Consider the following 115,343-nt stretch of genomic DNA (forward strand, 5'->3'; position numbering starts at 1 on the left):
GCCGTCGTACAGGCCGCTGATCGTGCGGGTCGCCACCCGCAGCGGGTCGACGTCGGTGAGGTCGTCGGTCCACCGCTCGACCGCCCGGACGATCTTGTTCACGTCCACTGGTTCGCTGGCGCCGTCGCGTTTGCGGACATGCATCTGCGTCCGCCGCCGGCCGGGCGGGGCCGGGTCGCCGGTGACCGGAGCTACCTGGGTGACCGTCACTACTCACTCCTCGCGAGTTCGAGACCTGATGGCCCTCGGACACGAGGAGACAGACACCGGCGGACGCCACGCCGACGGGCGTGGGTCGGTGGCGTCAGCCGTCCCACGCGGCGTCGGACCGCCGCCCACCCGGGTGCGGGTGCACGGCGCGCTGGCAGGTCTTCGGACTTGCGGGCACGACCGGGCTCGCCGGTCTCCTACTGGCCGTCGCTTCCCAGACCGCTTGGCGGCCCAGTGCTGATGACGGCGGTCGTTCCCACTCACCGCTGCGGGGCAGTCCCGGATTTCCACCGGGTTCCCTCTTGCCTCGACCACCTGGATGAGCGGCCGAACCAGCTGCGCTCGACACCATATATAGGGAGAGACGCCGTTGTCACACCCCACATGTCGGTCCCGGGCGTGTCGGCGGCCGGGCTGGTGACGACCGTCACCGGCGCCTGAGACCGTCCACCCTGATGCCGCAGAGAGCGGGTTGACCGTTCGGACCGGCACCGATACGGTCGACCCACTATCTGCGGCGACGCGAGGGAAGCCGGTGTGAATCCGGCGCGGTCGCGCCACTGTGAGCGGTCCCCATCCTCTATGGGAGGGGCCGCGAGCCAGGACACTCGGTCGTCCGCAGCCTTGCGATGGGGACGCGTCATCCCCGAGGAGGTTCGCGCACGCATGTCCAGCTCCACTTCCAGCCAGCCGTTGGTGCATCCCGCTGGCAATACCCGTCTCCTGTGGACGGTTCTGGCCACCGTCGCCGTGCTCACGCTGCTGGCCTATCTCGTCGCCTTTGACCAGGGGGCGGTCTCGCGCAGCGGGATGTACCTGCACGAGTTGATGCACGACGGCCGGCACCTGCTCGGTGTCCCGTGCCACTGACCGCCACCAGGGCCGCGCCCACGTTCGTCAGCGTTCTCCTTCGCGGGCTGCTCGCCGGCCTGGCCGCGGGCCTGCTCGCCGGAACGTTCGCCTACGTCGCCGGTGAACCACACGTCGAGGCGGCCATCGCCATCGAGGAGGCCGCGGCGCACGCCGAGCCCGCCAGTGGCGGACACGATCACGAGGATGCCATGGTCAGCAGGACTGGCCAGCGTGGCGGCCTGTTTCTGGCCACCGGCCTGTTCGGCGCCGCGATGGGTGGCCTGCTGGCCACCGCGTACGTCCTGCTGTGCCGCCGGCGGCGGGCCTACGACGACGGACGATCGGGTCTGCTGCTGGCCGGCGCCGCGCTGCTCGGCGTGGTGATCGTGCCGTTCATCAAGTACCCGGCCAATCCCCCGGCCGCCGGCGACCCGGCCACCATCGACCAACGCACCGGCACCTACCTGCTGATGGTGGTGCTCGGCCTGGTGGCGGTCTGGGCCGGCTCGCTGGGCTACCGAGCGCTCGGCGACGAGGCGCCACAGTGGCTTCGGGCCATCACGGCCCTCGGCGGATTCCTGCTGGTCACCGCGATGTCCTACGTGGTGCTGCCGTCGTTCCAGGAGGTCCCGGACGACTTCCCCGCCGCCCTGCTCTGGGACTTCCGACTGGCCTCCCTCGGCACCCAGGTGGTGCTCTGGACCGGAATCGGCCTGCTGTTCGCGGCCCTGATGAACCACGAACGGCGACGCGGAACCGCCAGCGCACCCCTGAGCACGTGACCGCCACCAGCCTGCGGCTGGTTGCCCACGGTCACACCGCCGCCCTGCGACGGGCCCGGTTCGGCGGGAAGAACGACGGCCTGGACGAGGGCGGCCTGCGAGCCGCCCTCGCCCTAGCCCCCGCCGCGCCGGGCCAGCGGTCGATCCTGGGCGCCACCGACGTCTGCCTGTCCAGTCCAGCGGCGGCGGCCACCCAGACCGCTCACGCCCTCGGCCTGACGCCCACCATCGAAGCGGCGCTGGCCGACTGCGACTACGGACACTGGTCCGGACGGCTGCTGGAGGAGGTCGGCACCGAGCAGCCCCAGGCGCTGCGCGAGTGGCTGTCCGCACCGGACGCCGCGCCGCACGGAGGGGAATCAGTCCTGTCGCTGCGGAACCGGGTCGGCCGCTGGCTGGACGGGCAGTGCGGCCGTGGCCAGCGGATCACCGCCGTCACCCACCCGATCGTGCTCCGGGTCGCGATCGTCCATGCCCTCGACCTGCCGTTGGCGACGTTCCGGCAACTGGACGTCGAGCCGCTGGCGATCGTCCGGCTCACCGGCGACGGGGCACGGTGGCGGCTGCGACTGGGCGCGCCGCCGGCATGCGGGACACCGGACGTCGGTGCGGACGACCAACCTACGACCATCTCGACGCGACCGGCATGAGAGGCGGGACCGCGCGTCAGGAGTCGGGGCGCCCGATCCTGACGGCGACGCCGTCGAGGATCAACTCCAGTCCGAGCGTGAAGTCCGCGTCAGCGATCGTCGCGTCAGGGGTGTCGGACGGCGGCGCCTCGAACAGCGTCGAGGAGAACAGCCGGGCTGTCTCGGGGAAGCGCTCGGGTTCGACGAGACGCACCAGCGCGCGGCCGTAGTCGCGCTCGGCGTCGGCCTGCCCCTGGCCTTCGGCCCTGCCCTCGGCGAGGTCGCTGTACTGCCGTACGGACTGGACCACGTAGCCGCTGATCAGCGACAGGACGCCGATCTTGTGTGCCCAGTCGAGTCGGGTACGGGACATGACCGCCAGTCCGGTCTCCATCCAGGCGATCTGATTCGGGCCGGAGGGCGGTCCGGAGGTGGGCACGCGTGTCAGCCACGTCCGACGCTGGTACACCGCGCGTTGCGCGAAGGCCCAACTGCTCAGCCCGTCCCGCCAGTCGTCGGTGCGGGGGTCCGGCGGTGCGCCCATGGCGGCGTCGGCCATGAGCGTGAGCAGCTCGTCCTTGGAGCCGACGTACCGGTAGAGCGACATTCCGGTGAAGCCGAGGATCTTGGCGACCTTGGGCAGCGTCACGCCGCCGAGCCCGTCGCGGTCGGCGATCTCCACCGCCGCGGCGACGACCCGATTGACGTCGAGGGCTGCCGGCCGCCCGAGCCGCGACGACTCGGACATGCCCCACAGCCGGCGCAGCCGATCCGGAACGAAGTCGTCGCTGGTCATGGCCCCCTCGTTCGCCTCCGGAATTCAGGGCTCATCATGCCAGACGGCATTAGTATGCCTGTGATACTTTCTCCGACATACTAAGCCGGACGGGGAGAGGGACGACATGAGCATCGACACCGCACCACGCACATCGAGAGGGCCGGTGCTTCGCGCCGAACGCGCCCTCGCACCGGACCTGGCCCGGGGAGCGATGCTGCTGATCATCGCGTTGGCCAACGTCGCCGGAGTCGTCTTCGCTGGCGAGCCGGGCCTCGACAGCACGCCGCAAGGTGTGGACCGCGGCCTCAACTTCCTGCTGTTCGAACTCGTCCACGCACGCGGCTACCCGGTCTTCGCCGTGATGTTCGGCTACGGACTCGTCCAGCTCGCCCGGCGCCAGGACGCTTCCGGCGCCACACGGCAGCAGGTCCGCTCCGTGCTGTTGCGCCGCAACCTGTGGCTCGTCGTCTTCGGGTTCGCGCACGCCGCTCTGCTCTACTACGGCGACTTCCTCGGCGCGTACGGGATCGTGGGGATCGTGATGACCCTGGTGCTGCTGCGCCGCGGTGACAGGTTCCACCGGATCGCGCTGGTGCTGTGGGCACTGGCGGTCGTGGAGATCCTGGTCCTCAGCGCCGTCGTGGTGAGCCGCATCGAGGGCTCGGGCGGATCGGCTCCGCTGCCGTCGGACCACGTCGACTCCCTCGCGGCGCCCGACTACGTCACGTCCATCCTGGATCGCCTCGCCGAGTGGCCGGCGCACACGCTGACCGTCTTGCCCTTCATCTTCATCACCTGGCTGGGCATGTGGGCGGCCCGCCGCCGCGTCCTCGAAGAGTTGGCCCGCCACCGGACCCTGCTCAGGTGGACCGCCGCCCTGGGACTGGGGATCGCCGTCGCCGGAGGTCTCCCGGCTGCCCTGGTCAGCGCCGGGTGGCTGCACGTCGACACGTCGACCGCCAGTCTGAGCCTCATGCTCCACGGCGCCAGCGGCATGTTCGCCGGCCCCGGCTACGTGGCCGTCTTCGGCCTGGTCGCCATGCGGGTCATCCGGCGCGGTCCCGTCGTCGGCGCGCTCTCCGCCCTGGGCCAGCGCTCCCTGTCGGGATACCTGTTCCAGTCGGTGGCCTGGCTGGTCCTCCTGGCACCCTTCACGCTCGCCCTCGGCGACCGTTTCGGCAGCCGTACCGTTGGCGGCCTGATCATCGCGGTCGTCGTCTGGCTGGTGACCGTGCTGATCGCCCGCCTGCTCGACAAGCGCGGGCGGCCCGGGCCCGCCGAGGTCGTCCTGCGCAGACTGACCTACCGGCCCCGGACCTAGGGCCCAGGTGTACGACGCCCCTCCGGCTCACCGGCCGGAGGGGCGCGCGGTGCGCGCTGGAGTGGATCCCAGCGTGCACCGTACGGCGGTGCGGACTCGAATCACCTGCCACGCACAGGTTGTCCGACGCCGGACGGGCGGAAGCTGGTTGCGTCTGTTCGACCAGCCGGAGTTCGGGCAGTCGACCCGCCGAGGCACCCGCCCGGAAGAAGACAGGTATCAGAATGCGCAAGTGGCTGCCGCTGCTGACGGTCTGCCTGGGTACGTTCATGCTCCTGATCGACGTCACGATCGTGATCGTCGCCCTGCCCGACATGGTCGACGACCTGGACGCGTCCTTCCGGGCATTGCAGTGGGTCATGGACACCTACGCTCTCGCGCTGGGCGCACTGGTGCTCGGCGCCGGCTCGATCGCCGACCGGGTGGGCCACCGCCGGGCCTACGTCGTCGGGCTCGCGCTCTTCGCCGTCTCGTCGCTGGTGTGTGGTCTCGCGCCGAACTCGGGCGTGTTGATCGCCGCGCGCGCCGTACAGGGCGTCGGCGCGGCGGCCATGTTCGCCACCACGTTCGCCCTGCTCAACAACGCCTACACCGGTCGTGACCGGGGAAGCGCCTACGGCATCTGGGGCGCGGTGTCGGGTGCCTCGGCCGCGCTGGGGCCGATCCTCGGCGGGCTGCTCACCGAGGGCGCGTCGTGGCGCTGGATCTTCCTCGTCAACCTGCCGGTCAGCGCCGCCGCCATCCTGCTGTGTCGCAGGACGCTCACCGAAGCCCACGCGCCGGTCCGCCGCAGGATCGACGTCCCTGGCATGGCGAGTTTCAGCGCCGCCGCGGCCTGCGCGACCTACGGACTCATCCGCGCGAACGAGGACGGTTGGACCTCCGTCGGTGTCTGGTGGCTGCTGGTGGGGCGCGGCGCTCCTGCTGGCCGGGTTCGTCGCGATCGAGGCCCGCACCCGACACGCCATGTTCGATCTCGCCCTCCTGCGCAACCGCTCGTTCGTCGCGGTGCTGCTCGCCGGGCTGCTGCTGACGTTCGCCGCTTTCACCACGTTCACCTACACCTCGATCTGGCTGCAGTCCGTGCTGGGAATGAGTCCGCTCGCGGCGGGGCTCACCGGCCTGCCCCTGTCCGTCACCGCGTTCGGCATCTCGGCGGTGCTGGGGCGGGTGTTGCACGGCCGCCGGCCAGACCTGGTGATCGGCGCCGGGCTGCTGTTCGTCGGGCTCGGCAGCCTGCTCACGGCGGCGCTCCTGCGCGGTCCGGCCGGTTGGCCGTCGCTGCTGCCGGGGCTCGCTCTCGTCGGCGTCGGCGTCGGCCTCGCGACACCCATCCTCGGCTCGTTCTCCATGTCCCTGGTGCCCGCCGACCGCGGAGGCATGGCGGCCGGAGCGGTCAACACCGCCCGCCAATTCGGCTTCGCCTTCGGCATCGCCGCGCTCGGCAGCGTGTTCACCACCCGCGCCCAGAGCATCCTGGCCGGACGTGACATTCCAGACCCGGGGCGCGTCGCGCACGCCATCGCCGGCGGGCAGACACCCGGCCTGCTGCGTGCCGCTCCGGCAGCCGGTCGGCAACTGCTGGACAGCGCGGCACACGCCGCCGGAGTGGCCGGCGTCCAGGCGACCTTCGCCGTGGCCGGAGCCGTCGGGGTCATCGCTGGCCTGCTCGTGACCGTCCTCATGCGACCCGGCAGACCACGCCCTGCTGCCTCGGCAGACCGTCCGCCCGTCGCGGAAGGCGCGGGGCGCTGACGGTGGCCCCGGGCCCGGGAGTTTTGCCCGGTCCGGTACCGGCAGGTGGGCGACCTGGCCAGTGCACAGCGACGGTGAGCAGGCATGGTCACGGCCGGAACGGGAATCGGAGAGCCGCCAGCAGGACTGACGGAGGAGACGCGCCATGACGGACCCACCGCGCACCGGGTCGACGGACGGCGGCTTCGCCCTCGTGGAGATGTTCACCTCCCAGGGCTGCTCGAGCTGTCCTCCCGCGGAGGAAGTGCTGACCGAGATCGAGCGCGATGCCCGGACCAGGGGACAGCCCGTCTTCGCCCTCGGATTCCACGTCGACTACTGGGACGATCTGGGCTGGCCGGACCCGTTCGCCGACGCGGCGTACACCGCGCGACAGCAGGCGTACGCGCGGGCCTTCGGCTCCGGACGCCTGTACACGCCGCAGATGGTGGTCAACGGCACCATCGAGTTCGTCGGTTCCGACCGTCGACGGGCGTCGGCCTCGATCGCGGCCGCCCTGACCTCGGCAACCACCACACCGCTCGCCCTGTCGGTCCAGGAATCCGCCGGAGGCGCCGGCGGTGGACAGCGCGTGATGATCGACTACCAGACCGAGGTTCCGCCGCAGCGTGCGGTGGTGAACGTGGCGATCGTGGAACGCGGCCTGGAGAGCGACGTCGCCCGGGGTGAGAACGCCGGCCGGACGCTGCGGCAGGACAACGTGGTGCGCGCCTTCACGTCGTTGGGTCTGGACGCCGAGCGTGGGCGGGTGGAACTGGAGACGCCGCCAGATCTTGACCCTCGACGGGCCACGGTGGTCGGCTACGTGCAGAACGACGGCGACAAGGCCGTCGTCGGCGCCGTGGCCATCGACCTGTCCGCCGAGCCTCGGTAACAGCCCGGATCGCCGGGCGTCAGAAGCGCAGCCCTGCCGCGAGTTCGCCGATCGCCCTCGTCGCGTACCGCTGCATCCCCGGACCGAAGGTGATGCGCGTGGCGCCCAGCCGTCCCAACTCGGCCACCGACTCCTTGTCCGTGTCGGCCGCCATGTTGAGCGGACCCTCGATGCCCTCCCGCAGCACCGGGAGCACCTCGATCGGCGCCAGGAGCGGGTACACGCAGTCGGCGCCGGCGGCCACATAGAGACGGGCGCGCGCCACGGCATCGGCCGGGTCACCCATCCCGACCAGGAAGGTGTCGACGCGCGCGTTGATGAAGAGAGCGTCGCCCGCTTCGGCCCGCACCTCGGCCAGCCAGTCCGCGTGCCGCTGCGGATCCTTGAGCGTGGCGTGGTTCTCGGAGTCCTCCAGATTGCAGCCGACGGCGCCCGCCTCCAGGAGCCGCCCGACCAACTCCCGGGGAGCGAGGCCGTAACCGCCCTCGATGTCAGCGGACACGGGCACCGGGACGGCCCGGACGATCCTCGCCACCGCGGCGAACATCTCGTCCGGCGGGGTCGCGCCGTCCTCGTAACCGAGCGAAGCGGCGACCCCGGCGCTCGGGGTGGCGAGCGCCGGGAAGCCGGCTTCGGCGAAGACCCGGGCACTGGCCGCGTCCCACGGCCCGGGCAGGACCAACGGGTCACCGGCGGCACGGCCGTGATGCAGGGCGCGGAAGGTGGCGGCGGTCATCTTTTTCACGTCTCCCGAAGGGATGCGGACGGTGGTGGTACGGACCGAAGGTGCGCGGACCGCTCGGCCGATGTGCCCGCGCTGAGCGCAGCGGGACCCACAACGTACCTCCGGACGGCCGAGCACGAGACGCCTGGTTCCGATCCGGTCAGGCGGTGTACCCGCCGTTGGAGTCGAGCACGGCGCCGGTGATGTACGAGGCGGCCGGGCTGGCCGGGAAGGTGACGGCCGCCGCGGTCTCGGCCGGGTCGCTGAGCCGCTGGAGGGCGAGGCTCGATACCAGGGTCTTGAGGACCTCCGGGTTCGGCGGCTCCATGCCGGTCAGCATCAGGCCGGCCTGCACCATGTTGACGGTGATGCCGCGCGGTGCCAGGTCGCGGGCGGCGCCCCTGGTGTAGCCGATGAGCCCGGCTTTGGTCGCGGCGTAGTCAGCGAGGCCGGGGACCCCGACGCGGGAGCCGACGCCGGAGCCGATGTTGACGATCCGGCCGTTGTCGCGCAACACCTTCGCCGCAGAGCGGATGATTGCGATGACCCCGGTGTAGTTGGTGGCGTGCATCCGGTCCAGGGCGGCGATGTCCGCGTCGGGGTCGTCGACCGTTCTGCCCTGCTCCACGGAGATGGCGGCGTTGTTGACCAGGATGTCCAGGCCGCCGAACCGGGCCACGACGTCGTTGATCAGCTGGGGTGCCCGCGAGGTGTCGGCCTGGTCGTTCTGGAAGGCGGCGGCGCGTACGCCCCGGCCCGCCAACTCCTCGACGACCGCGGCGGCCTTGTCGGCGGAGCCGACGTAGGTGATCGCGACGTCCGCGCCGGAGTCGGCCAACGAACGGGCCGTGGCAGCGCCGAGGCCCCGGGAACCGCCGGTGACGAGGGCGATCTTGCCTTGGAGAGGTTGTGACATGAGTGGTCCCTTCACGTGACCGGGTTTTTGACTGCGCGGTCCACCATACGGTTGGTGGACCGGTCGGTCAATAATTGCTACGCTGGTCACATGGCCAGACCGCGGCAGTTCGACGAGGAGCAGGTGCTACGCGCCGTCCGGGACCAGTTCTGGGACGCCGGCTACGCGGCGACCTCACTGGAGGACCTCATGCGCGTCAGCGGGCTGGGCAAGGGCAGCCTCTACGGGGCCTTCGGCGACAAGCACCAGCTCTTCCTTCGGGCGCTGCGCAGCTACACCGACACCAGCGGGGGCTACCTGCGGGAGATGCTCACCTCCACTCCCCGTGCCCTGGACGCCCTGCGGGCGTTCGTGATGGCACCGGTGAGCGACCCGGGCGGAGCCGCCGCCCGCCGCGGCTGCCTTATGGCGAACAGCACCTGCGAGCTGGCCACCACCGACGCTGACGTCCTGGCGGAGGCGCGTCGCACCTACGAAAGCACCACCGCCCTGGTCGCCGAGTGCGTCGTACGAGCCCAGGACGAGGGTGACATGCCGAGCGATGCCGACCCGGTCGAGACGGCGCGCGCACTGCTGGCCGCGCAGCAGGGGCTCGTGTTCATGGGCCGCACCGGCCTGGACATCGACAAGCTGACGGCGACGGCGCGTGCCCTCGCCGCCCAGTTCCTGCCGGAGGCCTGAGACCGGCGGTCACGCGCGGCCTCGTCGTCCGCTCAGCCGCTCTTGCGGGCCACGGCGCAGTATTCGGAGACGGGTGTGGTGTCGTTGCCGTCCGGACGCCACTGGGAGCAGGTGAGCAGGCCGGGCTCGAGGATGTCGAGGCCGTCGAAGAACCTGGCGATCTCCTGCGGTGTCCGCACGCACATCGGCGCGGCGCCGCCGGCGTTCCACATCTCCACAGCCTGGTCGACCGCTTCCGGGTTGACCTCGCGGGTCGGGTGGGAGATGACCAGGTAGCTGCCGGTGGGTACGGCGTCCACGAGACGCCGGACGATCCGCGTCGCCTCGTCGTCGTCGACGACGAAGTTCAGGATCCCCAACAGCATGATCGCCACCGGCTGCCCGAAGTCCAGTGTCCGGCGGGCCTGCACGAGGATCGGGCCCGGGTCCCGCAGGTCGGCCTCGAGGTAGTCCGTGGCGCCCGCCGGGCTGCTGGTCAGCAGCGCCCGAGCGTGCACCAGCACCATCGGGTCGTTGTCGACGTAGACGATCCGCGATTCCGGGGCGGTCGCCTGGGCGACCTCGTGGGTGTTGTTCGCGGTGGGTAGGCCGGTGCCGATATCGAGGAACTGCCGGATGCCAGCGTCACCGGCGAGGTGCCGCACGGCACGGCCCAGAAACTCGCGGTTGAACCGGGCCGACTGGACCAACTCCGGCATGAAGGCGAGCACCTGCTCGGCGGCCTCCCGGTCAGCGGCGAAGTTGTCCTTGCCGCCGAGGAGGTAGTTCCACAACCGGGCCGAGTGCGGGACGCTGGTGTCCACTGTGCTCGCCCGGCCCCCGTCCGTGGAAGGCGCGTCCGTCACCGAGGCTCCTCTGGTTGTGACGTGGTTGGTCCCGGACACGATAGGCCCGAGCCCCGGTGACCTTCAATGCCTGAAGATCAAAGAAACAGCTGTGACGGGCTGAGCCCTTTCGGGTGCCCGGGCATGTCCTGTTTTATAGGTTCAGAGTTGACAGGAATCTTGCCAGGTTGCCAGCGCCTCCGCTCCCGGCCCGGCGTCCCATAGGAGGCAGACGCCGTGACGTCGAGTCCGCTACCCCGGATTCTTCGCCGACCCGGCGCGCCCGAGTTTCCGACGTTCCTGGAGCTCTTCTTCGATCTGGTCTTCATCTTCATGTTCTCCCGGCTCTCCGCGGGACTGGTCCACGATCTCAGCGCTCGCAACGCGGCGCAGACCGCCGTCCTGCTGCTGGCCGCATGGTGGGTCTGGGTGTTGACCGCGTGGCTCACCGACCTGTTCAATCCGCGGCTGCCGCTGATCCAGGCCACCGTTCTCGTGGTCATGTTCGGCACCCTGTTGATGGCCGTCGCGGTGCCGCGTGCCTTCGGCACACACGCGTGGCTCTTCGTCGCGGCGTACTTCGCCATCCACCTCGCCCGGGATTCGGTTCTCATCCCCGGCACCCGGGTGAACCGGCCAATCCAGGCCAGGAGCATCCGGGTCTTCTTCTGGTTCGGTGTCACCGTCGGGCCCTGGGTGGCCGGCGTGTTCGTGGACGGCACGGCCAGGCTGGTGCTCTGGTCCATCGCGGTGGCGGTCGACCTCGGGTCGGCCCGGATCGGTTGGCCGACGCCGGGGCTCGGTCGCACCGAACTCGCCAGCCAGATCTTCACCGGCGCACACCTGTCCGAACGGCACCGGCAGATCTTCATCATCTCGCTCGGCGAGTTGATCCTGGCCATCGGGATGGGCCTGGCCGCCAGCGGCTTCGAGGCCGGCCGGGTGGTCGCGTGCACGATCGCGTTCGCCAACGCGCTCCTGCTGTTCCACATCTACTTCCACCGGATCCGGCAGCTACTGGCGCCGACCGCCGTCTCGACGGTGGAACGGGTCCGCTCCGGCACCGCCACCTCGTACACCCACCTGGTCATGGTGGCGGGGGTGGTGGTCATCTCCGCCAGTGACTCACTCGTCATCGACCGCCCGTTCGGCGAGGCCCCGTCGGGCTGGATCGTCGCCATCCTGGGTGGACCCGCGCTCTTCCTGCTCGGTGGCTGCCTGTTCGACTTCGTGGTCACCAGTCGGATCCTCTGGTCACGGGTGGTGGGGATGGTCGTGCTGGGCGCCGTCGGACCCGCGATGCCGCTGCTGCCACCGCTCGCCATCATGATCGTGGCGAACCTGGTCCTGCTGCTCACGCTGATCGTGGAGACGGCAGCCCCGCGCTCGCGGCTGACCAGTGCGCCGATGCCCGCCCGGTGAGCCGTAGGAGTGCCGGCGCTGCCGCCCGTCGACGTCAGTTCAACGCCGGTGGCCTCGCCGTACGGGTCTGCACCCGGGTGCTCAGCAGGTTCGCCACGGCGACCAGGGCGAGAACGACCACGGCGAGGAGGACGACCATGAGCGGCGGCAGCAGGTGCGTCGCCGGTGCCACCCCGCCCAGCAGGACCAGACCAGCGAGCCGCGACCTGGACACCCGACCGAACACGGTGTAGTCGAGCAGCCCACGGCCGATCAGGAAGAGAGCCGGTCCACCGAGGATGACCGCGGCCCAGGACGGTGGGGTCTCGCCGAACGGGCGGTCGATGACGAGCTTGCTGGTGACCGCCGCGCCCCCGATACCGGCCACCATGATCAGGTGAGTGACTGCGGCGGACTGGCCCAGCAGGGCGGAGTTCGTCGACTTGGCGATCGCGTCGGTCAGGAGTTCTCCCGCACGATAGATGTAGATCCGCCACATCAGCACCACGACCAGGAAGACGACCACAAGCGCCCAGACCCGCGGAACCGTGTAGTCGCTCTGACTGAAGGTCTCCGCTGTCGTGAATATCGAGACGCCGAGCGCGATGATGACGAACTGCCGGTACCGCTCGGAGAGTCTCTCGCTGGCCGGCCCCCACTCCTCCGAGCGCGGACGCCCCAATCGCAGCACCGGCCAGCCGAGAGCGGCCGCGGTGTACTCCACCCCGACCGCCGTCGCCCAGAGCACCAGCCGAGCCGTGTCGCCGAGCAACCCTCCACTGATCCACCCGATTGCGGCGATGGCCTCCCAGAACAGGACCCGACCGTTCCTGCCACGCCGGGACGTCTCCCGCACGATCAGCAGGTGGTAGACGCCGGAGCCGACGTGGATCGCCACGTAGGTGATCGCGAACAGCAGGCCACGGCTGCCGTACGCGTCGGGGACCGTGGCCGCCAACAGCAGGCTTGCCGCCATCGCCCCGATGAACTGCAGCTGGACCGCTGGCCGGCCCCGGTCGAGCGACTCACCCGCCCACGCGGTCAGCGCCCAGATGAACGTGAACGCGAGCAGCAGCACCACGGTCTGCGCGGCACCCGTCCAGGTGAGCTCGGTGGCCAGCTTCTCCGCGAGGGAGATCAGCGCGAAGATGTAGACCAGGTCGAAGAAGAGTTCCAGGAGTGCCGGATGCACCGGATTCCTCCGGCCGGAAACCGCAACCCCGGCGTCGCCATCCGCTGTCATCGACCACCCTGCCGCGCCCGTCCACCGTCACCGCCACCGGATGACGACACTACGGGTAATGAGAGATTGACGTAGGGTGGTTGCCCGGGGCCGGGTGCCGCGTGAAGGACCTGACGCGGTCAGTGGGGCAGCTGTCGAGGCGCTGCGGTCCGAAAACGCTTTCGATTGGCCGTCGTCGGTATCGGCCGTCCACCTTGCCTCGACGGCTTCGTCGCCTTCCCCGGAGCCGGTCTGCGCACTACTCTTACGAGAACCAAGGGGCAGCAAGCAAGCCACCAACCACCCTGAAATGTTTGCGAAAGGCTTTCGGTGGGCCGACGACGATCCCAGTCAGTGACGTTGAGCGACGTGGCGAGCCGGGCCGGCACCTCCGTGGCCACCGCATCCAAGGCACTGAACAGCCGCGCCGAGGTCGCCCCGGAAACCCGGGAGCGGGTGCTGCGGGCTGCCGCCGAACTGTCCTTCCAGCCCAACGTGCTGGCCCGCGGTCTGATCTCCGGGCGCACCCGCACGGTCGGGCTGCTCACTGACGAACTCGGCGGCCGGTTCGCCATACCCATCCTGCTCGGCGCCGAGAACGCCCTCGGCAACGGGCAGATGTCCGTCCTGCTCTGCGACGCTCGCGGCGACGCGATCCGCCGCCAGCACTACATCCGCACCCTGCTCGCCCGCCAGGTCGACGGGTTCATCGTGGTCGGCGACAGCAACGACCTGCGCCCGTCATTGACACAGGACATCCCGGTCCCGGTGGTCTACGCCTACGCCGAGTCAACCGATCCGCGAGACCTGTCGATCGTCGCCGACGACGAGGGCGGCGCCCGGCTCGCCGCCGAACATCTGGTGTCACACGGCCGACGCAGGATCGGGCACATCACCGGGCCGGACACCTACCGCGCGGCACGCGATCGGGTCGCCGGACTACGAGCGGTGCTCGCCGACGCGGGGCTCACCCCCGCCGGCGACCCGCTCTACGGCGAGTGGTCGCAACGGTGGGGCCGGCACGCCGCCCGGCTACTGCTCGCCGCCCGACCTGACGTGGACGCGATCTTCTGCGGCAACGACCAGGTCGCCGCTGGCGCCGCCGACACCCTGCGCGACCTCGGTCGGCGAATCCCGGACGACGTGGCGATCGTCGGATACGACAACTGGGAGTTCTTCGCCGCCGACTGTCGACCGCCCCTGACCACCGTGGACCTCAATCTCGAACAACTCGGCGCCGCCGCGGTCAATCACCTCTTCGCCGCCATGGACGGCAACGCCGGCGCCGGCGTCATCCGGCAACCCGGCCGCCTCGTGGTACGCGAGTCCACCGGCCCCGTGCTGCATCGCTGATACCCGCTCGCCGAGGGCCTCGACCACCCGCGCCGGCATCCACCCCCCGACACTCAGCCGACGGGCAGGGTCGACTCGCGCATCACGACGCGACCGGGGAACTCCTCCGAGCTGGCCGCGGCACCGTCGATAGCTGCGAAGAGCCGTTGGCCGGCCACCGCGCCGAGATGTTTGAGGTTCATGTCGATGCTGGTCAAACGCGGGCGTGAGTCCGCGGCGATGGCTTCCCAGTTGTCAAAGCCGATCACCGAGATCGTTCGCGGCACATCGCGTCCGAAGTCGCGCAGCGTCTCCAGGACACCCCGTGCGATCTGGTCGCTGCCGCAGAAGATCGCGTCGACCTCGGGATGTTGCTCGACGACCATGTGTGCGGCGGCTCTCCCCCAGGACTCGTCCCACGACCCGAAGTAGGGCCGGTCGCCGACCATTCTCAGGCCGGCGGAAGCGAGCATCGCCGCCGCGCCCTCGGCGCGGTCCCGGGCCGCCTGGAAACCGGCCTCCCCGGTGATGTGGGCGATGTTGCGCCGGCCGCACGCCAGCAGGTGCTCGATGGCGAGCCGTCCACCTCCCACGTTGTCGACGGTGATCGAGATATCCGCCGGATCGGCGGAGGGGGCGTAGACGTACACGACCGGCACGGGGATGTTGCCGGCCAGCGGCGGGCGGGGGTCGGTGCGGGAGCCCACGACCATGAGGCCGTCCACGCGCCGGGACAGCAGCGCCTGTACGTGATGCTTCTCCCGGATCGCGTCGCCGCGCGCGTCGCACAGGAAGACCGAGACCTGACCGGCCCCGGATGCGTCCTCCGCGCCCATCAGGATGGGGATCGAGAAGCGCCCCTCCAGGTCGCTCGTCAGCAGGCCGACGGTCCCGGTCCGACCACTGAGAAGCCCGCGGGCCAGGGCGTTCGGCGCGAAGGACAGCAACTCCGCGGCCTCCAGCACTCGGACTCTCGTGGTCGTCCGCACCTCGCCGCGTCCGTTGATGGCCTTGGACGCGGTCGCCACCGACACCCCGGCGAGCTTGGCGACATCGGTGAGCGTGGGCGGGCGATAAGCGGGGACCTCAGGCTCGGTGGTCATGCTTGCTCCCTCCCAGCGACCCACACCGCAGCGGTGGGCGTCGGCGAGGCCGCCGCCGGAGTGTCGTGTCGGTCAGCCAGCGGAAGCACATCCTAAAACCTTTTCGGCGACGTTGCGGCGGGGTTGCAGCCCGAACACTACACGGGGATCCCGGGGCTCTTGTGGCAGGCGGGGTCGCGGCAACTCGCCTCCTCGAAACCTCTCTCGAAACCTTGAGCGGCCGGCCGTTGGGCCACCGGAACAGCCGAGGCCCGGTCGGGTCGACCGGGCCACGGCCATCCATGGAGTGGGCGGGCAACAGCCGGCACCGCCTACGGAGCGAGCTCCTTGTTCGATCGAGCGGCGCTCGTCACGACGATCGACCTCTCCCCCCGGCTGAAGATGCCGGCCTCGACGAACGCCTTCGCGATGTGACTGACGGTCGACACGAACTGGCCGTGGTTCTTGAAGGGCGCCTGATCCCAGACCAGGTCGAGGAAGGTGGGGCCGTCGCTGCCGGGCGACGGAATGCCCGCTACGGGCACGTCGTAGTTCGGCAGCCCGTCGTTCCGCTTGCGGTTCGGCACACCGGTGTCGACCGACCCGAACACGATCGTCGGCTCGACCCGCCGGAAGTACGTCGAGGCGGCCTGGGCGTCGCCGATGTGGTACGGCCGCAGGGTGAAGCCGTGCGTGGTGAACAGCGCGTCACCCTTCGCCGTGGTGCTGTCGCGAGTGATCGCCGAGCGGGCGTAGTCGCCGTCCCGCTTCAAGTGGCGGTACAGGGACAGTTCCCGGTAGTTGCCCACACCCGGGTTCCCCAGGATCTGCATGAGGAGGGGACCCCAGAAGACCGACTGCGTGTCGGGGCGGTCCAGGGCCCGCTCGATTCGGATGCTGAACGGCATCCGAATCTCGATCGTGTCGCCCGGCTTCCAGGTCCGGCTCAAGGTCAGGTAACTGCCGGGCTTGGCGGCGACCTTCTGAGCGACGCTGTTGATCGTGACGAAGAAGCCCTTCTGCACCCAGCCCGGCACCCGCAGCTTGATGTCGAGCCGGCCGCGGCCGTTGACGGTCAGCCTGGTGCGGTCGTCCCGCGGGTAGCTCGTCTCCTGAGTGACGACGAAGCCCTTCTCGGCCCAGGTCAGCGTCGACGGTGCGTACAGGTTGACCCAGAGCGTCCTGCCGTCGGCCGACTTGAAATAGATCGTCTCCTGGTACTTGGTGTGGTTCTCCATGCCGGTGCCGCCGCAGCAGGTGCCGGTGTTGCCGTAGCTGCGGGTGGCCCCCGGGGTCAGCGGCTGGAAGTAGGTGACCTGCGGGTTGTTGACGTTCGTGTTGTCGGCGCGCGAACCAAGGATCTGGTTGAGCAGGCCGCGCTCGTAGTAGTCCAGGTAGGCCGGGTTGTGCTCGTGGAGGAACAGGTTACGAGCCAGCTTGATCAGGTTGTAGGTGGTGCAGGTCTCCGCGCCGCCCTGGGCGATCGAGTTCGCGATGTTGCCCCGGTTCTGGAACAACTCGGTGTTGTTGTTGGAACCTGGGTAGTTGCCGCCCGTCCCGCCGTTGGCATACATCCGGTGCGGGACGACCATTCCGAGGAAGTTCTTGGCGGCCTGGAGGTACTCGCGGTCGCCGCTGTGCTCGTAGACGCGCAGGTAGCCGATGAACTGCGGCACGTGCGAGTTGGCGTGCAGCCGGTCCGGCCGACGACGACCGGGACGGGTCTGTGGCGTCGTGACGAGGATGTCGCGGTTCTCGACGCAGGCGTCGAAGAGTGACTCCCGGTTGTCGAAGCGCTTGGCGGTGTCCAGGTGCCTCGCGTCGCCAGTGAGCGCGTAGATCTCGGGGAACACCTCGTTCGCGCCGCCGGTCTCGCCCGCGATGTAGAGGTCCCACATGTAGTTCAGGTTGTCCCGGGTGATCGGGCCCGAGTACGCGGGGTGGTTCTTGTCCCCGACGGTGAGCGCGAGGTGAGCCCAGTCGGCCATCCTGACGACCACGTCGAGGGCCTTCTGGTTGTCCGTGTGGTAGTACGCGTCGAGCAGACCACGCATGATCTTGTGCTGCGTGTACCACGGCGCCCAGGTGTTGGTGGTCAGGTCGCCGCCGTAGACGGCCCACCTCGGCGGACCGAGTCGGAGCACCGCGTCCTCCGGGATCGCGCCCAGATAACCCGGGTGGGTCGGGACCCAGACGGCGGCCCCGCCGCTCTGGCTCGCCACGATGCCGCCGTCCCGGCCGTTGGGCGAGGCGTCCCTGATCGTGGAGCCTTCCTCCTCCTCGAACCGGTACCAGGCGATCGACCCGCCGCCGGTGCTCCCGTCCGCCGAGTCCAGCAACGACTGGACCTCTGGCTGGATCAGGGCACGGTCGAAGATGTGGAACTCGTCGACGGTCGCGTCCAGGAACGGATCGCCGTACTGCGACCGCCCGATCCACCGGTTTCCGGGGTTCCCGAGGTCGGCCGGACTGAGGGTCATGGCCGTGTTCTGGCCGGCCTGCTGGCCGTTCACGTACAGCGTGCCGGTGTTCTGGGTGAGGGTGACGGCCAGATGCACCCACTGGTTGGTCGCCAATGCCGCGGCGCCGTCGATCCGCTGCTCCCCGCCGCTTCCGCTGACCGTGATCGCGAACCTCGGCACGTTGCCGGTGACACCGGCACGCGGGGTCAGGAACATGTTGACCGTGGTGTTCTGGCCGAAGTCAAACAGCCGGCTCCAGCTCTGGGCGGATGCGAGATTCACCCAGGTGGCGATGGTGAAGTCGGCGAGCTGGCTGATCGCCTCCTGGGGAAGGGCCACGTGCTGTGCCCGGCTGGGGCCGTTCAGGCGGAGGCCACTTCCGAAGCGGCCCGGCACCCGGCCGATCTGCGGCTCCTCCGGTTCCTCACCGCCCGGGTCGCCGCCCATCCGCGCGGTGATAGCGGCCTGGCACGCCGCGAGCTCGTCGACCATCCAGTCGAGCTTGCTCTTGAAGATCGGCTCTCCATGGTCGGCGTAGCCCTGCGCCAGGGCTGTCATGAAGTGGCCGGCCCAGTGGCCGCTGAGCAGCCCGCCGTCCTCCCAGCCCCCGGGGACGGAGACGCCCGGCGGGTTCGGCCGACCGGCCTGATTGTTGAACAGCACGAGGAAGCGCCGCTCGTCGAGCTGCCGAAGGTAGTTCTTCATCCGGTCGCGCTTCTCCTGGAGCAGGCCGTCGCCCAGCGTCACGTCGCGCAGTTGGAACGGCCTGACCGGGGCGGTGCCGCCGGGGCCGGGATCGGCCGGGGTCGCGCCCCGCGCGGTCGGGCCGATTGTCGCATCGGAGGTTGTTGCTGCCTGGGCAGCGGTCGTCGGGAGCGCGCCCGCGGTGGCCACCGCGGCGACACCGACGGCTGATGCCTGAAGTACCTGACGTCGACTGGCGGGCATTTTCTCGGATTGGACCACGTGAAAATCGTCCTTTCAGGCGGGGGTACGTGCTGACGGTTCGGCCTGCCCCCGGGCTTCCGCCCGACCCTCGTCCCGGGCGTCGGCGAGCAACTGCACGAGTCGCCGCCGGCGTCGCCGGGCGGTGCTCCGGATGGTGAGGGCGAGGGCTGCGAGGATGGCAGCGAGGGCCAGTTGCGGCCAGGGCAGAGCCCAGGTCGTGACGGTGGCGGTGGCGGACTGGATCTCGGCGCCCGTGGGCCCAGCGCCGGGGACGGCCGGGGTGACGTCGACGCTCGTCCGAAGTCGCCCCCATGCCCGGACTCCGTCGACGCGGGCGTCGACCTCCCGGCTGCCGCCGGGAAGCATCTCGTCGACCTTCGTTGAGGTCTGCCGCGTGCCCAGGCCGAGCGGCCCGGTGGCGGTCGTCCGGCCGGTACCGGTCACCGCCACGGTGCCGTTGTTCGTCGTGGTGTACCTGAGGTGGATGGCGCCGGCCGAGAAGGGGTTCCACGAGCGCTCGTACCTGGCGGTGAGACCGCTGATCGCCAGGGCGGCCGTGACCGTACCGCTGGCCCGCAGCATGACTCGGAACCCGACCCGGCTCTCGACGGCGACCGTGCCCCCCGTGCTCGTGACCGTCGCCGCGATGCCGGCCGGGTGGTCCCCCGGCGAGGCGTCGTGCGGCACGGTGATGGTGAACGGCACCACCTTCGTCTCCTTGGGCCCGACGGTGACCGCCCTCTGCACCGTGATCCAGGTGCCGCCGTCCTCCGACTCTCGGTCGGACGGGAGCATGTTGAAGCGCCCCTTGTCGGTGAGGTAGCCGTCGGCGGCCTTCAGGGCGAAGACCGCCCTGCCGTCGCTGAGGTTCCGCACGGCCAGGTGCTCGGTCACCACCTGACCCGGGTCGAGCGTGCGCTCGATCCACCGGCGGCCGTCGGGACCCTGCTGGTTGGCTGGCTGGACCGCCCAGGTCAGGGTCGGACTGGTCGGTTCCGCCACCGCGGTGGCGGGTGCGATCGGCACGGTGACGAGCACCGCGGCCAGCAGGGCGAGCAGCCGCATCGGCGTCCGCGGCAAGGTCCGGATCATCGCGGGGTCCTTCGACGAAGGGATGTGATGGTGGGGGCCTCGGCGAGACGGCCCCCACCCGTGCGTCACTCGAACAGGGACAGGGTCAACGTCGAGGTGTACGAGCCGGCGGCGACATCCGCCGGGGTCCGCAGGTACAGGTCGGCGTTGACGGAGTACGTGTCGCCGGTGACCGCCGCGGAGTCGAACGTCGACACCAACAGCTCCTGGTCGACCAGGCCCACGTTGTTGCCGGGCTGGGTCGGTTCGTCCAGGACGGTCACCACCTCCTCGCCTCCGGAGACCAGGCCGGTGTCGCCGCCGTCGAGCAGGCGCGGCTTCCAACCGAGGTGGCCGGCGCTGATCGGAGCCTGGCCGGCGCCGCCGACGAAGTCGGTGGCGCTACCCAGCACGGCCCAGGCGGCGTTGTCGGGCACCTCCTCGGCCGTACGGGTGTCGGTGACCGTCACCGTCGGCAGGGTGCCGACGAACTGACGGACCAGCAGGGTCGAGCCGTCCTCGGACAGCGCGACCGAGTTGCCGGCGATCGACATGGCGAGCACACCCGGTTCGGTGATTTCCTCGATGTCGACCGTCACCTGCACGTCGGCGTTGTCACCGGGCTCGGCCCGGGCCGGCGACTGCAGCGCCACCGTCCCGACCAGCACCGCGCCCGCCGCGATCAACCGCTTTCGATTCCACGTGGTCATGTGCTACTCCAATGTCACTAGTGGTTACGGAGCCTGACGGGGATCGCCGGCACAATCGACACCGGCGTGGTCTGCGGTGCGGACGGTCGTCACGTCCTCGCCGTTGATGGGCCCGGTGGCCCGGACGGTCGCCGAGCCGGCCGCCACCGAGACCGCCCGGGTCGCGAACGACTGGTAGGCGTTCGCACCCGGCGCCACGTTGGCGACCGAACGCTGGCCGTGCGCCGTCTCCAGGACGATGTCCACCGGCGCGTCGTGCTCGTTGCGCGCCTGCACGGCGACGTACGCCCTACCGCCGACGCACCGCGCCTGCGCGCTGACGGTGACGGGCACCTCCGGTGGTACGCCCGGGTCGTCGGCGAAGACCCGCCAGTCCGTGATCGCGACCGCCGAGTAGGTGGTGCCGTTCCCGTTGGCCCGGATCGTGGCCCGCACCCGGGGCGTGGTGACGGGGTCGAAGGTGACGGTGTTGAACGCGGTGGTGCTCGTGCCGTAGGCGGATGCGCCGGTCACGTCGCGCCAGGCCGAGCCGGGCTCGTCCCAGTACTGCAGCACCCACCCGTCGGGCTCGGCCACGCCGTCGCCGGTGCCGCGGTTGGCGTCCCGCCAGAACTTCAGTTCGGCGCCGGTGATTCGTACCGGGCGCGACCAGTCGTACTGGACCCACTGGGTCGCCGGACGGGTGCCGGACCAGGTGCCCCAGAGCTGGGCCTGGCTCGGGTTCGACGGGTCGGCGCCGTCGTTGAGGGCCGTGACGCTGTTCCAACCCGCCGTGTAGGAGGCGGTCGGGGTCGCGATGGGCCCGATGTTGCCCGTGAGTGGCCCGGACAGGTCCGCCGGGATGGTGACCGTCTTGGCGGTCTCCAGGTTCCCTGCCACGTCGAGCGCACGGAACAACACGGTGTGCCGGTTGGAGTCGGGTGCCGCGATGGCGCCGCTGTAGGCGGTCCACGCGCCGGTGCCGATGGAGTACTCGATGCGGGCTACCCCGGAGGTCGCGTCGCTGGCGGTCAGTGTGACCGTCCGGGTGGCGCTGTTCGCGGTGGCGGTGCTGACCGGTGCCGTGGCGTCGATGCGTACGGGGACGTTCGCGGGCGCGGAGACGTTGCCGGCGCGGTCGGTCGCGGTCGCCCGCACGGTGTGCTGACCGTCTCCGGAGACGGTGACGTCAACCGACCGCACGTCACTCGCGGTGACCGGCTCGCCGTCGTCCACCCGCGACTCGATGGTCAGCCGACCGCCACGGTCGTCGGTGCCGGCGACGCGCACTCGCACCGCGGACCGGAACCAGCCGGCACTGCCCGCGCTGCCGCTGGGCGTGAGCGTCAGCGTCGGCGGGGTCTCGTCGCCCTCGGTGTCGCCGGGCGAGATGACCCTGACCTGCGCGGATACGCGGCCGGCGGCGTAGCCGAGCACACTGCCCTGGATGGTGAACGTTCTGGGCGTCGCGACGTCGTCGGGCTGCACCGGGTCCCAGAAGACCGGCACCCCCAGCGTTTCGGCGCCGAACGACACGGGAACGCTGCCGGGCAGTTCGGTCTCCCCCACCTCCACCGTCATCGCCGGTGCGCTGACGGTCTCCGGCTGCACTGCGAGGATCTTCCACTCTTCGACCGCCACCGCCGAGTAGGTGCTGCCGTTGGTCGACGCGTCGAGCACGGCGCGTACCTGCGTGGTGGTCACCGGGTCGAAGGTGGTGTCCTGGAAGCCCTGCGTGCCGGTCGGGAAGCCGCTCGGATTGGGCACGTCGGCCCACTGCCCGGTGTCGAGGTTCCAGTACTGGACGCGCCAGCGGGCGGGTGCGGCGACCCCGACGCCGCTGCCCTGCGGCTGGTCGTTCCAGAAGTCGATCTGCGAACCGGAGATCCGCATCGGCTGGTCCCACGTGTACTGCACCCACTGCTGTGGCGGGTTGTTGCCCGTCCAGGTCCCCCACATGTCCGGTGGCAGCGGGTTCGATCGGACGATCTCGTCGTTGAGCGCCTTGACCCAGTACTGGGTGGGCACCGGTTGGTTGGAGACGGTGACCGTCGCCTCCTGGGCGATGTTCGGCCGGGGAGTGCGGTCCGGTCCCCTGATCGGTGTCGGCGTGACGAGCTTCATCCGCGGCGGGGTCAGCGTGTCGTCCCACTCCAGCGGGTCGATCGCCACCGAGCGGCGGAAGTGGCCGCCGCCAACGGCGTCAGCGGTGTGGTAGGCGAGGTACCACGTGCCGTTGAACTCCAGGATGCCCGGGTGGCTCGTCGTCGAGGAGACCGGCCGGAGCACGGTCCCGCGGTAGGTCCACGGCCCCTGCGGCGACGACGCCGTCCCGTACGCGATGCAGGCGTGGTAGTTCGCCGGAGTGCACTGCGAGGTCGGGCCGGCGTTGTTGCCGGCGTACGCCATGTAGTAGGTGTCGTTGCGCTTGAAGACCCAGGCGCCTTCGAAGAAGCCGGTCAGGCCGGTGACGGTGCGCTGGGTGCCGACCGGGGTCTTCATGTCCTGCTGGAATTCCTGCATGCGCAGCTGGCTGAACGAGCCCCACCAGACGTACACCCGCTGGTTCGGGGCGGTGCCGTCGATGAGGATCGTCGGGTCGATGTTGTGGATGGTGTTGGCCGCGGGCACCCGCTGGGAGATGATCGGCCCGCCCGCGTGGTCGGTCCACGGGCCGGTCGGGCTGTCCGAGACGGCCACGCCGATGGCGAACTTGTCGGCCGCCGGGCTGTCCCGCTCGTTGATCGGGACGTACCAGTAGTAGCGCTTGTCGACGCCCTGCATGACCTGGCCCGCGTACGCGCGTCCCGGTGTCGCCCAGGCGAAGACCTGTTCCGGGCGCATCAGCGACGGATGGTGGGTCCACTCGCCGGCTTCGACGTCCGTGGTACGAAACGCGCCCCACTCGTTCATGATGAAGTCGTTGGTGGACGGTCCGGCCTGGTCATGGCCGGTGTAGATGTAGAGCTCGTCCCGGTCGGTGTCGTTACCGGGAGCGCCGGCCGGCACGACGACCGGCGCCGGATCGGCCGAGTAGTAACTGCCGTCGCCGAGGATCGGGTTGACGGTGTTGGTGAAGGTGTACGGATCGGCGGCGTAGGCCGGCGCGGCGACCCCGACCAGGCCAGCGGCGACGAGCCCGGCGACCGCCGTCGCGGCGGCCATCCTGCGGAGCCGACGCGACGGCCGGGCGGTTGGTGGGGCGGCGCCGCGCACCACGGTGGTGTTCACGGTGTCGATCTCCTCACTGTTTGGCGGGGGTGGTGGCGGCACCGGTACGGCGCCGCCACCACGGATGCCTAGCCGCAGCTGAGTGCGCCGAACGGCGCCTCAAACTCCTCGGTTACCGGCTGGCCGTTGACGGTTCCGGTGGCCTTCACCGTCGCGATCCCGGCCTGCACCGTCCTGGCACGGGTGTTGAACGCCTGGTAGGCGGCCTTCCCGGGCGCGACGTTGGCCACCGTGCGCGACCCGTACGGCGTGACCAGCTCGATGGTGAGCGGCACGTCCTCGGCGTTGCGAGCGTTGACCGAGACATAGACGTTGGCGCCGGTGCACTGTGTGCGTGCCTGCACCTCGACGTCCCACGCCGGGGTCTCCGGCGGGTCGCCCACGGTGAGCGTCAGCGTGGTCCGCGTGGCACCGGCCTCGCTGACGTAGTAGGGCAGGATCAGGTCACCGATGATGGTGTAGCGACCGGGGGTGTTGACGATGTTCTCGTCGAAGTCCCAGTCGACACCGATGGCCTGGTTGTCCCGGGAGCCGTCGTTGTAGGAGACCTCCACCTTGTTCGGCAGGTATGGCAGCTCGCCCACCTCGACGGCTTGCTCGAACGCCTCGGCGCCCTGGATCGAGATGCCGCCCGGGGACATCTCGGGCCGCACGTAGATGCGGGCCTCGGCGATCTGGCCGTACGCGTCGTTCGTGCCGTAGACCACGAACGGGTCCACGTTGGGCTCCGCGACCATCGCTGGCGTGATCTCCTGCCAGTTGAACGCGACGGTGCCGCGAGCGCCGCTGGCATAGATCGCGTCGAGCGTGCTCGGCAGGGCGAGCACCTGGCCCACGCCGGTCCGGATGAGCACCGGCGAGCGCACCGAGTTGACGGTCTCGCCGTTGGCGCGCCAGCGCAGCACGCCCGTGCCGGCACCGCCATCCATGAGGCCCCAGATGCGGATGCGCAGGTAGCTGGTTGTGACGGGTTCGAAGTCGAAGTGGTTGTAGGTGTTGGTGGTGAGCCCAGCGGCGTACGTCGAGCCCTTGGTGAGGGTGACCGGCGTCCAGGTGGTGCCGTTCTCGGAACTCTCGATTGCGTACGTCGTGGCCGTGGGCCGACGGGTGCCGCCGTTGTCGTCGTACCAGTAGATGTCGGTCGACGACAGCCGCACCGGTGCGGTCCACCGGTACTGGAGCCACGCGGCACGCTCGATGCTGGTGCCGTTCTGCGTCTGGCCCCAGTTGCCCCAGCCGTTTCCGGCACCCGGGTTGGAGCTGTTCGGGGTGCTGCTCTCGTTGACCCGCTGGTGGTTCTCCCACGACGAGGTCCCACTGGTGCTGATCGTCGCCGAGGAGCCGAACTCCGCGACGACCTCCCGCTTGGCGAGGGTCGCCGCCACGGTCGCCTCCGACCGCTTTTCGCCATCAGTGGCGAAGAGCCGGAACACGTAGTCACCCTCGACCGTGCCGGTCACCCGGGTCGCCAGCGCCTTCGCGTCGGAGAAGATGACGCCCGCGCCCTGCGGCGCCGAGACGGTCTCCCAGCCGAAGGTGAGCTCGCTGTCGTAGGGGACGCCGTCGTCGGACGCCGTGCCGACCAGCCTGGTGGACAGGTTGCCGTCCGCCGAGCCGTCGCGGGTGGCGGTGACCACGGGTGCCTGGTTGGAGACCTCCGGTACGTCACGCCCCGAGTCGAACGCCTGGATCTCGGAGATCGCCGTGAAGAAGGTCGGGTTGTTCGTGAAGGCGATGCGCAGCTTGTTCGACGTCACGGTGTCGAACAACGCCTCGTTGAACTTCGCCGACGGGACGGTCGGGCTCTTGAACTGGCCCGGTACCTCCTTCCACCCTCCGTTGCCGTCGGGCACCTGGACCCACCAGCGCGCGGGCTCGCGGTAGCCACCGGCTTGACGGTCGCTGACGAAGAACACCTTCACGTTGTCGAAGGACTTGGCCGAACCCAGGTCGAGCTCGACGTAGCCGTTCTTGTCAGCGGTGCCGTAGTTGCCCCAGTACGGCTCGTTGGCGGTGACGCCGTCGGTCACGGCCGCCAGCGACACCGGCCGCTCGGTCTCCTTGATGGCGCCGGGCGTGTAGTTCATCGAGGTGGTGCTCCAGCCCGGCGTGTGGAACTGCCGCCACGGCGTCGGTCGCACACCCTGCTGGGTGTACGACGAGCTGAGGTTGGCGCCCGCCGTCAGGTTCGGCGCGTCCTCGGTGAGGTCGATGCCGGCCGTCTTGAGGTACGAGACGACGCGGTCGTCCTGGATCGGGGCGTCGACCGCGCTCGGGAAGTTGGCCCCGGTCGTCGCGGTGAAGGTGACGGTGAGGCCGTCCTCGGCCTGGACCTGGTTGGTGCCCGGGTCGTAGGTGAGCTTGCCGACCTTGTCGGTGCTGACCTTCTTCTCGCCGTTCAGGAACAGGCTGTAGCCGGCGCCCAGGCCGTACTTGCTGCCGTCGGGGTCCCAGACGATGGTGACGTCCTGCCCGTGGTAGCGAAGGTTGTTGGCCATGAAGTGTTCGTAGCCGAATGTGATCGGCGACAGCTCGATCTTGTCGTCGGAGCGCGGCTGCAGGCCCGCCATGTCCTCGACGAAGATGTAGTTCATGTTGCCGAGCATGATGTGGTTCGGGTTGTTGCGGTTGTAGGTCTTCGCGGTCGCGTTCCAGTTGGAGTAGTACTCCGCCTGGTTCGCGACCCGCATGTCCGCACCCGGGTAGATGCTCCAGGCCATCCAGTCCAGCAGCCGCTTGGCGTACGCCGGGGTGATGTACTTCTGCTCCGGGTCGTAGTGGCGCAGCGCGGAGCGGACGCTGCGGTACTGCACGGTGAAGTTGATGTTGGAGAAGTTGTTGGAGCCGCCCACCCCGTAGGCCGACCGGTCGTACTGGTTGGCGGTGTAGAACGGGAAGATCGGGAAGTTGTCGCCGTAGGTCAGGAAGCGGAACCCGTCGACGTAGGTCTGCCACTGGTCGAACGGGATGAGGTTCTCGGCGTAGATGTCGTAGAGGTTCGACTCCTTGGCCGGGATCAGGTCACGGGCCGACTGGGGCAGCGGGTTGGGCCGGCCGTTGGAGCTGGCCGCGCTGGTGGCTCCGTGCGACGTGCCGGCCAGGAACATCCGCGTGTCGGGGCTCCACAGCCGGTCGAGGATCGCTGCGCGGATCTCGTTGGCACCGGTCGCCATCTCGTCGACCTTGGCCTGGTCGGCGCCGGCGATCTGGTAGAGCTGGCGGGCGGCGTCGAACGCGCCCCACACGTACGCCGACTCGGGTCGCTCGATCGTGCGCGCCCCGGGTGCGCCGGCGTTGGTCTTCGGGTAGCCGAAGGTGATGGCGTCGGCGTCGTTGCCCGGCATGTAGTTGGTGTCGTACGCGATGAGCTTGTCGTCGTTGCCGTCGTAGTGCTCAAGCTGGCCGACGCCGTCGCCCTCGAAGTAGTGCGCGAACTTCCCGGCGATCTCCTTGCCACCGCCGTGCACGTTGTAGGCCTCGAGCCCCGCCGTGCCGAGGTACTGCGAGTAGTGGTTGTTCCAGCTCGTGTGCCCCGGGCTGTCCAGGAAGGCCGAGGAGCCGGACAGCTCGCCGATGTTGAGGATCTGGCCGTACGGCAGGTAGGGCGTGCGCAGCCACTTGGTGTCCTGCAGGTGCATCGGCTGGGTCAGCGCCACGGCGTTCTGGTAGAGGTTCACCCCCTCGATCGTCGTCGGGTACTGATAGACGTGACCGGATGCGTTCGCGTCGAGGCTGTTGTACCGCTCGCCCCACCAGCGGTAGACGATGGCCTTCTCCAGGGCGGGGTCGGGCAGGTCGATGTAGGGGACGTCCTGTGCCCAGCGGCGGTTGAACGCGGTGATGCCGGTACGCACGGCCGTGGCCGCCGACATGGCGGCGTACTCCTGGTAGCTCTCGACCGTCTTGGTCAGCGTGGCCGAGGAGACGGCGCCGACGACCGACAGCGACAGCGAGCCGTCCGCGGGCACGGTGATCTCGCGGTCCAGGTTTGTGCCGGTACGGCTGAAACTGGCACCGGTGAGGTCGATCTTGATCGAGTTCCACGCGGTGTCGACGAGTCCGTTGTTTGCGCCGCTGGTGATGGTGCGCGTGCCGGTGAGCGTCGCCGTGCCCGTTCCGGCCTGGGTGGCCAGCGGGGAAGCGGCGCGGACGGTGAAGGTCGCCGGCGAGCCGCCGGGGTTCTTGAAGTCGATGGCGGTGACCGCGACGTTGTCGTCGGTAATGAACTTGGTCAGGTCGGCGGTGACGCCGGTGGTCCCGATCGTGTACCGGCTCTTGGCGTGGCTCGGCGCGTTGAACCGGTTCGCGTTGACCTCGGTGACGGTCTGCCCCGGCACCGTGACGGTGTACAGGTTGCCGAGGTTGTTGGGGCCGCCGACGTAGGCGCTACCGGCGAAGCCCATGGTGGTGAAGTTGTTGTTGCTCGCGCCGCGCATGTACAGGGATCGGCCTCGGGTCATCAGCACCGCTGACCCGAGTGTCCCGTGGACACCCAGAATGCGGTCGAGGTAGTAGTCCGTGCCGCCGGCGGCGAGATCCTTCTCGAAGATCGACTGGTGCATGTTCCCCGCGGTGAACGGCACACCGGGCATGAGCTGGTTGGCGACGTCGCCGACGTTGCTGTAGGCCGGGTCGCCGATGTCCATGGCATGGCTCTGCCCGTCGGTGTAAACCCCGACGTCGCCCTCGTTGCCGGGCAAAATCGGGCTGGCGGCGTTGGCTGGGGATGGCACACCCACAGCCCCTCCCACCACCAGCGCGGCCAGGGCGGCCCAGAGGGGCACCCTCCGCACGCGTCCATGGATCATGTTCTTTCCTCCTTGTTGTCGGTGCGGCCGAACGGGTGGAGCGTTAGCGCTAACATCGGGCCTGCCCTTCAGCCCATGACGTCCGGGTCAGCGGTCCATGGGCAGCCAGACGCGCATCGTCGAGGGCCCGCGATTGGCCCAGGCGTGGTACTCCACCAGCGCCACCTCGTCGAGTACCTCGCCGACGATCGGCGCCGCCCCGGCCGCGTCGGGTCGGTAGGGCCAGCCGTGGTCCTGCGGGTGCACGCGCCGGCAGCGCACCGTGACCCGGCCATCGACCAGGCGGGGCGGCTGGCTGGTGTCGACGCGAAGCTCATCGACGGAATCGACGCCGGGTACGTCCACCGACTCCAGGGCGAACACCAGAGGGCCGCGCTCCACCGCGACGCAGCCACGGACCGAGTCGATCCGCGCGTCCGGGTAGGTGAACCGGGGCGCCATCGGCAGCGACAGGACAACCTCGTCGCCTCGTCGCCACGTCCGATTCTCGGTGACGAAGCCGGGACCGACCGGGCGGCTGTCTCCGTCGATGGTCACCGTCGCACCCTGGGCCGCCCAACCGGGCACGCGCAACGACAGCGACCAGGGGCTGTCGTCGTCGCTGTCGATCCGTACCCGGATCTGCCCATCGTGGGGGTAGTCGGTCGCAATGCTCACGCACACGTCACGCCCGTCAGCGAGGCGATGCTCGACGGTGCCGGGCATGTACTGGTGGAGTTGGAGGCCCTCGTCGTCGAACGTGGCGATGTACGCCGTCAGGCTGGCCAGGGTACGGGCGACGTTGGTCGGGCAGCAGGAAACCTCGAACCAGGGTGCCCGCAGCGAGGCCGCCGCACGAAGGCTGGGCCGGTCGGCGTCGGGAAGGGTGCCGAGCTCACGCCGGTGCAGCGTGTTGGTGTAGAAGAAGCTCCGCCCGTCGGCCGACGGCGAGGTCGACACCACATTGAACAGCGTCCGCTCGATGAGGTCGGCGTACCGGGGGTCGCCGTCGGCCAGCAGCAACCGCCACGCGAGCATCACCGAGCCGACGCCGGCGCAAGTCTCGGAATACGCGCGGTCGGGGGCCAGCAACCAGTCCTCGCCGAAGGCTTCATCCTGGTGGCGGGAGCCCTGACCGCCGGTGACGTACGTGCGCCGGGCCACCGCGTTCTTCCACTGGTTGCGTACCGCCTCCAGCAGGCTGGCGTCTTTCAGCTCGACCGCGACGTCGGTGGCGCCGGCGGCAAGGTAGTTCGCCCGCACCGCGTGCCCGCGCAGGACTGTCGCCTGCCGCACGGGAAGCTCGTCCTGGAAGTACTCGCGACCGTACTCCACATCGCTGAGCCGGCCATGGCCCCGCCGGTCGACGAAGAGAGCGGCCTGGGTCAGGTAGCGGTCGTCACCGGTGACCCGGGCGAACTCCACCAGCGCGGGCTCGATCTCCGGATGTCCGCAGAGGCCGTCGATGCCGTCCGGCCCGAACGTTTCGCACACGTTGTCGGCGGCACGGCGGGCGATGTCGAGCAGCCCGTCGTCCGCGCCTGGACGCGTTCGCGCGCGGGCGACCGCGGCTTGCAGAAGGTGACCGATGCAGTAGAGCTCGTGACCCCATTCGAGGTCGGACCACCGCGGTGCCTGGCCTGGGCGACCGAACCTGGTGTTGAGGTAGCCGTCGGACTCCTGTGCCGCGGCCACCCGGCGCACGATGGCGCGAAGTCTCGTCTCGAGCTCCGCATCGCCGGTCCGGCCGATCTCCCACGCCATTGCTTCGAGGAACTTGTAGATCTCCGAGTCGGAGAACTCGCGTCCACGGCGTTCGCGCGAAAGGTCGCCCTGCACGGCGAGGTCGAAGTTTCGAATCCAGCCTTCCCGCTCAAGCCAGTGCTCGATGTGCTCGAGGGTCGCGACGCCGTTGATTGATTGACGCTCAGCCCAGAATCCGCCCGTGATCCGGACTTTGTCCAGCCCGACGGGCCGCAGCCGGCCACGAATCGGCAGGACAGGGGCGGCCGCAGGTACGGTGCCGCTCATGGTCATCCCTTCATCGCGCCGGACATGAAGCCGCGCACGTAGTGTCGTTGAAGCAGCAGGAACAGCACGATGCACGGAAGGGCGAGAACGACGACGCCCGCTTCAGTAGCCCCGTAGTCGACGACACCTTGAACCTGGCCCCGCAGATTGGAAACAGCGAGCGGAAGTGTCATGCGCTCGGTGTCGTTGATGAGGATCAGCGGCGCCATGAAGTCGTTCCACGCGGCGAGGAATGCGAACAGCCCCACGGTGATCAGGCCCGGCTTCACGGCGGGTAACAGCACTCGCCACAGGGCGCTGAACGACGAGCACCCGTCGACCATCGCGGCCTCGTCCAGCTCGCGCGGCACCGCTTCGAAGGAGATGCGCATCAGAAAGGTGGAGAACGGCAGTTGGAACATCGTGAGGACCAGGGCCACGCCGACGAGGGAATTCTCCAGCCCTACCTGGTTCAGCAGCACATAGAGCGGGATGAGCAAGGTCGCGTACGGGACCATGAGGATGGCGAGCGTCACCAGGAACAGGATGTTCTTGCCCGGGAAGCGGAACCGCGCGAACGCGTAACCGCCGAACAGGGAGATCAGCAGCGTCAGGGTGACGGTGAGCAGGGAGACGAAGGTCGAGTTCGCGAGGTAGCGCCAGATGCCGGCCTGGTAGTTGGCCAACGTCTCGTAGTTGCCGAATCCCCAACCATCGACCTGGTTCGTGCCGGCCTGCGGGCCGACCGAGGCGACCGCCGTCCAGAGCAGCGGAGCCAGGAAGATCAATCCCACCGATCCGGTGAACACCCAGTACGGTGTGCGCAGCACTATGCCGAAGATGGTGACGCCCTTGGTTCTGCGCCGGCCGACTGGCGCCACGGGTGACAGAGGTGGCCCTCCGGCAGTGGTTGAAGTGGAACTGGGCAGGGCGACCATCGTCGTCAATTCTCCTCGGACCGGAAGGCGCGCAACTGCAGCGCATTGATGAGGACCAGGGCCACCAGCACGATGACAGAGAGGGCCGCCGCCACACCGAGGTCGTTCTGACCTTGGAACGCCACCATGTAGATGAGCTGAACGACCGTGATCGTGCTGTTGTCCGGCCCGCCCTTCGTCAGGATGTAGAACTGCTCGAAGGCGAGCAGGGAGCCGGTCACGCAGAGGACGGTCGTCAGTGCCAGGGTCGGACGCAGCAGCGGCAGGGTGATCTTCCGAAAGGTCTGCCAGCGGCTGGCTCCGTCCGCGCGTGCGGCCTCGTACACGTCCGCCGGTATGCCCTGCAAGCCGACCAGCATGAGCACCATGTAGAAGCCGGCGTAGCGCCACACGATGAGGAAGGTCGTCGAGAAGAGCGCCGCGTTCGGTGAACCGAGGAAGGTGACGCCCAGACGATCCATCACGGGTGCCAGTGGGCTCGCGTACGGCGAATAGAGCACGTAGAACAACAGGGACGCCGACGCCAGCCCGAGGGCACTGGGAATCAGAAACGAGGCACGGAGCAGGTTGTTCCACCGGCTCGACTCCTGCACGAGCAGGGCCAGCCCCAACCCGAGGGCCAGCAGCAGCACGGTCGCGAGCGCCGTGTACTTGATGGTGAACACCACCGAGTCGGTGAAGAACCGGTGGTTGATCGCCTTCACAAAGTTGTCGGGAGCGTTGATCCCCTGGTCGCCGGCCAACAGCGGCCATCTCGACACCGACATCTTGATGACGAGCAGCAGCGGCACAGCGAACAACGCCACCACGAACACCGCGGTCGGCGTCGCGTAGAGCCAGCCAAGCAGGGCCTGACGGCCGCGTGGGCGGGCGCGGTCCCGCATCGCCGCACTGGGCGGGCGAGACGGTGCGGTGACTCTCATGGAAACCTCTCGTTCAGTCGCGACGGGCGGTCGTTGACACGTGCGAGTCGTGTCCCACCGCAGGCGCATGCCGGCCGACAAGGCCGTTGGACGGCACACGCCTGCGGTGGACACCTACTGCTTGAGTACGGCGTTGATCTCGCCGTTGTCCTTCTGGAGGTCGCCGCTACCGTTCAGCACCCGATTACGGACGAGGGTCAGCCAAGGGCTGTTCGGCGCGTTGAACGCCTGCTGGAAGTTCAGCGCGACGGGCGTGTCGCCCTTACCAGCCGCGTCGTTGATGGTGACCAGCCGCGGGTCCTCGGCGGCGTACTTGTTGCTCGCGAGGTCGGCGCGGGAAACCACGTCCTTGTTCTTCGCCAGCACCTCGACCTGGGCGGCCTCGGACATCATCCAGCTGAGGAAGTTCCAGGCCTGCGCCGCCTTCTTCGAGTCTTTCGAGACGCCGATGCCGTCTCCGCCGACAAAGGTGGAGCCACCACCGGTCGGGCCGGGGATAGCGGCGACACCGACGTCGAACGGGGTCGAGGAGAGCAGCGTCGCCGGGTAGAGCATCAGTCCGACCTTGCCCTCGGTGAATGCGGCAGTCCAGGTCGGACCGGTCTCGCCCGCCGAGGAGGGCAGCACGGAACCGGACTTCCACATGTCATGCCAGGTGCTGTAGACCTTCTGGGCGGTGTCGTCGCCGAGCTTGGATTCGGTGCCGTCCTCGCTCAGCACCTCACCGCCGCCCGCCCAGACGGAGGGGAACCAGGTGAAGACCAGGCAGCCGCCGCAGTTCAGACCGGCCGCCGTGCCGTAGACGCCGGGCTTCTTCATTGCCTGCACCGCCTTGGCGGCGGCGGCGTATTCGTCGAGCGTTGCCGGCGCCTTCTCCGGGTCCAGCCCGGCGTCCTTGAACAGCTGCTTGTTCCAGAACAGCATCGACAGGTCCAGCACGAAGGGTAGGACGTGCTTCTTGCCGTCGAGCGTGCCGGCCGAGAGGTGCCCCTTGTTGATGGAGTCCTTGAAGCTGAGGCCGTCGATGTTCGCGCTGAGATCCTGGAACAGGCCCTGGTTCACCCAGTTCGGCACATAGACGATGTCCGCGGCGAAGAGATCCGGCAGGCCGTCCGAGCCCGCCGCCGCACCGACCTTCGCGACGTAGTCGTCGTTGGGTACGACGGTCAGTTTGACCTTGTTCTGGTGGCTGGAGTTGTACGCCTCGACGAGCAGCTTCGCCTGCTTCTCCAGGGGGGCGCGGGTCCACAGGGTGAGCTCGCTGCCGTCGTCGACGCCGTTGGGTCCGGCCTCGGCCGCGCTCGAGCCGCCCGAGTCGTCGCCGCTGCACGCGGCCATGCCGACAGTCAGCGCCGCCACGAGGACTCCCGCCAGCGAACGAAGGGCAGTGCGTCTGCCCAAGGTTTTTCTCATGATTCCTCTCCTAGGGTTCATCGTTCGGAGGGAGCCGCCAGGCGGTCCCCGCGAGCTGAGGCTCAGACCGGATCATTGGTTCGCTCGGGTTGCTGAGACGGGGCTAGAGCCGCCGGTGGATCCGGTCCGCGTCGCCCGCGTCAGTCGCTTGCGGTGGCGTGCCGTGTTGCCGCCCTATGTGGATCGTCTGCGCCGCGCTGTCGCAGCTGACCGCTCGACGTATTGGGTTGACCCTCGACAACGCTGCTGATCGCACCGCCTCCGCGCGCGGTGCCGCGTACGTCCTCATCGCGCCTCCGCCTCCCGCCGGATCCGGCGCGGCTCGTGCGTCACGTCGTTACCGCCGCGACCGAGGTGGTGGATGTCACTCCGCCGCTAGCGTGTCGCACGAAAACGGTTTCGGCAAGATGTCGAAGCAGTAAAAACTGAACGGTCTTCGCCGATGTCCTTGCCGGCTTCAGGACGATGCCTGCGCACTTCGGTTGCCGGAAGCATGGGACCGCAAACGACTGACGGGGCCGCTGAAAAGCTTGCGAAAGGGTTTCGGCGGCCCGACGCCGGCCACGGCCGGTTGCGCCGAGCGAGGTGCCGCCGGTGTCCCCCGAGTGACCGGCCGGCGGCAGAGAACGGCGTGGCACCTGGCGCGGATAGCACCATCACGGAGACGACGTGGCGAAGCTCAGCTGGAAAGTCGGCGCGCAGGGCGAACCCTGCGCGCAACCAGCGCTGCGACTGTGCTCAGCCCTGACCGGGCTCGCCGGTCTGGTCCCACATCGACTTCATCTCGCCGAACGCCTGCTCCATGATCTGCACCATGGAGGCCCGGGCACGGTCGCCGTCGTGCCGCTGGATCGCCTGCGCCACGTCGGCGTGCAGCTGGAGGGCCTGCTCGTGGGGGTAGTGCGGCATCAGGTCGTAGTGGTGGCGGCCGGTGAGCACCTCCGCCACCAACTCCTGCAGCTTGACGAACATCTCGTTGCCGGAGGCGGCCAGCACCCGCCGGTGGAACTCGATGTCGAGCTGGAGGAAGCGCGCCTCGTCCCCGGCCTTCCCGGCGGCCCACATCTTGGCCGCCAACCCGACGAGATCGCTCGCCTCGTCGTGGTCGACCCGGCTGGCGGCCAGCCAGGCGGCGTGCGGTTCGACGGCGGTCCGCAACTCGGTGATCGAGCGCATCTGCGCCATCCGCCCGGCCGAGGCCAGTCGCCAGCGGATCACCTGCGGGTCGAAGACGTTCCAGTCGCGCGCAGGCCGGATCAGCACCCCGACCCGGCGCCGGGTCTCGATGAAGCCCATGGAGGCCAGCACCCGCAGGACCTCGCGGACGACCGAGCGGGACACCCCGTACCGGTCGACCAGCTCGTCGATGTTCAGGACGGAGCCGGGCGTCACCTGGCCACCGCAGATGGCGGTGCCGAGGTGGTCGAGAACTTGCGCGTGCAGCCCGGCCTCGGCAGGGGCCTTCTTCTGGACGGCTGCAACCCCTGATGAGGACGGGTCCACGCCATGAAGCATATCAGTTGAAGATCACCCCTTGAATAAATCCGCTTTATCGGCCTAGCATCCGGACGTTAAGCGGATGTAAACACGAGGTTCCGCCCTACCCCCGGGGCGGCGACCACGACAGAAGGAGAGATGGACGTGCGGCGTCGATCGATATTCGGAACTTCTCTGGCCGTGGTTGCCGCCATGGGCCTGTCGGCATGCGGCGGCGGTGACGACAGCGCCGCGTCGACGACGGTGCGGGTGACCCTGGCGAATCACGTGTGGACGGAGAACATCAAGAAGGCTCTGCCCGAGTTCGAGAAGCAGACCGGCCTGAAGGTCGAGATCACCCAGCTCGGCGAGGACCAGCTCTCCGACCAGTACAACGTCAAGCTGAACGCGGGCTCCAGCGACATCGACGTGATGATGTACCGCCCCCTGCAGGAGGGGAAGCTGTTCGCCAAGAACAAGTACCTCGCCGACCTGTCCGACGAGGTGAAGTCCAACAAGGACTGGGACTTCAGCGACTTCCAGGCCGGCCCGGTGACGGCCACCTCGTACGAGGACAAGGCGGTCGGTGTCCCGATCATCACCGAGCAGGAGGTCCTCTACTACCGCAAGGACCTGCTGGCCAAGGCCGGTCTGACGGCCCCGCCGAAGACCCTCGACGAGCTCAAGACGGCCGCAGCCAAGATCAAGGCCGCCGACCCGGGCATGGCCGGCTTCGTGGCCCGTACCGGCAAGTCGCCGGCGGTCACCCAGTTCTCCAGCTTCCTCTACAGCTTCGGCGGTGACTTCGTCGACAGCAGCGGCAAGGCCACCGTCAACAGCGAGCCGGCCAAGCAGGCGTACGCCTACTACGGCGGGCTCCTCAAGGACCACGGCCCGGCGAACGTCAGCACCGACATGAGCTGGCCCGAGGCGATGGCCATCTTCACCCAGGGCAAGGCGGCGTTCTACACCGAGGCCAACTCGCTCTACAAGAACGCCACCGACCCGGCCAAGTCGAAGGTCTCCGACACCGTCGGCTTCGCGCCCTTCCCGGCCGGTCCCGCCGGTTCGAAGCCGTACAACATCCCCTCCTGGGCGCTGGGCATCAACGACAACTCCGAGAACCAGAGCAACGCCTGGAAGTTCGTCGAGTGGGCGACCAGCAAGGAGCAGACGCTCGCGCAGCAGAAGTCCGGCGTGCCGGGCGCGCGTACCTCGGTCTGGGCCAACCCGGAGGGCACGGCGACGTACCCGAAGGACCTCGTCGAGGCCATCGCGGCCAGCACCAAGGAGGGCGTGGGTCACGACCGCCCGCTGGTCAACAAGGTCGCGCAGGCGCGGGAGATCGTCGGCCAGCCGATCGTCGACGCCATCGCCGGCAAGGACGCGGCGGCTGCGGCCGACACCGCCAACGAGGCGTTCCAGAAGTTCCTGGACGACGAGGCCAAGTAAGCCTGGCGCGGGGGTGGCGGGGCCGACCGGCTCCGCCACCCCCGTCCGGCCCGCCCACCCCGGAGATCTCATGGCAGCAGTGACCACTCCCACCAGACCGCCCCGCCGCGCCACCGAGACGCCGGACACTCCGGCGTGGGCACGCTGGGCCAACGACCACCGCAAGTGGCTCTTCGCGGCGCCGGCCATGGCCTTCGTCGCCGCACTGATCATCTTCCCGCTGGCCTGGACCGGCTATCTCAGCCTCACCGACGCCGAGGGCTCGGTCCGGGCGGAGTCCGAGTTCGTGGGCTTCCAGAACTACGTCGAGGTGCTCTCGGACACCGACCGGTTCTGGCCCGCCGTCGGCCGGACCGCCGGGTTCACCGTCGTGGCGTTGCTGTTCGAGGTGGTCCTCGGCATGGCGGTCGCGTTGCTGCTGTGGCGACCGTTCCGGGGCCAGAAATGGGTCCGGGTCGCCATCCTGATGCCGTTGGTCGCCACCCCGGTCGCGGTCGGCATGATGTGGCGGCTCATCTTCGACCCGAACATCGGTCTGGCGAACCAGGCCCTCGGCTGGATCGGCGTCGGACCCCAGCCATGGCTGGCCGGCCAGCACTCGGCGCTGCCCACGACGATCTTCATCGACGTCTGGCAGTGGACCCCGATGGTGGTGCTGATCCTCCTCGCCGGCCTGACCTCGCTCTCCGACGAGCCCCAGGAGGCGGCGCGCATCGACGGCGCCAGCGCCTGGCAGCGGTTCCGGCACGTCACCCTGCCGCTGGTGATGCCGACCGTGGTCGTCGCGATCCTGCTGCGCGGCATCGACGCGCTGAAGACCTTCGACATCCTCTACGCCACGAAGGGTCGCGGCGGCGGCTCATTCCACGAGGTCGAGACGCTCAACGTGTACGCCTACGGCCTGAGCTTCGACTACAACGAGTACGGCATCTCATCGACAGTCCTCATCATCTTCTTCCTGATCATCATCGGGTCGATGTGGGCCCTGACGTCCCGTAGGAAGGAGTCGCAGCGATGAGGTCCAGCCCCGCCTACCGGGTGTTCCGCGTCGTGGCGCTCACCGTCGTGGTGATCGCGCTGCTCGCACCGCTGCTCTGGATGGTCGCCGCGTCGTTCAAGACGAACGTCGACATCTACGACACGGGCAAGGCGATCGCCTTCTCGCCCACCCTGGACAACTACGCCAACGTCCTGGAGCAGGCCAACTACGTCCAGTTCATCGGCAACAGCCTCTGGGTGGCCTTCGCGGCGACCGCGCTCTCCCTCGTCCTCGGCATACCCGCGGCCTACTCCATGAGCCGCTTCAACATGAAGAAGTCGGCGCTCGTGGTGCTGATGGCGCGGGTCATCCCCGGCGTCTCCCTGCTGGTCCCCTGGTACTACGTCTTCTCCAACCTGAAGATGGTCGGCGGGTTCAGCGTGCTCGTCCTCAGCCACATGTTCGTGTCGCTGCCGCTGGTGGTCTACATCATGATGGGCTACTTCGACAGCCTGCCCCACGAACTCGAGGAGGCGGCGCTCGTGGACGGGCTGACCCACATCGGCGCGTTCCGCCGGATCACACTGCCGCTGTCGATACCGGGCGTGGCCACCGCCGGCATCCTGTCGTTCATCTTCTCCTGGAACAACTTCATGTTCGCCCTCGTGCTCTCCGGCGCCGACACCAAGACCCTGCCCGTCGCGATCTTCGACTTCGTCGGCTACGCCAGCATCGACTGGGGCGGCCTGATGGCGGCGGCCAGCGTCGTCACCCTGCCGATCATGGTGATCGCCCTGTTCGTGCAGAAGTACGTCGTCTCCGGCCTCACCGCCGGCGCGACGAAGGGCTGAGGACACCGTGACGACAATCGCGCGGGTCGAAACCTTCCTGGTCGCCCCCCGCTGGCTCTTCGTCCGCGTCGAGACCGAATCCGGAATCGTCGGCTGGGGCGAGGCGACCTGCGAGGGCCGATCCGAAACCGTCCGGACCGCCGTCGAGCAGCTCAGCGAGCTCCTGATCGGCCGGGACGCGCTGCGGATCGAGGACCACTGGCAGACCATGACGAAGGGCTCCTTCTACCGGGGCGGCCCGATCCTGGCCAGCGCTGTGTCCGGCCTGGACCAGGCGCTGTGGGACATCGCCGGCAAGCGGTACGGAGCGCCGGTGCACCAACTGCTCGGCGGCCCGGTCCGGGACCGGATCCGGGTCTACGGCTGGGTCGGCGGCGACGAGCCCAACGAGGTCCGCGACCACATCGCCGCGCAGGTGGAGGCCGGGCTGACCGCGGTCAAGATGAACGCCTCCGGGCGGATGAGCCCGATTGCGTCGGTCGCCGAGCTCGACGGGGTGGTCCAGCGGGTCGCCGCCGCCCGGGAGGTGCTGGGCGACGAGCGTGACGTCGCCGTCGACTTCCACGGCCGGTTCACCCTCGCCAACGCCCGCCGCGTCGCCCCGCTGCTCGAGCCGTACCGGCCGCTCTTCCTCGAAGAGCCGGTCGTACCGGAGAACTCCCACCTCATCGGCGACTTCGTGCGGTCCACGACCACGCCCGTCTCGACCGGAGAGCGGCTCTACAGCCGGCAGGAGTTCCTGCCCGTCTTCCAGGCCGGCATCGCGGTCGCCCAGCCGGACCTCTCGCACGCCGGCGGGATCTCCGAGGTACGCCGGATCGCCGCGCTCGCCGAGGTCTACGACGTGCAGCTCGCCCCGCACTGCCCGCTCGGGCCGATCGCCCTCGCGGCGTGCCTGCAGATCGGCTTCGCCACGCCCAACTACCTGATCCAGGAACAGAGCATCGGCATCCACTACAACCTCGGCGCCGAGGTGCTCGACTACGTCCTGGACACCACGCCGCTGACCTTCGTCGACGGGCACATCGAGCGACTCACCGCCCCCGGGCTCGGCATCGAGATCGACGAGCAGGCGGTACGGGCAGCGGACAAGCGCGGGCACGCCTGGCGCAGCCCCACCTTCCGGCACCCCGACGGCTCCTACGCGGAATGGTGAGCCTGCTCGACGGCCACTGGACCGCAAGCACCATCCGCTAACCCCGCCCAGGCGGCACCTGAGAAAGGCACCACGTGAAGATCGTCGCAGCGGACGTCATCGTCTCCAGCCCTGACCGCAACTTCGTCACCCTGAAGATCACCACAGATGACGGGCTCACCGGCCTGGGCGACGGCACCCTCAACGGGCGCGAACTGTCGGTCGCCTCGTACCTGCGCGATCACGTCGTCCCGCTGTTGATCGGGCGCGATCCGCACCGCATCGAGGACACCTGGCAGTTCTTGTACCGCTCGGCGTACTGGCGGCGCGGGCCGGTGACCATGGCGGCGATCGCGGCCGTGGACGTCGCGCTCTGGGACATCAAGGCCAAGGCCGCCGGCATGCCGCTCTACCAGTTGCTGGGCGGCGCGTCGCGGACCGGCATCATGGCGTACGGCCATGCCTCGGGTCGCGACATCCCGGAGCTGTTCGACTCGATCCGCAACCATCTCGACCTCGGCTTCCGTTCGATCCGGGTCCAGACCTCCGTCCCGGGGATCAACGCCGTCTACGGGGTGGCCGCGCAGCCCAGCGCCGACGGCAAGCGGTACGACTACGAACCGGCGCAGCGCACCCCGCTTCCGGCCGAGGAGGACTGGGACACCCGCGCCTACATGCGCCATCTGCCCGGCGTCTTCGAGGCGGTACGCAACGAGTTCGGGCCCGAGCTTCCGCTGCTGCACGACGGTCACCACCGGATGACGCCGATCCAGGCCGCCCGGCTCGGCAAGGATCTCGAACCGTACGATCTGTTCTGGCTTGAGGACTGCACTCCGGCGGAGAACCAGGAGGCGCTGCGGCTGGTACGCCAGCACACCACCACGCCGCTGGCGATCGGCGAGGTCTTCAACACCGTGTGGGACTACCAGACGCTCATCCGGGAACAGTTGATCGACTATGTCCGGTCCGCCGTGACCCACACCGGGGGCATCACTGCCATGCGCCGGCTGCTGGACTTCGCGGCGCAGTACCAGATCAAGTCCGGTATCCACGGCCCGACCGACATCTCACCCGTCGGCATGGCTGCCGCCCTGCACCTCGACCTGGCCATCCACAACTTCGGCATCCAGGAGTACATGCGGCACGGAGCCCTGACCAACGAGGTCTTCCGGCAGTCCTTCACCTTCGCCGACGGCTACCTCCATCCGGGTGAGCAGCCAGGGCTGGGCGTCGAGCTCGACGAGAAGGCCGCCGACCGGTTCCCGTACATGCCGGCCTACCTCCCGTTCAACCGCCTGAAGGACGGGACCGTCCATGACTGGTGAGCACCGTGCCACTCCCCCTCGCCACGACCCGCCCCGACATGTCGTCGTGATGGGCGTGTCCGGGGCGGGAAAGACGACCGTGGCCAGGGGAATCAGCGACCTGACCGGCCTGACCTTCGCCGAGGCCGACGAGTTCCACTCCGAGGCCAACGTGGCGAGAATGCGCTCGGGCGTACCTCTCGACGACGACGCCCGCTGGCCCTGGCTCCGCGCCCTCGCCGACTGGATGGCCAGCCGGGACGCCGAAGGCGTGTCGACGGTGCTGGCCTGCTCGGCGTTGAAGCGGTCCTACCGGGAGGTGCTCCGGGAAGGACCACCGACCGTGGACTTCCTCCACCTGGACGGGACGGCGGAGATCATCCGGGAGCGGATGTCCCAGCGCGCCGGGCACTACATGCCGGCGAGTCTCCTGGACTCCCAGCTGGCCATCCTGGAACGGTTCGGGCCGGGCGAGCCGGGTCTGGTGCTCGACCTCGCGCTGCCCCCGGCCGCGCTCGTGTCGACCGCAGTCGACCGTCTCGGTCTACTTCGCCGCGACGTGCTCGCCACATAGCGCGACGAACAGCACGGTTCGGGGGTCTGGCCAGGCGCTCAGGTCACAGGGCCGTCCGTGTTTCGGATCATCTGCCGGAGCACCTTCAGGGCCGTCACGTAGTCGGTGTCCTCGATGCCCTGGTGGATGCGATCACGGATCGCCGGAGCGTGCTTCTTGAGGTCGGCACGAGCCTCGTCGCCGTCCTCGGTGATCCACAACCGTCCCTGGTCATCACGGGTGAGCCAAGCCCGCTCAGCAGAACCTCTGCCTCGGCCTCCAGATCGTCCTCGGGCCTGAGGTAACTGCTCATCGCGAGCTTCAGCTCGGTGATGGTCATGCCGTGGCCGTCCGGCGAGATGTCGTTCTTCGACAGGTTGCGCAGCAGCCAGAACTGGGGCTGGGTGAAGCCGAACTCGGCCTGCCGGGCCCGGGTGAAGGCGATGAGGGCCTCATAGGCCACGCCGGTCCAGTACGCGGCAGGCTGAGCCGCCAGCTCGGCATCGGAAAGGTGCTGCGTCGCCATGCGGAGCCTCCGTTGAAAGATCGCTTGTGGAGCGAATCTAGAACCTCGACTTTGGTTGAGGTCAAGGAGGCACGCAAAGCTGACGGCTGATGGCACGCCGGCCAGCGGTGGTGGGTGAGCCGGCTCTCAGCCCTGTCGGGCCTTCTGGCGCCGGTCGTTCTTGTTGATGACGAAAGTCCTGCCCCGGCGGCGTACCACGATCGAGTTCATCTTGTTCTTCAACCCGCGCAGAGAGTTCCTGACCTTCATCGCAACCACCCTCTCCTGGTCATACCCGCTCCCGCAGGACGATCCGGCACAGCCGTGCCGTTCCACTGTCGCGGCGGCGCTCGCCGCTGACTCGGCGTTGTGCTGCAAAGGTCGCTCCCCGTTCGCGTACCCGACTGGGCGTCGCTCATGCCACGGCACTCCGTGTCAGCCGGTCTGGGTCAGGTCGGTCGTTGCCGCGAGTTCGGTGACCACGTCCACGAGCCGGCGCAGGACGGGTGAGGTGTTGCCCGACAACCACACCATCTCGGTGTGCACGAAGGCGCCGGTCAGCGGAACGAACACCACGCCGGTGCGGCGAAGGCTGCGTGCCGAGCGGGCCAGGCGGGTGACTCCCAGCCCGGCGGCGACCAGGCCGAGGAGACTCTGCACGCTGGCTTCCTCCTGGACGACGTTCGGCACGAAGCCCGCTTGCCGGAACTGATCGTCGAAGGTGCGGTGCCAGGGTTCCCAGGAGCTGTGCGGGGTCATCACCCACGGTTCGTCCGCGAGGTCGGCGAGCTTCAGTTCGGTCCGCTCGGCGAGCGGATGGCCCTCGGGCAGTACGGCGCACACCGGTTCGGTCGCCAGAGTCCTGGACTGCAGGCCGGGCACCCGCGGGGGTCGGGTGAAGGCGAGGTCATAGTGTCCGCCGAGGACACCCTGTACCAGGGGCGCGATGCCGGTGGACTCCGTCGTCAGGCGAAGGTCGGGGAGTTGGTGGCGCACGGCCCGGACCACCGGCGGCAGGAGGTGGTTGGCGACGGTGGTCAGGAAGGCCAGGCTGAGGTTTCCCACCTCGCCCCTGCGGGCCCGTCCCACGACGGCGACGGCCTCCTCGGCGCGGTCCGTCACGGCGCGGGCCTCGGGGACGAACAGGGCGCCGATGTCGGTCAGGGTGGTGCCGCGGGTGCCGCGGTCGAACAGCTTCACCCCGAGGGCGCGTTCCAGGGCGGTGATCTGCTGGGACAGCGACTGCTGGGCGATCATCAGGCGGGCGGCGGCCCGCGTGAAGCTCAGTTCCTCTGCGAGGACCAGGAAATACCGCAGTTGCCGCAGCTCAGGGGTGGTCACAGGATCAGACTGTAGCCACGCCAGGAAGCGTGTGTTGGACGCTTCGCGGGCCGCCGCGCAGGATCGTTCCGGGAGCCCGCACCGGCGTGCGGACACGGCCGGGTCCGTGCGGACATGACCAGCCGGGCGGCAGGACAGGCCGGAATCGCCGGCCGCGGCGAGCGCCGGAACCGGACACACGTGCAGTTGCCGACCCGGTTCGCACCGCCGGACACGCAACGACAAGATCTCGAAGGAAGCCCATTCATGAGTGCAGACCGCGTCACCACACCCTTCAACGCCCGATCCACCGCCAGTGACGTCGTGGCCGGTGTCGACCTCACCGGGCAGCGCGCCATCGTCACCGGCGCCTCATCGGGCATCGGCGTCGAGACCGCCCGGGCGCTCGCCGCCGCGGGCGCCGAGGTGACCCTGGCGGTACGGAACGGGGAGGCCGGCGAGCGGACAGCGAAGGACATCCACGCCACCACGGGCCAGCTGGTCCGGGTCGTCCCTCTGGACCTCTCCGACCAGGGGTCCGTCGCCGCCTTCGTCGCCGCCTGGAAAGACCCCCTGCACATTCTGGTCAACAACGCCGGGGTGTCGGCGACCCCGGAGATGCGGACGCCGGAGGGCTGGGAGCTGCAGTTCGCCACCAACCACCTCGGCCACTTCGCGCTCACCACCGGGCTGCACCGGGCGCTCGCAGCGGCCGGCCGGGCCCGCGTGGTGTCGCTCAGCTCCATCGCACACGTGCAGGCGCCGATCGTCTTCGAGGACATCAACTTCCACGAACGCCCCTATGACCGCCTCCTCGCCTACGGCGAGTCCAAGACGGCCACCGCGCTGTTCGCGGTCGAGGCGAACAGGCGCTGGGCCGGCGACGGCATCACCGTCAACGCGGCCAACCCCGGCGCGGTCACCACCAACCTGGGGCGCCACCTCACCGAGGAGGACTACGCGCAGCTTCCGGAGTACGACTTCAAGAACCCGGAGCAGGGGGCGGCCACCTCGGTGCTGCTCGCAGCCTGGCCGCAGCTGGAGGGCATCGGCGGCCGGTACTTCGAGGACTGCAACCAGGCCGCGCGCCACACCGCCGAGACACCGCTGAGTGGCGTCGCCGACCATGCGATCGACCCCGCGGCGGCGGAGCGACTGTGGCAGGTCTCGCTCGACCTGCTCGCCGACGCACAGCGGGGCTGACCGCACCGATCCCCACCACATCCGGGTGGCCCATCCCGTCGCACCACGCCGCCGCCGGCCGTGTCTCGACCGGCGGCGGCGTGGGCGGGTGGATCAGGAGTACGGAAGGCGCAGCACCGACTGGTTGCCGATGCCCAGGGTGCTCGGGTTGTTGCCGATCGCCGACCAGACCTCGACCCGGACCGTGCCGTTGCTCAGCGCGCCCAACGTGCCGGTGGCCGAGGCCAGACCGGCGTTCTGGGTGTAGTGCTCGTAGCCGGGAACCGGGTCGGTGGCGAAGTAACGCGAGGTCTCCACCCTCTCCCAACTGCCGTTGCCGGTCAGGTCGTAGGAGACCCGCACCTGCACGCCGTTACCGACCGCCGAGCCGGCGTCCAGGAACAGGTCGAACGCGGTCTGCCCTCCGGAGTAGGCGAGGTTGAGGCCGGTCGCGGTGAAGACCTGCGGGTTGGTCGGCGTACCGTCGTGGTTTCCGTTGGCCGCCGCGACCGTGGTGGTGGCGGCGCCGCCAGCGGCGCCCAGCCCGCCGCCCGGCAGCAGGTACCGGGTCGGAGTGCCCGGCGTTGGTGGCGGGGTGGTCGGCGGCGGTGTGGTGGGCGGTGGGGTGGTCGGGGGTACGCCGCCCGCGGCGCTGCCGCCACTCCAGGTGTACGCACCGGTGGTGGCCGTCCGGCCGGCCGGCAAGGCCAGCGTGGTGCCGTTGGAGAATGTCACCGTGATCGGCGTGGCGGTCGGGTTCGACGCCACGTAGGTGCGCGCCCCGTTGCGCGAGAAGACCGCTGACAGCGGGTGGTTGGCGGTCACCGTCGTGTCGACGGTGCCCAGCGCCGCGAGGTTGCGGATCCAGTGGAAGGTGTGTGCGCGGCTCTCCCCCTCCTCGACGGCGTAGCCGGGGTTCGCACGGAGGTTCGCCAGCGCCGCGTCGCCGTCACCGAGGGCCTGGAACTGCCAGAGGATGTCCTGCCACACCGTCGGCTGGCCGCCGTTGTTGCGGACCAGTTCGGCGTAGTTCGTCCGCACGTACGCCGGGTTGTTGCCTAGGTAGAGGTGTCCGCCGGTGACGGGCAGCAGGTTGATGCCCTGGATCATCTCCGGTTCGGCACTGAACCAGGTGGCGTACGCGCCACCGTCGCCCCAGACCATGCCGACCGTCGAGTGCCCGAAGGCGGCGGGGAAGTTCTGGTCGCTGACGTCGAACCAGTACTCCTGGATGGCCGCGGCCTGTGTGGTGTAGAGGAAGATGCCGGCGTCACGGACGGCGGTGTCGCCGGTTGCCTGCCCCCACTGGATCAGGGCGTTGGCGAAGTTCATCCCCTCCGACGAGGACTCCTGGTTGTTGCCGGAGCCGAACGAGCCGTGCCCGGACGCCCAGTCGTGGCCGGCGTAGATGTCGAAGTCGCGCAGGTAGGGGAAGCGGGTGTCGTCGCGGCGGTAGTTGTTGGCGTCCCGGATCAGCAGGTCCACCATGCCGCCGTACCGGCTGGTGGCGGCCCATGCCGGGTCGAACTTGGCCAGCGTCGCGGCGGCCGCGATGAAGTAGCCGTAGTGGAAGTGGTGGTCGTTGAGTTCCTGGTCGGAGCCGTACGACGCCGGGTAGCCGATCAGCGTGCCCCAGTTGGCGTCGTAGTAGAAGACCTTCGCGGCCTTGCCGCTGGAGGCGGTGAACCAGTCGGTGAGCGTGGTGCGGATCGCGTTCAGCGCGCTGTCCCGCGTCGCGGTGTCATTGACCAGGTCGGCCACCTCGGCCAGTCGGGCCGCCCGGCCGAGCCCCTTGCCCGTCCAGTACGTGTCGCCACCGCGCTGGTCCATCGGGTTCGCGCGGGCGGCGGCCAGGTGGCTGTTGAGCGTCGCCAGGTCGGTGCCGCTGCCGTCGCCGACGGCCGGCAGTTCCGGCAGGACGCCCTGGAACTTCATCGAGGTGCGGAACTGGTTGACGCCGGTGAGCACCTTCATGCGGCCACGCGCCGACGGGTACGTCGGAGTGATCGGGGTCGAGCCGGCCAGCGACTTCCACTGGTGCGGGTAGAGGCTGACCACGGTCTGCGTGGCGCTCCCCTCCCGGGCGGTCGTGGTGAACGCGTACGTGGTCGTCAGCCCGCTGGTCGCCTGGTCGTAGGCGTACGAGACGGTGGTGCCGGTGACGTGGGCGTGCGCGTACCGGCCGTAGGTCGTCGCCAGGTCGGCGCGCTCCGTGGCGTTCGCCGTGGGCGGCAGGAGGGCGAGGGAGAAGTAGCCCCGACCGGCCAGGGTGGAGGAGATCCGGCCGGCGCCGACAGTCCAGCTGGCGCCGCTGGGGGCGTACCCGACGTAGTCGTGGCCGTTGACCCGGAAGCCGATGGTGGCGCCGCTGTTGGACCAGACGTCGGCGGTGCCGGCCGTACTGATCACCGCGTCCCCACCGCTGGTCTGGAAGTACGCGAAGGGCAGGCCGTGGCCGATGGTGGCGCGCATGGTCCGCGCTCCGTCGCTCCAGTGCGGGCTGACCGTCCAGTCGGTCCAGCCGTCGACCTTGACCACGGGCGCGCCGAGCCCGGCCACGCCGACCCGGATGTCCTGGACGTACGGGTAGTGGTACTCCCCGACGCCGGTCGAGGTGCCGCTGATGGCGGGAGTGGAGTTGGCGGAGAAGCCGAGGCCGTCGGTGAAGGTGTCGTACGAGAGCGGGTGGGCGTGCAGGGGCTCGCTGAAGGCGCAGTCGGTGCGCTTCCAGAGCAGCGAGGACCACCAGTCGTTGGTGGGTATCGCACCGGCTGGCGCGTTGGCGGTGGCGAACTGTCGGGGGTTGCTGGACATCGGGCCGCAGCCGGTGGGGAGCGGGCCGACCGGGGTGGTGGTGTAGCTGCCGGCGCCGACGGGGGCAGCTTCCGCGGGGCGGGTGACGGCGACCGCGAGGCCACTGACGGCCAGGACCAGAGCGGTGGTGGCGGCCAGGGCCCATCGGCGGTGTGGGACGGGAGGTTTCATGGTGCCTCCATCGCGCGCCGACACGCCGGCTTACCGGCCTCGACGCGTTTCGTCGTAATTGAGGAGAAGGTTAGGTGAGAGAGCGCTCTCTCGATCGGCACGGTAATCGAGCACCGAGACCCTCGTCAATGTTTCCAAGGGGTTCCGCGCTGATGTCGGCGATTCGAACACCCGACGAACGGAGACGTGGCCGTGGGCAAGCCGTTCATGGCAGCACGCCCCACGACGACGGTGGCGGCGGTGCTGCCAGCACCGCCGCCGCCTCAGATCGCCGCATCGCGGGCCGCCCACCCGGACCGCACTCTCACCTCGTGATCACCGTGATCTGCCGCCGCGCGAAGGCGGTGCTGGGCGCGAGGATGTCAGCTTGTGCCGCTCGGGCGTGGCTGTCCCTTCGGAGGGGGCCCACCGGGTCCGCCGGGTCCACCGGACATGTCGGGGCGCGGGGGCGCGCCGGACGGGGCGCCGCCACCGGGCATACCGCCGCCGGGGGCACCGCCGCCGGTCGGGGTGGTGGCCGTGTCGACCCGGACGGCGAGGGACACGGCGTAGCCGTGGCTGACATCACCGGTCACGGTGCCAAGTTGGAGCGCGCCGTCGTCGTCGCCGAAGACGTTGTCGTTCTGCAGGGAGACCTGCGACATGTTCCTGACTGACACCTCGTAGCCCTTTTCGGCGTACACCTTGTCGCAGACGTCCTTCGGAAGGGCGACCTGGGAGGTCGCTATCGCCTTCGTGGAGTCGCTGATGCTGGCCTGGTCGGGGTAGACCTCGAAATGGATGTGCGGCCAGCGACCGGTGTAACAGGCCGGGAAGATGCTGGTGAACCGCACCTTTCCTTGCACGTCGGCGATCTGCACGCCGCGGAGGTAGTTCTGGTCGGTGACGCCCTCGGAATACAGTGAGTAGCGGCCTTCCCGATCACACTGCCAGACGTAGACGGCCGTTCCGGCGAAGGCTCCACCGCCTTTCGCCAGGTCCTGGATGGTCAACTCAAGCGTCATGGGGACACCCTCGGCGGTGCCGCTGGCCCCACCGAAGCTCGACCGGATGTCGCTGCGGACGACGCCGCTCTGCTCCAGAACGTCCGGGCCGTTCGAGCCGTCGCCCGGGTAGGGGCCAGCGGTCTCGTCGGGAATCTCACCGGTCGTGGCGCTCGCGCCCGCCGACGAGGACGTCGATGGTGACCGGCTGCCGCCCGACCCGTTCCCGCATGCCGCCAGGCCGAGAGTGGTCACGCCCAGGCCGACCGCCCGCAGCAACTGCCGGCGGCCCATCAGGGTTCCGATGTCGAAGCCGAGACCCTGGTCGACGACATCCTCCTCGGGCCGCTCCAGCGGGCGGCCCTCGTACATCGGCCCTGGCTGGCGCTGCTGGTCATGCTGCATCAGATACCTCCGGTCGCGGCTCACGGTGTCTCCGCGAGTTCGACGATGGCCGCGGTTCCGGGGAGCCAGCTATGCCGAGGCTAGGAAACTGCTGTGAGGCCGAACCCCGGCCGGTACTCGCCGCCGTCACCGGCAACTGATCTTGTCGGGGGTGACGGTTAGTGTGTGGGCACTGTCGCCGCGCCGGCCACGTCGGGCCGGTCGCTGACCCCCTCGGAGGCCCCCATGTCCCAGGAGACGACCTACCTCGAACTGTCCGAAGTGGACGGTGCGCACAAGTTCTACGAGGTCGTTGTCGACGACGCCATGCTGACCGTGCGTTACGGCCGGATCGGCGACCAGGGGCAGATCAAGGCAAGCGCCTATCCGGACAACGCCCGGGCCCGGGCGGCCGCGGCGAAGAAGATCGGGGAGAAGGTCCGCAAGGGGTACGCCCCGGCGGTCCCCGGCGTCCGGCAGAGGCGGAGCGTCTCCCGCCGGCAGATCGTCAGCACCCGCTCCACCGCCCACACCGCCCCGGTGCTCTGGCGCTACGACTCCGGCGCCCCCGCCTTCGGCATCTTCGTCGACGATCAGCACTGCATGGTGGGCAACGAGCACGGGGTGATCACCACCCTCGGCCACGACGCCCAGGTCCGCAGCCAGGTCCGCCTCCCCGACGGGGTGAAGTGCATCGTCGCCGACGACGCCTGGATCTACGCCGGCTGCGACGACGGCAACGTCTACGACCTCTCCGGCAAGGTGCCCCGGGTGGCGTACGCGATCGCTCCCGAGATCGACATCTACTGGCTGGACATCCACGACGGCGTGCTGGGCGTCTCGGACGCCGACGGCGGGATCGCCGCCATCGACCACGAGGACGAGTTCCTCTGGCGCCGGCCCGGGCGGGGTCGCTCCGCCTGGATGGTGCGCTGCGACGCCGACGCGCTCTACCACGGCCACTCGCAGGGCGTGACCGGCTACGACTGGCGGACCGGCCGCGAGCTGTGGCACACCACGACCGGCTCCGTGCTCTTCGGGTGGCAGGAACGCGGCAGCGTGTTCGCCGGGACGGGCACCCGTGAGGTGGTGCGGCTGGCCAAGGACGGTCGGGTCGAGCGCAGCTACCGGTGCGACGCCCCGGTCTTCTCCTGCGCCACCGCGGAGGGCGGCCGATACGTCTTCGCCGGCGACAGCCAGTCCTCGATCTACTGCTTCGACGCGGCGGGCACCCGGCTGTGGAAGCTCGGCACCGGCTGCGGCTCGGCGTACTCCATGCAGTACCGCGACGAACGCCTCTACGTCGTCACCACCGGCGGTCATCTGGCCTGCATCGACGCCAGCGAGCCGGCGATACGGGCGGCCCAGGTCGGCGACGTGCCGGAGGTGCTGGACGTCAAGGCGCCCCGCCAGGCGCCGCGGACCGTGGAGCCGATGGTGGTCGAGGTGACCAGCGACGCCGGTGCGGGCGTGGTGGTGCAATGCCTGGACGATCACGGCCGACTGCGGGTCCAGGTGGTTTCCGACGGCTACCGGCGCGACTGGTCGGTGCAGTTCCCCAAGGGCATCCGCGAGCCGGGCGCCCGCTACCTGGTGACCGAGATCCGCGAGTCCGGCCGCGGCGGGTTCTACCGCGCGTACGGCGACATCCGCCGGCTGCGCTGAGCGAGGCGTCCAGGTTCAAGCGGTCAGTGGCTGTCGGGCGAGGCGGTGGAGGAACGGTTCCGGAACAGGCCGAGTCGGAGCGCCCGGAGCAGGGTGCCGGGCCGGCTCAGCGTCGCCGGGTGGTCGAGCATGGTGGTGACCCGGCTGAGCCGGGCGTTGAGCACCGGATCGGTCAGCGAGGTCCGGAAGAGCAGATCACCGAACCACTTCGTGACCTTGTAGCCGGGCGGGTACGGTCCGTCGACATGCGGAAGCTCGATGTCGGCGGAGGTGGAGACCTGCCACGCGGCGTCGACGATCACGCGGACCTGGTCGAAGTACGCCCGCGCCGGCTCGTCCAGCTCTGGGTTCGACCGCAGGTACGCCGACAGGCAGGAGGCGTGCAACGTCGCGGAGGTCATGCCCTGGCCGTACACCGGATTGAAGGAGGCGACCGCGTCGCCGGCGGCCACCAGGCCGGCGGGCATCCGGTCGAGCTTGTGGAAGTCCCGGCGTCGACTGTCTGCCTGGTGGTACGTGACCACCCCGCCGAGCATCTCCCCATGTTCGGCGATGTCGCCGAACATCCGGGGATAGTGCTCGCGGCAGCGGTCGGTGAAGTCGGCTACGTCGCGGCTGGGCCTGTCCTCGTCGTAGCCGGCCACCAACATGATCCAGCGGTTTCCCTCGACCGAGTTGATCCCGCCGATCCGCGCGGTACGGCCCTTGCCCGCCATGGTGTGGTAGACCACCACCCAGGTATCGCTGACCTTCTCGTCCTGCTTGTAGAGCGCGGTCGCGTAGTTCAGTTTGATCGGCATCCGCTGCATCGGCGGGCGAGGCCACCCGTTGTCCGCCAGCCAGTCGCTCAGCCGGCTGGACCGCCCCATCGCGTCGACCACCAGGTCCGCCGGTTCGACGACCGGCTCCTTGCCGCCCTCCGGCACGTAGGAGGCGCCGGTGACGCGCCGGTCGGCGAGGACCAGGCCGTCCGCCCGGCCGTACACCATCCGGATGTTCCCGACGGCGAGGGTCCGCCGCCGGATCAGCGCTTCCAGGAACGGTCGCGTCGTGATCAGCGCCGGCCCGGTGCCGGACGGCTCCGGCGGCAGCCCCAGTTCACCGTTCACGAAGATCTTCGCCGTGCCCACGTCGCCTGGCGGCGGCGGGGCGCCGAGCGCGAGCGCCTCGTCGACGATGCCCGGAAACCAGCGTTCCAACTGGATCTGACCGGAGGGCAGCAACGCGTGCACCTGGCTGCCCTGCGGCACACCGGGCCGGGGCTCACTGTCCATATCGGAGGGATCCCGCTCGATGATCAGCACTTCCTCGGCGTGGTCGCTCAGCACCCGGGCCGCCATCAGCCCGGCGATGCTGCCGCCGAGTACCACCGCACGCCGCATGACCACTGTGGTCTGAGCGGGACTTTCAGCCGTTGCTATCTCGGCGAAGAGCCGGGACGGGGAGGGTGGCATGCGGTCGCTCCTCAGGTGGTCGGGAAACCTCACCCACGACCGTAACCACGATATCCACCACAGTCATTGCTCCGAGCACACGCGGGCGGCCCGGGCCGTCGCCGGCCGGGCCGCCCGATCGGTCGTACGATCAACCGCCGAGGCTTGCTGCGGCCGAGGCGATGGTCGAGGCGAAGTAGCTCACCTGGGTGTAGACCCCGGGGTAGTTGGGTCGCGCGCAGCCGTTGCCCCAGCTGACGATGCCGACCTGGATCCAGGCGTTGTTGGCGTCGCGGCGGAACATCGGGCCGCCCGAGTCACCCTGGCAGGTGTCCACGCCACCGCTGGCGTAGCCGGCGCAGATTTCCTGTGCGGGGATGAGGTCGCCGCCGTAGTTGGAGTTGCAGACGGAGTCGCTGACAAACGGGACGGTCGCCTTGAGCAGGTACCGCTGCTGCGCTCCACCCTCACGCGCGGCGCCCCAGCCGGCGACAGTGAAGGTGCCGGTGTCGTAGGCGGTCGTGTTGGCGATCTTCAGCGTGCTCAGCCCGGTGACGGGGGTGGCCAGCCGGATCAGCGCCCAGTCCCTGCCGCTGCCGTTGTAGCCGGGAGCCCGGTAGACGTAGTTCGACCGGACGGTGATCCGGCTGGACGACTGGAGGTCGACCGTCCCGAGCGTCGCGGTGATGCTGCTGTTGGTGCCGGTGGCACCCACGCAGTGCGCCGCGGTGAGCACCAACCGCGCGCTGTACAGGGCCCCACCGCACCCCATCGAGAGCCGCACCATGAACGGGAACTCGCCCTGGGCGGCGCGGGTGCCACCGACAACGTTCGGCGTGATGGGGCTGTCGGCCGCGGCCGCCGGCGCCGCGAGAGCCAGGCTGCCCGCGGTTACCGCGGCCAACACGGTGGCCAACAGGCCAGTGAGGGTACGCCAGCGAACCATGCATTCCTCCGCATCAGGAAGGCACGCCTCGTGAGCGCACCTGATTCAAGATTGCGGCCATCATATTGATATCAATGGATCAGGCAGGACATCCCCTCTGGGTCCTACTGCCGACGCTATGGATCGCGGTGGCGGGTCAGAGTTGGTGGCGGACCCACACGTTCGGTTCGACGTAGACGCCGTGGTCATGTTCCACGTCGCACCAGACCGGGACGAGCGCACCCGGCACGTGCACCTGGCCGGTGCGGTCGAACGGCAGACCGGTCCACCGCCGCCACTCCTGCAGCGTGCCCGGGATGGTCATCGACCGTGGGGCCACCGACTCGATCCTCCCGCCAGCGCGCACGTGCGTACGCAACCACGGGTCCACCGGCAGGCCGTCGTCACGGACACGGAAGGCGTACCGGTCCATCGGCTCGTCGGGAACCTCGTGCTTGCCGCTGGGGCGTACCGGGGCGACCAGGGTGTGGTAGCCAAGCCGGCGGGTGTTCTCGCGCATCGCGTCGAGCATCCGAGCGGACAGGCCTCGGCCGCGGGCCTCGGGGCGGACGCAAATCTCCAGCGCCGACACGGTGTTCGCCGACGTGCCGGCGAGGCGGTTGATCGTCGCCCGCTGCACGATCCGATCCCATCCGCCCGGCGGCAGCCGTTCCTCGGTCCAGGACAGCGGCACGCTGTAGGCACGCGCCACCGCCCGGTCCGGCTCAGCGGGGTCGACGGCGAGGAGAACGAACTCCGGGTACAGCCTGTCGGCCACCGCGTAGTATAGCGATGCCATCGGATCCCAGCTCATGAACTCCGGCCAGGCGTCGTCGAAGTCGTCGAGCAGCGGCGCCAGTTCGGGCCGCTGCGCGACCGTCACGATTTCAAGATCCATCGGCGGACCATAGCGGATCGGTTCGGCGGTAGCACCCGGGTTTCCGTCCGCCCCTTCCCTTTCGCCAGCTCACGCCCACGACCGCACGGCGGGACCACCCGGTCACCCGCACGCACGACGATGGTGCCCCGCCGACCAGGGTCGGCGGGGCACCGGTGGAGGCGCGGTCGATCAGGCGGCGAAACGGGTGTGCCGACGGCGGGACAGGAGGTAGCCGCCCACGCCAAGGGCGATCAGTAGGCCGCCGAGGCCGGCGATCAGCCCAGTGGACGCACCGGTGATCGGCAGCGAACCGCCCCCGCCGCCGGCCGGGTTGACCATGATCTTCGCGCTGTCGTTGGCGGGGTTCAGGTCCTTGAGCGGGCCGTCGCCGGAGTAGGTGTACAGCTTCACCGTGCCGGACTGGCTGCCGGGCCGGTCGATCCGCAGTCCGAACTCGAACGTCGCCCGCTCGCCGCGGGCGATCGTGTGGCCGGCCGTGCACTCGTAGTGCCGTGCGCCTGGCTTGCCCGGTCGCCATTCCTCCTCCGTCGGGTCGACGCAGGACTTCGACACGGTGACCGCGGTGACGCCTGCGGGAAGGGTCACCATGGTCGCGATGGCGAGCCCTTGCTGGCCGTCGGCTCCGGCGCGCGCGGGGCCGTTGTTGGTGTAGCCGACGGTCATCGGGACGGTGGCGCCGACCGCACCGGTGACGGTGGCGCCCACCGCGGCGGCGTCGGCGCGTTGGTCGCCGGCCACGGTCAGCGTCACCGTGGTGTCGTTGTTGACGGACTCAGTGTCGGTCTGCCCGAGCGAGCGGGCCTGTGCGCCGCTGACCGGCACCAGCTTCAGAGCCGGGTCGGTCCCCTTGGGGCCCAGCGGCTCGGCCGGCCGGTACTGGGTACGGAACTCCTCCCAGTCGGCTGGTGTGAACCAGAAGGCCCAGCTGAGGTGCCGGTTCGGCGCCCAACTGTCGGCGGGGATCGTTCCGCCGAACGTCGGATCCACGCCGACCGCCTCACCGGGGGCCAGCGAATCGTCGAACGTGCAGGCGAAGCTGCTGCTGTCGCGGTCGAGGTTGCTGTATTCGCAGTTCTCGTACCGCTTGGACGGCGTGAACCCGTAGGAGCCGGACATGAACAGCACTGCCCCGCGGACGGTCTTGGTACCAGCGTTCGCCACCCTGAGCGGTACGGTGACCGACGAGCCGAGCGTGCCGTCGAGCGACAACTCGGACTCGGTGGCGAGGTCGACGCCCTCGCCGATGGCGACGGTGGAGCGGTAGGTTCCGGTGCCCACGCCGGGCACGGTGACGGTGAACAGCAGTTCGCCTCGCTGACCCACCTCGGCATCCGCGCGAGCCGTCACACGCAGGCTGAGCAGGTCCGTGGAGTCCGGCTTGTCGTCGCCCGTGCAGGTGATGATGGCACCCTCCGTCGTGCAGGCACGTTCACCTTCCTCCTCGACGTCGGCGAACGCGGCAACCGCACTGCGGTCCACCCGCACCGTGTAGGCGCTGGGACGCCGGCTGCCGACCGGGTTGAGCTCCACCCATTTCTGTGGGCCGGCCGGGGCGACGGTGACACTGTTGGCGTAGATCGCGACGTCAGCAGCAGGCGCCGCGGCAGCAGCAGGTGCCGCGGCAGCAGCGGGGATGCCCGTGGACGCGGTCAGGAGCGCGCCGACGACGGCCAACCCGGCAAGCCAGCGCCGGGCGGGATACGGATTCATAGCGGGGTTCCTCCGGTTATTGACGGTGGGCAGGCGGAGTTCGGCGCGGGATGAGCGCGCCAACCACCGGCCGTCCGGTTGAGCCCCCGCCGAGCAAGGTGACGGAGCACGGCGGGGTACGTCGAGCTGCGGAGCGAGGTCAGACTCTCACGGATGTCACTGAAATGGGGCACCTGACCTCGCTGAACACGCCGGAAGCTGCCGCTACGCACCCCGGCCTGATGGGGAAACGCCTGGTCGTCACGCGCCTGGTGTACCGGTGCTCTCCCGGCGGATCAGACGGAACGGCGTCTGCACGGTCAGCGGTGCCGCGACCTCTGTGCCCTCGATCCGGGCGACCAGGCGGCGCACCGCGAGCCGGCCGATCTCCTCCTTGTCCGGCGCGATGGTGGTGAGGGTCGGGGTGCTGAACCGTCCCTCCTCGATGTCGTCGATGCCGATCACCGCGACGTCCTCCGGCACCCGGCAACCGGCCTCGGTCAAGGCCCGGAGCGCGCCGATGGCGATCAGGTCGTTGTAGCCGAAGACCGCGTCCGGGGGCTCACCGAGGGCGAGCAGGTCGCGCATGGCCCTCCTGCCGTCCAGCCGGCCGAACTCGTCGGTACGGGCGACCAGCCACGGGCGGAACGGCAGGCCGGCTGCCTCCAGGGCCTCCCGGTAGCCGCGCATGCGCAGGTGCGCCGACTGCCGGTCGCCACCCGGAGCAGCGCCGATGAACGCGATCCGGCGGCGTCCGATCGCCACCAGATGCTGGATGGCCGCGTGACTCGCGGCGACGTTGTCGATGGCGATGTGGTCGTGCGGTACGTCGTAGACGCCCTCGCCGATCAGCACGAGCGGGCTGTCGGCGGTCCGGGCCAGCACCTCTTCCCGACCGATCCGCACCGGACTGAAGATCAGGCCGTCGATGATGTGTCGCCGGGAGCCGTCGAGGAGCAGCAGCTCCGCGTCCCGGTCCGCGGCGGTGTTCTCCATAAGGAGTGTGTAGCCGAGCCCGGCGGCTTCCCGGATGGCGATCTCGGCGAGCTCGGCGAAGTAGGGATTGTTCAACTCCGGAATGGCCAGGGCGATCAGGCCGGTACGCCCTCGGCGGAGGTGCCGGGCGCTCAGGTTGGGGCTGTAACCGAGTTCGTCGATCGCCTGCTGCACCCGCTGCCGGGTCCGCTCCCCCACCGGTCGGTACCCGTTGACCACGTTGGAGACCGTGGCCAGCGAGACGCCGGCGCGCTCGGCGATGTCCTTCAGGCTGACGCCCATCCACCGACCCTTCCGGGTGCCACCGGCGGCTGGCAAGGATTGACGGGGCGTCCGCCGTGCCTCTATAACGTTAAACAGGTGGTGATGGATGTCAATATGATTGCCGTTGCTTGCTGATGGAAATCCCACGGACATCTGTCGATGAGGCCCGCCCCCGGTCGAGTGACCACCCGATGCCCACCGCCAACGCGCTTCGGGCCCAGCTGCACCGCCCGCGGCGACTCGCCCCTCGGAGACGGCATGACACGTCACGTCCCCATCCGCCCCGCCCTGCCCCTGCTGCTCATCCTCGCGCTGATCGCCGGCGTCCTCGCCGCGCCGGCGCCGCCAGCCCACGCCGTACCGCCCAAAACGCCGCCGCTGACCACCCCGTGGACCAACCAGGCGTTGCTCGGCACGCCACTGCCGGAGTACCCGCGACCGCAGATGACCCGGCCGGACTGGCTCAACCTCAACGGCGAGTGGCAGCTACGCCAGTCCGCCACCGACGACGCCCCGCAGTTCAACACCAACCTGCCCGAGCGGGTCAACGTGCCGTTCCCGGTGGAGAGCGCCCTCTCCGGCATACAGCGGGCCGCCAACGACAACCGCAACTACCTGTTCTACCGACGCACCGTCACCATCCCGCCGAACTGGTCCGGCCGGCGGACGCTGCTGCACTTCGGCGCGGTCGACTGGCAGAGCACCGTCTGGGTCAACGGCGTCCGCGTCGGAGCGCACTCCGGTGGCTACGACGCCTTCACCTTCGACGTGACCCCGCAGCTCACCAGTGGAGCCAACGAGATCGTCGTCAAGGTGTGGGACCCCACCGACACCCGGCAGAACGGCAGCCTGCCCCCGATCGGCAAGCAGACCAAGCAACCCGGTGGGATCTTCTACACGCCCAGCTCCGGCATCTGGCAGACAGTGTGGATGGAGCCGGTGCCCACGGCCTCGATCAGCAGCGTGGACGTCTACCCGAACCTGAGCAACAACACCCTGCGGGTGCGGGTCTTCACCCGGGGCGACGTCAGCGGGCACAGCGTGCTCGCCGAGGCGTTGAACGGAAGTACCGTGGTCGGCACCGCCTCCGGCGGCTTCACCGACTTCAGCGTGCCGGTGCCCAACGCCCGCCGCTGGTCACCCGACGACCCGTTCCTCTACAACCTCCGGATCACCCTGCGCAACGCCGGCGGTGCCGCCGTCGACCGGACCACGCACTACTTCGGCATGCGCGAGATCACCACCGGCCTGGTGAACGGGGTGCTGCGGCCCAAACTCAACGGTCAGTTCGTGTTCCAGGTCGGCACCCTCGACCAGGGCTTCTGGCCGGACGGGCTGTACACCGCGCCGACCGACGCCGCGCTCGCCTTCGACCTGCAGAAGCACAAGGACCTCGGCTTCAACATGGTGCGCAAGCACATCAAGGTCGAACCGCAGCGCTGGTTCTACCACGCCGACCGGCTCGGCCTGCTTGTCTGGCAGGACATCCCGTCGATGACGGCGCAGGACATCAACCCCACCGACGCGCAGCAGGCACAGTTCGAGACCGAGGCACGCGAGATCGTCGACGAGCACCGCAGCTCCCCCGCCGTCATCGAATACACGCCGTACAACGAGGGCTGGGGTGAGCGGGCCCTGGCCGACACCCGTCGGGTCGCGCAGAACATCAAGAACCAGGACCCGACCCGCCTGGTCAACCCACACAGCGGCCACAACTGCTGCCAGTCCCTCGGCAACCCCGGTAACGGCGACATCGACGACTGGCACGTCTACCTCGGACCGGACTCCCCGGTACCGTCGAACAGCCGCGTCGCCGCGCTCGGCGAGTTCGGCGGCCTGGGCATCCACACCCCGGGCCACGAGTACAGCCCGAACGGCGAGTTCTTCGCCTACGAGTGGCAGACCAGCTCGACCGCGCTCACCGACCGCTACGTGGGGCTGGTGCAGGGCACCCAGAACCTGATGCTCGGCAAGGGACTCAGCGCCTCGGTCTACACGGAGATCACCGACCTGGAGGGCGAGCTGAACGGTTTCCTCACCTATGACCGTCAGGTGATCAAGATGGATCAGGCCCGCGTCCGTGCCGCCAACACCGCACTGATCAACGCGTCGAAGACCATCGGCAGCTCGGCACCCGTCGCGCTCCCGGTCAACACCCGGCGGTCGTTGCAGGTGACGACGCCCGGCTACACCAACCGGTACCTGCGCCACCAGGACAGCCTGGCCTACACCGAGGTGGTCGACGCCGGCAGCCCGGACCTGCTCAAGAACGATGCCACCTACACCATCCGGCCCGGCCTGGCCGACACCAACTGCTACTCGTTCGAGTCGGTCAACTATCCGGGGCAGTACCTGCGCCATCAGGCGTCCCGGGTACGCAACTCGCCGAACGACGGCTCCGCGCTCACGCGCGCCGACGCCACCTGGTGCGCCCGGGTGGGCCTGACCGGCACGGGGGTGTCGCTGGAGTCGTACAACTTCCGGGGCAGGTACCTGCGGCACTACAACTCGGAGGTCTGGCTCAGCAGCGGCACCGGCGGCGACGCGTACAACACGCCGGCGCTGTGGGCCGCGGACAGCACCTGGAACATCGCCGCTCCCTGGGCACCCTGACCGGTCAGCGGCCGACGGCAGGGTCGTCGTAGCCATCGGTTGACCGCGGGGGTTCCGGCCTGGCCGGGACGCCCGCGGTCAGCCGGCGTGGCGAAGCGGTAGTACTGGAGGCCCCCGGCGTTCTCGTTGTGGTCAGAGGGCGATTTCTTCGTAGACGTCGCCGGTGTCGAATGCTGAGAGTGCCACCAAATCGATGATCGCCGTCAATGTCATCTGAAGATTTCCTTCACTGTGATGGCGATGAAGGTCAGGCATTGGCATCCGCCACTGTCGCAGGTTAACTCGCCGGCAATCGATGTCCTGCCGCCGGGAAGGACGACCATGGGTATGCGTCGCCGCTCGTTCATCGGTCGCGTCGCCGCAGTTGGCGCGGTCGGCGCACTCGGTGGCGCCGGAGCCGTCCTGACGACCGCCGGTCCGGCCCAGGCGGCGGTGTGGAAGAAGCGGTTGACCGGCGCGGACCTCGACACCAACAGCCGGTGGCGGGTCGCCGGCACGGACCTGGGCATTCCCTACGTGCTGGAGAACGGGTCGATCGGCTACCTCTTCGGCGACACCTTCGACACACCGTGGCCGGAGGGCCCGCCCCTGCCGAACGACTGGCGATCACCGGTCATGTTGCGCTCCGCCGTCCACCCGGGCGCGCCGGGCGGCGTGGTCTTCGACAGCGCGGCACGGGTCGCCGGCAACGGACGCGCGCCGGAACTGATGCACAACGGCCACCACGGCATCGGCATCGACGGTCTTCCGGAAGTGACCGTCATCCCGAACGACGGCATCGGCTTTCCCGAGACGGGCCGGCAGCTCATCTCCTACATGAGCATCGAGAACTGGAACTCCGCCGGCCCGGCGGGACCGCACTGGAAGTCGCGCTACGCGGGGCTGGCCTACTCCGACAACGGCAACGACTTCATCCGTACGCCGCTCGAGTGGTGGAACAGCTCCGACAACAAGGACCCGTTCCAGATGTGGACCATGCAGCGGGACGGTGACCACGTCTACGTCTTCTCGGTGCGATCAGGGCGCCAGGACGGCCCGATGATGCTGCGTCGCGTCCGGTGGGACCGGCTGTTCTACCCCGAATCGTATGAGGGATGGGGCTGGAACGGCGCGAACTGGGGCTGGGGGCGGCCCTGCACACCCATTCTCACGGGCCGCTTCGGCGAGCCGTCGGTCCGGCGCCTGAGTGATGGCACCTGGGTGATGTCGTACCTGAACTGCCAGACCGGCTGCGTGGTCACCCGGACCGCCTCCGGCCCGGACCGGGCGTGGACGGCGGAGAAGATCCAGGTGACGAGCTGGCAGGAGCCCGCCCTCTACGGCGGGTTCATCCATCCCTGGTCGAGCCGCAACGCCAACGACCTGCGCCTGATGGTCTCGAAGTGGACGCGTACGGCGGACGGCCGCAGCACCGCCTACCACGTCAGCCAGTTCGTCGGCTCGGTGTGACCGGGCCGCTGACCACGGCGGTTCAGGCGCGCGACGGTCAGCACCGCTCGTAGTGGTAGCCCTGGCGTCCGAAGGGCACGACGTCACGGTCGCGCAGGATGACGGAGATCCGGGCACCGCGAATGGCGCAGGCCCGGAGGTACGCGCTCACCGGGTTGTCGGTGTACTCGATCTCGATCAGATGGTCACCGTACGCGTCGGTGTAGCTCTGGCACTCGTCGTGGTGCTGGCACTCCTCGACCACGGCGAAGTCGAAGCCAATCTGGTCGCGGCCATACGGCGCCAGCTCCGGCGTGTTCTTCTGCGCCACCGCCAGCCCCGCGTCGTGCGCATGTTCGACCAGCAACCGCGCCAGCGCCATGTTGTGGTCGTGGGTCAACCGGTCGCCGGACCGCGTCCAGGAGTCGAGGTTGTCCGGCTCGACCGCCCGGAACCCCTTCGCCGCGCACTCGTCCATCCAGCCTTGAACGACGCCGGCGATGGCGGTCCGGCGCGCCGGCGTCGTGGTGTCCAACAGAATCTCGCCCGGCCATTCTGGATCCTCGACGTACGAGCCGTCCGCCGCCTTCAGCAACAGGTCGCGGTGTTCCGCCTTCCACCACGCCGCAGCCTCCGGCTGGGTTTGGAAGGCGTTGACGTAGCAGATGTTGTAGGCGGCGCCCGAGGGCACACCGGAGTGATCCCGCTCGACGATGGCCACACCCACGTCCGGCTCGTAGGCGCCGCCGATCTGGTAGTCGAAGCTGCCGTTGGTTGGCGGCAGCACCACGGGCCGGCCGGCACCGCTGGCCGACGCCGGGGCTCCGCTCCCGCTGCCGTCCGGCGCGGGTCCGGTCGAGGTGGTGTCGGCGCAGCCGGTGACCGCGACGACCGTGGCCAGGGCGGCCGCCAACCACCTTCTCATCCCGTCAGCTCCCCTGCGGTACCTGAACCGCCCGACCGTCGGTTCCCGCCAACCAGGATGCCGTCCGTCGTCCAGGTCACCGCCGTCGCCCAGGCAATCACCGTCGCCGTCGGGTCCCGGGTCGGTGGACTGGCCCCCGGTCGCGCCGGGCCGGATACCTGGACCGACGGGCGTACCGGCCCACCGTCGCGGCCCTGGATGCGGACCGGCCCGAGTGGTCAGCGCGAGTAGTACTCGACGACGAGCTGCTCGTCGCAGAGGATCGGAACCTCCGTCCGCAGCGGAACCCGGACCAGGCGTGCGGTCAGACCGGTCAGGTTGACCTCCAGATACGGCGCGGGACGCTCCGGGGCGTGCGCCCCGGCCGCCGCCACGACGAACGGGGCCTTGCCCCGGCTCCGGTCCGCCACCGCGATGACGTCGCCGGGGCTCAGCCGTGCCGACGGCCGGTCCAGCCGACGACCGTTCACTGTGAGGTGCTGGTGGGTGACGACCTGGCGGGCCTGATAGATCGTGCGCGCGAAACCTGCCCGCAGCACCAGCGCGTCGAGCCGGGTCTCCAGGTCGACGATCAACTCCTCACCGGTCTTGCCCGGCCGGCGTACGGCCCGGTCGAACGCGCGCCGTAGCTGGCCCTCGTGCAGGTCGTACTGCGCCTTGAGGCGCTGCTTCTCCAACAGGCGGACCTTGTAGTCACTGGTGGTGCGGCGGGCACGGCCGTGCTGACCCGGCGGGAACGGACGGCGTTCGAAGTACCGCACGCACTTCGGAGTCAGGGCGATGCCCAACGCGCGGGAGCGCTTGACCTTGGGGCGGGTCTGATTCATCCTTCACCTCTCAACTAAGGTAAGCCTTACCTTATTAGGAGGTGATCGGGTTGAGCAACCAGCCGACCGACATGACGGACGCGACAGACAGCCCGGCAAGCCGGCTCCGATCGATGCTCGTCGCCGCCCAGTCCCTGGGCCTGCACACACCGGGCTATCGGGCGGACATCGCCGGCCGGCACTCCGTCACCGGCGACGGGCGGGTACGGGTCGAGCTGCCGGCAGGCTGCCGCATGGCGCAGGACATCGCGCACCAGCGGGAGACGGTGGCGATGATCGAGGTGACCGACCTGGCACCCACCCCGGTACGCGACCGGGTCCGGGCACGCGGCACGCTCACCGGCTGGCTGAGCCCGGCCGACACCATCGACTGTGACGCCGAGGACAACCAACTGGTGACCGTTCTCGACCTCGCCACCGCCGAGTTGACCACCAGCGAGGGCACCACCGCGATCGACCCGACCGACTTCACCACTGCCCAGCCCGACCCGCTGGCCGCCACCGAAGCCGAGCTGTTGTGCCACCTCGACCATCACCACCCGCACACGGTCGAACGACTGTGCCGGCTGGTGGATCCCCACCAGTTGCACGGCGTCCGTATGGTCCGCCCGCTGCGGCTGGACCGCCACGGCCTCGTGCTACGACTCGAACTGCTGAACAGCGACCGGGACATCCGGCTGAGGTTTCCCGCCCCGGTACGCCATCCGGACCAACTCGGCGCCCAGATCGACGCACTGCTCAGGCAGAGCCGACGCTGCCGGCCTCCGCGCGCCCACCGGTGACCAGAGCGCCGGTGCGGACCGATCCTCAGGTGCGGCTGGCCGACAAAGCGGCGCGGGATGCGTCGGAGGCCGCACGGTGCGTACAGTTCCTGGTCGGACGTGAGGTGGGCCGGGCGTAATCCGGTACAGGAACGGGACGAGACAGAGACGTATGACGGCGGACAACATTACCGAAAACGGTCAGCACGCGATTGACCGGAGCCGGCTGGAGACCTGTCTCAGCGTCTTCGAAGCGTTGGAGGCCCTGCCTCCCGATCACCCCGACGTGGTGCGGGTACAGCGGGCCACCGCGAAGCTCTACAAGGTGATCAAGCAGCGGCGACGCGAGGAGCGGCGCGACGCCATCGCGGCAGCCGACCGCGCCGTGACGGCGGCCACCGCCACCGGTGCCCCCGGCCGGATCGACGACGAGACCCAGGGCATCCCGCTCGCCTCTCCCACCGCGAGTGCCACGGCCGGGCTCCTGCACAATCCGCGCGGCTGCTACGTCTGCAAGCAGCGATACCGCGAGGTGGACGCCTTCTATCACCAGCTCTGCCCTTCCTGCGCCGCGCTCAACCGCGAGCGCCGGGACGCCCGCACCGACCTGACCGGCCGGCGGGCGCTGCTCACCGGCGGCCGGGCGAAGATCGGCATGTACATCGCGCTGCGGCTGCTGCGTGACGGCGCGCACACCACGGTGACCACGCGGTTCCCGCACGACGCGGTCCGCCGGTTCGCCGCGATGCCCGACAGCGCGGACTGGCTGCACCGCCTGCGGATCGTCGGGATCGACCTGCGCGACCCCGCCCAGGTGATCGCCCTCGCCGATTCGGTCAGCAGCCAGGGTCCACTCGACATCCTGATCAACAATGCGGCGCAGACCGTCCGCCGCTCGCCCGGGGCGTACGCGCAGCTCGTCGCCGCGGAGGCCGCGGCCCTGCCGGACGGCCCGCTGCCGGAGCTGATCACGTTCGCCAAGCCGGGAAGCCAGGGCGCGCCGACGGGCAGCCTGACCGCCGGGCCGCAGTCGACCGCGCTCACCCCGCACGCGCTCACCGCACTGGCGTTGACCAGCGGCTCCGCCTCGCCGGAGCGGATCGCGGCGTCCACGGCCATCGACGCCGGCGGTCTCGTGCCGGACCTCGACTCGGTCAACAGCTGGGTGCAGCGGGTGCACGAGGTGGACCCGGTAGAGCTGCTCGAAGTGCAGCTGTGCAACGTGACGGCGCCGTTCATGCTGGTCAGCCGGCTACGGCCGGCGATGGCCGCAGCGAAGGCCCGCCGCAAGTACGTGGTGAACGTGTCGGCGATGGAGGGGCAGTTCGGCCGCGGGTACAAGGGGCCGGGGCATCCGCACACCAACATGGCCAAGGCCGCGCTGAACATGCTGACCCGGACCAGCGCCCAGGAGATGCTGACCGACGGCATCCTGATGACCAGCGTCGACACCGGCTGGATCACCGATGAACGACCCCACCCGACGAAGATGCGGCTGGCGGACGAGGGCTTCCACGCCCCGCTGGACCTGGTCGACGGAGCCGCCCGGGTGTACGACCCGATCGTCCGCGGCGAACAGGGCGAAGACCTCTACGGCTGCTTCCTGAAGGACTACGCGCCCTGCGCCTGGTGATCGGCGCTTCCACCCGCCACGGCGCGTCCAGCGGGTTTGCGACAATCACCAGGTACGCCCACGCGGCCCTACCCACACCCGGGCGGCCGCCACTCGATGAGGAGAAGGTACGCATGCCATCTGACCGTGACGCGTGGCCGACGTTGGACGAGCTGCAGCGTGAGGAGATCGAGCTGGAGCTGCCGGGCCTGTCGGAGACCGACGCGTACGAGTTGGGCATGCTGGCCGTCGCCGCCGCGAGCGAGCAGCGGCTCCCGGTCGCGGTGGGTGTGTGGCGGGCCGGGCGTCAGCTCTTCCACTGCGGCCTGCCTGGTTCGACCCTGGACAACGACGCGTGGCTGCGCCGCAAGGGACGCGTGGTGATGCGGTTCGAGCACTCGTCGCTGTACATGGCCCGGCTGTGCCAGGACAAGCAGACGACGCTGACGGAGAAGTACGGCCTGCCGGCGTCCCGGTACGCGGCCGCCGGAGGTGCGGTGCCGCTGCGCGTTCGCGGCACCGGCGTGGTGGGCTGGGTGGGTGTCTCCGGTCTTCCGCAACTGGACGACCACCGCTTCGTCGTCGACATCCTTCGCAAGCTCCCGCGATAACGGTCCGATCAGCGCGCTCGCCGGTTGGCGCGCAGGGCGCCCAGAATCACGCCGGGTGACGCCAGCGAACGCGGATGTTCCCGCAACGAGACGACCTCGTTGAACCGCCGCGCGATCGTCACGTCGGTGACCGTCGCCGCGATGATCTGCCTGCTGGCCCAACTCGAGACCCGGTAGCCACGTGGGTAGGGCCCGTCGACGTGGGGCAGCGCCAGGTCGGCGGAGGTCGACAACGACCAGGCCGCGTCGACCACGATCTTCTGCAGGGCGAGGTACTGGCGCGCGGGCACGCTCAGGTCCGGGTTCGTCCTCAGGTATTTCGACAAACAGGCCGCGTGCAGGGCCGCCGCCGTCATCCCCTGCCCGTACACCGGGTTGAACGACGCGACGGCGTCGCCAACGCCGACGAGCCGGGCCGGGAACCGCTTCACCGCATGAAAGTCCCGTCGCCGGCTGTCGGCATGGCGGTAGGTCTGGACGTCGCCGAGCATCTCGTTTCCGGCGACCTCGCCGAACTCCGGCGGGAACTGGTCCCGCAGCCGGCGCACGAAGTCCTCGGCGGTGCGCCCCGGGCGGCTGTCCCCGTACCCGACCATCATGGCCATCCACCGGTCATCCTCGATGGCGAAGAATGCCGCGCCGGCGACATCCGACGACATCTCCGGGCTGTGCACTGCCAGGACGACCGCCGCATCGGGGTTCGCCTCGTGGCGGCGAAACAGGGCGGTCGCGTAGTTCAGGTGCACGGTCATCCGCCGCGTGACGGGCCGCTCCCAGCCGGCCTGCCCCAGCCACTCGGAGAGCCTGCTCGAACGCCCCATGGCATCCACCACAAGATCACCGCCCTCGACGCCGGGCACCCCATCGACGTCGTAGCGGACCCCGGTGACCTCGGCACCGTCGAACACCAGACCCGTGGCGCGGGCGGTGACCACCTTGACGGTGGGCAGTCGAAGCACCTGCTCACGGATCAGCCTCTCCAGGAGAGGTCGGCTGCCCGCCAGGCTGTCGGCGTCGTTGGGAACGACAACCTTCAGGCGGCCGTCGAGGTAGTTCCGCCTGGCCGCGGGTGGAGCCTCGATCGCCCCCTGGGCCAGTGCCTGTTCGCGGAATCCCGGAAACAGCTGCTCGAGCTGGAGGAAGCCGCCGGGCAGCAACGCGTGCAGTTGCGTCCCCTGTGGCACGCCGGGCCGCTCGCCGGCCGTCTGTAGGTCGTCGCGGTCGATGATGACCACGCTCTCCGCGTAGTCGGACAACACCCGCGCTGCCAGCATGCCGGCGATACTGCCGCCGACCACGACGGCCTTGTCCAGGATCGGGAGCGCCTGGTCGGGGGGTCGCACGGCGTTCAACGCGGCGAAGACCCGAGCCGGGGAGAGGGACATCGTGCTCTCCAAGGGGTACGAGGTTAGGCGCCCTCTCCCGTGCCTGCCGCGACTGGTGCGCGGAGAGACCGGTGGACGGCCGTTCGGCATGACGCCCGACGATCGTTGCACAGACGCCCATCGCTGGCCCGCCCGGCCGGGCGGCGATGGTAATCCCATCGCACACCCGGCTACGGCGGCTGCACGCGACCCTGTCGGGCGATTGTCGGAGGACTGCACGCGCGGTACGGACCACCGGCCACCACCCTGACACGATACTTGCGCTCCTAGTGCATAAACTTTGTCGACCGAGGTGGAGGATCGATGCACACGTCTCGCCGGAGATTGCTCTCCCTGATGACCGGGCTTGCGCTCGCCGCCGGAATGTCCGTCGTTGGCGTTCCGCACGCCGCCGGGGCTGCCGCCACTTCGTCGTACCGTCCAGTGGTCTTCGTGCACGGCAACGCCGGTGCGGCGTCACAGTTCCAGTCCCAGGCCAAGCGCCTGGCCAGCAACGGCTACCCGCTAGACATCATCGAGGCGCACGAGTACGACTCGCCGAACATCGCCACGATCCTGCCCCAGGTGTACGTGGGGATGGACGCGCGGATCTCCCGGCTGCTGGCGGCGACCGGCGCGGACAAGGTGGACCTGCTCGCGCACTCCCTGGGCACCTTCGTCATGCAGGGCTACCTCAACAGCTCACCGGCGCGTGCCGCCCGCGTCGCGCACTACGTCAACCTGGACGGACGAACCGCGGCGTCACCACCGGGAGGCGTACCCACGCTCGCGATCTGGGGCGAGGGCGACCCGGCGCGGGCCGTCGTGGGCGCGACCAACGTGTACTTCCCGAACCAGTCCCACACGCAGACCGTGTCGTCGCCGGAGTCATTCAGCGAGATCTTCCGGTTCTTCCAGGGTCGCGCTCCCAGGACAACGAGGATCGTGCCCCAACTGTTCGGCACCGCGCAGGTCTCCGGCCGCGCGGCGCTCTTCCCGAGCAACGTCGGCGTCACCGACGCGACGCTTGAGGTCTACCCGGTCAGCTCCCTCACGGGCGGTCGGCTGTCGCACCGGCCCGCGCATCGGGTGCCCCTGAGCGGCGACGGCTCGTTCGGACCGTTCCCGGTGCTCGCCACAGCCCGGTACGAGTTCGCGATCGTGCGCGCTGGCGCGGCGACGCACCACTTCTACTTCCAGCCGTTCCTGCGGTCCGACTCGTTCGTACGCCTGGCGACCAGCCGGCCGGGCGAGGGGCTCGGCGCGCAGGTCGACACCAGCGACCGGCACACGGCGCTGATCATCCAGCGGCAGAAGGAGTGGTGGGGCGACCAGGGTGACGCTGGCGACAACCTATGGATCAACGGTCGGGATGTCCTGAACCCGGCGAACACGCCGCGCGTCAAGCGGACGATCGGCATCTTCGCGTTCGACGACGGCAGCGACGGGGTCACCGACCTGACCGCGCCGCTGCCGGAGTTCTTCAGCCAGACCTTCATCACCGGCATGGACCTGTTCATCCCGGCCACGCCGGCACACCTCGGCATCGTGCGGATCACGGTCGGTCAACGCGGCGGCGGGTTCGACGCGGTCAACGTGCCCAACTGGAAGTCCAGCGAGCATCGCGTGACGGTGAACGTCGACGACTTCTGATCGGCGACACCGATCGGCCGGGCGGAGCGGCGAGTTCGCCTCCACGAGCGCGGGCCCGCCGCGGCCGACAGTGTTCGGCCCTCAGCCGCGGAGGCGTTCCAGCCCGTCCAGGAGCAGGTCGAGCGTGAACTCGAACTCGGTCTGACTGTCGCACCAACCGAGCATGGGGTCGGTGACGTCGTGGATCTCGGATGCCACCATGGCCGTCAGGTGCGGTAGCGCCTCGGCCATGGCGGCCAGGTCCGCCTCCGCGACGTCGGCCTCCAGGCTCCCGCCCGCCGACGCCGGGCTGAAGATCTCCTGCGCGAACCCGAGAGGCAGACTGCCGAACGCGTGCAACGCCCGGTGCGCGAGGAGGTGCGAGAACCCGGCATCGACCAGGGTGCCCACGATCCCGTCGTAGTACGCGTACAGGCCGACGGGGATGGTCCGTCGCGAGCCCAACAGTCCGGGCATCCACGGGTGACGAAGCATGATCTGACGCGCCGCGAGGAACTGCCGGCGCAGCCGCCCTCGCCAGCCTCCATCGCCATCGTTCGTGGAGATACGACCAACAGCGGCAACGATCTCAGCGACCACGGTCTCCACGACGCCGTCGAGGAGGGCCTCCTTGGCGGGCAGGTGATGGTAGAGCGACATGGCCTCGACGCCGAGATCGGCAGCGAGGCGGCGCATCGTCAGCGCCTGAATCCCCTCAGCGTCCGCCAGTGCGACCGCCGCTGCCAGCACGCGCTCACGACTGAGCGGTTGTCGAATTGCCTTCGCTGCCACCTGTCCCCCACCTCTTGCCAGCACCTTACATCGTATGGTTGCCTTACACCGTAAGGTCGGTGGCCGGAGCACGACCACCTCCACGAGCCGATACGGCCCCAAGGAGCCCCAATGCCCGCGCTGATCCGTACCGCCCGCGTGACCGGGCTGCTCTACCTCGCCCTCGCCATCAGCGGCGCACTCGGCTTTCTGCTCATCCGGTCGCGACTCTTCAATGCCGACGACCCCAACGCGACGCTCGCCAATCTGGTTCAGCACGAAACACTCGCGCGCGTCGGCGTCGCCGTCGAACTGCTCATCGTCGTCAGCCAGGCCCTCGCCGCCGCATGGTTCTACCGGCTGTTCCGCACCGCAGACCCACGTGCCGCCGGCGCCATCGCCGCGTTCGGCCTCATCAACGCGGTCGTGGTCCTCGTCAGCGCAGCATTGCTCGCCACGGCGGTCGACATCGCGCTCGACCCCGTGGGGGACGCGGCGGCCACCGTCCAGGTCCTCTACCTGACCAGCGGCAACCTGTGGGGCGTCGGAGGGCTGTTCTTCGGCCTGTGGCTCATCCCCATGGGACGCTGCGTGCTCCGCTCGAACTGGATGCCCCGCCCGCTCGGCTGGATCCTCGTCGGCGGCGGCATCGGATACCTGCTCAGCGCATTCATCGGATACCTCGCCCCTGACGCACAGGGCGTCGCTGACGCTCTGGTCGTACCCGCGACCATCGGCGAATTCTGGATGGTCGGCTACCTGCTGACGCGCGGCGTCCACCGCCGCGCACTCGACCAGGCACCAGCCGACCGGCAACCGGAGGCCGCGCCCCTGACCGCCTGAGTCCCGATGGCCCGACCATGGCCGAGCGCGCTCGCACCATGGGAGAGGGGGCCCTGCCGGTACGGGAGCGTCACACCGCGGCGGGGGGTGACAACGTCATCTTCTGCCAGTTCCGGAACACGAAGCGGTGTACCGACTTCAACCCGACCCAGAGCGCCGGCTCCACCGCGACGCGGCCGAACCCGCGGACCGTCACCGTCGTCGTCCGGGTGACCCGCGTGCCGGCACCGGCAGGCTCCAGCTCGAACAGATCCCCGAGATGGTCGACGAAACGGTGGAAGTAGAGGTCCGTCGACTCCATGTGGAACGCCAACCGACTCGGTGGCTCCCAGAGGGTGATCCGCTGCCGCACCACACCCTGCTCTGAGACGCACTGTCGGGCCGCGCCCACCTCACCGGGACCATCGGGCAGCCGGCACGTCGTCGGCCGGGGCGTACCCAGGTAGAACACCGGGCACCGGGGTTGCAGCTCAAGGCGCGAGTCGCAGAGCGCGGGCCACAACACCTCCGGTGAGTGGGGCATCGTCCAGCGCGTACGCACCATCATGTCGACAACCGTAAGCCCGGCGTCGCCGCCACCCAATCGGTCAGAAGTAGCCCTTCTCGCCGTCGAGCAGCTCCCGGATCGTGTCGGCGTGACCTGCGTGCCGTGCGGTCTCCTCGATCATGTGGATCAGCATCCAGCGCAGGCTGGCGGCCGCGGACCGGAAGTCCGGGTGCCGGCCGACGTCGTCCAGGGAGTGGGCGGCGACGATGTCGTTGGACACCGCGCACTGCCGGTCGTACTCCTCTAGCAGTTGGGCGAGCGGAACGCCGTCGACCCTCATGTCGGCGTCCTCCGGCTCGTCCACGAATTGCGGCCCCTCAGCCGGGCGGCCCAGAAAGAGGACTTCGAACCAGCAATGTTCGGTCCACCGCAGGTGGGAGACGAGACCCGCCATCGTCATCAGGGGCGAGGCCGGTAGGACCGCGCGATGGGCGTCCGTCTCTGACAGTCCTTCGCACTTCCAGCGAATGATCGCGCGCTGCATCTCCAGCCAACCGACCAGCTGGCTTCGCTCGTCGGCGGTGAAGGGTGGGCGTAGGCGGGTAGTAGGCACGGGGGCACGCTACTCATGGCCGCGTTGGTGGGCACGCGATTTCCCGCCGGCCGAGGGGTACGGATCGCCCCATCCAGGACGCGGGACAGCACGGGCTTCGCCTCGCGCTACGCGGGCGCGGTTTCCATCCTGGTGCAACCGCTGGCCGGGCTCTGGCTGAGAGCGATGACCGCGTCGAGCCGGTCCCTGGCCTGCAGGAGTTGGTTGATCTGCTGGTCGATGCGCTCGCGCTCGGCGTTCAGCATGGCGCGGGACTCCGGGGTGTTGACCTTCGCGTCGACGCAGGGCAGGAGGTCCAGGATGGTCCTGCTGGACAGCCCGGATGCGTACAGCATCTGGATCAGGTGAACCCGCTCGATCGCGGTGTCGTCGTAGTGGCGCTGGCCTCCGCTGCTGCGTGCCGGGATCAGGAGGGCCTGCTCCTCGTAGTAGCGCAGGGCCCGTACTGACACGCCGGTCCTGGTGGCGAGTTCGCCAATTCGCACGGCCCCTCCCGCTGGTAGTGACGCCGGCCACACGGCTTGCATCTCACGTCTACGTCAGGTTTTAGCGTAGCCCGTGTACCGAACTACCTCGAATCCACCTGGAGGCAATCATGCAGATCGCTGGTTCGATCGCGCTGGTTACCGGCGCCAACCGTGGCATCGGTCGGCACTTCACCCGACAACTCCTGGAGCGCGGCGCGACGAAGGTGTACGCCACGGCCCGCCACCCGGAACGGATCGACGTTCCCGGCGTCGAGAAGCTCCGACTGGACATCACCGACCCACGGTCGGTCGAGGACGCGGCGGCGGCCGCCTCCGATGTGACGCTGCTGATCAACAACGCCGGGATCTCCACCTGGACCAACCTCGTCACCGGCGACCTGAGCAAGATCCGGTCGGAGATGGACACCCACTTCTACGGCGCCCTCAGCATGGTGCGGGCGTTCGCGCCGGTGCTCGCCGGCAACGGCGGCGGCGGGATCCTCAACGTCCTCTCCGCGTTGTCGTGGTTCTCGTACGACGGGACCAACGCCTACGGCGCGGCGAAGGCCGCCGAATGGAGCCTGACCAACGGAATCCGGATCGAACTGGCCGGCCAGGGCACCCTCGTCACCGGACTGCACCTGGGCAGCGCCGACACCGACATGTCGGCCGGCTATGACGGCGACAAGGTCGACCCTGCCGAGGTCGTCCGCGGCGCCCTCGACGGCGTCGAGGCCGGCAAACTCGAAGTCGTCGCCGACGAGTGGAGCGCCAACGTCAAGGCGTCTCTCGCTGCGGACCCCAGCGCCTTCTACACCGTCACCGCCAACTGACGGCACGGCTCACCGCGGTTCAGCGCGCCGCACATCGTGGCCATTCATTGGCAGACGCGCCACTCACCGCGTTCCTTGGCCAGTGGAACGGTTTGCGTGAACCGCCCGCCCGTTTCCTGAACCATCTGAACGGTGACGGCCCCGCTGACCCGGCCGTTGTAGTTGGAGACGGACGCACCGGTGATCTCGTAGCTTCTGATCTTCAGTTGCGCGGACTGGATCCGGGTGTACTCCTCCTGCGACATGCCGTCGCGCACCTTCTCACACAGCCGGCCATAGGCACCCGGGTAGTTGCCGGCCTGCACGTCGTCCAGGTATGCGGCAGTGGCCTCACGAGCTGGGCCGACCGCCTTGCTGACGGTGCGGTAGAGCCAGAAGCCGCCACAGACACCACCGAGACAACACACCACCAGCACCGCGGCAACAACGATCAGAACGGTACGGGTCGTCCGGTTGGGTTTCCGGTCGGGCACAAGCATCGGCTCGTACGTCATGGCCCGGATGGTAGGGACGGCAGGCAAGCCACCACGTCGTCCCTACCCGGGGGCAGGTGGCCGCTCGGTGCCGACACTGTCTGTCGATCGTGACCGCCAAGGGATCGGAGCGTGATGCCACCGGGGCATGCTGCAACCATGCGTAGACAGGCGGGTGCATGGATTCTGATTCCGCTAGTCGGACTCCTGGCGGCCTGCAGTCCGCCCGACGAGCCGGTTGTCGCTTTGGCTGTCCACGATGGCGAGCCGATCGGCGTTCTCGTCACCTGCGACGGTGCTTTCTCTCAGCTCGGCGTGTTCGAGAACGACAACAGGAACGACGCGAGTGCACGACCGCTGATCACGTGGGGCGTAAGCGGCACACCGATGAGCGAGGTTGTGGAGGTTTCCCTGTTCGGCCAGCCGCCGGATGGTTTTGAGGTCGACAAGATCCGCGACATCCCTGCGGAGGAGGCAGGCATGGCCGTCGATGTCGAACCGCTCACCAAACTCGAGCCCGAGGTGAGATACAGCCTCAGCGGGTCAAGTCGCCATGACGGCATATCGGTAGACTTCACTGTCGCGGACTTCGCCCGGATCGGCCGGGACGAGGTGCTGGCACCGAGGGGCCGCGAGACGATGAAGATCATGTCGCGGGAGGCCTTTGTACGCAAGGCCCGAAGCATCTGCAACTGATCCATGCTGCACTGTGGTGACACAGCTGCGCGAGCAGACAACTGGATCCTCCCCCGCCGCCGGGCCGGACGTCCCATGACGTCCGGCCCGGTGTCGTCAGGGCGTTCGATCAACTAGAGCCGGGCGTCGCCGGCTGCGGTGGCCTCCTGCACCGCCACGGTACGGCGGGTCTCCGCCCGCTGATCGCCGGCGTCCTCCCGGTCCGCGACAACCGCGGCTCGGGCCGACCGGTTGGTGGTCGCAGCCGCCTGGTCACCGGTGACGCCGCCGCGGATGCGGTTGTTCGCGGCCACCTGGGCGGCCGGGTTGTTGGACGTCACGGTCAACTGGCCGTTGATGATGTTGTCGTCGACAGTGACACCGCCGGTGGTGCTGGTGATGCTGACGTCCCCGCCCCAGTAGCCGCCCGAAGCGCAGCTGTCGAGGTTGCCGTTCGGGCCGAGTTGCACGCCGCCCAGGTTGCCGGCGAAGGTCGCCCGGCCGCGGACCGCGCTGCCGCACACCACACTGCCGGTGGCGCTGTTCAGCACCGACAGCGTGCCGTCGACGAACGAGTCGTGCACGTCGGTGTAGTAGGTGCCGGTGCTGCTGAGGTTGCGTTCCACCTGCGTGCCGCGGTCGAGCCGGACCTCACCGGCTCCGGCGTTGACGGTCCCGGCGATCGTCGACTCCTCCACGAACAGGAAGCTGTCGATGGTCGTGGTGCCCTTCGGCCGTACGGTCACGTTGCCGGTCCGGGCGTCCTTGAGGAAGGCGCCGTATCCGCCGGCGGCCAGCACCACCTGCCCGTTGATCGTCGTGTCGGTGGCGTCCAGGTAGCCGTTCGCGGCGACGCGTACCTCGCCGCTGACGTTGCCACCGGTGACCACGAGGTTGCCGCCGGCGGCGACGTTGACGTTGCCGGTGATCGTGGTGCCGGTGAGCGCGCAGGACTCGCCGGCCGGCACGTACAGATCGTTGGGCACCGTCACCGCACCGCCGGTGCCGATGCAGTAGGTGACCAGGTCGGCGTGTGCGCTGGGGGCCACCGCCAGCACCGAGGCGGCGACGACGGCGGTCACGGTGGCCAGCTTGGCGACGGTACGTCTGGGCATCGCTGTACTCCCTGTCGATGAGGTTTGAGGACTCATGCGCCGACGTCCGATCGGGCCGCGGCCCGGACGATGGCGCCCTGCTGCCGCCGGTTCAGCGTGCCGGCGGTCACCAGCGCGGTGGTGACCGTTTCGACATGCCGGACGAATTCGGCGTGCCCGGGGTAGTCGGCGTGTTCGGCGATCAGGTCGTTGATGGTGCAGCCGTCGCCGGTGTCGACGTTGGGCACCCCGGTGTCGTCGCCGTCGATGATCACCGTGCCTCGGGTGTCCGACTCGGGGCAGGTGTCGGTGTCGTCGGCCACGACGGTGAACGTCGCCGACTGCTCGTTGGACGTGTTCCCGGCGACGTCGGTTGCCCGGTACCGCAGGGTGTGGGCTCCGGCGGTCCGGACGGAGACCGGGCCGGCGTACGGGGTCCAGGCGCCGGTGTCGAGCGCGTACTCGATCTTTGCCACACCCGAGTCGTCGTCAGTCGCCGTGACGGTCACGGTCGCACCGCCGACGTACCCGCCGTCGTCGTCCCGCTCGCCGGTCACCGTGGCGGAGACCACCGGCGGGGTGGTGTCCTCGGCCGGCGGGGGGACCACGGTGAAGTGGGACATCTGCTCGGCCGAGGTGTTCCCGGCGACGTCGGTCGCCCGGTAGTGCAGCATGTGCATCCCAACCTCGTCGACCACGATCGGTTGGGCGTACGGGGTGAAGGTGGCCCCGTCCAGCGAGTACTCGATGGTGGCGACGCCGGACTGCGTGTCGGTGGCGGCCAGCGTGGCGGTGGCCGTACCGATGTATTTGCCGTCGCCGTCCTGAGCTCCGGCCAGGGCGGCCGTCACCACCGGTGGGGTGGTGTCCTCCTCCCCCGGCTCGACGATCCGGAACGACACCGAGCCGACCGGACTGAGGTTGCCGGCCTGGTCGGTGGCGCGGAACTGCACCGAGTGGTCGCCGATCGCGGTGACCTGCACCGGCTGCGTGTACGGCAGGAAGCTGGTGTCGTCGACCTGGTACTCGACGGTTTCCACGCCCGATCCGGCGTCGGTGGCCGTGACGGTCACCGTTGCCGCACCGACGTAGTTGCCGTCCCCGTCGCGGTCGCCCGAAACGGCGGCCGTCACCGCCGGCGGGGTGGTGTCGCCTCCGCCGCCGTCGGTGACCACCAGTTCGCCGACCATCTGGCTGTGGCCGGGGATCGAGCAGAAGTAGCGGTAGCGGCCCGGGGTCAGGGTCACGGTCGCCTGGTGCCGTCCGTTGTTCACGTCGAACGGGTTGGCCAGGATGTTCAGCGTGACGTCGTGGTTGTAGCCGTCGGTGGTGGTGTCGAAGGTCAGCGTGTGCGGCATCCCGGTGGTGTTACCGGTGGCCGTGCTGTTCTCCCAGATGATCGTGGTTTCGCCGGCAACCGCCTGGGCGGGAGCGGACTTGTAGCGGGTGATGTCGTCGTCGGCGGTCCAGGTCAGCACCTGGGCGGCGGCGCGCGGGGCGGCCGCGGAGGCGGGCGTCCCGGCCAGTGGGAGGACGGTGAGCAGGAGCGCCGACAGCGCGGCCGTCAGTCGTCGGGGCATGGTTTCTCCTAGAGTTCCCGCGCGCGGATGTTGCGGAACTCGATCAGGTCGTTGTCGCCGTGGTTCTGCAGCCCGATGAAGCCGCTGAGGAACTGCCGCAGATCGGTCGGCGGGTCGCCGGCACGGGAGGACTGCTTGCCCGGTGTGTTGTCGAACTCGTTGATCACCACACCGTTGCGGATCATCGTGTAGTGCTGCCCGACCACGCGGATCTCGTAGTCGTTCCACTGGTCCTTCGGGGTGACGCCGGCCTGGGCTAGCGGCACCGGGTCGAAGTTGTAGACCGAGCCGGTCTTCTGCGGCTCGCCGGTCTCACCGTCGTAGATCTGGATCTCGTGTCCGCAGTAGATGGCCACCCACGCCGGTGAGGTCCGGGCGGACCCGACCGTGCCGCAACTGCCCGGCGGGCGCTGGTCCAGCGGGATCCGCGGGTCCGGGAACCGGGTGAAGACGCCGCTGTTGGCCCGGCCGGTGCCTGGCGCGATGTCGCGGAACTGCAACTTCAGCGAGAAGTCGCCGAACTCCTTGGTGTGCCAGAGCATGCCCAGGCCACCGCTGGACCGCAACGAGCCGTCCGGCTGGATGCCGAACGATCCGGACGGCGCCTGCTGCCAACCGAGCAGCGACTCGGCGGTGCCGTTGAAGAGCGGCTCGTACCCGGTGTGTCCATCGCGGCCGATCTCGGACGCGGCGGCCAGGCGGGTCAGCGTGCCGGATTCGCGGGCGCTGAGGAGACCGTCGTCCTGCAACGCGCGGGTCACCGCGGTCACGTGCCGGACGAAGCTGTTGTGGTCGGCCCAGGTGCTCTCGTCGTCGATCAGGTCGTTGATGGTGCAGCCCTGCCCGACCGTACGGCTGGGCACCCCGGTGTCCGTGTCGCCGAGCCACACGGTGTCCCGGTTGTCCGGCACCGCGCAGCCCACCGTGACCGTGGTCTGCACCGTCGCCGTCTCGCCGTCGGCGTACGTGACGGTCAGCTTCGTGGCGTAGGCGCCGACCCGGGCGTACGTGTGCCGAGGGTTCGCCTCGGTCGACGTGGTGCCGTCGCCGAACTCCCACCGGTAGCTGACGCCGCCGGAGCGAGAGCCGTTGAAGGCGATGGTCAGCGGCTTGTTCTGCACGGCTACCGACGTCGCGGCCGGCGCCGGGGTGGGCGCGCCTCCGGTGTAGGTGATCCGGATCAGCTTCTGGTTGGGGTGCAGGCTGAAGAAGCCGCCTCCGTAGTCCAGCAGGTAGAGCGCGCCGTCCGGGCCGAACTTGGCGTCCATCCAGCTCTGCAGCCGAGCGTCGCCGTTGCCGCTGGGGATGATGGCCCGCAGCGACTCGGCGAACACCGGCGGGGCGGCAGTCGGCACGCCGGCCGGGTCGACAGTGACCGCGACCCGGTTGGACGCGTTCGACTGGTCGCCGATGAACCACTTCTCGTCCCAGTACTCTGGCCAGGCCACGCCGCTGTTCGTGTCGACGAGGTCACGGTGGTAGGTCGGACCGGACATGATGGCCTGGCCGCCGCCGCGCAGGTACGGCTGGGTGTAGGTGGCGTCGGCCGCGACGTAAGTCGGGAGGCCGCTGCCGTCCGCCCGCTCCGGGAACACGGGTCCGCCGCCGTCCGGGGAGTACCAGATCATGTTGTCCCGGGCCGGCGGGATGTTCACCAGGCCGGTGTTGCGCGGCGACTCGTTCTTCAGGTCGTCGCAGTCGTACCAGCCGGTGAGCACGGTCGCATCGGTGGTGCTGCGGTCCCGGTACGGCTGCCGGTTGCCCATGCAGTACGGCCAGCCATGGTTGCCGGCCGAGGTGATGATGGTCGCGGTCTCGTACTTGGCCGGGCCCAGCGTCGGGCTCGGCGACGAGGCGTCCGGGCCAACCCAGCCGGCGGTCAGCCACTGGTGCTCCGGGTCGACCTGGAGGCGGGCGATGTTGCGCACGCCCATCACGTAGATCTCCGGTCGGGTCTTCTCGGTCCCCGTCGGGAACAGGTTGCCCTCCGGGATGGTGTACGTGCCGTCCGCCTCCGGGTGAATCCGGATGATCTTGCCGGCCAGGTCGTTGGTGTTGCCCGAGGTGCGGCGGGCGTCCTGGAACGAGATCCCCTGGTACTCCTGGGTCCAGTTGTTGCCGGAGTAGCCCTGCGATCCCTCGGAGGAGTTGTTGTCGCCGGAGCCCACGTAGAGGTTGCCCTTGGCGTCGAACGCCATGCCGCCGCCGGCGTGGCAGCAGCTGTGGATCTGCACCGGGAACTGGAGCAGGTCCTTGCGGGTGGCCTGGTCGATGGTCTGGGTCGCAGGGTCGTAGGTGAATCGGGAGACGGTGCGCTGCCCGACCCGCTTCACCCGGTCAACCGAGTCGTGCGGCATCCAGTAGACGTAGAGCCAGCCGCTCTGGGCGAACGCGGGGTCGGGCACGATGCCGAGCAGGCCCTCCTCGTTCTTCACGAGTTCGGAGCCGCTGCCCCGGTTGCCCATCACCTCAAGGGTGGTGAGCAGCTTGGCCTGCTTGGTGCGCGGGTCCCACGAGTGGATGGTGCCGCAGCCCAGGCCGACGTTCGGGTTGTTCCAGTCCACGATCGGGCCACTCGGGCAGGCCGCCTTGCCGACGTAGAACACGGTGTTGTCCGGTGCGACGGTGAGCCCGTGCGGCTCGCCGATCTGGTCCAGTTGCCCGGTCTGGTTGGCCGCAGTGAGCCGTTCCACCTTGTAGTTCGCGGCGATCGTCGCCTGGCAGTCACCGCGCTGAAGGCCGGTCGTCCACTTGAGCGCCCCAGCCAGGTGCGTACGGAACGCCGCCTCGCCGTAGCTGCCCTCGGTGTGGCCCATGCCGGTGTAGAACGACCGGCCGCCGTCGTAGTCCCGACACCAGGACACCGGGTGGAACGGCCCGTTGGCGCCCGGTCCCGCGTTGTAGTGGCGCTCCTCGACCTGGGCGACGGTGTGCACCGTGCCGATCGGGTTCGGGTCCCAGTTGTCCCAGCGATCCGACCGGGTGAGCGTCATCGGCAGCGACGCCGTGGCCGGGTGTTTCCGGTCCAGGATGTCGACGACCGCCCGGTTCACCGCGGGCGGCTCCGGTGCGGTGGTGCTGCCGGTGAACAGGCGCAGGTCGGCGAGCTGGGTCAGCGGCTCGCCGCTGTTCGCGGTGATGTTCAGCCGGAAGTGCTTGAACTCCTGGGGCGTGGCGATGTCGAACCGGCGGGTCTGGAACCGGTCCGGGAAACTCTGGCCGGTGCGCCGGTCCAGATCGGTCCAGCTCTGGCCGTCCGCAGAGCCCTGCAGGGTCCAGTCCTTCGGGTCCCGGCCGGAGGAGTCGTTGGCCGAGGTCAGCGCGTAGCCGGTGATCCGCTTGGGCGCGCTCAGCTCGTACCCCACCCAGGCCATCGGGGTGCGGACGAGCCACTTGGTGTTGGCGTCGCCGTCGGTCAGCTTTTCCTTGGTCTCGTTCGGCGGGTTCTCGCCGCTGGCGGTCACCCGGGCGACCGGCTCGGCCACCGGGATGGCGCCCGCCGGGCGGGTGCCGATCAGGCCGGTGAACCAGGCCGAGTCGACCTGCGCGCGGGCGGCGTCGGCGATGCCGACGAAACCGCCGCCGGCCTTCATGTAGCTCTGCAGCGCCGCTTCCTGGTCACGGTTGAGCGCGGCGCCGGTCGCGGAGAGGAAAACCACGCTGCGGTACGCCGAGAGCCCGGCCGTGGTGAAGACGGCGGGGTTCGTGGTAGCCGTGACATCGATGTCATGATCTGCGCCAAGATCCCGGATTGCCTCCGCAGCACGCGAAACCGGGTCCTGCTGCTCCGCCACCGGCCCGTGGAAAACGAGGACCGCTGTCTTGTTCTCCTGCGCCGCCTTCGGTGCGGCTACCGCCTTCGGTGCGGCTGCCGCCCCCGGTGCCGGCATCAGCGTTGCGATGGCCGCTACCGCGGCGAGTGCTCGTCGTACTGTTCTTGTCATCCCCGTCCCCACTTTCGGTTCAGTCAGCTTCCGTGTGTGTGGGTGTGGCCTTGGAACCGATGGATGGCCTCTTCGGCGCCCGGCGGCATGCTGCCGTCGGCGTTGCGCACCAGGAAGATCCCGGCCATGCCACCGTCGGAGTGGAACTGCACGTGGCAGTGGTACATCCACGCGCCGGGTCCGACGCCCTCGCCTGCCAGCACCTGAAAGCCGAACGAGCTGCCCGGATTGAGGTCCTTGTTGTCGATCACCAGGCTCGGGTCGCTCGGGCCCTCGAGCATTCCGGTGCGGTTGTCCGCCCAGCGGTGGGCGTGCAGGTGGAAGGTGTGGAAGGTGCCGCCGTGGCCGATGGCGATCCACTCCACCCGCTGACCCAGGTTCGCCTCGAACATCGGGGTGTCCGGGGCCATCCGGTTGTTGATCATCATGTCGTTGAACACGACCGTGTACTGCTTCTCCGGCAGGATGTCGCCGCGGCGCCGGACGATCAGCGCCCCGTACAGTCCCTTGGCGACACCGCCGGTGCCGTGGTCGGTGCCCATGGCGTGGTCGTGGTAGTGCCAGTAGCCGGCGCTGCCCGGCATGAACCGCCGGCCTGAGGCGAGGAACATCTCCCGCGAGCGCCACACGTACGTCCGGGTCTCACCGGGATTGTTGAACGAGGCGTTGAGCGGGCTGCCGTCCGAGTCGGTGCTGTAGTCCACCCCGTGTGGATGGATGGACAGCCGCTGGTTGGTGGTGTTGACCAGGGTGATCTCCAGGGTGTCACCCTCGTACATCTCCAGCAGCGGTCCCGGCACCGTGGCCTGGCCGGGTGCCAGGCCGTACCCGAACAACCCTCCGGGCAACTGCTCGGCGTAGATGGTGACCTTTTTCGTGACACCGGCCGCGGCCCGGGCTGGGCTGCCTCGGAACGCGGCGTCGATCGCGGGGGCGGACGCCCCCAGTGCTCCGGCGGCGAGGGCTCCGGTGGCGATCAGGGATCTGCGGGACAGGTGGCGGTGGGAGCCGACGGAATTGTCGTCCATGGGTCTCCGTTCACCGGGCGAAGCCGTGACGAGGGCACGGTGCAGCGACCGCCGAGCATGAAGGGCGGCAGCACGACTGCGTGGACCTCGTCGCGGACTTTGCTCGGAAGACTCAGAACTTTCGATGGATAACAGCAACTTATGTAATCCATCGACGAAAGTACAGGCCTGATTGCAAGAAGGTTACCTTGACATCACGACGACGCTCGATTGACCATGAATGTCCCGCACGCCAATCCGCCACGCTCAGTGACCCCAGCGGCAGCCAAGGGCTCGGGTTCGGGCCGGTGTCGAGGAGACGGTCGCATGTCGACAGTTGTCGCCGTTGACCCCCCTGGCCTCGTCCGAGGCTTGCAGGAACGGGCGGCCCGGGCCTTTCCCGCGATGGTCCTCGACCACCTCGACGGCTGGTGGTTACGGTACGGAGACAGCGGAGCGTGGTGGGCCAGCTCGGTGCTGCCGCACAGCGACGCCGTGCCGGCGGACCTGTCGGGCACGATCCGATCCGTTGAGGAGTTCTACGCCGGCCACGGGACGTGCAGCCGATTCCAGATCAGCCCGGGGGCCTGCCCGGTCGGCCTCGACGACGCGCTGGCCAAGCGCGGTTACCGCGCCGACAGCACGATGTCGCTGCAGTCGGCCCCGACCGCGCAGGTCATCGACCAGCTACCCGGCGATGGGCTGCGAGTCCGCCTGGACGATCAACCGACCGACGCGTGGTTCGACGCCTGGCTGGCGGTGCACTCCAGCGGGGGCGACCCCGGCCGTGAGTGGGACATGCTCCGCCGGGTACGCCAGCGCAGCGGGTACGCCTCGGTGCTGACCGAGGCCGGTGTCGTCGCGGCCGGCCGTGCGGTCATCGAAACCGGCTGGGCGGGCGTGTTCGGGATGGCCACGCTCCCGGTCGCCCGCGGCAGAGGCGCTGCCAGGACCATCCTCGCCGCCCTCGCCCGCTGGGCCGCCGACCACGGCACCGAGCACCTGTACCTCCAGGTCCAACCCGACAACACCGCCGCGCGGCGGCTGTACGACGGGGCCGGTTTCACCGAGCTGTGCCGGTACCACTACCGCACCGGCGGCCAGCGTCGGGGCAGCCCGGCGGACAGACGTACGTGAGCGGTTGTCAGAGGTTGTGGCGGTCGTCCGCCGGCAGGCGAGGCGGCTCCGGTGGCTCGGGAGCCTGGTCGGGCTGACCGAGCTGCGCGACATGGGTCGGGTCGAGGACCCGGGAGAGGAACGAGCGGGTCCGCTCGTGCCGCGGCGCGCCGAGTACCTCCTGCGGCGGCCCCTGCTCGACCACCACGCCGCCGTCCATGAACACGACCCGGTCTGCGACGTCCCGGGCGAACGCCATCTCGTGGGTGACCACCATCATCGTCATGCCGTCCTCGGCAAGCTTGCGCATGACGGTGAGCACGTCGCCGACCAGCTCCGGATCGAGCGCGGAGGTCGGCTCGTCGAAGAGCATCAGCTTGGGCTCCATCGACAGCGACCGGGCGATCGCCGCCCGCTGCTGCTGTCCCCCGGACAACTGTGCGGGGAACGCGTCGGCCTTGTCGGTCAGACCGACGCGCTCCAGGTTGTCCCGCGCGATCCGCTCGGCCTCAGCGCGGCCACGCCGAAGCACCCGGCGCTGGGCGATGGTGAGGTTGTTCAGCACGGTCAGATGCGGGAACAGGTTGAACGACTGGAAGACCATGCCGATGCCGCGGCGCACCGCGTCGATCTCGACATCCGGGTCGGTCATCTCGACCCCGTTCACCCAGATCTTGCCGGCGGTCGGCTCCTCCAGCAGGTCGACGCACCGCAGCAGCGTCGACTTGCCGGACCCGGACGGCCCGATGACACAGACCACCTCGCCCTGACCGACCTCGAAGTCGATGCCCTTGAGCACTTCGAGCGGCCCGAAGGACTTGTGCAGGTCGCGGATCTCGACGGCGGGGCGGGGCTGTGTGGTCGTCATGCGGGTCACCGAGCCTTGGCGTATCGGAGTTCGAGGCGTCGTACCACCTGGGACAGAGGCAGGGTGATGATCAGGTAGGCGAGGCCGGCCACCAGCAGCGGGGTGACGTTCACCCGGTCGTTCAGCATGTCCCGACCGAACTTGGTGACCTCGATGGTCTGCGCCGTCACGCCCAGCACGTACGCCAGCGACGAATCCTTGGTGAGCAGGATGAGCTCGTTGGTCAGCGGCGGGATCACGATCCGGAACGCCTGCGGGATGACGATCGTGCGCATGGCGGTGAAGTGCGACATGCCGAGGGTGCGCGCCGCCTCCATCTGTCCCTTCGGCACGGCCTGGATGCCGGCCCGGATGGTCTCGGCCATGTACGCCGCAGCGGTCAACCCGAGACCGATCGCGATCGAACCGAAGACGCCGCCGGGGATCTCCCGCTCCGGGAAGGCGATGGGAATGCCGTACCCGACGAGGAAGAGCACCAGCAGCGCGGGCAGACCCCGGAACAGCTCGATGTACGCCGTGGCCACCCAGCGGTACGGAGCCACCCGGGACAGCCGCATCAGCGCGAGGATGGTGCCGAACACGAGACCGAAGGCGAACGCACCCAGCGTGTAGAGGACCGTGTTGCGCAGCGCGACGGTGATGATCGTCGGGAACATCGACTGGATGATGTCGACGCGGAAGAACGCGTCCTTCAGCCTGCCCCAGTCGGCGGCGTAGATCACCGTGGCGATGATGGCGATGAAGGCCAGGTACTGGAGCCAGAGGGACAGCCGCTCTCGCTGGCGGCGTCGCAGCTTCACGTTCTTCGCTCCTTGCCTTCCCGGAGATTGCGTACGAGGAGGGCGCGCGAGCCGCGCGCCCTCCTGCCGTCAGCTTCGATCACGCGCTCGGCTGCTTGCCGATCCACTTCTCGTAGATCGTGTTGTACGAGCCGTCCTGCTTGGCCTTGGCCAGCACCTCGTTGATCTTCTTGAGCAGCTCCGGGTTGCTGTCCTTCTTCACCGAGAACCCGTACTGCTCGCCGGTGTCGAACTCGGCGGCCACCTCGAACCCACCCGGGTTCTTCTTGAGGTACTCGGTCCAGACCGGCAGGTCGTTGATGGCGGCCTCGACCTGGCCGTTGGAGACGGCCTGCTGCAGGGCGGCGAGGTCTTCGAACTCGACGAGCTGCAGGCCCTTCTCCTGCTCGAACTTCCGGGCGTAGTCACGGCCCGTGGTGGCCGCCTGGACGCCGAGCTTCTTGCCCTTGAGGTCGTCGAGCGCCTTGTACGGCTTGCCCGTCTTGATCAGCATCGCCTGGGTCGCATCGAAGTACGGGTCGGAGAAGTTCATCACCTTCTGCCGTTCCTCAGTGATCGTCATGCCGGCAGCGGCCGCGTCACACTTGCCGGTGTTCAGATCCTGGCCGGACTTGATCCCCTCGAACGGCGTGTCGATGATCGTCTGCTCGACGCCCAACTCCTTGGCGACCAGATCCATCAGCTCGACGTCGAACCCGGTGACCTTGCCGCTGGCGTCCTTGGACTGGAACGGCGGGTACGGCAGGTGGGTGCAGACCGTCAGCTTGCCGGCCTCGACCAGCTTGACTCCGCTCGCCTGGACCTCGCTGTCGTCCTTCTTGGCACATCCCGCGCTCACCGCCAGGGCGGCAATCGCCACGACGAGGCCGGCCCTGCGGACTGCGCTCTGGAACCTCACGGCTGTGTCCCTCCGGTTCGGCTTCCCTCGTGATGGGCAGCCAGGTTGGTGCAAAGACTGTGTGACAGGCGACGGTACCTGATCCGACGAGCCGTACCCAGATCACGCCGGGTCGTTGTGGCGCAGCAGCAATATCACGCTCAGTGAACCCGACACCTGACCAGCAACCGGACCGCGCGCGGCACCAACGGGCCCGGGTCCAGGCGGCGACCCCCTCCTCCCGCCGCGCGGCAGCTGAGTAGCTGACCGGCCTCGAACAAGTAGGGATCCTCGCCGGCCGACACGGCACGACGCCAGCAGGTGGGAGACGATCAATCGGAACCACCTCTCGAGCCGCCGCTACCTGGGTCGGGCGATCAGATCCGACCATCGAGCGCCGCACGATGAGACAACACCAGACCGAGGGAAGACACGTCCGAGGATGGACACGACTCTCACTACACCCCAGATGGCCTTCGCGGAGTTCGTTCGCCAGGCGGTCAACGACGCCCGCGACGAACGCGGTTGGACCGTCGGCGACATCGCGCGACACACCGGCGTCAGCCGCTCGACGCTGTTCCGCTGGCTCGCCGGCGACTGGCAGCACTACCCCGAGCTGGCAAAGGTACGAGCCTTGTGCGCCACCCTCGGGCTCTCCATCGCAGCCGCGATCCGGCCGCTCGCGATGCCGATCGCCGCCGCTGCGCCCGACCATCGAGCACCGGCGGAGGTCGAGGCGGACATGGGCGCCATCCGCCGACGATTGCTCGACGACACGGTCTCGGCCGCGGACAAGCACCATATTCGGGGCCTCCTGCGCCACCTCGCCCGAGACGTCCCGGTCGAGTCGACCGCGTCCTCGACGCCACCGGCCGCAGCCGGCCACGGCGACACCCGGCACTCCGTGCCGAAGGCGAGACGGTCGCTGCCCAACGGCGGAGGGCCTTCGGCGCGTCTGGTGCCATGACACCGTTGGTCAACTTGTGGTCCGCGACGTCGCAGCGTTCGTGCCCGTCGTGCCCGTCCTCGTACGCGTCGCCGTCGCCGCCGCAATGCGTGCGAGTTCGAAGGAGAGCTGAGGACGCCGCCGCGGGTCGGGGGTGGGTCGGCAGTCGGTGCCGTCGGCGGTGGAGGTGTAGGTCCAACGCGGCCCTCGGACGGCGATGTCCGTGACGGCGGCGATCAGCTTCTCGTAGTCCGCCGCGGTGGTGCCGATCCCGGCGCTCGCTCTTACCGCTCCCGGAATCGCGGTGGGCAGGCCGCGGGCCAGGTCGTGGCGGATGCGGGCTTCGTGGTCGACGTCGATCAGGAGCAGCGCGGTCATCAGCGGGTGCGCGCAGAAGCATCCGTGCCGGACACCGATGCCGAATTCCGCGCTGAGGACCGCGGCGAGCCGCGCGTAGGGTACGCCGTGCAGGGCGAACGGCAGGACGGCGATGCGGGGATGATCGGCCGGCCAGAGTCGGTAGACCTCGATGCCGGGCACGGCGACCAGTTGCTCCCGGGCTTGTGCGGCCAGACGTGTCTGGTACGCCTCGATGCTGTCCCGGTCGGCGGCCTGCAGCGTGCGGCAGGCCGCCCCGAGTGCCACGGCGCCAATCACGTTGGGTGAGCCGGCTTCCTGCCGGTCCGGTAGGTCGGCCCAGAGGACGGTGTCGGTTCCGACGTAACGGACTGCGCCGCCACCGGCCAGGAAGGGTTCCCCTGTGCCGAGCCAGTCTCCGCTGCCGATCAGTGCTCCGGCTCCGAAGGGCGCGTAGAGCTTGTGCCCGGACAGAGCCAGGTAGTCGATGCCGTCAGTGACCATGTCGATGCGCCGGTGCGGGGCGAGTTGAGCGGCGTCCAGCATGATCCGTGCGCCGTGCTGGTGGGCCAGTCGGGCCATCTCGGGGTACGGCCAGATCTCGCCGGTCACGTTCGAGGCGCCGGTCACGGCCACGAGTCGGGTCCGGCCCGGCGCGGCTCGGGACAGCGCCTGCTCGAGACGACCCAGAGCGTCATCCGCGCTGGCGGGCAGCGGAAGCAGGGTGAGGTGCCGGCGACGCCACGGCAGCAGGTTCGCATGGTGCTCTGCGGCGAACGCGATCACCTCGGTGTCCGGCGGCAGGGCGTGGGCGAGAAGGTTCGTCGAGTCGGTGGTGTTGCGGGTGAAGACGACGACGTCGTCATGGTGCCCACCGACGAAGTCACGGACCGCTTCGCGTGAGCCCTCGTAGGCGTCGGTGTCACCTGCGACGTGTAGCCGGCGCCGCGATGCACACTGGAGTACCAGGGGAGCAACTCGTCCACGGCTGCCCTGACCGAGGTCAGGCACGGGGCGCTGGCGGCGTAGTCGAAGTTCACGTAGCGGCGCTCGCTGCCGTCCACCAGTGGCACCATGGTCTCGGCGCCGACCAGAGCCAAACCCTGCGGGCTGCCCGCTGTCGGCTGGATGCGCTTGCGCGCCCAGCAGAGGATGATCGCCGAATATCCGTGTGAGCTCGCCTGGGCGACCTGCCGGACCTCGATCGACCCGTTCAGCGGCCCGAATTCGGGTCGCAGCACCGCCCGGAGGTCATGTTCGTCGACATCGGCACTGGGAAAGGTCTTTCCGGCGACGGTGTAGCCGCGACATCGGCGCAGGGCCGCGGTGACGAAGAGACCCCCGGGCCGGACCAGGCCCGTGATGTGGCGCATGAAGAGCTGCCAGGTCGCCCGGTCGTCGGTGGCGGAGTCCGCACAGTAGGCGCTGATCACCGTCGCGTACCGGCGATCCACCGGGTGGGGCTGCCGGCCGTCCACCCGGATCAGCGCGGTGATCTTCCCCCTGGTGAGATCCTCGCGGGTCGCAACGTCCTCGTCGGTCGGGCAGCTGACCCCCTCGCACTGCAGGGTGTAGCGGACAAACGGTCGCCAGTCGTGAGCATCGGGTTCGCGGTCGATCCACCGCTGGATCTCGCTGAGGTTCGCCGGCAGATAGTCGCCCAGGTGGATCTCTGATGCCACCTCGGCGGCCGCGAACACGTGGTGCAGGGTAGGCCCGACTCCGAAGAACAACACGGGTTGACCGCGTTCCGCGCGGCGCATCGCCTCGACGAAGAACGCGATGGTGGCGATCTCGTCCGGTTCGAGGGTGCGGTAGTAGCCGGTGAGGTACTCGGCCGGTACCCAGTCCGTGTCGAACGAGGCGTACCGGTGGCGACGGCGCAGGAGGAAGGCTTCGGTGAGACGGGCGAGCCCGTACTCGTACAGCGCGGCACCGAGGTTCGCGCCGCCGAGGAACACGAGTGCCTCGTTCGAGGTGATCGAGTCGCTGAAGGCGGCGACCCCGAACGCACCCGCGTAGTAGGGCACTTCCTTGGCGACCTCCGTACCGGCGTATCCGAAGGCCGCCGCCACGCGCGGTGCGCGGGCGCTGCTCGTCATGCGCCGGACCACGTCGTACGCCGCCTTGGACAGCACGTTGGTGCTGGTTCCCGTCGTCGCCAGGAGCGTCCAGTTCGCTCGCACACTGGCGTGCAGGCCGAACCCCCAGACCGCGTAGCTCGCGACGAGAAATGCCACCACCCACTGGTGGTCGAGGCCGCTGAGCAGACCGGAGGCGACCAGGCATGCGCCTGCCGCCACCACGCTCGCCTCCAGCGCATAGGCCGACGCCGCGGTGGCGGCGAGGCTGAGGGTCCACTTCATGAGCCGTCGGTGTCCCGCCGGGGCGCGGTCTGCTGGCCGGATCACCTGTGCTGCACGGATGTCGTTCATACCGGTGCCGCCGCTCGGCCCGGTCGAAGGCCCGGATCCCAGGCCACGGACTGAACCACCGCGACCACCAGCGCGGCGTCGAAGGCTGCCAGTTGGTTCGGACCACGGCCGGCGGCCCCGGCCACCAGGATGTTCATCGGTTTCCGCGACCCGAGCCGAAGAGACGGCCGTGCCGCGATCGGCACTCTCGTCTGAGCGGAACCGCTGCGGATGCGAAGCGGCGGCACGGCACGGTCCACCTACTCGGCTCACGTTGCATGGTCGGTCCTTTCGGGTACGCGGAGTTCAGGCGCGGAGGCTTGCGCTGTCCGCGCCCGTTCCGACCGGATGCGCTCGGCCTCGACCAGTACCCGGCGCGAAAGCTTGCCCGACGGTGCCCTCGGCACCGATGAGGCGAACCGGACGGCGCGGAGCCGTTTGTAGGGGGCGACCCGCTCGGCCACGTACGCCAGCAGTTCCTCAGCTGTCGCGCGTCCCCGCAGCACCACGTGCGCGACCGGCACCTCGCCGGCGTCCGGATCGGGCCGGGGCACCACGGCCACGTCGGCGACCGCCGGATGGGTGAGGAGCAGGTGTTCCAACTCGGCTGGCGCAACCTGGTACCCCTGGTACTTGATCAGTTCCTTCAGCCGGTCGACCACGTACAGGTAGCCGTCCTCGTCGAAGTAGCAGAGGTCGCCGGTGTGCAGCCAGCCGTCGGTGTCGATGGTGGCGGCCGTGGCCTCCGGACGGTCGCGGTAGCCCCGCATGAGCTGCGGGCCGCGGATCCACAGCTCCCCGGCGCGCCCTGCACCGAGGTCGGCGCCACCGTCCGGGTCGACGACGCGGGCCTCCGTGTTGGGCACCAGCCGGCCGACCGACCCGCGCCGCGGATCGTCGAGTGGGCCGACGGCGACCATGGCGGTCGCTTCCGTCATGCCGAGGCCCTGACTGACCACACAGCCGAGCCGCTCGGCGCACCGCTGTTCCACATCGGCGCCGAGGGGTGCCGCACCCACGCCGAGACTCCTCAGCGAGGACAGGTCGTGACTGTTCACCAGCGGATGGCCGGCTAGCGCCGTCGCCATCGGCGGTGACACGATGCTGATCGTCGCCCGGTATTTTTCTATCGCCTTCAGGAATGCCTCGAGGTCGAATCGAGCCAGGGTGACGACGGTGGCGCCTGCCGCCAGGCTGCAGGGCAGCAGGATGTTGAACCCCATGACGTGGAAGAACGGCGCCGCGGCGAGGACCACGTCGTCTTCGCGGAAACCCAACACCGCCTGGCTCTGGCGGACGTTCGTCACCAGGCTCGAGTGGGTCAGTTCCACTCCCTTGGGCAGGCCGGTGGTTCCGCTCGAATAAGGCAGGGCGGCAAGTCTGCTGTCGGGGTCGCTCGCCACCTCCGCCGGCGGATGGTGGTGGGCGATCAGTTGGCGGAACGACGTCGCGCCCGCCGCCTCCCCGAAGACCAGCACCTCCTCGACGCCCGCCTGCTCGGCGGCCGCCAACGCGCGGTCTAGGAACGGCGGCGCGGTGCCCAGCATCCGCGCTCCGGCGTCGGCGAGCTGACCGGCCAGTTCCTCGACGGTAAACATCGGGTTGGCGCCGGTGACGATTCCGCCGGCCGCCATCGTTCCGTAGGCCGCCAGTGCATACTCGGGGAGATTGGGGCTGTAGAGGGCCAGAACGTCCCCCGCCGCGAAGCCTCGGGCGACCAGGCCGGCCGCGACCCGCTCCACACCGGCGGCGAGTTGGTGGTAGCTGATCGTATGGCCGGTTGTGCCGTCGATCAGGGCCGGCTTGTCGCCGAGGCGGGCGGAATGCTGCAGCACGAGCGATTGCACGCTGGTACCGCCGACCTGCACGTCGGGCAGGTCGCTTCGAGCTGGTTGGACGACTGCCATGGTGACTCCTCTGCCGTGGGCGACGACACCAGCCAGGGGCAGGATGCCGCTGGTGGGCCGGGTTCCGACACTCGTGACCAGACGGTAGAGAGCCGCCGTGTGCAGACCGTTTCCCGACCGTTTTCGCAGCGTGGATCGCGATAGAGTTCTTCCCGGACGACGGTGGTGGCGATGCGAGACCAGAAGTTGCGTGTCCGGGTGCTCGGCGGTGCCGAGCTGACGGTCAACGGGCGTCCACTGGTGGAGCTGGCCTCTGCCAAGGCGGCGGCGCTCCTGTTCTACCTGGCGGTCACCGGCACCACCCACTCGCGATCGGCGCTGGCGGGGTTGCTCTGGAGCGACCTTCCGGAGCCGACGGCCCGGGCCAATCTTCGGCTGGTGCTGACCAAGCTGCGCCGGGTCGTCCCGGAGCACGTGGCAGTGACCAGGCAGACGATTGCGCTGACGGACAGCCGGCAGGTCTGGGTCGACGCTGCGGAGGTGGGCCGGGTGGCCGCCTCTCATCAGGACGACGGAGAACTGCTGGAGACCGTCCGGCTTTGCCGAGGCGATTTTCTCGAGGGTTTCAGCGTCCCCGGAGCTCCGCTGTTCGATGAGTGGCTGACCGAGCGGCGCGCCGCCGTGCGAGCGGACATGCTCGCGCTCATGGACCGTGCCGTGCATCGAGCCAGAGACCGGCGGGATACTGCCGGCGGGATCGAGGTGACCCGCCGCCAGCTGCAGCTGGAGCGACTCCACGAGGAGGCGCACCGCGCGCTGATGTGGTTCCTGGCCATGGGCGGCCAGCGCAGCGCAGCCCTCGCCCAGTACGACACCTGCCGCTACCTCCTCCGGGAGGAGCTGGGCATCGAGCCTGCGGCGGCCACGATCGCCCTGCGTGACGAGATCGCCGGCACCGGTGGGTTCACTGCGCTGGGTGTCCTACCGCCCGCGGCGGCCGGACGGGAGAACCCGGCCACCGCTGCCGGGTCGCCGACGTCCGATCTGCCTCGCCCGCTCACCGCGCTGATCGGTCGGGAGAAGGAGCTGGAACGCCTGCATGAGCTCCTCGACGATCCCGCGTGCCGGCTCGTGACCCTCGTCGGCCCCGGCGGAATCGGCAAGACCCGGCTGGCGGTGGAGGTCGCCGCGGATCGGCAGCCGCGTCACCGTGACGGGACGGTGTTCGTGTCGTTCGTGGGGACCAGCCCGGCCCGCCCGGACGAGGCCGCCGACCTGGTCGTCGCCGACCTCGCCCGCGCGCTCGAGATAGAGCTGGCCGTGCCACGCCAGCCACTGGACCTACTCGCCGACCAGCTGGCCGGCCGCGAGCTGCTGCTGGTGCTCGACAACCTGGAGCACCTCCACGACGCCGCGGGCGTCCTCGCCGAACTTCTGCGACGAGCACCGGGCACGCAGCTGCTCGTGACTTCCAGGCGGCAGCTGGGGTTGGGCGTGGAGTGGCTGGTCGAGGTGCCAGGTCTGCCGTACCCGCCGCCGGGCGCCGACGCGGACGCCGCCGGCTACGAGGCGGTGCAACTCTTCCAGGAGCGGGCCCGGCTGCTGCGTCCCGGCTTCCCCGCCATCGTCGACGCCGAGGAGGTCGGTCGGGTGTGCCGGCTGGTCGCCGGTGTGCCGCTGGCCATCGAGCTGGCCGCCCGCTGGGTGCGGTCCGCCAGCCCGGCCGCCATCGCTGATCGACTCGCCGACGGGCTCGAACTGCTCGAGACCACGGCACCTGACGTCGAGCGGCGACACCGCAGCCTCCGCGCCGTGATCGACTGGTCGTGTCAGCTGCTGACCGACGAGGAACACCGGACCCTACGTCGTCTGTCGGTGCTGCGCCGCAGCTTCGACCTCGCGGCCGCCAGCGCCGTGGCGGACGCCGGACTGCCGATGCTGGCCAGCCTGGTCGACCAGTCGCTGATCGCAATTGGCGGGGACGGCCGCTACGAGATGCACGAGCTGCTCCGGCAGTACGCCGCCGAGAGCCTGTCCACGGACCCCGCAGAGGAGGCGCGGACGCGGTGGCGGCACGCCGAGCACTATGTCGCACTGCTGCCCCCACCGGGCGAGGCCCACACCGAGGGCGGACCGAGCCTGGAAGCCGAGCAGGAGAACCTGCGCGCCGCCACCGACTGGCTCATCCTCGACGCCGACCCGACCGCGCTGGACGCCCACCTGGTGCGGCTGTGGGCGCTGTACCGGCGCCTGGGCTGGTTCCGGGAGGCCCAGGCCTTCTTCGGCGCGGCCCTGAAACGCCACGAAATCACGAACCTGCAGCGGGCCCGCTGGCATCGCATGCTCGGCGAGACACACCAGCAGCTCGGCGAGGCGAACGCGGCGCGGTACCACCTGGAGCGGACACTGGAGCTTCTGGGCGGCCGCGTGCCGGCGTCGACGACAGGCCGGCTGGGGATGCTCGCGTCACAGGTGGCGCGCCGGACGCTCCGCGGCCTGCGGCCGGATGGTGCCGTCGATCGTCGTGCAGATCGGCGCGAGGCAGCCCATGAACGCGCCGCCACCTGCTTCACAATCGCCGAGGTCTACTGGGTGCTCGATGAGCAATTCCCGATCCTCTTGGCGTCGAGCTCGTCGCTGCACGATGCCCAACGCGCCGGGGACCTCGATCTCATCGTCCGGGCACAGGCCGGTCTGGGGATGATCGTCGGCACCCTGGGGTTGCACCGGCTCGCGGGCCGGCACCTTCGCGCCGCGAGCGCCGCCGTCGAGCGGACCACCGACCCGCTCACCGCCTGCTGGGTCGGCATCGTGGGCGGGCTGCACTGGACCGGAGTCGGCGACTGGGCGGCGGTCGACCTCGGCGCCGACAGGGTCCTGAAACTCCGGCGCCAGACACCGATGCACCGGTGGGCCGACGAGGTGCTGCTGATCACCGCGGTCGCCCGGTACCTCACCGCCCGCTATTCGCAGGCGGCCGCAGCGGCAGCCGAGGGGATGGCGTCCGGCCGCGACCGCCACGATCCCGTCGTACACCTCTGGGGTCTGCTCCTCCTGATCGAGACGGCCCTGCGCGCCAACCCCGACGACCCGGCGCTGGCAGGCTGGTCCGAAGAGGCCGCACCGCTCCTGCCGGCAGCAGCCAGGATCGACGCCGCCCGCCTCCACGCCGCCACCGCCCGCCAGCACCTCGCCGCTGGGCGGCCCGCGGACGCGTGGCAGGCGATCCGCGCCGCCGACCACCTGATGGGCCCGCATCCGTCGTTCGAGCAGTACGCCCTCGAGGCGCACGCGGGCGTCCTCGAGGTCTGCCTGACGCTGCTCGAGCTGGCCGGTCCTCGTGGAAGCTCGGCTCGCGGAGCGGGCGGGCCGGACCCCGTCGACCTCAGCGCGACCACAGCAGCCGCCCTGCGCCGGCTGGATCGCTACGCCCGCACATTTGCCATGGCCCGTCCGAGGTCGCTCATCTGCCTGGGCTGGTACCGCTGGCTCGACGGACGCGCCGGGGCCGCCATGCGGGCGTGGGTCCGGGCAGTCCGCGAGGCCGAGCGCCGTCAGATGCCCTACGAGTTGGCGCGCGCCCATCACGAACTCGGCCGTCACCTGGCCGCGGGGCAGCGGTCCGCCCTTGGGCTCAACAGGGCCGAGCACCTGGAGCGGGCGATCGCCGGGTTCGAGATCGCCGGATGCCGCGGTGATCTGCGCCGAGTTCAGGCGCTCGCCGGGCTGACCGTCTCGTAGCAGGGGACAGCAGGACCGCAAGCCGTCACTGCTCCGGCAGCGTCCGGGGGTGGTAGCGGCGCCAGGTCAACCGGCCTGAGCTGGTCCTCGCTTTGAAGGTTTCGCCACCCTGCCCTGCTGAAATCGACGAAAAGTTTGCACTGTTGATTCAACGATACCGTTCAGGGTATGACTGCTGGTATCACCGACGCCGCCCACGCCGTCGACGCTGTGACCGTCATGGGGTTGCTCCCGGCCAAGCCGCGGCTGCTCGCCCTGGGCGAGCCCACCCATGCCGAGGACGTTCTGCTCGACGTGCGAAACGATCTCTTCCGGCAACTCGTCGAGCAGGAGGGCTACCGGACGATCGCGATCGAGAGCGACTGCGTGATGGGCCTGATCGTGGACGACTACGTCACCTCGGGCACCGGCACCCTCGACGAGGTCATGAAGCGCGGCTTCAGCCACGGGTTCGGCGCGCCCGCGGCCAACCGCGAGCTGGTGCGTTGGATGCGCGCGTACAACGACCGCCGGCCCGCGTCACAGCAGCTCCGCTTCGCCGGTTTCGACGGCCCGCTGGAGATCACCGGCGCCGCGAGCCCTCGGCAGGCACTCACCGCACTCCACGCCTACCTCACCGCCTGGGTCGACGCCGACCTGCTTCCCCGCACCGGGGAAACGCTCGACCGCCTGCTCGGCGCCGACGACCGGTGGACCAATCCGGCCGCGATGATGGATCCGTCCCAGTCCGTGGGGCAGACGCCCGAGGCCAACCAGTTGCGTCTGCTCGCCGATGACCTGGTGGCCCTGCTCGACGCGCAGACGCCGCATCTGATCGCGGCGTCCACTTGGGACGACTGGGACAGGGCACGCCTGTGCGGGCGTACCGCCACCGGGCTGCTGCGCTACCACTTCTGGATGGCCGACACGTCACCGGGCCGGATGGCGAGGCTGCTGGGCTCGCGGGCTTCGATGATGGCCGCCAACCTGCTCGCCCTCGCCGAACGGCACCCGACCCTGGTGTACGCCCACAACGGCCACCTTCAGCGGGACAAGAGCACGATGCGGATGGGCGACCTGCCGCTGGAATGGTGGAGCGCCGGCGCGATCGTCAGCGCCCACCAGGGCGAGGGGTACGCCTTCCTGGCCACGGCCCTCGGCACGATCCGCCACCAGGGGGTGGACGCCCCGCCCCTGGACACCGTCGAGGGACTGCTGTACGCGCTCCCTCAGCAGCGTTGCCTGGTCGACACCCGCCGGCTGGCCGCCGCCCTCGCCAACGCCACGCCCGCCCCCCGTGTGTCCCCCTGGTACGGCTACTCCCCGCTGGACCCGGCTCACCTGGGCAACACCGACGGGATCGTGTTCGTCAAGGACACCCGGCGGACCTAGGCCCCCGGCGTTCAGCAACAGCTGAGAGGCCGGCCGACGGGCCCGTTCGCAAGCTGCGGGGCCGTCAGGAAAGGCCGACCGGCGACCGGGCTGCTAGCGTTCGGCTCGATGTGGATCGAGGAGATCGTGGCCGGGCGCCCGGCTTGGCGGCACATCCCGTCGGGCGTGGTGTTCCGGAACGTTCCGGGCGGCTCGTTCCGGATGGGTTTGTCCGACGCGGAGTTGGACGCGGTACGCGCCATCGAGCGCAGCGGCGGTGTCGAGGACACCGTCGAGCCGTTCCTCGCCGGCGCCGAGGACGCACAGCCGGTACGCGAGGTGCGGGTCGAGCCGTTCCTGATCGCCCGGCATCCGCTGACGGTGGCGCAGGTCCGGCACTGGCTGCCCGAGTACGAAGACGACTACGCCGAGGCGGACACCGGCACGGCCCGGCTCGAAGACGACCTGGAGGACCTGCTCAAGCTGTTGCCGTTCCAGGTGCCCAGCGAGGCGCAGTGGGAATACGCGGCCCGGGCCGGCACCACCACGCTGACCTTCCGCGGTGACGGGAAACCCGGCGAGGACCAGCTGCTCGACGACTTCGGCGACGAGACGCGGACCGCTGCCGGCGAGAACGCGTTCGGGCTGGCGGCGATGGGGTCGGCGAACGAGCTCTGCGCCGATGTGTGGATCCCCGGGTTCGCGGGCGCGCCTGCAGACGCGCGTGCACGGGCCGGCGACGGGCCCCGCACCGTACGCGGCGGAGCCGCCGACCTATACCCATGGCAGGGCTGCGACGAGTGGCTGCTGCTGCTCTCCGCCACCCGGTATGAGCACGTCCAGTTCACGGCAGTTCGCCCGGTCGCACCACTGCCACCCCGCCAGGTCACGCAGGGGCGCCCGAGCCGATCCATTGCGCCTGTGTGAGCAGACCTCCGAACTGCAACCGGTAGGAGATCGCTGACTTGGTCGTCGCGTCCAGGGACTCCGGCAGCTGATCGAACGACGCGGGCCAGACATCCAACAGCGAAAAGACCTCCTGACCGTCGCGGACCCGCAGGAGCAGCATGCAACGCCAGTGGGGTGAGAACTCTGGCCGCCGACCGGCGACGTGCACCATCGCCGGCCGTAGATAGTGAACGGTGGACAGATCCGCGTTCGCGGCAAGCCATCCGGCTCCGTGGTGGCGGTTGAATCCGTGATCGCGCGCCTCGTCGTCCAAGCGCATCAGTTCAGCCGTGTCGATCGCCTTGACGGTGCGCGGAACGCTCGATGACATCGGGTCAGTGTTCCACGTACCGACCACTTGCCAGAGATCGATTCGGCATCGAGGTCCTGGTCGACTGCGCCAGCGCGCCAGGTCCAGGCTCATGCGATCCACCGCCGAGTGGCCGGGACGGTTGCTTGACACACCTCATGGGGTCGGGCAATTTGGGCCGGGAAGCCGGAGAGCTCGGGCCGGACCGGTCGCGCGAATGGGGTGACGTGGCCCGCTACGCGGTGCTTCTCCGCGGCATCAACCTCGGCAAGGCTCGGCGGGTCGCCATGGCCGACCTGCGGATCCAGCTCACCGAGGAGGGGTACGACAACGTCGCCACGCTGCTGCAGAGCGGCAACGTCGTGCTGGACGCCGACCGGCCGCCGGCCGAGCTGGGACCCGCGCTCGAGCAGGCAATCGAGAAGGGGTTCGGAATTCCGGTGGGGGTGATCCTCCGCAGCCGCGACGAGCTGGCCCGGGTCGTGGCGAAGAACCCGCTCGCGGCCGTGGCTGACGACGGCTCGAAGTACGTCGTGTCGTTCCTGGCGCAGCCGATCAATAGGCCGATCGAGGACGCGCTGGCCGGCGCGGAACTCGGCGCGGACCGATATGCCGTCGACGGCACCGAGATGTACATCTGGTGCCCGGGCGGGCTGCGGGACAGCCCGTTGATGAACGCCCTGGGCAAGATCAAGGATGGTCCGCCGGCCACTGTGCGCAACTGGAACACGGTGGAAAAGCTCCTGACCATGATGCAGTGACGGTTGCGGCCGGACCGGCGCCGCCGGATCGCTGCGCCGCCCTACCGGCCCGGACCGTCGACGGCGACACGGTGGACCGGCTCACACGCTGAAGCCGTAGACCTCGACCCAGCTTGATGTCTTAGCGTACGGACATGACCGCAGCACAGATCAACGAACCGACACGCGAAGCCGACATTGAAGCGATCAAGCAGGTGGTAGCCGCCGTCGAACACTCCCAGAACAACGGGCTCCCTGACGAGTTCATCGACCTGTTCCGGGCCGACGCGATCTGGACAACCGGCCACGGCAGGCGGCTGTTCGGCCGCGAAGCGATCTCCGTATTCACCCGTCAGGTGCTTCCCGGCGGGATGCGAGACACCAGCGTGACATTCGACATCGAACACGTGCTGTTCATTCGCCCCGACGTCGTCGCTGTCAAGGTCCGGCAGGTGTATCAGACGCCCGACGGTCAGGAAGTCGGCACTCCGATGTTCGTCATGGCGAAGGAAGAGGGGCAATGGCGTCTCACCGCATGCCAGAACACCAGCGTGCTCAACGACGAGTAACCCAAGACCAACCCGGCCCCCAGGCGAGCAGGCCGCCGCCCGGCCCGCCACGTCAAGCAGACCTTTACCTGCTCTGTCGACGGAGCAGATACGAGGCCCGGTCCACGGCCTGCCCGACTTCGGCCGGATCCACAGCCGTGACGATGACGCCGTAGATCATCCGATGCGCGAGCAGTATGTCGTCCACGGTGGCGCGGTGGTCGACCAGCCCGGCCGCCTGCGCGCGCGGGAGGGTGTCTTGAATCAGGGACTGCAGACGTGTGCCGCCGGTGTACTCCGGCATGGTGCGCCGGGCGTCCACCGCCATCTCCACGAACGCGGCGGACTCCACGGTCACCTGGATCAAGCGGTCCCAGAGCCGGCCGAACGCGCCCGCGTCCGGCTCGGCGGCGATCGCCTCCAGCTGCGCAAAGTTCTCCTCGAACACCGCGAACGCCAGATCGAGCCGGGTCGGGAAGTGCCGGTACAGCACACCCTGCCCGACCTCGGCGTCCTTGGCGATCGCGCTGAGCGGCACGTGATAGCCGCGCGCGGTGAACAACTCGCGCGCCGAGCGGAGGATGGCCAGCCGATTTTGCGAGGCCGCAGCCGGACCACGATTGACGCGACCGCTGGTGGAGGGCATGCTGCACTATAACAACCGGACAGGATTGTCCGGTTGGTTGCATGCCTCGGGAAGGACCAGCCATGACCGACACCACCGCGCAGTCCGCCGGCACGTTCGACCACTCCTACGATGTCGTTGTCGTCGGCAGCGGCGGGGCCGGATTCGCCACCGCGCTGGGCGCGATCGACGCGGGGCTGAGCGTCCTGATGATCGAGTCAAGCGACAAGTGGGGCGGAAGCACAGCGATGTCCGGCGGCGGAATGTGGTTGCCGAACAACCCACTGATGCGGCGCGCCGGCATCGGCGACTCCCGCGAGGAGGCGCTCACCTACCTCGAGGCCACGGTCGGTGACACCGGGCGCTCCACCTCCCGCGAGCGCAAGGAGGCCTTCGTCGACGGCATCGAGGACTTCGTCCTCACCGCGGAGAAGTACGGCATGACCTTCGCCCGCTCCACCGACTACCCCGACTACTACCCGGAGCTGCCCGGCGGGAAGATCGGCCGCGCGATCGAGGTGAAGCCGCTCAACTCGAAGGTCATCGGCGGATGGTGGAAGACCATCAGCGCGCCTGCCGGGATGCCGATCAAGACCGACGACGTGTGGCTGCTCGGCCGCGCCTGGTCCACTCCCGCCGGGTTCATCCGCGGCGCCCAGTTCGTGTTCCGTGCGCTCGGCGGCGTCGTCCGCGGCCAGCGGCTGGTCGGCATCGGCGCCGGACTGTCCAGCGCGTTCCTGCACGCGGTGGTGCTCAAGCACCAGGTGCCGCTGTGGCTCGACGCCCCACTGGAGGAACTGCTGATCAGCGACGGCCAGGTCACCGGCGTGCGCACCACCCGCGATGGACAGCCGGTGACGGTGCGCGCCATCCGGGGCGTCATGCTGGCCGGCGGCGGGTTCGACCACAACACCGAGTGGCGGCGCAAGTACCACGGCATCGACGGCTCCCCGTCCGGCAACCCGGCCAACCTGGGCCGCCCCACCGAACTGGCGCAGCAGGCCGGCGCCGCGGTCGAGCTGATGGACGACGCCTGGTGGGGTGCCTCCGTCGCCGCCACCCCCGGCCACGATCCGTCCTTCATCGTCGGCGAGCGCTCGCTGCCGTACTCGATCATCGTGGACGCCCGGGGCGACCGATTCGCCAACGAGTCGGAGTCCTACGTCGACCTGGGCCACCACATGCTCGAACACGACAAGGACGGCGCGTACTGGATGATCGCCGACGTCCGCCACGCGCGCCGCTACCTGCGCACCTTCGCGCTGGACCCGAAGAACAACAAGGCGATGCGCGAGGCCGGGATCATGGCCAAGGGCAGCACCCTCGCCGAACTGGCGGGCCGGATCGGCATCGACCCGACGCGGCTGCAAGCCACCGTCGATCGGTTCAACGGCTTCGCCCGCTCGGGCGTCGACGGGGACTTCGGTCGCGGAAACTCGGCGTACGACCGCTACTACGGCGACCCGACCGTGCACCCCAACGCCTGCCTCGGCCCGCTCGAGAAGGGTCCGTTCACCGCCTTCAAGGTCGTCATCGGTGACCTCGGCACCAAGGGCGGAGTGCTTACCGACGCCGACGGCCGCGCGCTGCGCGAGGACGGCACGGTGATCGACGGCCTGTACGCCGCGGGCAACAACTCCGCCTCGGTGATGGGCAACACCTATCCCGGCCCGGGATCCACGATCGGGCCCGCCGTGGTGTTCGGGATGCGCGCCGCCCGACACATGGCTCGCTCCGACGCATAAAGGACCGCCGCAGCCAGGTGGGCGCTGATCCAGACGTAGGTGTTGCATGGTCGCCGAGCAACCGGACGACCACGCGGCGCCCACCCGCCTGCGGCACATCACCACGCGCTCGGCTGGGGCCCGGCGCTGGTCAACCGCCTGGTCCTCGTGCCGCGGCACTCCGCCGGCGATCCCTCAACGCTCTCCTCACGACAATCGTTGCGCTGCGTCCCGAATGCTCCACGATCCCGCGCAAGGAGTCAGGGGCAGGCCAGATCCTGCCCGGCGACCAGGCTGTCTGCCCGGTGGTAGAGCTCCTCGGCGATGGTGTCCCAGTCCGGGCCAAAGGCGCGGAGGTCACTGGCCGCCACACGCAACAGCTCAACATCCTCCGGCCGTTGAAGGCACGCCAGCCGGAACGCAAGGTTCCGCGCCCAGACCGGGAGACCCATCCAGTCCTCTTCGAGCATTACCTTCAGCATCGCCACGATCTCGTCGGCTGATGCGAAGGTAATGACCTCCACGTATGCACTAGCGACCCTGTCGTGGTGCCGCCCAGCGACCAACCGGGCCAACTCAAGCAGCGGCATGCACTCCGGCGCAGCGGGCGGGGCGGCAGCGGTCTGCCTGGGCCGTCCTTTGAAAGGCCTATCGAGCACGGCGCGAAGCCAACCGAGGGTCGTCACGGCCCAGAAGCTAGTCGACTCCCAGCTTTGAGCCCCAATGCGCAGCCGGCGCAGCTGACTGTCGGGACGCCGAATTCGAACCGACGACCCCTTGACCCCAGGCAACCATCATGACGACCCAACCCGCGTCGACTGCCGACTTCGCTGGGCCGACTCGTCCACCGCCGTCCACCGGCGTCCCGTCTGGGGCTCTCCGATTGTCACCCAGCTAGTCACTCAGGCAGGACGAAATCGCCCTCCACCTTGCCCAGAGCCACGGCTCCATCCCCGGATCGGATCATCTCTTCTGGGGCTTCCGCCATCGCCGCGATGCCGGGTCTTGGAATGATGACGAGGTCCGAGCACCAGAAGTACCGGCCGCCGCCAGCCCCGCCAGTTTCAGCCCACCTTCTCAGGACGCGACCGATCGCATCCGGTGTCATGAAGGTGGCGTAGCGATGGATGCCGTCAGCGAGGTAGACGTGGGCATCGATGTTGTCGGCCATCGCCGGATCGTCGTCTTGTCCAAGCATGAACTGGACCTGCGCGCCCTGGGCCATGCAGTCCCATCCCGTCAACTGACCCACCGCAACATCATCGCAGCCCCGGAGGGCCAGGTTTGGAAGGTGCCCATCGGCAATACTCGACGCATGTCTCTCCAAGAGATGCGCCTCGCGCTCTACCTCCTCTTAGCGTTGCTTTTCAACGGCTTAACGATCGCGGCTTTTGTCCTGGAGGGTGGTTGGGGAGCGGCGTTCCTACCCTTGATAGGCGCCATCTTCGCAATACAGCTCGGACGCACCCTGCCGCGGAGAGATATGGGACGCCCTGAAATATCGCAACGCCAGCACACTCGCACGACTAACGCAGAGTAAGTCAACGCTAGGTGGGGCAGACCGTGCCAGACCCGGAACCCGCCGGGTGGCCGGCTGCGCCGGCACGCGCTTTTTTTTGACAAGAGCGGCACCAACGACGTGCCCATCGACAGCAGCTCCGACTGCCGGTCGGTCGAGGTTCGCATCTCACCGTTACCGGTGCCTCTCCGAGGGGCAGCTAGTGCTCCGGTAGGCCGTCCAACCGGACGCAGCAGGCCCCGGGACGCGGCGCGAGCCGGGGCAGCAGGTCGGTACGTCCCGCACCGTCGATCATGCCGGCGAGGAACGCGTGGTTGAGCCCGCACACCAGGGCGGTCTGCCGGGTGGCGAGGGCGTGGAACGGGCAGTTGCGCAGCAGCACGTGGTCGCTGAGCGTCTCGGGCTCGAAGCCGAGTCCGGCGAGCACGGGGATGAGGTCCTCGCCGGCGTCGCGTACTCGTGCGCCGATGTCCCGGCCGCGTTGCCGGGCATGCCGCCGCGCCGCCTCGGGGGCGTCGTGCGGGTCGTCGGCGACCGCGTCGGCGAGGATCTCGGCGATGAGCTCGTAGCGTCGCTCGGGAACGGTGATCGCCACGCCGTCGCCGGCGGCCTCGTAGACCTTCGGCGTCCGGCCGCGGCCCCGGGGCTGGTCGGCCGGCGTCTGGTAGTGGGCCCGCAGTAGGCCGGACTCGACGAGCTTGTCGAGGTGGAACGCGGCGAGGTTGCGGGACATGCCGTGCGCTTCGGCCGCCTCCTCGCGGGTGACGGGGTGATCGGCCCGGCACACGTAGTCGTACAGCGCCCGTCGGGACCGGTCGACGAGCGCTGCCATCGCGCTCCAGCGCTCCCCCGTGCTCACAGCCCCGAGATTATCACCAGCGAAGGCTATTGAAATTCCTGCCGCGCTGGGGCAGCATGATCGATAACACCAATGGGCGTTGGTGAAAATCCTCTGGGGGTTCTCGTGCGGCTCGTCGGCGGCGAACTGGCCTACCGGTACGGCGTGCGCGTCGCCGACGAGACCAACCAGGCGCAGGGCTACAACAGCACAGACAGGGAGAACTCCTGATGGATATCGCCGCACTCGTCACCTGGCTCGCGGCCGTCGGCGTGGGAGGTCGCTGAGGTGAGTGCCACCGCCCTCCGGGTGCAGCACCAGCGTCCCCGCCGCGACCCGGCCGCCGCCGAACGGGCGGCGGCGGAGTTCCTGGCCGCGCTCGGCGTCGACCTCTCCGCCGACGGGCTCGCCGACACCCCGGGCCGGATGGCCCGCGCCTACGCCGAGCTGCTCACCCCGCGCGAGTTCCAGCTGACCACCTTCGACAACGACGAAGGCTACGACGAGCTGGTGCTGGCCCGGGCCATCCCGATCCGGTCGGTCTGCGAACATCACCTGCTGCCGTTCGTCGGCGTCGCGCACGTCGGTTACCTGCCCGGCGAACGCATCCTGGGACTGTCCAAACTGGCCCGGGTGGTCGAACTGTTCGCCCACGGCCCGCAGCTCCAGGAACGCTTGACCAAACAGATCGCCGACTGGCTGACCAGCCAACTGCGCCCGCGCGGGGTCGGCGTGGTCATCGAAGCCGAACACCTGTGCATGACGCTGCGCGGCGTCCGGGCCGTGGGCAGCAGCACCATCACCTCCACCCTGCTCGGCACCCTGCGCGACGACCACCGCTCGCGCGCCGAGTTCTTCACCCTGACCGGGGTCGGCCCCCGCTGATCGACGCACCTCGAAAGGAGCTGGACCGATGTCGAAGACCGGCATGTTCGTGATCGTGGGAGCCGGGCTCGCCGGCGCGCGGGCCGCGCAGACGCTGCGGGAGGAGGGCTTCGACGGCGGGATCGTCGTGATCGGCGACGAGCCAGAGCGACCGTACGAGCGGCCCCCACTGTCCAAGGGTCTACTGACCGGTGGCGCCGAAGCCGACAGCGTGTACGTGCACGACGCCGGGTGGTACGCAGAGCACGACGTCGACCTGCGCACCGCCGCCCGCGCCGTCGCCGTCGACCGCTCCGACGGAATGGTCCAGTTCGCCGACGGCCAGCAGATCCGCTACGACAAGCTGCTGCTGGCCACCGGCGCCAGACCCCGCGACCTCGCGGCACCCGGCGTCCACCTGGACGGGGTGTTGCGGCTGCGCACCCTCGCCGACAGCCGTCGAATCGCCGCGGCGCTGGTCGACGGCGCGCACATCGTGATCGTCGGAGCGGGGTGGATCGGCCTGGAGGTCGCCGCCGCCGCCCGGCAGCGTGGCGCCACCGTCGACATCGTCGAAACGGCCGCGCTGCCGTTGCGCCGAGTGCTTGGCGACGAGATCGCCCGGGTGTTCGCCAACCTGCACCGGGACCACGGCGTCACCTTCCACTTCGACGCCGAGGTCCGCGAGATCCGCGGCACCGGTCGAGTCTCCTCGGTCCTGCTGGCCGACGGAACCGAGGTGCCCGCCGACGCCGTGGTGGTCGCCGTGGGCGTACGGCCGAACACTGAGCTGGCGACAACGGCGGGCCTCACCGTCGAGAACGGAATCGTCGTCGACGCGTCCCTGCGCACCGCCGACCCGGAGATCTACGCCGCCGGTGACGTCGCCAACGCCTACCATCCCGTGCTGCGCCGGCGCCTGCGCGTCGAGCACTGGGCCAACGCACTCCACGGCGGTGCCGCGGCGGCCCGCGCCATGCTGGGACAGCCCGTCAGCTACGACGACCTGCCCTACTTCTACACCGACCAGTACGACCTGGGAATGGAGTACGTCGGACACGCCCCGCCCGAGGCGTTCGACCGGGTCGTCGTCCGGGGCGACGTCGCCAAGCGCGAGTTCATCGCCTTCTGGACCGCTGGCGGGCGGGTGCTCGCCGGCATGAACGTCAACGTATGGGACGTCGTCCCGTCGATTCGGCGGCTCGTCGCGGCAGCCCAGCCGGTCGACCTCGACCGACTGGCCGACCCCGCCGTGCCGCTCGACGAGGTGCAGCCGCCGCCGGTGTCGGCACCCGGGACTCAGATCGGGTAGTCGACGTCACGCCTTGCGGAACCGGCCGACACCCACTGGTGCCGGCCGGTTCCGACGTGACTAGTTGCTGCCTTGGTCGTGTGGGACGGTGACGGTGACGGTGCAGCCAAGCGGCCGTCCGATCTCGTCGTGGCCGGCATACGTGAGGTGGTACACCCGGTCCCCACCGTTCCCGGCTCGTTCGGCCCGCAGCTTGCCACTCGTGTCCGGCGTGCCGATGGCGAAGCCACTGGCGTCCGCGGTGTCACCCCCGGTCACGCCGGTCAGGGTGAACGCGTTCGGGCCGAGCACGCCGTCGTGCAGGTCCACGGTGACGTTGACGTCGACCAGCTCGTGGTTCGGCGGCCACAGGACCGGTCGGTCCGCCGCACAATCGAGCTGCCGTACCGGCAACGGGTTTGCCAGGGTGGCGGTGGCGTGTCCGATGGTCGCGGTGAGCCGGCCGCCGGCTTCGTAGTACATGTGCGCGGTACGCCCATCGAAGTAGAACGTCGGGGCGGCCGAGCGGCCGAGGTCGGGCGCGGCGGACATCGAGTCGTGCACGATGCCGAGGTGGATCTCCTGGTCGAAGTCCTGCCCGACGTCCACCGCGTGCATGTTGCCGTCGGCGGCGTGGTAGATCACCAGGTTGCGGTCGTTCCAGCGCAGGAAGAACGGTCCCGAGGCGTTCGGGCCTTCGATGCCCTGCGGGGTCACGATCGGTTCGGGCTGCATGGCCCAGGTCCGCGCGTCGTTGGAGACCGCCCAGCGGATCCGCCGCGACACGGGCCCGGTCGGTCCGGGCAGTGCCGCGGTCGGGTTGTCCATGAAGACCATCAGGTACCGGGTGCCCAGGCGGGGCACGGACTGCTCGAACACTCGGGCGTAAGAGGTCTCGCCACCGGTCGTGTCGTTCCGGCTGATCGCCGTCCCGCCGTAGCTGAAGTGGATGCCGTCGTCGGAGGTCGCGTACCGGGTGATGGAGTTCTCGCCGTGGAAGTAGAGGAAGAGCTTGCCCTCGCCCTCGATCCACACCGCGTGCGGCGAGGAGATGTGGCTGACCGTCGCGTAGTACGGCAGCCAGGTGTTGCTGATCAGGGGGTTGGCGACGTACTCGGTCCACGGACCGTTGATCGAGTCGGAGTACGCGAGGGCGATCCCGCCGGGACGCTCGTGCGGCGCGTAGTACAGGTAGTAGGTGCCGAGCGGGTTGGGGAAGTAGTCGGCGGCCCGGATGACGCTCGGGAAGATGAACTCGTTCGTCGGGTTGTAGGCGAGGGTGCCCTTGTCGAACGCGGTGCCCTGGTAGGTGAACTGGGGGAAGTCGAGCTGGGGTTCGGCGGCTGCTGGCTGGGCGCCGGCCACGGCGGCGACGAGCAGGCCTGCACTGGCGGCCGCCAGGACAGCGCGTCGGGACGACGGGGCGGATGGTCTCGTCATGCGGCTTCCTCTTCGGTCGGTCGGATCGGCGGCGTAAGCGGCGAAGGGTGACGCTCAGTTAGTACACAGGGGACATCGATCGGCGGACGTCCCCTGGCACCGCCGAGCTAATACGTATTAGCATCTATGTTTCTCGAATGTTGCGCGCTCGGCGGCGTTTCTGTCAAGAGGCGGTTCGGCGGCCCACCGATCCACCCGGGCCACACGCCAACCCGCTGGGGAACCCGACCGCTAATGCGCATTACTCCAGCGGGTTTACCGCGCCGAAATCTTGCGGCCACCTCTTGACACACGCCGGTCCACCCGCCAGGCTCCTCCCCAACACCGAGCGCTAATACGCATTAGCCGCACCGGAAGGACCCGACGTGACCGCTCCCCCCCGACGCGTCACCCAGCGTGACATCGCGCGGATGGCCGGTGTCAGTCAGGCGACGGTGTCGCTGGTGCTCAACAATCGGACCGACGCCGAGGTCCGCATCGCCGCGGAGACCCGGGACCGGGTGTTGCGGGTCATCGCCGAGACCGGGTACGCCGCCGACCCCGTGGCCCGCCGCCTCGCCTCGCGGTTCAACCGGATCATCGGCGTCTTCACGTACGAGCCCGCCTTCCCCAGCGGCAGTCGGGACTTCTTCCACCCGTTCCTGCTGGGTATCGAGGAGTACGCCGAGCGGGTCGGCTGCGACCTGCTGCTGCTCACCAGCGCACCGGTGGTGGACGGCCGGCGACGCATCTTCCACCAGGACAACCGGCTGCGTCTGGCCGACGGGTGCCTCCTGCTCGGGCGCGAGATCGACGGCGCGGAGCTGCACCGGCTCAACCGTGACGGATATCCGTACGTCGCCGTCGGGCGCCGCGACGACGCCGGCGGGCCGGTCCCCTACGTCGGCGCCGACTACGCCTCGGCGGTGGCCCAGCTCGTCGAGGGGGCGCTGCGGCGCGGTCACCGCCGCCTGACGTACGTGAGCATGGGCACCACCGCGGAATCCTCCGAAGACCGGCTCCGTGGCTTCCGCGCCACCGCGACGACCGCGGAGAGCGCCGGGCAGATGTCAGCGCAGGCCGGGGAGGCCGACACGACCGTCGACACCCTGCTGGCCGACGGAACCACCGCCGTCTTCGTGGAGGACTTCGCCACGGCGGTCGCGCTGGAGTCGGCCGCCCGTCGGCGCGGCCTGACCGTGCCCGGCGACCTGTCGATCGTGACCCTCGGCGACCCGACGTCCCCGGTCCCCACCGACATCGCGTTCACCGGGTTCCGCATCCCCCGCGAGGAGATGGGCCGACAGTCGGTCGAGGTGTTGACCGGCGTCATCGACGGCAGCGCAGCCGGCCTCCAACAACGACTTCTCGCCTGCGAACTCGTCGAGGGCATCACCCTCGGCACCCCTGATCGGGCGGTCGACCGACGCTGAGCGGTCAGCCGCGCAACTGGAAGGAAGCAAGTGGTAACCATGCGTACGGACGTCCTCGTCGTCGGGGGCGGACTGGGCGGCGTCGCCGCGGCGCTCGCCGCGGCCCGGTCCGGCCGATCCGTCATCCTGACCGAGGAGTTCGACTGGCTCGGCGGGCAACTCACCAGCCAGGCCGTCCCGCCGGACGAACACTCCTGGATCGAGCAGTTCGGCGCCACCGCCAGCTACCGGGCGCTGCGCAACGGCATCCGCGACTACTACCGTCGCCACTACCCGTTGACCGAACGGTCCCGGGCCTGGACCGACCTCAACCCCGGTGCGGGTTGGGTGAGCCGGCTCTGCCACGAGCCGCGGGTGGCCGTCGCCGTCCTCGAACAGATGCTCGCCCCGTACCTCGGTTCGGGCCGGCTGCGGGTGCTGCAGCCGTACCGGCCGGTCGCCGCGGAGACCGACGGGGACCGGGTGACCGGCGTGACGCTGGCGCACCGCGACCGGGACGAGCGGATCGACGTGGTCGCGCCGTACGTCCTGGACGCCACCGAGACCGGCGAGTTGCTGCCGCTGACGGGCACCGAGTACGTCACCGGGTTCGAGTCGCAGGCGATGACCGGTGAGCCGAGCGCCCCGACCGAGGCCCAGCCGATGAACATGCAGGCGGTGTCCGTCTGCTTCGCCCTCGACCACGTCGACGGCGACCACACCATCGACCGCCCCGCGGGGTACGACTTCTGGCGCGACTACAAGCCCGACTTCTGGGGTGACCGGCTGCTGTCCTGGAAGTCGCCACACCCCCGCACGCTGGAGATCGTCGAGCGCAGCTTCACCCCCAACCCGGACGACGACCCGCTGAGCGTCAACGCCGATCAACGCGTCAACCCCGGTGACGGCAACCTCTGGACGTTCCGGCGGATCGCTGCTCGGCGCAACTTCACCGACGGCGCGTACGGCAGCGACATCACCCTGGTCAACTGGCCGATGATCGACTACTTCGAGGGTCCGGTCATCGACGTGCCGAACGCGTCGTGGCACCTGTCCAAGGCCCGCGAGCTGTCGTACTCGGTGCTCTACTGGCTGCAGACGGAGGCGCCCCGGCCGGACGGCGGCACCGGCTTCCCGGGACTGCGGCTGCGCGGCGACGTGACCGGCAGCTCGGACGGCCTGGCCCAGGCCCCGTACATCCGCGAGTCCCGCCGGATTCAGGCCGAGTACACCGTGGCCGAGCAGGACCTGTCCCTGGCGGTCCGGGGCGACCACGGCGCGGTCAGCTACCCGGACGCGGTGGGCGTGGGCATGTACCGGATCGATCTGCACCCGTCGACCGGTGGCGACAACTACATCGACGTCGGCTCGTGCCCGTTCGAGATCCCGCTCGGCGCGCTGATTCCGCGGCGGATGGAGAACCTGCTGCCGGCTGGCAAGAACATCGGCACCACCCACGTCACCAACGGCAGCTACCGGCTGCACCCGGTCGAGTGGAACGTCGGCGAGGTCGCCGGTCTGCTCGCCGACTTCTGTCTGGCGCGGGGCGAGTCCCCGCGTGCGGTCCGCAACACCCCCCGTCTGCTGGCCGATTTCCAGGACCGCCTTACCGCGGCCGGCGTGGAACAGCGCTGGCCGCGGATCGCGGGCTACTAAACACACACCCCCGGTGAGGAGAAGATTGTGAGAGCAGGAAAGGCAATGCGCGGCGTCGCTGTGGCTTTGGCCGGCGCGCTCGCCCTGACCGCTTGCGGCGGCGGCGACGATGCCGGCGACAGCGGCCCGGCGAAGCTGCGGATGACCGTCTGGTCGGCCAACGAGGCGCACCTCAAGCTGTTCAACGAGATCGCCGACGAGTACCGCAAGAGCCACCCGGACGTGGCCGAGATCAAGTTCGACCCGCTGCCGTTCGACACCTACACCACGACCCTGACCACCCAGATCGCGGGCGGGAACGCGCCCGACCTCGCGTGGGTGTTCGAGAACTCCGCCCCCGACTTCGTCGCCTCGGGAGCGCTGCTGCCCCTCGACGACACGCTCAAGAAGGCCGAGGGTTACCAGTACGAGGACATCTCTCCCGCCACCCTCAAGCTCTGGCAGAACGACGGGAAGCTGTACGCGTACCCCTTCTCCACCTCGCCGTTCGGGGTCTTCGTCAACACCGACATGCTCAAGAAGGCCGGGCAGAAGACCCCGGCCGAGCTGATCGCGGCCGGTCAGTGGACCTGGGACAACGCCCTGGCCACCGCCGCGGCGACGGCGGCGAACTCCGGCAAGGCCGGCATGGTCATTCGGGACTTCGACTACAAGGGCTGGGACAACCTGTCCACCTTCTGGACCGGGTGGGGAGCCCAGGCCTGGAGCGAGGACGGCAAGACCTGCGGCTTCAACAGCCCCGAGATGGTCGACGCGATGACCACCCTGCACAAGGCCACCTTCACCCAGAAGGCGCTGCCCGGCCCGGGCACGACCGCCGACTTCTTCGCCGGTGACTCGGCCATGACGGTCACCCAGATCTCCCGCGCCTCGCTGCTGAAGGACGGCGGCTTCGGGTGGGACCTGGTGCCGCTGCCGACCGGGCCGAAGGGGAACTACGCGGTGGTCGGCCAGGCCGGCCTCGGGGTGATGAAGAAGAGCCCGCACGCCAAGCAGGCGGCCGACTTCGTGGCCTTCTTCACCAACCCCACGAACTCGGCGAAGCTCGCCCAGTTCTTCCCGGCGCCCCGCCAGTCGCAGCTGACCGCCGAGACCCTCGCCAAGACGAACCCGAAGCTCAAGCCGGAGCAGCTGCAGAAGGTCGTCATCGACGGCATCACCAACGGCGTGGTCAAGCCCAGCCACTCCGGGCAGGCCGAGTTGAGCCAGCAGGTCCGCGCCGGCCTCGACCCGCTGTGGCAGCCGAACGCGGACGTCAAGGCCGTACTCGACGGCGTCTGCACCAAGATCCAGCCGCTGCTGGCGAAGTAAGGCAAACGACCATGACCCAGACGGACACCAGGGTGGGCCCGGCTGCTGCCGGGCCCGCCCCGGGCCCGGCCCGGCCGTTCTGGACCAGCCGCCGCCGGGACCAGCTCGCCGGTTACCTGTTCATCGCCCCGCAACTGCTCGGCAGCATCGTCTTCGTGATCCTGCCGCTGATCCTCGTGCTCTGGTACAGCCTGCACGAGTGGAACGTGCTCGCCGGGACCTTCGACTTCGTCGGGACCGACAACTACAAGGCTCTCGCCGATGATCCGAACCTCGGCGCGGTGCTGCGCGCCACCGGGCTGTTCTCGGTCGGCCTGGTGGTGTTCAACCTCGGCCTGGCCTTGCTGCTGGCCGTCCTGCTCAACCAGAGGCTGCGGGGCACGATCGTGTTCCGCACGCTGTTCTTCTCCCCCGTGGTGGTCTCGCTGGTGGCCTGGACCATCGTCTGGGGCTTCCTGCTTCAGGACAACGGCGGGGTCAACGGGCTGCTCGACACCGTCGGCGTGGACGGGCCGAACTGGCTGCGCGGCGAGGGCACCGCGATGGTGTCCGTGATCGTCGTGCAGGTGTTCAAGAACGTCGGCCTGAACATGGTGCTGTTCCTGGCCGCCCTGCAGGGCGTGCCGGCCGAGCTGTACGAGGCCGCGGAGGTGGACGGCGCGAGCCGGATGCGCCAGTTCTGGCGGATCACCGTACCGCTGATCAGCCCGACGATCCTGCTGACCTCGATCATCACCGTGGTCGGGTCGCTGCAGGTCTTCGCGCAGATCGCGGTGCTCACCCAGGGCGGACCCGGCACATCGACGACGGTGCTCGTCTACTACTTGTACCAGCAGGCCTTCCAGTTCCATCACTTCGGCTACGGCGCCACGCTGTCGATCGTGCTGTTCGCCATCGTGCTCGCCCTCACTGTGCTGCAGTGGCAGATGCGCAAGAGGTGGGTCTTCCATGAATCGTGACCTGTCCCGGCGAACCAAGCTGGTGCTCTACGGTGTGCTGCTGGTCCTGGCGATCCCGTTCGTCTTCCCGACCTGGTGGATGGTCACCTCGTCGTTGAAGCCGGTGGCGGACATCTTCGCCTTCCCGCCGCAGCTCCTGCCGACCAACCCGCGGTTCGACGCCTACCAGCGGGTGTTCGAGTTGCAGCCGTTCGGGCAGCAGTACCTGAACAGCCTCTACATCGCGCTGGTCGTCACGGTTGGCACCATGGCCGTGGCGGCGCTGGCCGGGTACGCCTTCGCGCGCATCCGGTTCCGCGGCCAGAACGTGTTGTTCCTGGTCGTCCTCGCGGGCCTGCTCATTCCGAGCGAGGTGACGATCGTGCCGCTGTTCCAGATGTTCTTCAAACTCGGCCTGGTCGACACCCACTGGCCGCTGATCCTGGTGCCGATCTTCGGCGCGCCGAGCGTCCTGGCGACGTTCATCATGCGGCAGTTCTTCATCAGCCTCCCCGGTGAGCTGGAGGAGGCGGCCCGGGTCGACGGGCTGGGCCGCTTCGCCACCTTCTGGCGGATCGCCCTGCCGCTGTCGCGGCCGGCGCTGGGCGCGGTGGCCATCTTCACCTTCCTGCACAGCTGGAACCTCTACCTGGAACCGATCGTGTTCCTCTCCTCTCCGGAGAAGTTCACCCTCCCCCAGGCGCTCACCCAGTTCGTCGACGCCTACGGCGGTCCCATGTGGGACGTCCAGATGGCTGCGGCGTCAATGACCGCGCTGCCCGTCCTGGTGGTCTTCGTCATCGCGCAGAAGCAGTTCGTCGAGGGCCTCGCGCACACCGGCCTCAAGGGGTGAGGACACCGGTGGTCGGCATCGACATCGGCGGCACCAAGACGGCGGCCGCGCTGGTCGACCGGGGCGGGCAGGTGCTGGAGCGCCGCGAGGTGCCCACGCCTGCTCGGTCCGGGCCCGGGGCCGTGCTGGACGCCGCCGCCCGGCTGGCCACCGACCTGCTCGGCGCGGCCGACGGGCCGGTGGGGGTGGGCACCGCCGGCACGGTCGACCCCGCAACCGGCGGCATCCGGTACGCCACCGATAGCCTGCCCGGCTGGACCGGCACCCCGGTGGCCGACGCGCTGGCCGCCCGGCTGGGTCGACCCGTGCGGGTCACCAACGACGTGAGCGCCGCCGCGCTGGGCGAATGCTGGGCCGGCGCCGGACGGGACCGCGCTCAGGTGCTGCTGGTGGCCGTCGGCACCGGGCTGGGTGGGGCGGTCGTCCGGAACGGCCGCGTCGAGGCCGGTGCCCGCGGCGCCGCCGGGGAGGTCGGGCATCTGCCGGCCCCGGGCGCCGAACGGCTGCGCTGCGGGTGCGGCCGGTACGGGCATCTGGAGGCGATCGCCTCCGGCAGCGGGCTGGCCGCCGCGTACTCCATCGAGACCGGCACCCGCGTCACCGGGCGGACCGTGGCGGACCGCGCCGCGGCCGGGGACGGGGTCGCCCAGGGGGTCGTGGAGCGGGCCGGATCCGTCCTCGGCGCGGCCCTGGCGGGTTTGGTGGCCCTGCTCGATCCGGAAGCTGTCCTGGTGGCCGGCGGGGCGGCCGGCGCCCTGCTGCCCGCCGCGTCGGCCGCCTACTCGGCCGAGTTGCCCGCGGGCTGGGCCGACGTTCCGCTGCTGCCCGCGACGCTGGGCGCTGACGCCGTCGTGGTCGGCGCCGCTCGACTGGCCATTGACAGACCCGATTTCGAAAGGACCAACGGGTGAACGTGCTCGACGAGTTGGCCGGCGGGCTGGTGGTGTCCTGCCAACCGCTGCCCGACGAGCCTGACGACCCGATGCGGGACCCGTACGTCCAGGCCCGGGTGGCGGCCGCGGTGGTACGCGGCGGCGCGGTGGCGGTCCGGGTCAACGGACCGGACGACGTCAGAGCGGTACGCGCCGCCGTCGACGTTCCGGTGATCGGGCTGTACAAGCACGGCACCGAGGACGTCTTCATCACCCCGACCGCGGCCCACGCGCTCGAGGTGGCGCTGGCCGGGGCGGACATCGTCGCGATCGACGCCACCGACCGCCCCCGACCGGACGGACGCCCCTTCGCCGACACGGTCCGCGTGCTCCGCGAACGGACCGACGCACTGGTCCTGGCCGACGTCTCCACCACGACCGAGGGCGTCGCCGCTGTCGAGGCCGGCGCGGACGCCGTCGCCACCACACTGTCCGGTTACACCCCGGCCAGCCCACCGACTGACGGGCCCGACCTCGGGCTCGTGGAGCGACTCGTCGCACTGCTACCCGTGCCGGTGATCGCCGAAGGGCGGTACCGCAGCACGGAACAGATCGGCCGGGCCTTCGAGGCGGGTGCGCACGCGGTGGTGATGGGCAACGCCGTCACCTCACCGCTGTGGATCACCCGGAGGCTCGTGCCGGCCACCCCCCGCGCGGCGAGCGCCCCAAGAAAGAGGGAGTGAGCATGAGAAGACGTACCCTCCTGGCCACCGGCGTGGCTGGGCTGACCACCGTGGCCGTCGGCCGGCCCGCCTTCGCGGGGCCTGCCAAACGGCAGTTGACCGTGGCGCTGGTCCCGTTGGACGACCGGCCGGTCAACACCTACGCCCCGCAGATGACCGCGGCGAGTGCCGGCGCCGAGGTGCAGTTGCCGCCGCGGGAACTGCTGGGCCGCTTCTTCACCCCTGGCGACGGGGCCGCGATCGCCCGCTGGCTCGGCACCACCGACGGCGTCGACGGGTACGTGATCTCGGTCAGCATGCTCGCCTACGGCGGCCTGATCGCCTCACGCACCGCCGCCCCGACCCTGGCGGCCGCCCTGGAGAACCTGGCCGCGATCCGAGCCCTGCGCTCGACCCGGCCGGGGGCGGTGATCGAGGTGCACGACACCATCCAACGCCTCGCCATCACCAGCACGGGCACCGAGCTGGACAAGTACCGCGACCTGCTGGTCACCTGGGCGAAGCTCTACGACCAGGTGGTGAACCTCGGGCAGGAGGAGCTGCGGGCCCAGCTCGACTCCGTCCGGGCGCGGATCCCCGACCAGGTCGTTGAGGACTATCTCGCCGCGCGGGCCCGCAACCACCAGGTCAACCGGCTGATGGTCGAGTGGGTCGCCGACGGCACCATCAGCCACCTCGTGCTCTCCGAGGACGACACCGCGCCGGTCGGCCTGGCCCGAGCCGAGCGGGTGGAACTGGAGGCGCTTGTCGCTCAACTCGGCGTCAGCAGCCGGGTGGAAATCTTCCCCGGCGCCGACGAGGTCGACGCGTTGCTGGTCGCGCGGGTGATCGCGGCCGGCACGGCGCCCACCTATCGGGTGGAGTACGCCGGCGTCTCCGGCGAGGACTGGACCGCTCAACTGGAGGGCATCCCGTTCGCGGAGAACATCCGCCGGCACGTGGCCACCGTGGGGGGACGGGTCGTCAGCGGCGACGCGGACATCGTGCTCGCCGTGAACACCCCCTCATCGGCGCCCGGG

Annotated in this window: 93 protein-coding genes, 3 pseudogenes and 2 riboswitches (2 of these 98 only partly in view); of the genes and pseudogenes, 45 read left to right on the plus strand and 51 right to left on the minus strand. The window is 69.5% G+C overall.

Going from position 1 to position 115,343, the window contains the following annotated elements; translation table 11 throughout:
• On the minus strand, positions 1-144 hold the beginning of the coding sequence (locus ABZV00_RS07880) for a ribonucleoside-diphosphate reductase subunit alpha (RefSeq protein WP_355603121.1). The gene continues 2,190 nt to the left of window position 1, outside the view; the window shows 144 of its 2,334 coding nt (coding positions 1-144); its start codon is at positions 142-144; its stop codon lies beyond the left edge, outside the window.
• 201 nt (positions 145-345) lie between these two features.
• Positions 346-562: riboswitch (cobalamin riboswitch) on the minus strand.
• A gap of 175 nt (positions 563-737) precedes the next feature.
• Positions 738-818, plus strand: a riboswitch (cobalamin riboswitch).
• A 58-nt stretch (positions 819-876) separates the two neighbouring features.
• Here ABZV00_RS07880 and ABZV00_RS07885 point away from each other — a divergent pair.
• The 3 genes from ABZV00_RS07885 to ABZV00_RS07895 are packed head-to-tail and all read left to right on the plus strand — an operon-like array spanning position 877 to position 2,494.
• On the plus strand, positions 877-1,080 hold the full coding sequence (locus ABZV00_RS07885; RefSeq protein ID WP_355602845.1) for a CbtB domain-containing protein: 204 nt from the start codon (positions 877-879) through the stop codon (positions 1,078-1,080).
• Positions 1,071-1,844: a CbtA family protein gene (locus tag ABZV00_RS07890; RefSeq protein ID WP_355602847.1), complete on the plus strand. Its 774-nt coding sequence runs from the start codon at positions 1,071-1,073 to the stop codon at positions 1,842-1,844. Before ABZV00_RS07885 ends, ABZV00_RS07890 begins: the two co-directional genes overlap by 10 nt.
• Positions 1,841-2,494, plus strand: coding sequence for a histidine phosphatase family protein (locus tag ABZV00_RS07895; protein WP_355602848.1), 654 nt, complete (start codon positions 1,841-1,843; stop codon positions 2,492-2,494). Before ABZV00_RS07890 ends, ABZV00_RS07895 begins: the two co-directional genes overlap by 4 nt.
• Positions 2,495-2,510: 16 nt before the next feature.
• Here ABZV00_RS07895 and ABZV00_RS07900 read toward each other — a convergent pair whose 3' ends face one another.
• Positions 2,511-3,269 (minus strand): TetR/AcrR family transcriptional regulator, encoded by a 759-nt coding sequence (locus ABZV00_RS07900; protein WP_355602850.1) that lies wholly within the window; start codon positions 3,267-3,269, stop codon positions 2,511-2,513.
• 106 nt (positions 3,270-3,375) lie between these two features.
• Between ABZV00_RS07900 and ABZV00_RS07905 the strand changes: the two genes are divergently transcribed.
• The 4 genes and pseudogenes from ABZV00_RS07905 to ABZV00_RS07920 all read left to right on the plus strand — a co-directional run bounded on the left by ABZV00_RS07905 (position 3,376) and on the right by ABZV00_RS07920 (position 7,201).
• A complete protein-coding gene (locus tag ABZV00_RS07905; RefSeq protein WP_355602852.1) occupies positions 3,376-4,572 on the plus strand; it encodes a DUF418 domain-containing protein in 1,197 nt (398 codons plus the stop codon).
• Positions 4,573-4,841: 269 nt separating this feature from the next.
• A pseudogene (locus ABZV00_RS07910) lies at positions 4,842-5,297 on the plus strand (MFS transporter); the annotation flags it as partial.
• Entirely contained in the window at positions 5,212-6,327 is a 1,116-nt protein-coding gene (locus ABZV00_RS07915; protein ID WP_355602854.1) for an MFS transporter, read from the plus strand. The pseudogene ABZV00_RS07910 and the gene ABZV00_RS07915, both read left to right, overlap by 86 nt.
• Before the next feature lie 145 nt (positions 6,328-6,472).
• On the plus strand, positions 6,473-7,201 hold the full coding sequence (locus ABZV00_RS07920) for a DUF1223 domain-containing protein (RefSeq protein ID WP_355602855.1): 729 nt from the start codon (positions 6,473-6,475) through the stop codon (positions 7,199-7,201).
• A gap of 19 nt (positions 7,202-7,220) precedes the next feature.
• Here ABZV00_RS07920 and ABZV00_RS07925 read toward each other — a convergent pair whose 3' ends face one another.
• Both ABZV00_RS07925 and ABZV00_RS07930 read right to left on the minus strand, forming a co-directional pair.
• Positions 7,221-7,937, minus strand: coding sequence for an isocitrate lyase/phosphoenolpyruvate mutase family protein (locus ABZV00_RS07925; protein WP_355602857.1), 717 nt, complete (start codon positions 7,935-7,937; stop codon positions 7,221-7,223).
• 148 nt (positions 7,938-8,085) lie between these two features.
• Positions 8,086-8,841, minus strand: coding sequence for an SDR family oxidoreductase (locus ABZV00_RS07930; RefSeq protein ID WP_355602859.1), 756 nt, complete (start codon positions 8,839-8,841; stop codon positions 8,086-8,088).
• Between the two features lie 90 nt (positions 8,842-8,931).
• Between ABZV00_RS07930 and ABZV00_RS07935 the strand changes: the two genes are divergently transcribed.
• Complete coding sequence (locus ABZV00_RS07935; RefSeq protein ID WP_355602861.1) at positions 8,932-9,522, plus strand: TetR/AcrR family transcriptional regulator; 591 nt, start codon at positions 8,932-8,934, stop codon at positions 9,520-9,522.
• Between the two features lie 32 nt (positions 9,523-9,554).
• On the opposite strand, the gene ABZV00_RS07940 is transcribed toward ABZV00_RS07935, so the two are convergent.
• Positions 9,555-10,367 carry an SAM-dependent methyltransferase gene (locus ABZV00_RS07940; protein WP_355602863.1) on the minus strand — a complete coding sequence of 271 codons (813 nt, stop codon included), beginning with the start codon at positions 10,365-10,367 and terminating at the stop codon, positions 9,555-9,557.
• Between the two features lie 216 nt (positions 10,368-10,583).
• On the opposite strand from ABZV00_RS07940, the gene ABZV00_RS07945 reads away from it, so the two are divergent.
• The gene (locus tag ABZV00_RS07945) at positions 10,584-11,768 is read left to right on the plus strand and encodes a low temperature requirement protein A (protein WP_355602865.1); all 1,185 of its coding nucleotides are present in this window, start codon (positions 10,584-10,586) and stop codon (positions 11,766-11,768) included.
• 34 nt (positions 11,769-11,802) lie between these two features.
• Here ABZV00_RS07945 and ABZV00_RS07950 read toward each other — a convergent pair whose 3' ends face one another.
• Entirely contained in the window at positions 11,803-12,939 is a 1,137-nt protein-coding gene (locus tag ABZV00_RS07950; RefSeq protein WP_355602867.1) for a low temperature requirement protein A, read from the minus strand.
• Between the two features lie 360 nt (positions 12,940-13,299).
• On the opposite strand from ABZV00_RS07950, the gene ABZV00_RS07955 reads away from it, so the two are divergent.
• Positions 13,300-14,322, plus strand: a complete 1,023-nt coding sequence (locus ABZV00_RS07955; protein ID WP_355602869.1) for a LacI family DNA-binding transcriptional regulator — start codon at positions 13,300-13,302, stop codon at positions 14,320-14,322.
• Between the two features lie 53 nt (positions 14,323-14,375).
• Here ABZV00_RS07955 and ABZV00_RS07960 read toward each other — a convergent pair whose 3' ends face one another.
• From ABZV00_RS07960 to ABZV00_RS08010, 11 genes are all read right to left on the minus strand, one after another.
• Positions 14,376-15,404, minus strand: a complete 1,029-nt coding sequence (locus ABZV00_RS07960) for a LacI family DNA-binding transcriptional regulator (RefSeq protein ID WP_355602871.1) — start codon at positions 15,402-15,404, stop codon at positions 14,376-14,378.
• A 311-nt stretch (positions 15,405-15,715) separates the two neighbouring features.
• A complete protein-coding gene (locus ABZV00_RS07965) occupies positions 15,716-18,793 on the minus strand; it encodes a beta-L-arabinofuranosidase domain-containing protein (RefSeq protein WP_355602873.1) in 3,078 nt (1,025 codons plus the stop codon).
• Between the two features lie 33 nt (positions 18,794-18,826).
• A complete protein-coding gene (locus ABZV00_RS07970; RefSeq protein WP_355602875.1) occupies positions 18,827-19,885 on the minus strand; it encodes a hypothetical protein in 1,059 nt (352 codons plus the stop codon).
• A 65-nt stretch (positions 19,886-19,950) separates the two neighbouring features.
• Entirely contained in the window at positions 19,951-20,574 is a 624-nt protein-coding gene (locus ABZV00_RS07975; protein ID WP_355602877.1) for a hypothetical protein, read from the minus strand.
• Between the two features lie 24 nt (positions 20,575-20,598).
• On the minus strand, positions 20,599-23,793 hold the full coding sequence (locus ABZV00_RS07980) for a family 43 glycosylhydrolase (RefSeq protein WP_355603123.1): 3,195 nt from the start codon (positions 23,791-23,793) through the stop codon (positions 20,599-20,601).
• Between the two features lie 59 nt (positions 23,794-23,852).
• On the minus strand, positions 23,853-28,592 hold the full coding sequence (locus ABZV00_RS07985; protein WP_355602879.1) for a discoidin domain-containing protein: 4,740 nt from the start codon (positions 28,590-28,592) through the stop codon (positions 23,853-23,855).
• A gap of 87 nt (positions 28,593-28,679) precedes the next feature.
• Positions 28,680-30,602, minus strand: a complete 1,923-nt coding sequence (locus tag ABZV00_RS07990; protein WP_355602881.1) for a beta-L-arabinofuranosidase domain-containing protein — start codon at positions 30,600-30,602, stop codon at positions 28,680-28,682.
• A gap of 2 nt (positions 30,603-30,604) precedes the next feature.
• Positions 30,605-31,411, minus strand: coding sequence for a carbohydrate ABC transporter permease (locus ABZV00_RS07995; protein ID WP_328417670.1), 807 nt, complete (start codon positions 31,409-31,411; stop codon positions 30,605-30,607).
• A 113-nt stretch (positions 31,412-31,524) separates the two neighbouring features.
• Positions 31,525-32,442, minus strand: a complete 918-nt coding sequence (locus ABZV00_RS08000; protein ID WP_328417672.1) for a sugar ABC transporter permease — start codon at positions 32,440-32,442, stop codon at positions 31,525-31,527.
• Positions 32,443-32,556: 114 nt separating this feature from the next.
• On the minus strand, positions 32,557-33,801 hold the full coding sequence (locus ABZV00_RS08005; RefSeq protein ID WP_355602883.1) for a sugar ABC transporter substrate-binding protein: 1,245 nt from the start codon (positions 33,799-33,801) through the stop codon (positions 32,557-32,559).
• Positions 33,802-34,593: 792 nt separating this feature from the next.
• On the minus strand, positions 34,594-35,358 hold the full coding sequence (locus ABZV00_RS08010; protein WP_355602885.1) for an FCD domain-containing protein: 765 nt from the start codon (positions 35,356-35,358) through the stop codon (positions 34,594-34,596).
• 186 nt (positions 35,359-35,544) lie between these two features.
• Here ABZV00_RS08010 and ABZV00_RS08015 point away from each other — a divergent pair, with 186 nt between their 5' ends.
• The 6 genes from ABZV00_RS08015 (at position 35,545) to ABZV00_RS08040 (ending at position 41,626) form a co-directional block, all read left to right on the plus strand.
• Complete coding sequence (locus ABZV00_RS08015) at positions 35,545-36,783, plus strand: sugar ABC transporter substrate-binding protein (protein WP_355602887.1); 1,239 nt, start codon at positions 35,545-35,547, stop codon at positions 36,781-36,783.
• A gap of 70 nt (positions 36,784-36,853) precedes the next feature.
• Complete coding sequence (locus ABZV00_RS08020) at positions 36,854-37,801, plus strand: sugar ABC transporter permease (RefSeq protein ID WP_355602888.1); 948 nt, start codon at positions 36,854-36,856, stop codon at positions 37,799-37,801.
• Positions 37,798-38,613 (plus strand): carbohydrate ABC transporter permease, encoded by an 816-nt coding sequence (locus tag ABZV00_RS08025; RefSeq protein WP_355602890.1) that lies wholly within the window; start codon positions 37,798-37,800, stop codon positions 38,611-38,613. Before ABZV00_RS08020 ends, ABZV00_RS08025 begins: the two co-directional genes overlap by 4 nt.
• A gap of 7 nt (positions 38,614-38,620) precedes the next feature.
• Entirely contained in the window at positions 38,621-39,769 is a 1,149-nt protein-coding gene (dgoD, locus tag ABZV00_RS08030) for a galactonate dehydratase (RefSeq protein ID WP_328417684.1), read from the plus strand.
• A gap of 74 nt (positions 39,770-39,843) precedes the next feature.
• Positions 39,844-41,073 carry a D-mannonate dehydratase ManD gene (gene manD, locus ABZV00_RS08035; protein WP_355602892.1) on the plus strand — a complete coding sequence of 410 codons (1,230 nt, stop codon included), beginning with the start codon at positions 39,844-39,846 and terminating at the stop codon, positions 41,071-41,073.
• On the plus strand, positions 41,063-41,626 hold the full coding sequence (locus ABZV00_RS08040) for a gluconokinase (protein WP_355602894.1): 564 nt from the start codon (positions 41,063-41,065) through the stop codon (positions 41,624-41,626). The genes manD and ABZV00_RS08040 overlap by 11 nt, the downstream gene beginning before the upstream one ends.
• A 94-nt stretch (positions 41,627-41,720) precedes the next feature.
• Here the strand turns inward: ABZV00_RS08040 and ABZV00_RS08045 are convergent, their stop codons facing one another.
• The 3 genes from ABZV00_RS08045 to ABZV00_RS08055 form a co-directional block, all read right to left on the minus strand.
• Complete coding sequence (locus tag ABZV00_RS08045; RefSeq protein WP_355602896.1) at positions 41,721-42,131, minus strand: hypothetical protein; 411 nt, start codon at positions 42,129-42,131, stop codon at positions 41,721-41,723.
• Positions 42,132-42,257: 126 nt separating this feature from the next.
• Positions 42,258-42,380, minus strand: a complete 123-nt coding sequence (locus ABZV00_RS08050; protein WP_328417692.1) for a ribosomal protein bL36 — start codon at positions 42,378-42,380, stop codon at positions 42,258-42,260.
• Positions 42,381-42,545: 165 nt separating this feature from the next.
• Complete coding sequence (locus tag ABZV00_RS08055) at positions 42,546-43,451, minus strand: LysR family transcriptional regulator (RefSeq protein WP_355602898.1); 906 nt, start codon at positions 43,449-43,451, stop codon at positions 42,546-42,548.
• 246 nt (positions 43,452-43,697) lie between these two features.
• On the opposite strand from ABZV00_RS08055, the gene ABZV00_RS08060 reads away from it, so the two are divergent.
• The gene (locus tag ABZV00_RS08060) at positions 43,698-44,633 is read left to right on the plus strand and encodes an SDR family NAD(P)-dependent oxidoreductase (protein ID WP_355602900.1); all 936 of its coding nucleotides are present in this window, start codon (positions 43,698-43,700) and stop codon (positions 44,631-44,633) included.
• 93 nt (positions 44,634-44,726) lie between these two features.
• Here the strand turns inward: ABZV00_RS08060 and ABZV00_RS08065 are convergent, their stop codons facing one another.
• Positions 44,727-47,597: a glycosyl hydrolase gene (locus ABZV00_RS08065; protein WP_355602902.1), complete on the minus strand. Its 2,871-nt coding sequence runs from the start codon at positions 47,595-47,597 to the stop codon at positions 44,727-44,729.
• A gap of 362 nt (positions 47,598-47,959) precedes the next feature.
• Positions 47,960-48,985 carry an intradiol ring-cleavage dioxygenase gene (locus ABZV00_RS08070; protein WP_355602904.1) on the minus strand — a complete coding sequence of 342 codons (1,026 nt, stop codon included), beginning with the start codon at positions 48,983-48,985 and terminating at the stop codon, positions 47,960-47,962.
• A gap of 225 nt (positions 48,986-49,210) precedes the next feature.
• Between ABZV00_RS08070 and ABZV00_RS08075 the strand changes: the two genes are divergently transcribed.
• On the plus strand, positions 49,211-50,629 hold the full coding sequence (locus tag ABZV00_RS08075; RefSeq protein WP_355602906.1) for a WGR domain-containing protein: 1,419 nt from the start codon (positions 49,211-49,213) through the stop codon (positions 50,627-50,629).
• A 23-nt stretch (positions 50,630-50,652) separates the two neighbouring features.
• Here ABZV00_RS08075 and ABZV00_RS08080 read toward each other — a convergent pair whose 3' ends face one another.
• The 5 genes from ABZV00_RS08080 to ABZV00_RS08100 all read right to left on the minus strand — a co-directional run bounded on the left by ABZV00_RS08080 (position 50,653) and on the right by ABZV00_RS08100 (position 56,855).
• Positions 50,653-52,083: an FAD-dependent oxidoreductase gene (locus ABZV00_RS08080; protein WP_355602908.1), complete on the minus strand. Its 1,431-nt coding sequence runs from the start codon at positions 52,081-52,083 to the stop codon at positions 50,653-50,655.
• Positions 52,084-52,213: 130 nt separating this feature from the next.
• Entirely contained in the window at positions 52,214-53,008 is a 795-nt protein-coding gene (locus tag ABZV00_RS08085; RefSeq protein ID WP_355602910.1) for a serine protease, read from the minus strand.
• A gap of 136 nt (positions 53,009-53,144) precedes the next feature.
• Positions 53,145-53,885 (minus strand): GNAT family N-acetyltransferase, encoded by a 741-nt coding sequence (locus ABZV00_RS08090; RefSeq protein WP_355602912.1) that lies wholly within the window; start codon positions 53,883-53,885, stop codon positions 53,145-53,147.
• A 171-nt stretch (positions 53,886-54,056) separates the two neighbouring features.
• Entirely contained in the window at positions 54,057-55,598 is a 1,542-nt protein-coding gene (locus tag ABZV00_RS08095) for an LPXTG cell wall anchor domain-containing protein (protein ID WP_355602914.1), read from the minus strand.
• 240 nt (positions 55,599-55,838) lie between these two features.
• On the minus strand, positions 55,839-56,855 hold the full coding sequence (locus tag ABZV00_RS08100; RefSeq protein ID WP_355602916.1) for a LacI family DNA-binding transcriptional regulator: 1,017 nt from the start codon (positions 56,853-56,855) through the stop codon (positions 55,839-55,841).
• 240 nt (positions 56,856-57,095) lie between these two features.
• Between ABZV00_RS08100 and ABZV00_RS08105 the strand changes: the two genes are divergently transcribed.
• A complete protein-coding gene (locus ABZV00_RS08105; RefSeq protein ID WP_355602918.1) occupies positions 57,096-59,450 on the plus strand; it encodes an AbfB domain-containing protein in 2,355 nt (784 codons plus the stop codon).
• A gap of 321 nt (positions 59,451-59,771) precedes the next feature.
• Positions 59,772-60,899, plus strand: a complete 1,128-nt coding sequence (locus ABZV00_RS08110; protein WP_355602920.1) for a DUF4185 domain-containing protein — start codon at positions 59,772-59,774, stop codon at positions 60,897-60,899.
• 37 nt (positions 60,900-60,936) lie between these two features.
• Here the strand turns inward: ABZV00_RS08110 and ABZV00_RS08115 are convergent, their stop codons facing one another.
• Both ABZV00_RS08115 and rpsD read right to left on the minus strand, forming a co-directional pair.
• Positions 60,937-61,803, minus strand: a complete 867-nt coding sequence (locus tag ABZV00_RS08115) for an endo alpha-1,4 polygalactosaminidase (RefSeq protein WP_355602922.1) — start codon at positions 61,801-61,803, stop codon at positions 60,937-60,939.
• Between the two features lie 218 nt (positions 61,804-62,021).
• On the minus strand, positions 62,022-62,630 hold the full coding sequence (rpsD, locus tag ABZV00_RS08120) for a 30S ribosomal protein S4 (RefSeq protein ID WP_355602924.1): 609 nt from the start codon (positions 62,628-62,630) through the stop codon (positions 62,022-62,024).
• 71 nt (positions 62,631-62,701) lie between these two features.
• On the opposite strand from rpsD, the gene ABZV00_RS08125 reads away from it, so the two are divergent.
• The 3 genes from ABZV00_RS08125 to ABZV00_RS08135 all read left to right on the plus strand — a co-directional run bounded on the left by ABZV00_RS08125 (position 62,702) and on the right by ABZV00_RS08135 (position 65,614).
• On the plus strand, positions 62,702-63,412 hold the full coding sequence (locus ABZV00_RS08125) for a DUF2470 domain-containing protein (RefSeq protein ID WP_355603125.1): 711 nt from the start codon (positions 62,702-62,704) through the stop codon (positions 63,410-63,412).
• A gap of 151 nt (positions 63,413-63,563) precedes the next feature.
• Positions 63,564-65,024, plus strand: a complete 1,461-nt coding sequence (locus ABZV00_RS08130) for an SDR family NAD(P)-dependent oxidoreductase (RefSeq protein ID WP_355602926.1) — start codon at positions 63,564-63,566, stop codon at positions 65,022-65,024.
• A gap of 113 nt (positions 65,025-65,137) precedes the next feature.
• Positions 65,138-65,614, plus strand: a complete 477-nt coding sequence (locus ABZV00_RS08135) for a heme-degrading domain-containing protein (protein ID WP_328417730.1) — start codon at positions 65,138-65,140, stop codon at positions 65,612-65,614.
• Between the two features lie 8 nt (positions 65,615-65,622).
• On the opposite strand, the gene ABZV00_RS08140 is transcribed toward ABZV00_RS08135, so the two are convergent.
• Entirely contained in the window at positions 65,623-66,999 is a 1,377-nt protein-coding gene (locus tag ABZV00_RS08140; protein WP_355602929.1) for an FAD-dependent monooxygenase, read from the minus strand.
• A gap of 303 nt (positions 67,000-67,302) precedes the next feature.
• Between ABZV00_RS08140 and ABZV00_RS08145 the strand changes: the two genes are divergently transcribed.
• Entirely contained in the window at positions 67,303-68,631 is a 1,329-nt protein-coding gene (locus ABZV00_RS08145; protein WP_355602931.1) for an alpha/beta hydrolase, read from the plus strand.
• 81 nt (positions 68,632-68,712) lie between these two features.
• Here the strand turns inward: ABZV00_RS08145 and ABZV00_RS08150 are convergent, their stop codons facing one another.
• On the minus strand, positions 68,713-69,402 hold the full coding sequence (locus ABZV00_RS08150) for a TetR/AcrR family transcriptional regulator (protein WP_355603127.1): 690 nt from the start codon (positions 69,400-69,402) through the stop codon (positions 68,713-68,715).
• A gap of 111 nt (positions 69,403-69,513) precedes the next feature.
• Between ABZV00_RS08150 and ABZV00_RS08155 the strand changes: the two genes are divergently transcribed.
• Positions 69,514-70,224 carry a DUF4386 domain-containing protein gene (locus tag ABZV00_RS08155; RefSeq protein WP_355602933.1) on the plus strand — a complete coding sequence of 237 codons (711 nt, stop codon included), beginning with the start codon at positions 69,514-69,516 and terminating at the stop codon, positions 70,222-70,224.
• Between the two features lie 70 nt (positions 70,225-70,294).
• On the opposite strand, the gene ABZV00_RS08160 is transcribed toward ABZV00_RS08155, so the two are convergent.
• The 3 genes from ABZV00_RS08160 to ABZV00_RS08170 all read right to left on the minus strand — a co-directional run bounded on the left by ABZV00_RS08160 (position 70,295) and on the right by ABZV00_RS08170 (position 71,809).
• On the minus strand, positions 70,295-70,771 hold the full coding sequence (locus tag ABZV00_RS08160; protein ID WP_328417738.1) for an SRPBCC family protein: 477 nt from the start codon (positions 70,769-70,771) through the stop codon (positions 70,295-70,297).
• Between the two features lie 40 nt (positions 70,772-70,811).
• Complete coding sequence (locus ABZV00_RS08165; RefSeq protein ID WP_328417740.1) at positions 70,812-71,324, minus strand: DinB family protein; 513 nt, start codon at positions 71,322-71,324, stop codon at positions 70,812-70,814.
• 107 nt (positions 71,325-71,431) lie between these two features.
• Complete coding sequence (locus ABZV00_RS08170) at positions 71,432-71,809, minus strand: MerR family transcriptional regulator (protein WP_355602936.1); 378 nt, start codon at positions 71,807-71,809, stop codon at positions 71,432-71,434.
• A gap of 110 nt (positions 71,810-71,919) precedes the next feature.
• On the opposite strand from ABZV00_RS08170, the gene ABZV00_RS08175 reads away from it, so the two are divergent.
• Positions 71,920-72,624, plus strand: coding sequence for an SDR family oxidoreductase (locus ABZV00_RS08175; protein WP_355602938.1), 705 nt, complete (start codon positions 71,920-71,922; stop codon positions 72,622-72,624).
• Between the two features lie 44 nt (positions 72,625-72,668).
• Here the strand turns inward: ABZV00_RS08175 and ABZV00_RS08180 are convergent, their stop codons facing one another.
• Positions 72,669-73,118, minus strand: a complete 450-nt coding sequence (locus ABZV00_RS08180) for a hypothetical protein (protein WP_355602940.1) — start codon at positions 73,116-73,118, stop codon at positions 72,669-72,671.
• A 138-nt stretch (positions 73,119-73,256) separates the two neighbouring features.
• On the opposite strand from ABZV00_RS08180, the gene ABZV00_RS08185 reads away from it, so the two are divergent.
• The gene (locus ABZV00_RS08185) at positions 73,257-73,793 is read left to right on the plus strand and encodes a hypothetical protein (protein WP_355602942.1); all 537 of its coding nucleotides are present in this window, start codon (positions 73,257-73,259) and stop codon (positions 73,791-73,793) included.
• A gap of 113 nt (positions 73,794-73,906) precedes the next feature.
• On the opposite strand, the gene ABZV00_RS08190 is transcribed toward ABZV00_RS08185, so the two are convergent.
• The 4 genes from ABZV00_RS08190 to ABZV00_RS08205 all read right to left on the minus strand — a co-directional run bounded on the left by ABZV00_RS08190 (position 73,907) and on the right by ABZV00_RS08205 (position 81,418).
• Positions 73,907-74,887: a hypothetical protein gene (locus tag ABZV00_RS08190; protein ID WP_355602944.1), complete on the minus strand. Its 981-nt coding sequence runs from the start codon at positions 74,885-74,887 to the stop codon at positions 73,907-73,909.
• A gap of 32 nt (positions 74,888-74,919) precedes the next feature.
• The gene (locus ABZV00_RS08195) at positions 74,920-76,446 is read right to left on the minus strand and encodes a plastocyanin/azurin family copper-binding protein (RefSeq protein WP_355602946.1); all 1,527 of its coding nucleotides are present in this window, start codon (positions 76,444-76,446) and stop codon (positions 74,920-74,922) included.
• Between the two features lie 8 nt (positions 76,447-76,454).
• The gene (locus ABZV00_RS08200) at positions 76,455-80,336 is read right to left on the minus strand and encodes a ThuA domain-containing protein (protein WP_355602948.1); all 3,882 of its coding nucleotides are present in this window, start codon (positions 80,334-80,336) and stop codon (positions 76,455-76,457) included.
• Positions 80,337-80,413: 77 nt separating this feature from the next.
• Complete coding sequence (locus tag ABZV00_RS08205) at positions 80,414-81,418, minus strand: multicopper oxidase domain-containing protein (RefSeq protein ID WP_355602950.1); 1,005 nt, start codon at positions 81,416-81,418, stop codon at positions 80,414-80,416.
• Positions 81,419-81,724: 306 nt separating this feature from the next.
• Here ABZV00_RS08205 and ABZV00_RS08210 point away from each other — a divergent pair, with 306 nt between their 5' ends.
• Complete coding sequence (locus tag ABZV00_RS08210) at positions 81,725-82,534, plus strand: GNAT family N-acetyltransferase (protein ID WP_355602952.1); 810 nt, start codon at positions 81,725-81,727, stop codon at positions 82,532-82,534.
• A 7-nt stretch (positions 82,535-82,541) separates the two neighbouring features.
• On the opposite strand, the gene ABZV00_RS08215 is transcribed toward ABZV00_RS08210, so the two are convergent.
• From ABZV00_RS08215 to ABZV00_RS08225, 3 genes are all read right to left on the minus strand, one after another.
• Entirely contained in the window at positions 82,542-83,381 is an 840-nt protein-coding gene (locus ABZV00_RS08215; protein WP_355602954.1) for an amino acid ABC transporter ATP-binding protein, read from the minus strand.
• Positions 83,382-83,386: 5 nt separating this feature from the next.
• Positions 83,387-84,181, minus strand: a complete 795-nt coding sequence (locus ABZV00_RS08220; protein WP_355602956.1) for an amino acid ABC transporter permease — start codon at positions 84,179-84,181, stop codon at positions 83,387-83,389.
• A 79-nt stretch (positions 84,182-84,260) separates the two neighbouring features.
• Positions 84,261-85,079: a basic amino acid ABC transporter substrate-binding protein gene (locus ABZV00_RS08225; protein WP_355602958.1), complete on the minus strand. Its 819-nt coding sequence runs from the start codon at positions 85,077-85,079 to the stop codon at positions 84,261-84,263.
• Between the two features lie 421 nt (positions 85,080-85,500).
• Between ABZV00_RS08225 and ABZV00_RS08230 the strand changes: the two are divergent.
• Positions 85,501-85,890 (plus strand): annotated as a pseudogene (locus ABZV00_RS08230) (helix-turn-helix transcriptional regulator); the annotation flags it as partial.
• Positions 85,891-86,034: 144 nt separating this feature from the next.
• On the opposite strand, the gene ABZV00_RS08235 reads toward ABZV00_RS08230, so the two are convergent.
• From ABZV00_RS08235 to ABZV00_RS08245, 3 genes and pseudogenes are all read right to left on the minus strand, one after another.
• Positions 86,035-87,372, minus strand: coding sequence for an aminotransferase class V-fold PLP-dependent enzyme (locus ABZV00_RS08235; protein ID WP_355602960.1), 1,338 nt, complete (start codon positions 87,370-87,372; stop codon positions 86,035-86,037).
• 170 nt (positions 87,373-87,542) lie between these two features.
• Positions 87,543-88,796 (minus strand): annotated as a pseudogene (gene gntF, locus ABZV00_RS08240) (guanitoxin biosynthesis pre-guanitoxin forming N-methyltransferase GntF); the annotation flags it as partial.
• A 248-nt stretch (positions 88,797-89,044) separates the two neighbouring features.
• Positions 89,045-90,682 (minus strand): AMP-binding protein, encoded by a 1,638-nt coding sequence (locus tag ABZV00_RS08245; protein ID WP_355602962.1) that lies wholly within the window; start codon positions 90,680-90,682, stop codon positions 89,045-89,047.
• Between the two features lie 171 nt (positions 90,683-90,853).
• Between ABZV00_RS08245 and ABZV00_RS08250 the strand changes: the two genes are divergently transcribed.
• The 3 genes from ABZV00_RS08250 to ABZV00_RS08260 all read left to right on the plus strand — a co-directional run bounded on the left by ABZV00_RS08250 (position 90,854) and on the right by ABZV00_RS08260 (position 96,640).
• Positions 90,854-94,363: a BTAD domain-containing putative transcriptional regulator gene (locus tag ABZV00_RS08250; RefSeq protein ID WP_355602964.1), complete on the plus strand. Its 3,510-nt coding sequence runs from the start codon at positions 90,854-90,856 to the stop codon at positions 94,361-94,363.
• Positions 94,364-94,531: 168 nt separating this feature from the next.
• Positions 94,532-95,734: an erythromycin esterase family protein gene (locus ABZV00_RS08255; protein ID WP_355602966.1), complete on the plus strand. Its 1,203-nt coding sequence runs from the start codon at positions 94,532-94,534 to the stop codon at positions 95,732-95,734.
• Between the two features lie 108 nt (positions 95,735-95,842).
• Positions 95,843-96,640 carry an SUMF1/EgtB/PvdO family nonheme iron enzyme gene (locus tag ABZV00_RS08260; RefSeq protein WP_355602968.1) on the plus strand — a complete coding sequence of 266 codons (798 nt, stop codon included), beginning with the start codon at positions 95,843-95,845 and terminating at the stop codon, positions 96,638-96,640.
• Here ABZV00_RS08260 and ABZV00_RS08265 read toward each other — a convergent pair.
• The gene (locus ABZV00_RS08265; RefSeq protein ID WP_355602970.1) at positions 96,600-97,085 is read right to left on the minus strand and encodes a hypothetical protein; all 486 of its coding nucleotides are present in this window, start codon (positions 97,083-97,085) and stop codon (positions 96,600-96,602) included. The genes ABZV00_RS08260 and ABZV00_RS08265 overlap by 41 nt on opposite strands.
• A 32-nt stretch (positions 97,086-97,117) precedes the next feature.
• Between ABZV00_RS08265 and ABZV00_RS08270 the strand changes: the two genes are divergently transcribed.
• Together ABZV00_RS08270 and ABZV00_RS08275 are read left to right on the plus strand one after the other, a co-directional pair.
• A complete protein-coding gene (locus ABZV00_RS08270; RefSeq protein ID WP_355602972.1) occupies positions 97,118-97,732 on the plus strand; it encodes a DUF1697 domain-containing protein in 615 nt (204 codons plus the stop codon).
• A 134-nt stretch (positions 97,733-97,866) separates the two neighbouring features.
• Positions 97,867-98,280 carry an SgcJ/EcaC family oxidoreductase gene (locus ABZV00_RS08275; protein WP_355602974.1) on the plus strand — a complete coding sequence of 138 codons (414 nt, stop codon included), beginning with the start codon at positions 97,867-97,869 and terminating at the stop codon, positions 98,278-98,280.
• Between the two features lie 64 nt (positions 98,281-98,344).
• Here ABZV00_RS08275 and ABZV00_RS08280 read toward each other — a convergent pair whose 3' ends face one another.
• Entirely contained in the window at positions 98,345-98,905 is a 561-nt protein-coding gene (locus ABZV00_RS08280) for a helix-turn-helix domain-containing protein (protein WP_355602976.1), read from the minus strand.
• 62 nt (positions 98,906-98,967) lie between these two features.
• Between ABZV00_RS08280 and ABZV00_RS08285 the strand changes: the two genes are divergently transcribed.
• Positions 98,968-100,629, plus strand: coding sequence for an FAD-binding protein (locus tag ABZV00_RS08285; protein ID WP_355602978.1), 1,662 nt, complete (start codon positions 98,968-98,970; stop codon positions 100,627-100,629).
• 239 nt (positions 100,630-100,868) lie between these two features.
• On the opposite strand, the gene ABZV00_RS08290 is transcribed toward ABZV00_RS08285, so the two are convergent.
• From ABZV00_RS08290 to ABZV00_RS08300, 3 genes are all read right to left on the minus strand, one after another.
• Positions 100,869-101,132: a hypothetical protein gene (locus ABZV00_RS08290; RefSeq protein ID WP_355602980.1), complete on the minus strand. Its 264-nt coding sequence runs from the start codon at positions 101,130-101,132 to the stop codon at positions 100,869-100,871.
• A gap of 374 nt (positions 101,133-101,506) precedes the next feature.
• The gene (locus ABZV00_RS08295; protein ID WP_355602982.1) at positions 101,507-101,860 is read right to left on the minus strand and encodes a hypothetical protein; all 354 of its coding nucleotides are present in this window, start codon (positions 101,858-101,860) and stop codon (positions 101,507-101,509) included.
• Positions 101,861-102,326: 466 nt separating this feature from the next.
• Positions 102,327-102,986: a helix-turn-helix domain-containing protein gene (locus tag ABZV00_RS08300; RefSeq protein ID WP_328417783.1), complete on the minus strand. Its 660-nt coding sequence runs from the start codon at positions 102,984-102,986 to the stop codon at positions 102,327-102,329.
• A gap of 267 nt (positions 102,987-103,253) precedes the next feature.
• Between ABZV00_RS08300 and folE the strand changes: the two genes are divergently transcribed.
• Positions 103,254-103,850: a GTP cyclohydrolase I FolE gene (gene folE, locus ABZV00_RS08305; protein WP_355602984.1), complete on the plus strand. Its 597-nt coding sequence runs from the start codon at positions 103,254-103,256 to the stop codon at positions 103,848-103,850.
• Between the two features lie 28 nt (positions 103,851-103,878).
• A complete protein-coding gene (locus ABZV00_RS08310; protein ID WP_355602986.1) occupies positions 103,879-105,141 on the plus strand; it encodes an FAD-dependent oxidoreductase in 1,263 nt (420 codons plus the stop codon).
• Positions 105,142-105,201: 60 nt separating this feature from the next.
• Here ABZV00_RS08310 and ABZV00_RS08315 read toward each other — a convergent pair whose 3' ends face one another.
• Positions 105,202-106,560, minus strand: a complete 1,359-nt coding sequence (locus ABZV00_RS08315) for a hypothetical protein (protein ID WP_355602988.1) — start codon at positions 106,558-106,560, stop codon at positions 105,202-105,204.
• Positions 106,561-106,925: 365 nt separating this feature from the next.
• Between ABZV00_RS08315 and ABZV00_RS08320 the strand changes: the two genes are divergently transcribed.
• The 8 genes in view from ABZV00_RS08320 to ABZV00_RS08355 are tightly spaced (at most 45 nt apart) and all read left to right on the plus strand, a layout consistent with a single transcriptional unit that may run on beyond the window.
• Positions 106,926-107,972 carry a LacI family DNA-binding transcriptional regulator gene (locus ABZV00_RS08320; protein WP_328417789.1) on the plus strand — a complete coding sequence of 349 codons (1,047 nt, stop codon included), beginning with the start codon at positions 106,926-106,928 and terminating at the stop codon, positions 107,970-107,972.
• 39 nt (positions 107,973-108,011) lie between these two features.
• Positions 108,012-109,607 (plus strand): FAD-dependent oxidoreductase, encoded by a 1,596-nt coding sequence (locus ABZV00_RS08325; RefSeq protein ID WP_355602991.1) that lies wholly within the window; start codon positions 108,012-108,014, stop codon positions 109,605-109,607.
• 45 nt (positions 109,608-109,652) lie between these two features.
• Positions 109,653-110,918, plus strand: coding sequence for a sugar ABC transporter substrate-binding protein (locus ABZV00_RS08330; RefSeq protein WP_355602992.1), 1,266 nt, complete (start codon positions 109,653-109,655; stop codon positions 110,916-110,918).
• An 11-nt stretch (positions 110,919-110,929) separates the two neighbouring features.
• A complete protein-coding gene (locus ABZV00_RS08335) occupies positions 110,930-111,877 on the plus strand; it encodes a sugar ABC transporter permease (RefSeq protein ID WP_328417794.1) in 948 nt (315 codons plus the stop codon).
• Entirely contained in the window at positions 111,867-112,709 is an 843-nt protein-coding gene (locus ABZV00_RS08340; protein WP_328417796.1) for a carbohydrate ABC transporter permease, read from the plus strand. Before ABZV00_RS08335 ends, ABZV00_RS08340 begins: the two co-directional genes overlap by 11 nt.
• On the plus strand, positions 112,706-113,620 hold the full coding sequence (locus ABZV00_RS08345; protein ID WP_355602995.1) for an ROK family protein: 915 nt from the start codon (positions 112,706-112,708) through the stop codon (positions 113,618-113,620). Before ABZV00_RS08340 ends, ABZV00_RS08345 begins: the two co-directional genes overlap by 4 nt.
• A complete protein-coding gene (locus ABZV00_RS08350) occupies positions 113,617-114,324 on the plus strand; it encodes a putative N-acetylmannosamine-6-phosphate 2-epimerase (protein WP_355602997.1) in 708 nt (235 codons plus the stop codon). Before ABZV00_RS08345 ends, ABZV00_RS08350 begins: the two co-directional genes overlap by 4 nt.
• Positions 114,325-114,326: 2 nt before the next feature.
• A protein-coding gene (locus ABZV00_RS08355) for a DUF4127 family protein (protein WP_355602999.1) crosses the window boundary here: on the plus strand, positions 114,327-115,343 show its 5' portion. The gene runs 624 nt beyond the window's last position; 1,017 of the gene's 1,641 nt are visible here — the first part of the coding sequence; it begins with the start codon at positions 114,327-114,329; the stop codon falls past the right edge of the window.

Origin of the sequence: Micromonospora sp. NPDC005173 (assembly GCF_040608515.1) — a bacterium.
Taxonomy (GTDB): domain Bacteria; phylum Actinomycetota; class Actinomycetes; order Mycobacteriales; family Micromonosporaceae; genus Micromonospora.

Excerpts from the sequence above, each read along its gene's own strand:
- ABZV00_RS07885 (WP_355602845.1), top strand. The coding sequence starts at position 877 with ATGTCCAGCTCCACTTCCAGCCAGCCGTTGGTGCATCCCGCTGGCAAT.
- ABZV00_RS07900 (WP_355602850.1), bottom strand. The coding sequence starts at position 3,269 with ATGACCAGCGACGACTTCGTTCCGGATCGGCTGCGCCGGCTGTGGGGC.
- ABZV00_RS07905 (WP_355602852.1), top strand. The coding sequence starts at position 3,376 with ATGAGCATCGACACCGCACCACGCACATCGAGAGGGCCGGTGCTTCGC.
- ABZV00_RS07920 (WP_355602855.1), top strand. The coding sequence starts at position 6,473 with ATGACGGACCCACCGCGCACCGGGTCGACGGACGGCGGCTTCGCCCTC.
- ABZV00_RS07925 (WP_355602857.1), bottom strand. The coding sequence starts at position 7,937 with ATGACCGCCGCCACCTTCCGCGCCCTGCATCACGGCCGTGCCGCCGGT.
- ABZV00_RS07930 (WP_355602859.1), bottom strand. The coding sequence starts at position 8,841 with ATGTCACAACCTCTCCAAGGCAAGATCGCCCTCGTCACCGGCGGTTCC.
- ABZV00_RS07935 (WP_355602861.1), top strand. The coding sequence starts at position 8,932 with ATGGCCAGACCGCGGCAGTTCGACGAGGAGCAGGTGCTACGCGCCGTC.
- ABZV00_RS07960 (WP_355602871.1), bottom strand. The coding sequence starts at position 15,404 with ATGACCACCGAGCCTGAGGTCCCCGCTTATCGCCCGCCCACGCTCACC.
- ABZV00_RS07965 (WP_355602873.1), bottom strand. The coding sequence starts at position 18,793 with ATGCCCGCCAGTCGACGTCAGGTACTTCAGGCATCAGCCGTCGGTGTC.
- ABZV00_RS07970 (WP_355602875.1), bottom strand. The coding sequence starts at position 19,885 with ATGATCCGGACCTTGCCGCGGACGCCGATGCGGCTGCTCGCCCTGCTG.
- ABZV00_RS07975 (WP_355602877.1), bottom strand. The coding sequence starts at position 20,574 with ATGACCACGTGGAATCGAAAGCGGTTGATCGCGGCGGGCGCGGTGCTG.
- ABZV00_RS07985 (WP_355602879.1), bottom strand. The coding sequence starts at position 28,592 with ATGATCCATGGACGCGTGCGGAGGGTGCCCCTCTGGGCCGCCCTGGCC.
- ABZV00_RS07990 (WP_355602881.1), bottom strand. The coding sequence starts at position 30,602 with ATGAGCGGCACCGTACCTGCGGCCGCCCCTGTCCTGCCGATTCGTGGC.
- ABZV00_RS08000 (WP_328417672.1), bottom strand. The coding sequence starts at position 32,442 with ATGAGAGTCACCGCACCGTCTCGCCCGCCCAGTGCGGCGATGCGGGAC.
- ABZV00_RS08015 (WP_355602887.1), top strand. The coding sequence starts at position 35,545 with ATGGGCCTGTCGGCATGCGGCGGCGGTGACGACAGCGCCGCGTCGACG.
- ABZV00_RS08020 (WP_355602888.1), top strand. The coding sequence starts at position 36,854 with ATGGCAGCAGTGACCACTCCCACCAGACCGCCCCGCCGCGCCACCGAG.
- ABZV00_RS08025 (WP_355602890.1), top strand. The coding sequence starts at position 37,798 with ATGAGGTCCAGCCCCGCCTACCGGGTGTTCCGCGTCGTGGCGCTCACC.
- ABZV00_RS08040 (WP_355602894.1), top strand. The coding sequence starts at position 41,063 with ATGACTGGTGAGCACCGTGCCACTCCCCCTCGCCACGACCCGCCCCGA.
- ABZV00_RS08045 (WP_355602896.1), bottom strand. The coding sequence starts at position 42,131 with ATGGCGACGCAGCACCTTTCCGATGCCGAGCTGGCGGCTCAGCCTGCC.
- ABZV00_RS08050 (WP_328417692.1), bottom strand. The coding sequence starts at position 42,380 with ATGAAGGTCAGGAACTCTCTGCGCGGGTTGAAGAACAAGATGAACTCG.
- ABZV00_RS08060 (WP_355602900.1), top strand. The coding sequence starts at position 43,698 with ATGAGTGCAGACCGCGTCACCACACCCTTCAACGCCCGATCCACCGCC.
- ABZV00_RS08065 (WP_355602902.1), bottom strand. The coding sequence starts at position 47,597 with ATGAAACCTCCCGTCCCACACCGCCGATGGGCCCTGGCCGCCACCACC.
- ABZV00_RS08070 (WP_355602904.1), bottom strand. The coding sequence starts at position 48,985 with ATGCAGCATGACCAGCAGCGCCAGCCAGGGCCGATGTACGAGGGCCGC.
- ABZV00_RS08075 (WP_355602906.1), top strand. The coding sequence starts at position 49,211 with ATGTCCCAGGAGACGACCTACCTCGAACTGTCCGAAGTGGACGGTGCG.
- ABZV00_RS08080 (WP_355602908.1), bottom strand. The coding sequence starts at position 52,083 with ATGCCACCCTCCCCGTCCCGGCTCTTCGCCGAGATAGCAACGGCTGAA.
- ABZV00_RS08085 (WP_355602910.1), bottom strand. The coding sequence starts at position 53,008 with ATGGTTCGCTGGCGTACCCTCACTGGCCTGTTGGCCACCGTGTTGGCC.
- ABZV00_RS08090 (WP_355602912.1), bottom strand. The coding sequence starts at position 53,885 with ATGGATCTTGAAATCGTGACGGTCGCGCAGCGGCCCGAACTGGCGCCG.
- ABZV00_RS08095 (WP_355602914.1), bottom strand. The coding sequence starts at position 55,598 with ATGAATCCGTATCCCGCCCGGCGCTGGCTTGCCGGGTTGGCCGTCGTC.
- ABZV00_RS08100 (WP_355602916.1), bottom strand. The coding sequence starts at position 56,855 with ATGGGCGTCAGCCTGAAGGACATCGCCGAGCGCGCCGGCGTCTCGCTG.
- ABZV00_RS08105 (WP_355602918.1), top strand. The coding sequence starts at position 57,096 with ATGACACGTCACGTCCCCATCCGCCCCGCCCTGCCCCTGCTGCTCATC.
- ABZV00_RS08110 (WP_355602920.1), top strand. The coding sequence starts at position 59,772 with ATGGGTATGCGTCGCCGCTCGTTCATCGGTCGCGTCGCCGCAGTTGGC.
- ABZV00_RS08115 (WP_355602922.1), bottom strand. The coding sequence starts at position 61,803 with ATGAGAAGGTGGTTGGCGGCCGCCCTGGCCACGGTCGTCGCGGTCACC.
- rpsD (WP_355602924.1), bottom strand. The coding sequence starts at position 62,630 with ATGAATCAGACCCGCCCCAAGGTCAAGCGCTCCCGCGCGTTGGGCATC.
- ABZV00_RS08125 (WP_355603125.1), top strand. The coding sequence starts at position 62,702 with ATGACGGACGCGACAGACAGCCCGGCAAGCCGGCTCCGATCGATGCTC.
- ABZV00_RS08130 (WP_355602926.1), top strand. The coding sequence starts at position 63,564 with ATGACGGCGGACAACATTACCGAAAACGGTCAGCACGCGATTGACCGG.
- ABZV00_RS08135 (WP_328417730.1), top strand. The coding sequence starts at position 65,138 with ATGCCATCTGACCGTGACGCGTGGCCGACGTTGGACGAGCTGCAGCGT.
- ABZV00_RS08140 (WP_355602929.1), bottom strand. The coding sequence starts at position 66,999 with ATGTCCCTCTCCCCGGCTCGGGTCTTCGCCGCGTTGAACGCCGTGCGA.
- ABZV00_RS08145 (WP_355602931.1), top strand. The coding sequence starts at position 67,303 with ATGCACACGTCTCGCCGGAGATTGCTCTCCCTGATGACCGGGCTTGCG.
- ABZV00_RS08155 (WP_355602933.1), top strand. The coding sequence starts at position 69,514 with ATGCCCGCGCTGATCCGTACCGCCCGCGTGACCGGGCTGCTCTACCTC.
- ABZV00_RS08160 (WP_328417738.1), bottom strand. The coding sequence starts at position 70,771 with ATGATGGTGCGTACGCGCTGGACGATGCCCCACTCACCGGAGGTGTTG.
- ABZV00_RS08175 (WP_355602938.1), top strand. The coding sequence starts at position 71,920 with ATGCAGATCGCTGGTTCGATCGCGCTGGTTACCGGCGCCAACCGTGGC.
- ABZV00_RS08180 (WP_355602940.1), bottom strand. The coding sequence starts at position 73,118 with ATGACGTACGAGCCGATGCTTGTGCCCGACCGGAAACCCAACCGGACG.
- ABZV00_RS08185 (WP_355602942.1), top strand. The coding sequence starts at position 73,257 with ATGCGTAGACAGGCGGGTGCATGGATTCTGATTCCGCTAGTCGGACTC.
- ABZV00_RS08190 (WP_355602944.1), bottom strand. The coding sequence starts at position 74,887 with ATGCCCAGACGTACCGTCGCCAAGCTGGCCACCGTGACCGCCGTCGTC.
- ABZV00_RS08195 (WP_355602946.1), bottom strand. The coding sequence starts at position 76,446 with ATGCCCCGACGACTGACGGCCGCGCTGTCGGCGCTCCTGCTCACCGTC.
- ABZV00_RS08200 (WP_355602948.1), bottom strand. The coding sequence starts at position 80,336 with ATGCCGGCACCGGGGGCGGCAGCCGCACCGAAGGCGGTAGCCGCACCG.
- ABZV00_RS08205 (WP_355602950.1), bottom strand. The coding sequence starts at position 81,418 with ATGGACGACAATTCCGTCGGCTCCCACCGCCACCTGTCCCGCAGATCC.
- ABZV00_RS08210 (WP_355602952.1), top strand. The coding sequence starts at position 81,725 with ATGTCGACAGTTGTCGCCGTTGACCCCCCTGGCCTCGTCCGAGGCTTG.
- ABZV00_RS08215 (WP_355602954.1), bottom strand. The coding sequence starts at position 83,381 with ATGACGACCACACAGCCCCGCCCCGCCGTCGAGATCCGCGACCTGCAC.
- ABZV00_RS08245 (WP_355602962.1), bottom strand. The coding sequence starts at position 90,682 with ATGGCAGTCGTCCAACCAGCTCGAAGCGACCTGCCCGACGTGCAGGTC.
- ABZV00_RS08250 (WP_355602964.1), top strand. The coding sequence starts at position 90,854 with ATGCGAGACCAGAAGTTGCGTGTCCGGGTGCTCGGCGGTGCCGAGCTG.
- ABZV00_RS08255 (WP_355602966.1), top strand. The coding sequence starts at position 94,532 with ATGACTGCTGGTATCACCGACGCCGCCCACGCCGTCGACGCTGTGACC.
- ABZV00_RS08260 (WP_355602968.1), top strand. The coding sequence starts at position 95,843 with ATGTGGATCGAGGAGATCGTGGCCGGGCGCCCGGCTTGGCGGCACATC.
- ABZV00_RS08265 (WP_355602970.1), bottom strand. The coding sequence starts at position 97,085 with ATGAGCCTGGACCTGGCGCGCTGGCGCAGTCGACCAGGACCTCGATGC.
- ABZV00_RS08275 (WP_355602974.1), top strand. The coding sequence starts at position 97,867 with ATGACCGCAGCACAGATCAACGAACCGACACGCGAAGCCGACATTGAA.
- ABZV00_RS08280 (WP_355602976.1), bottom strand. The coding sequence starts at position 98,905 with ATGCCCTCCACCAGCGGTCGCGTCAATCGTGGTCCGGCTGCGGCCTCG.
- ABZV00_RS08285 (WP_355602978.1), top strand. The coding sequence starts at position 98,968 with ATGACCGACACCACCGCGCAGTCCGCCGGCACGTTCGACCACTCCTAC.
- ABZV00_RS08310 (WP_355602986.1), top strand. The coding sequence starts at position 103,879 with ATGTCGAAGACCGGCATGTTCGTGATCGTGGGAGCCGGGCTCGCCGGC.
- ABZV00_RS08315 (WP_355602988.1), bottom strand. The coding sequence starts at position 106,560 with ATGACGAGACCATCCGCCCCGTCGTCCCGACGCGCTGTCCTGGCGGCC.
- ABZV00_RS08325 (WP_355602991.1), top strand. The coding sequence starts at position 108,012 with ATGCGTACGGACGTCCTCGTCGTCGGGGGCGGACTGGGCGGCGTCGCC.
- ABZV00_RS08330 (WP_355602992.1), top strand. The coding sequence starts at position 109,653 with ATGCGCGGCGTCGCTGTGGCTTTGGCCGGCGCGCTCGCCCTGACCGCT.
- ABZV00_RS08335 (WP_328417794.1), top strand. The coding sequence starts at position 110,930 with ATGACCCAGACGGACACCAGGGTGGGCCCGGCTGCTGCCGGGCCCGCC.
- ABZV00_RS08340 (WP_328417796.1), top strand. The coding sequence starts at position 111,867 with ATGAATCGTGACCTGTCCCGGCGAACCAAGCTGGTGCTCTACGGTGTG.